This is a genomic window from Streptomyces sp. NPDC002181, assembly GCF_042890485.1.
Taxonomy (GTDB): Bacteria; Actinomycetota; Actinomycetes; order Streptomycetales; family Streptomycetaceae; genus Streptomyces.
The window spans coordinates 1-112415 of record NZ_JBIASC010000012.1 but is presented as its reverse complement, the minus strand read 5'-3'; the positions used below and the strand labels follow the sequence as shown (position 1 = coordinate 112415).

General features: G+C 73.2%; 102 protein-coding genes (1 of these 102 running past the window's edge). 56 read left to right on the top strand and 46 right to left on the bottom strand.

Features of this window, described 5'->3' with window-relative positions; genetic code table 11:
- A protein-coding gene (locus ACFYXV_RS26305; RefSeq protein WP_385467280.1) for a helicase-associated domain-containing protein crosses the window boundary here: on the bottom strand, positions 1 to 745 show its beginning. The gene continues 1727 nt to the left of window position 1, outside the view; 745 of the gene's 2472 nt are visible here — the first part of the coding sequence; its start codon is at positions 743 to 745; its stop codon lies off the left edge, out of view.
- Positions 746 to 852: 107 nt separating this feature from the next.
- On the opposite strand from ACFYXV_RS26305, the gene ACFYXV_RS26300 reads away from it, so the two are divergent.
- Positions 853 to 1851: a hypothetical protein gene (locus tag ACFYXV_RS26300; protein ID WP_389384197.1), complete on the top strand. Its 999-nt coding sequence runs from the start codon at positions 853 to 855 to the stop codon at positions 1849 to 1851.
- A gap of 83 nt (positions 1852 to 1934) precedes the next feature.
- On the top strand, positions 1935 to 2600 hold the full coding sequence (locus ACFYXV_RS26295; protein ID WP_385467131.1) for an HAD family hydrolase: 666 nt from the start codon (positions 1935 to 1937) through the stop codon (positions 2598 to 2600).
- Between the two features lie 75 nt (positions 2601 to 2675).
- Here ACFYXV_RS26295 and ACFYXV_RS26290 read toward each other — a convergent pair whose 3' ends face one another.
- Complete coding sequence (locus tag ACFYXV_RS26290; RefSeq protein WP_048475788.1) at positions 2676 to 2927, bottom strand: hypothetical protein; 252 nt, start codon at positions 2925 to 2927, stop codon at positions 2676 to 2678.
- A 200-nt stretch (positions 2928 to 3127) separates the two neighbouring features.
- Here ACFYXV_RS26290 and ACFYXV_RS26285 point away from each other — a divergent pair, with 200 nt between their 5' ends.
- Entirely contained in the window at positions 3128 to 3511 is a 384-nt protein-coding gene (locus ACFYXV_RS26285; protein WP_030012939.1) for a cold-shock protein, read from the top strand.
- A gap of 103 nt (positions 3512 to 3614) precedes the next feature.
- Here the strand turns inward: ACFYXV_RS26285 and ACFYXV_RS26280 are convergent, their stop codons facing one another.
- From ACFYXV_RS26280 to ACFYXV_RS26265, 4 genes are all read right to left on the bottom strand, one after another.
- Positions 3615 to 4502, bottom strand: coding sequence for a 1,4-dihydroxy-6-naphthoate synthase (locus tag ACFYXV_RS26280; protein WP_385467135.1), 888 nt, complete (start codon positions 4500 to 4502; stop codon positions 3615 to 3617).
- A complete protein-coding gene (locus tag ACFYXV_RS26275; RefSeq protein WP_385467138.1) occupies positions 4489 to 5214 on the bottom strand; it encodes a futalosine hydrolase in 726 nt (241 codons plus the stop codon). Before ACFYXV_RS26275 ends, ACFYXV_RS26280 begins: the two co-directional genes overlap by 14 nt.
- Positions 5215 to 5227: 13 nt before the next feature.
- Entirely contained in the window at positions 5228 to 5713 is a 486-nt protein-coding gene (locus ACFYXV_RS26270) for a DUF2771 domain-containing protein (protein ID WP_383342891.1), read from the bottom strand.
- A 102-nt stretch (positions 5714 to 5815) separates the two neighbouring features.
- Positions 5816 to 7189, bottom strand: a complete 1374-nt coding sequence (locus tag ACFYXV_RS26265) for an MFS transporter (RefSeq protein WP_385467141.1) — start codon at positions 7187 to 7189, stop codon at positions 5816 to 5818.
- Between the two features lie 380 nt (positions 7190 to 7569).
- On the opposite strand from ACFYXV_RS26265, the gene ACFYXV_RS26260 reads away from it, so the two are divergent.
- The 5 genes from ACFYXV_RS26260 to ACFYXV_RS26240 all read left to right on the top strand — a co-directional run bounded on the left by ACFYXV_RS26260 (position 7570) and on the right by ACFYXV_RS26240 (position 12184).
- Positions 7570 to 8478 carry a DUF3027 domain-containing protein gene (locus ACFYXV_RS26260; RefSeq protein ID WP_383342897.1) on the top strand — a complete coding sequence of 303 codons (909 nt, stop codon included), beginning with the start codon at positions 7570 to 7572 and terminating at the stop codon, positions 8476 to 8478.
- A 60-nt stretch (positions 8479 to 8538) separates the two neighbouring features.
- Positions 8539 to 8757: a hypothetical protein gene (locus ACFYXV_RS26255; protein ID WP_078864531.1), complete on the top strand. Its 219-nt coding sequence runs from the start codon at positions 8539 to 8541 to the stop codon at positions 8755 to 8757.
- 138 nt (positions 8758 to 8895) lie between these two features.
- Positions 8896 to 10389, top strand: coding sequence for a flotillin family protein (locus tag ACFYXV_RS26250; RefSeq protein ID WP_385467145.1), 1494 nt, complete (start codon positions 8896 to 8898; stop codon positions 10387 to 10389).
- A 48-nt stretch (positions 10390 to 10437) separates the two neighbouring features.
- Positions 10438 to 10989, top strand: a complete 552-nt coding sequence (gene thpR / locus ACFYXV_RS26245; RefSeq protein WP_385467148.1) for an RNA 2',3'-cyclic phosphodiesterase — start codon at positions 10438 to 10440, stop codon at positions 10987 to 10989.
- A gap of 205 nt (positions 10990 to 11194) precedes the next feature.
- A complete protein-coding gene (locus ACFYXV_RS26240; RefSeq protein ID WP_385467151.1) occupies positions 11195 to 12184 on the top strand; it encodes an aldo/keto reductase in 990 nt (329 codons plus the stop codon).
- A 76-nt stretch (positions 12185 to 12260) separates the two neighbouring features.
- On the opposite strand, the gene ACFYXV_RS26235 is transcribed toward ACFYXV_RS26240, so the two are convergent.
- Both ACFYXV_RS26235 and ACFYXV_RS26230 read right to left on the bottom strand, forming a co-directional pair.
- A complete protein-coding gene (locus ACFYXV_RS26235) occupies positions 12261 to 12845 on the bottom strand; it encodes a Uma2 family endonuclease (protein WP_389384196.1) in 585 nt (194 codons plus the stop codon).
- 107 nt (positions 12846 to 12952) lie between these two features.
- Positions 12953 to 13636, bottom strand: a complete 684-nt coding sequence (locus tag ACFYXV_RS26230; protein ID WP_385467157.1) for a GDSL-type esterase/lipase family protein — start codon at positions 13634 to 13636, stop codon at positions 12953 to 12955.
- Between the two features lie 76 nt (positions 13637 to 13712).
- Here ACFYXV_RS26230 and ACFYXV_RS26225 point away from each other — a divergent pair, with 76 nt between their 5' ends.
- On the top strand, positions 13713 to 14747 hold the full coding sequence (locus ACFYXV_RS26225) for a WD40 repeat domain-containing protein (RefSeq protein ID WP_385467160.1): 1035 nt from the start codon (positions 13713 to 13715) through the stop codon (positions 14745 to 14747).
- Positions 14748 to 14756: 9 nt separating this feature from the next.
- Here ACFYXV_RS26225 and ACFYXV_RS26220 read toward each other — a convergent pair whose 3' ends face one another.
- Together ACFYXV_RS26220 and ACFYXV_RS26215 are read right to left on the bottom strand one after the other, a co-directional pair.
- A complete protein-coding gene (locus ACFYXV_RS26220) occupies positions 14757 to 16139 on the bottom strand; it encodes an MFS transporter (protein WP_385467163.1) in 1383 nt (460 codons plus the stop codon).
- A gap of 26 nt (positions 16140 to 16165) precedes the next feature.
- The gene (locus ACFYXV_RS26215; RefSeq protein WP_030156888.1) at positions 16166 to 16603 is read right to left on the bottom strand and encodes a MarR family winged helix-turn-helix transcriptional regulator; all 438 of its coding nucleotides are present in this window, start codon (positions 16601 to 16603) and stop codon (positions 16166 to 16168) included.
- A 118-nt stretch (positions 16604 to 16721) separates the two neighbouring features.
- Between ACFYXV_RS26215 and ACFYXV_RS26210 the strand changes: the two genes are divergently transcribed.
- A complete protein-coding gene (locus ACFYXV_RS26210; protein WP_383342917.1) occupies positions 16722 to 16904 on the top strand; it encodes a ribbon-helix-helix protein, CopG family in 183 nt (60 codons plus the stop codon).
- 37 nt (positions 16905 to 16941) lie between these two features.
- On the opposite strand, the gene ACFYXV_RS26205 is transcribed toward ACFYXV_RS26210, so the two are convergent.
- On the bottom strand, positions 16942 to 18396 hold the full coding sequence (locus tag ACFYXV_RS26205; RefSeq protein WP_385467167.1) for an NCS2 family permease: 1455 nt from the start codon (positions 18394 to 18396) through the stop codon (positions 16942 to 16944).
- 150 nt (positions 18397 to 18546) lie between these two features.
- On the opposite strand from ACFYXV_RS26205, the gene ACFYXV_RS26200 reads away from it, so the two are divergent.
- Positions 18547 to 18855, top strand: a complete 309-nt coding sequence (locus tag ACFYXV_RS26200) for a DUF2530 domain-containing protein (RefSeq protein ID WP_385467170.1) — start codon at positions 18547 to 18549, stop codon at positions 18853 to 18855.
- A 111-nt stretch (positions 18856 to 18966) separates the two neighbouring features.
- Positions 18967 to 21435 (top strand): HAD-IC family P-type ATPase, encoded by a 2469-nt coding sequence (locus ACFYXV_RS26195; RefSeq protein WP_385467173.1) that lies wholly within the window; start codon positions 18967 to 18969, stop codon positions 21433 to 21435.
- Between the two features lie 93 nt (positions 21436 to 21528).
- Here ACFYXV_RS26195 and ACFYXV_RS26190 read toward each other — a convergent pair whose 3' ends face one another.
- From ACFYXV_RS26190 to serC, 4 genes are all read right to left on the bottom strand, one after another.
- On the bottom strand, positions 21529 to 24690 hold the full coding sequence (locus tag ACFYXV_RS26190) for a sacsin N-terminal ATP-binding-like domain-containing protein (RefSeq protein ID WP_389384195.1): 3162 nt from the start codon (positions 24688 to 24690) through the stop codon (positions 21529 to 21531).
- A gap of 114 nt (positions 24691 to 24804) precedes the next feature.
- A complete protein-coding gene (locus tag ACFYXV_RS26185; RefSeq protein WP_389384194.1) occupies positions 24805 to 25440 on the bottom strand; it encodes a class F sortase in 636 nt (211 codons plus the stop codon).
- A complete protein-coding gene (locus ACFYXV_RS26180) occupies positions 25433 to 26239 on the bottom strand; it encodes a hypothetical protein (protein WP_385467182.1) in 807 nt (268 codons plus the stop codon). Before ACFYXV_RS26180 ends, ACFYXV_RS26185 begins: the two co-directional genes overlap by 8 nt.
- A gap of 282 nt (positions 26240 to 26521) precedes the next feature.
- On the bottom strand, positions 26522 to 27643 hold the full coding sequence (serC, locus tag ACFYXV_RS26175) for a phosphoserine transaminase (RefSeq protein WP_385467185.1): 1122 nt from the start codon (positions 27641 to 27643) through the stop codon (positions 26522 to 26524).
- Between the two features lie 85 nt (positions 27644 to 27728).
- Here serC and ACFYXV_RS26170 point away from each other — a divergent pair, with 85 nt between their 5' ends.
- Together ACFYXV_RS26170 and ACFYXV_RS26165 are read left to right on the top strand one after the other, a co-directional pair.
- Positions 27729 to 30497, top strand: a complete 2769-nt coding sequence (locus ACFYXV_RS26170; protein WP_389384193.1) for an FAD-binding and (Fe-S)-binding domain-containing protein — start codon at positions 27729 to 27731, stop codon at positions 30495 to 30497.
- A 47-nt stretch (positions 30498 to 30544) separates the two neighbouring features.
- Positions 30545 to 31486, top strand: coding sequence for a DMT family transporter (locus ACFYXV_RS26165; RefSeq protein WP_389384192.1), 942 nt, complete (start codon positions 30545 to 30547; stop codon positions 31484 to 31486).
- A 145-nt stretch (positions 31487 to 31631) separates the two neighbouring features.
- Here the strand turns inward: ACFYXV_RS26165 and ACFYXV_RS26160 are convergent, their stop codons facing one another.
- A complete protein-coding gene (locus tag ACFYXV_RS26160) occupies positions 31632 to 33245 on the bottom strand; it encodes a CocE/NonD family hydrolase (RefSeq protein ID WP_385467194.1) in 1614 nt (537 codons plus the stop codon).
- Between the two features lie 353 nt (positions 33246 to 33598).
- Here ACFYXV_RS26160 and ACFYXV_RS26155 point away from each other — a divergent pair, with 353 nt between their 5' ends.
- The 7 genes from ACFYXV_RS26155 (at position 33599) to ACFYXV_RS26125 (ending at position 42552) form a co-directional block, all read left to right on the top strand.
- Positions 33599 to 34408 carry a TIGR03084 family metal-binding protein gene (locus tag ACFYXV_RS26155; RefSeq protein ID WP_389384191.1) on the top strand — a complete coding sequence of 270 codons (810 nt, stop codon included), beginning with the start codon at positions 33599 to 33601 and terminating at the stop codon, positions 34406 to 34408.
- A gap of 74 nt (positions 34409 to 34482) precedes the next feature.
- The gene (locus tag ACFYXV_RS26150; RefSeq protein ID WP_389384246.1) at positions 34483 to 36186 is read left to right on the top strand and encodes an acyclic terpene utilization AtuA family protein; all 1704 of its coding nucleotides are present in this window, start codon (positions 34483 to 34485) and stop codon (positions 36184 to 36186) included.
- On the top strand, positions 36183 to 37781 hold the full coding sequence (locus ACFYXV_RS26145; protein ID WP_389384190.1) for an acyl-CoA carboxylase subunit beta: 1599 nt from the start codon (positions 36183 to 36185) through the stop codon (positions 37779 to 37781). Before ACFYXV_RS26150 ends, ACFYXV_RS26145 begins: the two co-directional genes overlap by 4 nt.
- A gap of 8 nt (positions 37782 to 37789) precedes the next feature.
- Complete coding sequence (locus ACFYXV_RS26140) at positions 37790 to 39730, top strand: biotin carboxylase N-terminal domain-containing protein (RefSeq protein WP_389384189.1); 1941 nt, start codon at positions 37790 to 37792, stop codon at positions 39728 to 39730.
- Positions 39727 to 40899 carry an acyl-CoA dehydrogenase family protein gene (locus tag ACFYXV_RS26135; RefSeq protein ID WP_389384188.1) on the top strand — a complete coding sequence of 391 codons (1173 nt, stop codon included), beginning with the start codon at positions 39727 to 39729 and terminating at the stop codon, positions 40897 to 40899. Before ACFYXV_RS26140 ends, ACFYXV_RS26135 begins: the two co-directional genes overlap by 4 nt.
- A gap of 274 nt (positions 40900 to 41173) precedes the next feature.
- Positions 41174 to 41911, top strand: coding sequence for an enoyl-CoA hydratase family protein (locus tag ACFYXV_RS26130; RefSeq protein ID WP_389384187.1), 738 nt, complete (start codon positions 41174 to 41176; stop codon positions 41909 to 41911).
- Positions 41899 to 42552 (top strand): TetR/AcrR family transcriptional regulator, encoded by a 654-nt coding sequence (locus ACFYXV_RS26125; protein ID WP_389384186.1) that lies wholly within the window; start codon positions 41899 to 41901, stop codon positions 42550 to 42552. Before ACFYXV_RS26130 ends, ACFYXV_RS26125 begins: the two co-directional genes overlap by 13 nt.
- 82 nt (positions 42553 to 42634) lie before the next feature.
- On the opposite strand, the gene ACFYXV_RS26120 is transcribed toward ACFYXV_RS26125, so the two are convergent.
- Positions 42635 to 43741: a citrate synthase 2 gene (locus tag ACFYXV_RS26120; protein ID WP_385467215.1), complete on the bottom strand. Its 1107-nt coding sequence runs from the start codon at positions 43739 to 43741 to the stop codon at positions 42635 to 42637.
- 200 nt (positions 43742 to 43941) lie between these two features.
- Here ACFYXV_RS26120 and pdxH point away from each other — a divergent pair, with 200 nt between their 5' ends.
- Positions 43942 to 44604 carry a pyridoxamine 5'-phosphate oxidase gene (pdxH, locus tag ACFYXV_RS26115; RefSeq protein ID WP_385467218.1) on the top strand — a complete coding sequence of 221 codons (663 nt, stop codon included), beginning with the start codon at positions 43942 to 43944 and terminating at the stop codon, positions 44602 to 44604.
- 401 nt (positions 44605 to 45005) lie between these two features.
- On the top strand, positions 45006 to 46346 hold the full coding sequence (locus ACFYXV_RS26110) for a PAS domain-containing protein (protein WP_385467221.1): 1341 nt from the start codon (positions 45006 to 45008) through the stop codon (positions 46344 to 46346).
- Between the two features lie 42 nt (positions 46347 to 46388).
- Here ACFYXV_RS26110 and ACFYXV_RS26105 read toward each other — a convergent pair whose 3' ends face one another.
- Positions 46389 to 47144, bottom strand: a complete 756-nt coding sequence (locus ACFYXV_RS26105) for an SIS domain-containing protein (RefSeq protein ID WP_389384185.1) — start codon at positions 47142 to 47144, stop codon at positions 46389 to 46391.
- 208 nt (positions 47145 to 47352) lie between these two features.
- On the opposite strand from ACFYXV_RS26105, the gene ACFYXV_RS26100 reads away from it, so the two are divergent.
- Positions 47353 to 48045, top strand: coding sequence for a metal-dependent transcriptional regulator (locus ACFYXV_RS26100; RefSeq protein WP_030156851.1), 693 nt, complete (start codon positions 47353 to 47355; stop codon positions 48043 to 48045).
- A 309-nt stretch (positions 48046 to 48354) separates the two neighbouring features.
- Positions 48355 to 49239, top strand: a complete 885-nt coding sequence (locus ACFYXV_RS26095) for an alpha/beta fold hydrolase (RefSeq protein ID WP_389384184.1) — start codon at positions 48355 to 48357, stop codon at positions 49237 to 49239.
- Positions 49240 to 49298: 59 nt separating this feature from the next.
- Here ACFYXV_RS26095 and ACFYXV_RS26090 read toward each other — a convergent pair whose 3' ends face one another.
- The 3 genes from ACFYXV_RS26090 to ACFYXV_RS26080 all read right to left on the bottom strand — a co-directional run bounded on the left by ACFYXV_RS26090 (position 49299) and on the right by ACFYXV_RS26080 (position 52622).
- Entirely contained in the window at positions 49299 to 50963 is a 1665-nt protein-coding gene (locus tag ACFYXV_RS26090; RefSeq protein WP_385467231.1) for a transporter, read from the bottom strand.
- On the bottom strand, positions 50960 to 51802 hold the full coding sequence (locus tag ACFYXV_RS26085) for an ABC transporter ATP-binding protein (RefSeq protein ID WP_383343137.1): 843 nt from the start codon (positions 51800 to 51802) through the stop codon (positions 50960 to 50962). The genes ACFYXV_RS26090 and ACFYXV_RS26085 overlap by 4 nt, the downstream gene beginning before the upstream one ends.
- A gap of 139 nt (positions 51803 to 51941) precedes the next feature.
- Positions 51942 to 52622 carry a bifunctional DNA primase/polymerase gene (locus ACFYXV_RS26080; RefSeq protein WP_382987357.1) on the bottom strand — a complete coding sequence of 227 codons (681 nt, stop codon included), beginning with the start codon at positions 52620 to 52622 and terminating at the stop codon, positions 51942 to 51944.
- A 220-nt stretch (positions 52623 to 52842) separates the two neighbouring features.
- On the opposite strand from ACFYXV_RS26080, the gene ACFYXV_RS26075 reads away from it, so the two are divergent.
- Both ACFYXV_RS26075 and ACFYXV_RS26070 read left to right on the top strand, forming a co-directional pair.
- A complete protein-coding gene (locus ACFYXV_RS26075) occupies positions 52843 to 54222 on the top strand; it encodes a transcriptional regulator (protein ID WP_383342983.1) in 1380 nt (459 codons plus the stop codon).
- A 102-nt stretch (positions 54223 to 54324) separates the two neighbouring features.
- A complete protein-coding gene (locus ACFYXV_RS26070; RefSeq protein ID WP_389384183.1) occupies positions 54325 to 55794 on the top strand; it encodes a hypothetical protein in 1470 nt (489 codons plus the stop codon).
- 57 nt (positions 55795 to 55851) lie between these two features.
- Here ACFYXV_RS26070 and ACFYXV_RS26065 read toward each other — a convergent pair whose 3' ends face one another.
- Positions 55852 to 57129, bottom strand: coding sequence for an ABC transporter substrate-binding protein (locus tag ACFYXV_RS26065; RefSeq protein ID WP_385467238.1), 1278 nt, complete (start codon positions 57127 to 57129; stop codon positions 55852 to 55854).
- A 196-nt stretch (positions 57130 to 57325) separates the two neighbouring features.
- Here ACFYXV_RS26065 and ACFYXV_RS26060 point away from each other — a divergent pair, with 196 nt between their 5' ends.
- Together ACFYXV_RS26060 and purU are read left to right on the top strand one after the other, a co-directional pair.
- Complete coding sequence (locus tag ACFYXV_RS26060) at positions 57326 to 57772, top strand: hypothetical protein (protein ID WP_389384245.1); 447 nt, start codon at positions 57326 to 57328, stop codon at positions 57770 to 57772.
- 28 nt (positions 57773 to 57800) lie between these two features.
- Positions 57801 to 58676: a formyltetrahydrofolate deformylase gene (gene purU, locus ACFYXV_RS26055; RefSeq protein WP_383342991.1), complete on the top strand. Its 876-nt coding sequence runs from the start codon at positions 57801 to 57803 to the stop codon at positions 58674 to 58676.
- 70 nt (positions 58677 to 58746) lie between these two features.
- Here purU and ACFYXV_RS26050 read toward each other — a convergent pair whose 3' ends face one another.
- On the bottom strand, positions 58747 to 60036 hold the full coding sequence (locus ACFYXV_RS26050; RefSeq protein WP_389384182.1) for a zf-HC2 domain-containing protein: 1290 nt from the start codon (positions 60034 to 60036) through the stop codon (positions 58747 to 58749).
- Positions 60033 to 60611 (bottom strand): sigma-70 family RNA polymerase sigma factor, encoded by a 579-nt coding sequence (locus ACFYXV_RS26045; protein WP_385467245.1) that lies wholly within the window; start codon positions 60609 to 60611, stop codon positions 60033 to 60035. Before ACFYXV_RS26045 ends, ACFYXV_RS26050 begins: the two co-directional genes overlap by 4 nt.
- A 302-nt stretch (positions 60612 to 60913) precedes the next feature.
- Here ACFYXV_RS26045 and ACFYXV_RS26040 point away from each other — a divergent pair, with 302 nt between their 5' ends.
- Positions 60914 to 61432: an EF-hand domain-containing protein gene (locus tag ACFYXV_RS26040; RefSeq protein ID WP_385467248.1), complete on the top strand. Its 519-nt coding sequence runs from the start codon at positions 60914 to 60916 to the stop codon at positions 61430 to 61432.
- A 105-nt stretch (positions 61433 to 61537) separates the two neighbouring features.
- Here ACFYXV_RS26040 and ACFYXV_RS26035 read toward each other — a convergent pair whose 3' ends face one another.
- The gene (locus ACFYXV_RS26035) at positions 61538 to 63097 is read right to left on the bottom strand and encodes a class I adenylate-forming enzyme family protein (protein WP_389384181.1); all 1560 of its coding nucleotides are present in this window, start codon (positions 63095 to 63097) and stop codon (positions 61538 to 61540) included.
- Positions 63098 to 63241: 144 nt separating this feature from the next.
- Between ACFYXV_RS26035 and ACFYXV_RS26030 the strand changes: the two genes are divergently transcribed.
- From ACFYXV_RS26030 to ACFYXV_RS26015, 4 genes are all read left to right on the top strand, one after another.
- Positions 63242 to 64435, top strand: coding sequence for an amidohydrolase family protein (locus ACFYXV_RS26030; RefSeq protein WP_383343005.1), 1194 nt, complete (start codon positions 63242 to 63244; stop codon positions 64433 to 64435).
- On the top strand, positions 64435 to 65598 hold the full coding sequence (locus tag ACFYXV_RS26025) for an acyl-CoA dehydrogenase family protein (protein ID WP_389384180.1): 1164 nt from the start codon (positions 64435 to 64437) through the stop codon (positions 65596 to 65598). Before ACFYXV_RS26030 ends, ACFYXV_RS26025 begins: the two co-directional genes overlap by 1 nt.
- Before the next feature lie 5 nt (positions 65599 to 65603).
- On the top strand, positions 65604 to 66509 hold the full coding sequence (locus tag ACFYXV_RS26020) for an acyl-CoA dehydrogenase family protein (protein WP_389384179.1): 906 nt from the start codon (positions 65604 to 65606) through the stop codon (positions 66507 to 66509).
- 342 nt (positions 66510 to 66851) lie between these two features.
- On the top strand, positions 66852 to 67286 hold the full coding sequence (locus ACFYXV_RS26015) for an ATP-binding protein (protein WP_383343011.1): 435 nt from the start codon (positions 66852 to 66854) through the stop codon (positions 67284 to 67286).
- 199 nt (positions 67287 to 67485) lie between these two features.
- Here the strand turns inward: ACFYXV_RS26015 and ACFYXV_RS26010 are convergent, their stop codons facing one another.
- Together ACFYXV_RS26010 and ACFYXV_RS26005 are read right to left on the bottom strand one after the other, a co-directional pair.
- Positions 67486 to 68151: a response regulator gene (locus ACFYXV_RS26010; protein ID WP_389384178.1), complete on the bottom strand. Its 666-nt coding sequence runs from the start codon at positions 68149 to 68151 to the stop codon at positions 67486 to 67488.
- Positions 68148 to 69326, bottom strand: coding sequence for a sensor histidine kinase (locus tag ACFYXV_RS26005; RefSeq protein ID WP_389384177.1), 1179 nt, complete (start codon positions 69324 to 69326; stop codon positions 68148 to 68150). The genes ACFYXV_RS26010 and ACFYXV_RS26005 overlap by 4 nt, the downstream gene beginning before the upstream one ends.
- Positions 69327 to 69474: 148 nt before the next feature.
- On the opposite strand from ACFYXV_RS26005, the gene ACFYXV_RS26000 reads away from it, so the two are divergent.
- Together ACFYXV_RS26000 and ACFYXV_RS25995 are read left to right on the top strand one after the other, a co-directional pair.
- The gene (locus tag ACFYXV_RS26000; protein ID WP_385467268.1) at positions 69475 to 70056 is read left to right on the top strand and encodes a hypothetical protein; all 582 of its coding nucleotides are present in this window, start codon (positions 69475 to 69477) and stop codon (positions 70054 to 70056) included.
- 93 nt (positions 70057 to 70149) lie between these two features.
- A complete protein-coding gene (locus tag ACFYXV_RS25995; protein WP_389384176.1) occupies positions 70150 to 71328 on the top strand; it encodes a glycosyltransferase in 1179 nt (392 codons plus the stop codon).
- Between the two features lie 64 nt (positions 71329 to 71392).
- Here ACFYXV_RS25995 and ACFYXV_RS25990 read toward each other — a convergent pair whose 3' ends face one another.
- Together ACFYXV_RS25990 and ACFYXV_RS25985 are read right to left on the bottom strand one after the other, a co-directional pair.
- The gene (locus ACFYXV_RS25990; protein ID WP_385477369.1) at positions 71393 to 72181 is read right to left on the bottom strand and encodes a VOC family protein; all 789 of its coding nucleotides are present in this window, start codon (positions 72179 to 72181) and stop codon (positions 71393 to 71395) included.
- Positions 72182 to 72278: 97 nt separating this feature from the next.
- Positions 72279 to 73205 carry a cyclase family protein gene (locus ACFYXV_RS25985; RefSeq protein WP_389384175.1) on the bottom strand — a complete coding sequence of 309 codons (927 nt, stop codon included), beginning with the start codon at positions 73203 to 73205 and terminating at the stop codon, positions 72279 to 72281.
- Positions 73206 to 73324: 119 nt separating this feature from the next.
- Here ACFYXV_RS25985 and ACFYXV_RS25980 point away from each other — a divergent pair, with 119 nt between their 5' ends.
- From ACFYXV_RS25980 to ACFYXV_RS25970, 3 genes are read left to right on the top strand one after another with little or no spacing between them, the layout of a single operon-like run.
- Positions 73325 to 74245 (top strand): SDR family oxidoreductase, encoded by a 921-nt coding sequence (locus tag ACFYXV_RS25980; protein WP_385477361.1) that lies wholly within the window; start codon positions 73325 to 73327, stop codon positions 74243 to 74245.
- Between the two features lie 15 nt (positions 74246 to 74260).
- Complete coding sequence (locus ACFYXV_RS25975; protein ID WP_389384174.1) at positions 74261 to 75478, top strand: acyl-CoA dehydrogenase family protein; 1218 nt, start codon at positions 74261 to 74263, stop codon at positions 75476 to 75478.
- On the top strand, positions 75475 to 76542 hold the full coding sequence (locus ACFYXV_RS25970) for a Zn-dependent alcohol dehydrogenase (RefSeq protein ID WP_383343035.1): 1068 nt from the start codon (positions 75475 to 75477) through the stop codon (positions 76540 to 76542). The genes ACFYXV_RS25975 and ACFYXV_RS25970 overlap by 4 nt, the downstream gene beginning before the upstream one ends.
- Before the next feature lie 87 nt (positions 76543 to 76629).
- Here ACFYXV_RS25970 and ACFYXV_RS25965 read toward each other — a convergent pair whose 3' ends face one another.
- The gene (locus ACFYXV_RS25965) at positions 76630 to 77256 is read right to left on the bottom strand and encodes a flavin reductase family protein (RefSeq protein WP_385476452.1); all 627 of its coding nucleotides are present in this window, start codon (positions 77254 to 77256) and stop codon (positions 76630 to 76632) included.
- A gap of 138 nt (positions 77257 to 77394) precedes the next feature.
- Here ACFYXV_RS25965 and ACFYXV_RS25960 point away from each other — a divergent pair, with 138 nt between their 5' ends.
- Complete coding sequence (locus ACFYXV_RS25960) at positions 77395 to 78291, top strand: hypothetical protein (RefSeq protein WP_389384173.1); 897 nt, start codon at positions 77395 to 77397, stop codon at positions 78289 to 78291.
- A gap of 186 nt (positions 78292 to 78477) precedes the next feature.
- Positions 78478 to 79269 carry a VOC family protein gene (locus ACFYXV_RS25955; protein ID WP_389384172.1) on the top strand — a complete coding sequence of 264 codons (792 nt, stop codon included), beginning with the start codon at positions 78478 to 78480 and terminating at the stop codon, positions 79267 to 79269.
- A gap of 9 nt (positions 79270 to 79278) precedes the next feature.
- Here ACFYXV_RS25955 and ACFYXV_RS25950 read toward each other — a convergent pair whose 3' ends face one another.
- The 4 genes from ACFYXV_RS25950 to ACFYXV_RS25935 form a co-directional block, all read right to left on the bottom strand.
- Positions 79279 to 80082: an enoyl-CoA hydratase/isomerase family protein gene (locus tag ACFYXV_RS25950; protein ID WP_385476415.1), complete on the bottom strand. Its 804-nt coding sequence runs from the start codon at positions 80080 to 80082 to the stop codon at positions 79279 to 79281.
- A 57-nt stretch (positions 80083 to 80139) separates the two neighbouring features.
- Positions 80140 to 82374, bottom strand: a complete 2235-nt coding sequence (locus ACFYXV_RS25945) for an acetate--CoA ligase family protein (protein WP_385476418.1) — start codon at positions 82372 to 82374, stop codon at positions 80140 to 80142.
- Positions 82375 to 82586: 212 nt separating this feature from the next.
- A complete protein-coding gene (locus ACFYXV_RS25940) occupies positions 82587 to 83825 on the bottom strand; it encodes a flavin-containing monooxygenase (RefSeq protein ID WP_389384171.1) in 1239 nt (412 codons plus the stop codon).
- 124 nt (positions 83826 to 83949) lie between these two features.
- A complete protein-coding gene (locus ACFYXV_RS25935; RefSeq protein WP_389384170.1) occupies positions 83950 to 84480 on the bottom strand; it encodes a hypothetical protein in 531 nt (176 codons plus the stop codon).
- Positions 84481 to 84622: 142 nt separating this feature from the next.
- On the opposite strand from ACFYXV_RS25935, the gene ACFYXV_RS25930 reads away from it, so the two are divergent.
- The 3 genes from ACFYXV_RS25930 to ACFYXV_RS25920 all read left to right on the top strand — a co-directional run bounded on the left by ACFYXV_RS25930 (position 84623) and on the right by ACFYXV_RS25920 (position 86455).
- The gene (locus tag ACFYXV_RS25930) at positions 84623 to 85075 is read left to right on the top strand and encodes a DoxX family membrane protein (RefSeq protein WP_385476426.1); all 453 of its coding nucleotides are present in this window, start codon (positions 84623 to 84625) and stop codon (positions 85073 to 85075) included.
- Positions 85072 to 85491 (top strand): Zn-ribbon domain-containing OB-fold protein, encoded by a 420-nt coding sequence (locus ACFYXV_RS25925; RefSeq protein ID WP_385476428.1) that lies wholly within the window; start codon positions 85072 to 85074, stop codon positions 85489 to 85491. The genes ACFYXV_RS25930 and ACFYXV_RS25925 overlap by 4 nt, the downstream gene beginning before the upstream one ends.
- Before the next feature lie 166 nt (positions 85492 to 85657).
- Positions 85658 to 86455, top strand: coding sequence for a hypothetical protein (locus ACFYXV_RS25920; protein ID WP_389384169.1), 798 nt, complete (start codon positions 85658 to 85660; stop codon positions 86453 to 86455).
- A 6-nt stretch (positions 86456 to 86461) separates the two neighbouring features.
- Here ACFYXV_RS25920 and ACFYXV_RS25915 read toward each other — a convergent pair whose 3' ends face one another.
- From ACFYXV_RS25915 to ACFYXV_RS25905, 3 genes are all read right to left on the bottom strand, one after another.
- Positions 86462 to 87139 carry a pyridoxal 5'-phosphate synthase gene (locus ACFYXV_RS25915; protein WP_389384168.1) on the bottom strand — a complete coding sequence of 226 codons (678 nt, stop codon included), beginning with the start codon at positions 87137 to 87139 and terminating at the stop codon, positions 86462 to 86464.
- A gap of 112 nt (positions 87140 to 87251) precedes the next feature.
- Positions 87252 to 87851, bottom strand: coding sequence for a hypothetical protein (locus ACFYXV_RS25910; RefSeq protein ID WP_389384167.1), 600 nt, complete (start codon positions 87849 to 87851; stop codon positions 87252 to 87254).
- 227 nt (positions 87852 to 88078) lie between these two features.
- Positions 88079 to 89269 (bottom strand): acetyl-CoA acetyltransferase, encoded by a 1191-nt coding sequence (locus ACFYXV_RS25905; protein WP_389384166.1) that lies wholly within the window; start codon positions 89267 to 89269, stop codon positions 88079 to 88081.
- A 143-nt stretch (positions 89270 to 89412) separates the two neighbouring features.
- Between ACFYXV_RS25905 and ACFYXV_RS25900 the strand changes: the two genes are divergently transcribed.
- A complete protein-coding gene (locus tag ACFYXV_RS25900; protein WP_385476443.1) occupies positions 89413 to 90612 on the top strand; it encodes an acyl-CoA dehydrogenase family protein in 1200 nt (399 codons plus the stop codon).
- Positions 90613 to 90617: 5 nt separating this feature from the next.
- The gene (locus ACFYXV_RS25895) at positions 90618 to 91091 is read left to right on the top strand and encodes a nitroreductase family deazaflavin-dependent oxidoreductase (protein ID WP_389384244.1); all 474 of its coding nucleotides are present in this window, start codon (positions 90618 to 90620) and stop codon (positions 91089 to 91091) included.
- Positions 91092 to 91154: 63 nt separating this feature from the next.
- Here ACFYXV_RS25895 and ACFYXV_RS25890 read toward each other — a convergent pair whose 3' ends face one another.
- Positions 91155 to 91802: a TetR family transcriptional regulator gene (locus ACFYXV_RS25890; RefSeq protein ID WP_053790587.1), complete on the bottom strand. Its 648-nt coding sequence runs from the start codon at positions 91800 to 91802 to the stop codon at positions 91155 to 91157.
- A 306-nt stretch (positions 91803 to 92108) separates the two neighbouring features.
- Between ACFYXV_RS25890 and ACFYXV_RS25885 the strand changes: the two genes are divergently transcribed.
- From ACFYXV_RS25885 to ACFYXV_RS25860, 6 genes are all read left to right on the top strand, one after another.
- Positions 92109 to 92909: a VOC family protein gene (locus tag ACFYXV_RS25885; protein WP_385476446.1), complete on the top strand. Its 801-nt coding sequence runs from the start codon at positions 92109 to 92111 to the stop codon at positions 92907 to 92909.
- 191 nt (positions 92910 to 93100) lie between these two features.
- Positions 93101 to 95521, top strand: a complete 2421-nt coding sequence (locus tag ACFYXV_RS25880; protein ID WP_385835867.1) for a PQQ-binding-like beta-propeller repeat protein — start codon at positions 93101 to 93103, stop codon at positions 95519 to 95521.
- Positions 95522 to 95577: 56 nt separating this feature from the next.
- Positions 95578 to 96072 (top strand): peptidylprolyl isomerase, encoded by a 495-nt coding sequence (locus ACFYXV_RS25875; protein ID WP_385476987.1) that lies wholly within the window; start codon positions 95578 to 95580, stop codon positions 96070 to 96072.
- A gap of 162 nt (positions 96073 to 96234) precedes the next feature.
- Positions 96235 to 96699, top strand: a complete 465-nt coding sequence (locus ACFYXV_RS25870; protein WP_389384165.1) for a hypothetical protein — start codon at positions 96235 to 96237, stop codon at positions 96697 to 96699.
- A 9-nt stretch (positions 96700 to 96708) separates the two neighbouring features.
- A complete protein-coding gene (locus ACFYXV_RS25865) occupies positions 96709 to 98568 on the top strand; it encodes an alpha/beta hydrolase (protein WP_389384164.1) in 1860 nt (619 codons plus the stop codon).
- Between the two features lie 148 nt (positions 98569 to 98716).
- Positions 98717 to 99142 carry a hypothetical protein gene (locus ACFYXV_RS25860; RefSeq protein WP_389384163.1) on the top strand — a complete coding sequence of 142 codons (426 nt, stop codon included), beginning with the start codon at positions 98717 to 98719 and terminating at the stop codon, positions 99140 to 99142.
- A gap of 34 nt (positions 99143 to 99176) precedes the next feature.
- Here the strand turns inward: ACFYXV_RS25860 and ACFYXV_RS25855 are convergent, their stop codons facing one another.
- The gene (locus ACFYXV_RS25855) at positions 99177 to 99689 is read right to left on the bottom strand and encodes a hypothetical protein (RefSeq protein WP_385476976.1); all 513 of its coding nucleotides are present in this window, start codon (positions 99687 to 99689) and stop codon (positions 99177 to 99179) included.
- Between the two features lie 140 nt (positions 99690 to 99829).
- Between ACFYXV_RS25855 and ACFYXV_RS25850 the strand changes: the two genes are divergently transcribed.
- Positions 99830 to 100321, top strand: a complete 492-nt coding sequence (locus ACFYXV_RS25850) for a hypothetical protein (RefSeq protein ID WP_389384162.1) — start codon at positions 99830 to 99832, stop codon at positions 100319 to 100321.
- Here the strand turns inward: ACFYXV_RS25850 and ACFYXV_RS25845 are convergent.
- From ACFYXV_RS25845 to ACFYXV_RS25835, 3 genes are read right to left on the bottom strand one after another with little or no spacing between them, the layout of a single operon-like run.
- The gene (locus ACFYXV_RS25845) at positions 100318 to 101094 is read right to left on the bottom strand and encodes an enoyl-CoA hydratase/isomerase family protein (protein WP_389384161.1); all 777 of its coding nucleotides are present in this window, start codon (positions 101092 to 101094) and stop codon (positions 100318 to 100320) included. The genes ACFYXV_RS25850 and ACFYXV_RS25845 overlap by 4 nt on opposite strands.
- A complete protein-coding gene (locus ACFYXV_RS25840; RefSeq protein WP_385476968.1) occupies positions 101091 to 101546 on the bottom strand; it encodes a Zn-ribbon domain-containing OB-fold protein in 456 nt (151 codons plus the stop codon). Before ACFYXV_RS25840 ends, ACFYXV_RS25845 begins: the two co-directional genes overlap by 4 nt.
- A 4-nt stretch (positions 101547 to 101550) precedes the next feature.
- On the bottom strand, positions 101551 to 102702 hold the full coding sequence (locus ACFYXV_RS25835) for a lipid-transfer protein (protein WP_385476965.1): 1152 nt from the start codon (positions 102700 to 102702) through the stop codon (positions 101551 to 101553).
- An 85-nt stretch (positions 102703 to 102787) separates the two neighbouring features.
- On the opposite strand from ACFYXV_RS25835, the gene ACFYXV_RS25830 reads away from it, so the two are divergent.
- On the top strand, positions 102788 to 104413 hold the full coding sequence (locus tag ACFYXV_RS25830) for a FadD3 family acyl-CoA ligase (protein WP_389384160.1): 1626 nt from the start codon (positions 102788 to 102790) through the stop codon (positions 104411 to 104413).
- A gap of 216 nt (positions 104414 to 104629) precedes the next feature.
- Here ACFYXV_RS25830 and ACFYXV_RS25825 read toward each other — a convergent pair whose 3' ends face one another.
- The 3 genes from ACFYXV_RS25825 to ACFYXV_RS25815 form a co-directional block, all read right to left on the bottom strand.
- Positions 104630 to 105358: a class I SAM-dependent methyltransferase gene (locus tag ACFYXV_RS25825; protein WP_389384159.1), complete on the bottom strand. Its 729-nt coding sequence runs from the start codon at positions 105356 to 105358 to the stop codon at positions 104630 to 104632.
- A gap of 286 nt (positions 105359 to 105644) precedes the next feature.
- Entirely contained in the window at positions 105645 to 105875 is a 231-nt protein-coding gene (locus ACFYXV_RS25820) for a hypothetical protein (protein ID WP_389384158.1), read from the bottom strand.
- A 195-nt stretch (positions 105876 to 106070) separates the two neighbouring features.
- On the bottom strand, positions 106071 to 109358 hold the full coding sequence (locus ACFYXV_RS25815; RefSeq protein ID WP_389384156.1) for a BTAD domain-containing putative transcriptional regulator: 3288 nt from the start codon (positions 109356 to 109358) through the stop codon (positions 106071 to 106073).
- Positions 109359 to 109490: 132 nt separating this feature from the next.
- Between ACFYXV_RS25815 and ACFYXV_RS25810 the strand changes: the two genes are divergently transcribed.
- Both ACFYXV_RS25810 and ACFYXV_RS25805 read left to right on the top strand, forming a co-directional pair.
- Positions 109491 to 110711: an amidohydrolase family protein gene (locus ACFYXV_RS25810; protein WP_389384155.1), complete on the top strand. Its 1221-nt coding sequence runs from the start codon at positions 109491 to 109493 to the stop codon at positions 110709 to 110711.
- A 113-nt stretch (positions 110712 to 110824) separates the two neighbouring features.
- Positions 110825 to 111661, top strand: coding sequence for a trypsin-like serine peptidase (locus ACFYXV_RS25805; RefSeq protein WP_385477240.1), 837 nt, complete (start codon positions 110825 to 110827; stop codon positions 111659 to 111661).
- Between the two features lie 75 nt (positions 111662 to 111736).
- Here ACFYXV_RS25805 and ACFYXV_RS25800 read toward each other — a convergent pair whose 3' ends face one another.
- A complete protein-coding gene (locus tag ACFYXV_RS25800) occupies positions 111737 to 112180 on the bottom strand; it encodes an NUDIX hydrolase (RefSeq protein ID WP_383337830.1) in 444 nt (147 codons plus the stop codon).
- Positions 112181 to 112415: the final 235 nt, after the last annotated feature.

Below are 112415 nucleotides of genomic sequence, written 5' to 3'. Positions count from 1 at the left end.
CGGGCGGGGTCGGGTTCGGCGTGACCTCCCCGTACGGCGGTCCCCACACCAGCCGGCCCAGCACCTGGTGGGCTTCGGCGGGGGCCTCGTCCAGCAGCGCCGACATCCGCTCGGGGTCGGTGAACAGGCCGGTCAGCGCCGTCACCGCGGACACCGGGTCGTGCGTCGCGGGCAGCCCGGCCGCCGCCACGATCTCCTGGATCCGCGTCGGCGACATCCCGGCCGTGGCCTCGGCGACGGTCGGCCCGAGGCCGGTGGGGGAGGGCCGGCCGGCGGACGGCGCCAGCAGCTCCCGGGCGGTGCGGACCAGCCGCAGCCGCTCGTCGTCGCCCCACACCAGCGCCTGGTCGCGCAAGGTGGCCAGGGCGCCCGGGAGCACGCCTCGGGCGCCGTTGTCCTCGCGGGAGCCGGATCCGCTGCCGTGCTCCCCGGTCAGCAGCGATTCCAGCACCGGGTAGGGGCACGGGTCCGGGGCCACCGCGAGGGCCTCCGCCGTCTGGAGCGCGAACCGGTCGAGCCGGTCCAGCGCGCGGACCACCGAGGCCCGGGTCCCGGCCCGCGTGGCCAGCTGCGTCATGTCGCCCGGCACCGGGCCGAGCAGGTCCGGGCGCGCGTGCAGCAGGGCGGCCAGCGACGCGTCGTCGCGGGCGCGCAGCGCCTCGGCGAGGGAGCGCGGGGCGCTGCTCGCTGTGGCGTTTCCCGCAGCACTGCTGGGCTCGGGCAGCTCAGGCACGGTCGCCTCCATGGTCGCGTCGGCCGGTCCCCATCCGGCCAACGGTATCCGCTGAGCCCTCGGCAGCTCCACGGGCGCACGCGCTACCTTTCGGGAGGGTGGTACGGGAGGAGCCGGGCATGGGGATCGAGAGCGACCATCTGGTCTACGAATATCTGAGCCGGGTCGGGGACTTGGCGCAGCGGCGGCAGCTGTCCTCCGGGGACCGGATGCGGCTGGTGGCGGGGTTGCGCGACGAGATCGACCGGCGGCGCGCCAAGTACGAGCCGGAGACCCCGGCGGCCGTACGGCGCATCCTGGAGCGGATCGGCACGCCCGAGGCGGTCCTCGACGGCTTGGGCGCGTCGCCCGCCCCGCAGACGCGGGCGGCCACCCCCGATCCCGCCCCGGCGGTGCCGACCCAGCGCGGGCCCGGCCGGCTGCTCCGCAAGTCCGTCCCGGAGCCGCGCCCGGCGGACACCGCGCCGGCGCCGCCGCACCTGGCGGGGCTCGACGAGCTCGGCGCCGACGGCGGGGCGGAGCCCGACTGGTGGCGCGTCGCGCCGGGACCGTACGGGGCCGGGCCCCAGGTGGAGGGCTTCGCGGGCGGCATCGAGATCCCGGAGCTGTTCAGGCACCCGGAGGAGGAGAAGAGGCCGGAGCCCGCGGCGGGGCCGGCCACCGCCGAGGACGGCTCGGCCGTACGGGGCCTCGTACGGTTCCTCAAGCAGCGCCGGCAGGCCAGGGCTGAGGCCAGGGCGGCGGCCGCACCCGACGCGGGGGCCGCGCCCGGCGCCGCCGCGCGTCCGAAGCCGCACGCCTTCCTGCTGCTGGCCGCGGCCGTGCTCGTGGCGGGCGCCGTCACCGGCTCCTGGCTGCTGCTGATCGGCGGCTGGCTGCTCGCGTACGCCTCGCGGGTACTGGGGCCGGCCGAGCGCAAGGCGGTCGTGTTCGGGCTGCCGGGTGCCGTCTTCGCGGGCGCGGTGGTCTGGCTGTGGGGCCGCCTGGAGGGCCGCTGGGGCGCGCCGCTGACGGACGACGGGCTGGGCGGGGTCTTCCAGGGCATGTGGCCCTGGCTGGCCCGCGGTGCGGCCGTGGCCTCGGCGCTCTATCTGGCCTGGCGCTCCCGCCGCCGCTGACATGCCGGCAAATTTCACCGTCCGGTAAGGCGGGGCCAGGTCCACGTTCCCGCCCGTCCGCCCCGGCTCGGCACAATGGAGGCATGAGCTCTGAGACCTCCGCCGCCGTGCCCGCTGTGCCCGCCGTGCCCGCCCAGCTGACCGTCGGCTTCGACCTCGACATGACCCTCATCGACTCGCGCCCCGGCATCAAGGCCGCCTACCAGGCGCTTTCCGCCGAGACGGGTACGTTCATCGACGCCGACGAGGCGGTCACGCGGCTCGGTCCGCCGCTGGACGAGGAGCTCGCGTACTGGTTCCCGGAGGCGGAGATCCCCGCCATGGCCGACCGCTACCGGGAGATCTACCCCACCCACGCCATCGGGCCGACCCCGGCGATGCCCGGCGCCCGCGAGGCGATCGAGGCCGTCCGGGCGCTCGGCGGCCGTGCGATCGTCGTCACGGCCAAGCACGAGCCGAACGCCCGGCTGCACCTCGCGCACCTCGGCATCGAGCCGGACGCGGTGATCGGCTGGCTGTGGGCGGAGGCCAAGGCGGGCGCGCTGCGCGAGTACGGCGCGCAGGTCTACGTCGGCGACCACGTCGGCGACGTACGCGGGGCCCGTACGGCCGGCGCGCTCTCGGTGGCGGTGCCGACCGGGCCGTGCCCCGAGCCGGAACTGCGCGAGGCGGGCGCCGACGTGGTGCTGCCGGACCTCACCGCGCTGCCGCAGTGGCTCGCGGAGTACGTCCGCGCGCAGGCGGCCTGACCCGGAGGGCGGCCTGACCCGGAGGGCGGGCCGACCGAGGGCGGACCCGCCCCGAACGGCAGGCCTGACGGCGGGTCAGGCCTGCGAGGCGCGGGCGGCCCGGCGCTGGGCCGCCGCCGAGCGCAGCACGCCCGCCGCCGAGATCAGGAAGCCGACGCCCATCAGCATGCACACCGCCCACGCGTAGGACGGGAACGGGTCGGTGTCGAGGAACAGCGGGGCCATCGTCGCCAGGGTCGCCACGGCGCCCACGATGAACACGATGCCACCGGCGCGCACCAGGCCGTCGCCCGGCCGCGCTTCGTCGGGATGAGGAGTAACAGTCACCTCACCAGGGTAGTTCCCTGGCCGAAGCAGCCGACAGCGCAGCCGCACGCGAAGAGCCGGCGAAGGACCGGGGAACGTCTTGTCTCCTGTCCGTCGCCCACTAGCCTGGACACGGCGGGTCACCATGGCCCGCTGCGCTGTTGTCCGGACCCGCCGAGCGGCGTCCCGGACCCCGACGAGCACAAGGACAGAGGACGGACGTGCCTACCGGCAAGGTCAAGTGGTTCAACAGTGAGAAGGGCTTCGGCTTTCTCTCCCGCGACGACGGCGGAGACGTCTTCGTCCACTCGTCGGTGCTCCCGGCCGGGGTCGACGCACTCAAGCCCGGTCAGCGTGTCGAGTTCGGCGTCGTCGCCGGACAACGCGGTGACCAGGCGCTTTCCGTGACGGTGCTGGACCCCGCGCCCTCGGTCGCGGCCGCTCAGCGCCGCAAGCCGGACGAGCTGGCCTCGATCGTGCAGGACCTCACGACCCTGCTGGAGAACATCACTCCGATGCTGGAGCGCGGCCGTTACCCCGACAAGGTGCACGGCACGAAGATCGCCGGCCTGCTGCGCGCGGTGGCCGACCAGCTCGACGTCTGAGTCCGCAGCGAGCCCGTACCGGGCCCGTACGTACGACGGTGCCCCGGCCCCGCAAGAGGGCCGGGGCACCGTCGTACGCACCCGGCGGGCAGCCGAAAATCGACTACGGGAATTCCAGCGCGTCCGCCGCGATGGCCGGTACCAGACCCTCCGCCGCGGCCCGCGTCAACAGCCCGCGCACCGCGGCGTACCCGGCGTCGCCCAGGTCGGCGGTGAACTCGTTGACGTACAGCCCGATGTGCTGGTCGGCGACGGCCGGGTCCAGCTCCTGCGCGTGGGCGCGCACGTACGGGCGGGAAGCCTCCGGATCGTCCCAGGCCATCCGGACCGACGCACGGGCCGACTCGGCCAGCGCGCGCAGGGTCTCGGCGCCCAGCGAGCGCTTCGCGATGATCGCGCCGAGCGGGATCGGCAGGCCGGTCGTGGACTCCCAGTGCTCGCCCATGTCGGCGAGGCGGTGCAGCCCGTAGTCCTGGTACGTGAACCGGGCCTCGTGGATGACCAGGCCGGCGTCGACCCGGCCGTCGCGGACCGCCGGCATGATCTCGTGGAACGGCAGGACGACGACCTTGCCGACGCCCTCCGGCAGCACGTCCGCGGCCCACAGCCGGAACAGCAGGTAGGCGGTGGAGCGTTCGCTGGGCACGGCGACGGTCTTGCCCGCCAGGTCCACACCGGCCTCGCGGGTGAGGACCAGCGGCCCGCAGCCGCGCCCGAGCGCCCCGCCGCACGGCAGCAGCGCGTACTCCTCCAGCACCCACGGCAGCACGGCGTACGACACCTTCAGCACGTCCAGCTCACCGCGCTCGGCCATGCCGTTGGTGATGTCGATGTCCGCGAAGGTGACGTCGAGGGCGGGCGCCCCCGGGATCCGGCCGTGCGCCCAGGCGTCGAAGACGAACGTGTCGTTCGGGCACGGCGAATAGGCGATGGCGAGCGGTTCGGCCGGTGCCCCGGCGGGCGCTCCGGCGAGCCGGTCAGCGGTGCTCATGGCGTTCTCCCCAGGTGACGAGTACGGGCCCCAGGGCGCGGAATCCGGCGGTGAGCGCGGCCAGCGCGTCCCCGATCCGCCAGGCGTCGCGGTCGCGGGGGCCGACGGCGTTGGACACGGCGCGGATCTCCAGTACGGGCAGCCCGTGCGCGGCGGCCGCCTCCGCGACCCCGAACCCCTCCATGGCCTCGGCCCCGGCCAGCGGGTGCCGGGCGGCGAGCCGGGCCGCGCCCCCGGCGGTGCCGGTGACGGTGGAGACGGTCAGCACGGGCGCGAGCAGCGCCCCGGTGGCCTCGGCGGCGCGGGCGGCGAGCTCGGCGGGCGGGAGGTGCACGCTGTGCCCGAAACCCAGCTCCTGTACGCCGAGGAAGCCGTCGGGGGTCTCGGCCCCCAGATCGGCGGCGACGAGGGCGTCGGCGACCACGAGGGAGCCGACCGGGGCGGCGGGCGCGAACCCGCCGCCGATGCCGGCGGAGACGACGAGGGAGTACTCGGCCAGCGCGAGCGCGGTGGCCGTGGCGGCCGCGGCGGCGGCCGGCCCCACCCCGCCGACGAGCACGTCGGCGGCGAGGCCGGGCAGATCGCGCCGGGAGAGGAGGTAACCGCCGGGAAGGGTGCGCGGCTCGGGCGTCACCGGGTCCGGATGAGGGGTGAGACCGGCAGCGACGGAGTCTGCCTCCGCCGCCACCGCGGTCACGATGAGCGCGCGCACCGTCGGTACGTGCCTACTTGAGCTTGACGTTGTAGGCCCAGACGGCGAGCGGCTTGCCGTCCTCGCCGACCTGGACGATGTTCAGCTTCTTGGAGGCCGGGGCCTCGCCCTGGCCGCCGGTGGCGAAGATGTCGGCGCCGGGGAAGCTGCGGTAGGTGTTGGAGGAGGGCTCGGTGATCGGCTGGCCGTCCAGGACCGCCTGCCACTTCTTGCCGTCCTCGACGACTTCCGGCTCGACGCCCAGACGCAGGGTGTCCCCGCGGCCGTAGTCGATGGTCTTGGCGTCCTTCATGTCGGTGAGGCACTCCTGGACCTTGTCCATGGAGAGCTCCTTGGCGTCGGAGCAGACGGCCTCGGTGGACACCGACGACGAGCCGACCGTCACGGTCGCCAGCGGCGTCGGCTTGTCGCAGGCGGAGAGGAGGAGGAGGCCGGCGGACACGGCTCCGAGGGCCGCGACGCTGCGGCGGCCCCTACCCGAGAAAAGCGGTGCGGTCATGAGCCGAAGGCTATCGGGCCACCCCGCTCTGCCGCCGCACGGGGGTGTCCGTGGCCTGCCGCGCCGCGCGAGGCCGCCCCGGGAGGGTTGATTTGCCCCCATCTAGGCCACCCGGGGGCGCGGGGAACCCGGATGGTGGTGGCTCGGGGCGGAGAGGCGCCCGCGCACGGCCATCGTGGTGCCCGCCGCGACGATCGCCGAGGCGACGGCCATGCCCAGCACCCCGTTCAGCGGCAGCACGATCCCGATCGCGCCGCCCAGCACCCACGCCATCTGGAGCAGCGTCTCCGAACGGGCGAACGCGGAGTTCCGTACGGCCTCCGGCACGTCCCGCTGGATCATCGCGTCCAGGGACAGCTTCGCCAGCGCCTGGCAGAAGCCGGCCGTGGCCGCCAGTACGGCCATGAACAGCCCGCTGAAGAACACCGCCGCCAGGATCGCGACCCCCAGGGTCACCGACAGCACCGACGCGATGATCGTCTCCGGGGCCCGTGCCCTCAGCCACGCGCCCACCGCCGTCCCGCAGGCGTTCCCGACGCCCGCCGCCACGCCCACGATGCCCAGCGAGACGGCGGCGCTCTGCCCGGCGAGCGGGTGCTCGCGCAGCAGGAACGCCAGGAAGAAGATCAGGAACCCGGACAGCGCCCGCATCGAGGCGTTGGCCAGCAGACCGCACAGCACCGAGGGGCTCACCGTGCGCAGGCCCGGCTTGCGCGAATGCGGCTCGTGCGTGGAGAGCCGGGCCCGCCGCTCGCCCTTGGCCTCGTCCACCTTGGGCGGCAGCGAGAACGCCGCGAAGGTGCCCCACACGAAGATGGCGCAGGCCCCGTACAGCGGCCACGGCGGCCCGATGGTGTGCAGCCCCGCCGCGACGGGCGCCGCCGCGCCCGTGGCGAGCAGGCCGGCCAGGGTGACCCGGGAGTTCGCCTTGACGAGTGAGAACTTCGGCGGGAGCAGCCGCGGCACCACCGCGCTGCGCACCACCCCGTACGCCTTGGACGCGACCAGCACGCCCAGCGCCGCCGGGTAGAGCTCCAGCCCGCCCGTGGCCACCGCGCCCGACATCATCACCGCGAGCAGCGCCCGCGAGAGCATCGCGATGGCCATCGCGGCCCGCCGGCCGTGCGGCAGCCGGTCCAGCGCCGGACCGATGACCGGGGCCAGCAGGGTGAAGGGGGCCATCGTGATCGCCAGGTACAGCGCGACACGGCCGCGTGCCTCGTCCGTGGGTACCGAGAAGAACACCGTCGAAGCCAGCGCCACTGTGATCATCACATCGCCGGCGCCGTTGATGGCGTGCAGCTCGATCAGCTTGCCCAGACCCGATTCGCCGGCCCCGTGCGCGTGCGTGGCCCGCCGGATCCCGCGCGCCGTTCCGGTGAAAGGGCGCCGCAGGGCACGCCCGACGGCCCGGCCGGCCCGCCTGGCCGGTCCCGAGCCGTCGCGGGACGACCGTACGGGTGCCACATCCGCCATAGTGCCCCAAGGACCCCTCCCGGTACCGTCCCGGCGCGTTACGGGCGTCCGTCGGATCGCCGTCGGGCGCGCGTCGGGGGGTCGTAGGGGGGATGTCGGCGCACCCTCTCGTCCGCGAATCGGACCTTGCATGTGGGCCCAAGGCTTCGGAGGAGGTAGCGTGCGTAGCGCGCCACCGGCGGTTGCTCTCGGCCGCGCGCCTCTTCGCGATCCCGCAGAATGGATTGCAGGTAGGTGCGCCCGAGGCCGATCGGGTGCGGACGTCGACGCGGCCCTCTGGTCCGCTCCGCCCGCGCCACGTACGGACAGGACCGACGGGTCGTTCAGGACGACAGTACGGACGGCGCACTCGTGAGACGGCGTAGGAGAGAACGAGACCTGTGAGTGCTGCGACGACGCGAAGCCGTACCCCCGACCGCCTGTGCGCCGAGGCGGTAGACCTCGCCCGCACGGCGGCCGAGGAAGCCGCCGCTCCCTCCGTGGTGGGCGAGCACGTCTCCGCCGTGGCGGAGGGCGACCGGGTCGTCACGCACTTCTTCGAGTGCAAGGACCCCGGATACCGGGGCTGGCGCTGGGCCGTCACCGTCACGCGCGCCTCGCGCGCCAAGAACGTCACCCTCGACGAAACGGTGCTCCTCCCCGGCGACGACGCGCTGCTCGCCCCCGAGTGGGTGCCGTGGAGCGAGCGGCTGCGCCCGGGCGACATGGGCCCCGGCGACCTGCTGCCCACCGACGCCGAGGACCTGCGGCTGGAGCCCGGCTGGTCCGGCGAGGACACCCCGCCGCCGAACTCGGTCGTCTCCACCGAGATGGCCGAACTGGTCGAGGCCGAGGACGCCGACGTCACCGACCGCGCCGTGGTCCCCGTACGGGGCTCCATCACCTCCGTCGCCGAGGAGCTCGGCATGCGGCGCGCCCGGGTCCTGTCCCGGTACGGGCTGCACAGCGCCGCCGACCGCTGGGACGAGTCCTTCGGCGCCAAGACCCCGATGGCGCAGGCCGCGCCCGCCTCCTGCGTCTCCTGCGGGTTCCTCGTCGCCATCGGCGGCTCGCTCGGCCAGGCCTTCGGCGTCTGCGCCAACGAGTTCGGCCCGGCCGACGGACACCTCGTCTCGCTCTCGTACGGCTGCGGCGGCCACTCCGAGGCCGCGGTCATGCCGAAGCCGCTGCGGCCGGCGCCGCCGGTCCTCGACTCGATGGCCACGGACGAGTTCCCGCTGCGCCCGGCCGCCGACACGGGCTCGGTCCCCACGGCGGACCTCCCGGCCGCGGACCTCGGTCACTCGTAAGGCCGTCGTAAGGCCGTCGTAAGGCCGCACCGGCCCGGTACCGCGGCGTACCCTCGCCCCATGGGGGAAGACGGCATGATCGGGCTGGACGGCCGGGTGACCGGCACGGTGGGCCCCGGACTCGTGGGCGAGGTCATCGTCCGCATCCGGGGCGGCGCGGAGCACTTCCTCGCCCACCCGGCGCACGGGACGGGCCGGCTGCCGGTCGGCACGGTCGTGACGGTCGTCGAGTACCTGCCGCCGCGCACGGTGTACGTGATGGCGGCGTACGACAACTGAGCCCCCGCGCCACCTGCGCGGATGTGGTTCGTATCAAGATGGCGACAAGAAACCGCCAGCGTCTTCTTAACGGCCCCGCACAGGAGCACACTCGCCCTCGTCAGTGTCGAACGGCACTGCGATAAGGGGGCGTTGCCGATGGCTATCGGCGTCGTGGCGGGAATCGTTCTCGCCGCAATCCTGGCTTTGATCGGCCTGTTCAAGCTCATGTGGCGGGTGGCCGAACCGAACGAGGCACTCGTCATCTCCGGCTCCACCCACCGCACCGAGGGCATCGGCGAGGGCATGGGGTTCCGGATCGTCACCGGGCGCGGAACCCTCGTGGTCCCCGGCGTCCAGGCGGTGCGCAAGCTGTCGCTGGACCTCAACGAGACCCAGCTGAACGTGGACTGCGTGACCCACCAGGGCATCCCGCTGCGGGTGAAGGGCGTCGTGATCTTCAAGATCGGCGACGACCTCGTGTCCATCGCGAACGCGGCGCGCCGCTTCCTGGACCAGCAGAAGATGATGCCCGAGCGGGTGCACATCGTCTTCGCGGGCCATCTGCGCTCCATCGTGGGCGGGTTGACGGTCGAGGACATGATCCGCGACCGGGAGAAGCTCACCGGGCAGACCCGGGCAGCCTGCGGTACGGAGATGGAGAAGCTCGGCCTCATCGTCGACTCGCTCCAGATCCACGAGATCGAGGACCCGACCGGCTACATCAAGAACCTGGCGATGCCGCACGCGGCCGCCGTCCAGCGGGACGCGCGCATCGCGCAGGCGGAGGCGAACCGTCTGGCCACCGAGGCCGAGCAGACCGCGTTCGCGCGGATGGCCGAGGCCACCCGCGACAGCGAGATCCTCCAGGCGGGCTACCAGGCCGAGCGCGACAAGGCCGCCGCGACCGCCCGCCAGGCGGGCCCGCTCTCGGAGGCCGCGGCCCGCCAGGAGGTCGTCGTACAGGAGACCCGGGTCGCCGAGCTCGAAGCGCACCGGCGCGAGCAGCAGCTCCAGGCGGACGTGCGCAAGCCCGCGGACGCGGCGGCGTACGAGACCCGCACCCGCGCCGAGGCCGAACGCGACGCCCGCATCTCGGCGGCGCAGGCCAAGGCCAAGGAGACCGAGCTGGCGGCCGCGGCCGAGGCCACCCGCGTGACGACGGCGGCGACCGCGGACGCGGCGGCCACCGAGGCCCGGGGTCTGGCGGCGGCGAAGGCCACCCGGGCGACCGGTGAGGCCGAGGCGGCCGCCACCCAGGCGAAGGGCCTCGCGGTCGCGGCTTCGGCGAAGGCCAAGGGCCTCGCCGAGGCCGACGCGATCAAGGCGCGGGCCGCCGCACTCGCCGAGAACCAGGAGGCGGTCGTCGCCCAGCAGCTCGCCGAGAACTGGCCGGCGATCGTGGAGGCGGGCGCGGGTGCCTTCGGCAACGTGGAGCACATGGTGCTCCTGAACGGCGCCGAGGGAATGTCGGAGATGTTCGCCAAGGCGCTGACCATGGGCGGCACGGGTCTCGGCCTGGCCCGCCAGCTGCTCTCGTCGATGTCCCAGCCCGGCGCCCGGCCGGCCGCCCAGGGGGCCGCCCCGGACACCACCCCGGTGAACGGCAGCACGGCATCCGCCTCTCACCAGATCCCGATCGCGGACGCGTAGTCCGCCCGGGCGCGAGCCTGACCCGCGGTCCGGGTTAGGCTCGCGCCCATGAGGCTGTTCGCCGCGGTGATGCCGCCCCCGGATGCGGTCGACGAGCTGAGCCGCGCCGTGGCGCCGCTGCGGGACGACCGGCTGCGCTGGACGGGCGAGGCGGGCTGGCACTTCACCCTCGCCTTCATGGGCGAGGTGCGCGAGGAGCTCCTGCCGGACCTGCACGCCCGCCTGGGCCGCGCCGCCCACCGCACCGAACCCTTCGGCCTGCGCATCCACGGATCCGGACACTTCGGCGACCGCGCCCTGTGGGCCGGGGCCGCCGGCGGGATCGACCCGATGCGGATGCTCGCCGAGCGCGCCGACGCCGCCGCCCGCCGGGCCGGGGTGCCGATGGAGCAGCACCGCCGCTACACCCCCCACCTCACCCTGGCCCGCAGCCGCACCGGCGCCGACCTGCGCGCCTACGCCGAGGCCCTGGCGGGCTTCGAGGGCACGCCGTGGCGGGTCGGGGAGCTCAGCCTGGTCCGCAGCAACCTCCCGACCGCAGGGGTCCCCGGTGAGCAGCCCCGCTACGAGGTGGTCGAGGCCTGGCCCCTGGCCGCCTGACCCTCGTACGGGAACCGGCGCGGCCCGCGTTACGCTCGACGGGTGGATCCCAAGACCCGAAACCGTGTGATGGCCGGTGTACTCGTGCTGATGTTCGTCGTAGTGGCCGTGGCAGCCGCCGTGGGCCAGTAGCCCGCCCGGAGCCCGACCCTCCCGCGCGCGGGCCCTTGCTTCGAGTGGACTCCAGGCAGTTGGCTTGGGGCTCATGAAGTACACACAGCTCGGACGCACCGGACTGAAGGTCAGCCGACTCGTACTCGGCACGATGAACTTCGGTCCGCAGACAGACGAACCCACCAGTCACTCGATCATGGATGCCGCGCTCGGCGCGGGCCTGAACTTCTTCGACACCGCCAATGTGTACGGGTGGGGCGAGAACAAGGGCCGTACCGAGGAGATCCTCGGTACCTGGTTCGCCCAGGGCGGCGGTCGGCGGGACAAGACCGTGCTGGCCACCAAGGTGTACGCGAACATGGCCGGCGAGGGCGATCCGTGGCCCAACCACGACCGGCTCTCGGCGCTGAACATCCGCCGGGCCGTCGAGGCCAGCCTCAAGCGGCTCCAGACGGACTACATCGACCTCTACCAGTTCCACCACGTCGACCGCCGCACTCCGTTCGAGGAGATCTGGCAGGCCGTCGACGTGCTGGTCCAGCAGGGGAAGATCCTCTACGCGGGCTCTTCCAACTTCCCCGGCTACAAGATCGCCCAGGCCAACGAGACGGCCGCCCGGCGCGGCTCCTTCGGGCTGGTCAGCGAGCAGTGCCTGTACAACCTCGCCGAGCGGCGCGCCGAGATGGAGGTCATTCCGGCGGCGCAGGAGTACGGGCTCGGCGTGATCCCGTGGTCCCCGCTGCACGGCGGTCTGCTGGGCGGGGTCATCAAGAAGGAGGTCGAGGGCGGCCGCCGTGCCTCCGGGCGCTCCGCGGACGCCCTGGCCAACACCGCCGTGCGGGCCCAGGTGCAGGCGTACGAGGACCTGCTCGACAAGCACGGCCTGGAGCCCGGCGAGACGGCGCTGGCGTGGCTGCTGACCCGGCCCGGGGTGACGGGCCCGATCGTGGGTCCCCGTACGGCGGAGCAGCTGGAGAGCGCCCTGCGCGCACTGGAGCTGGAGCTGAGCGAGGAGGTCCTCTCCGCCCTGGAAGAGATCTTCCCCGGCCCGGGCGCCTCACCGGAGGCCTTCGCCTGGTGATCCGGCCGGCACGACGGCGCGACCGGTCCGCGCCCCCGGTGCGGGGCGCGGACCGGGGGCGCGGATCAGTCGCGGATCAGTCGCGGGGGAACTCGGAGGTGTCGAGGACCAGGCCCACGACCGTGCCCGTGAGGTCGATCTCGTCACCGAAGGCGATCTTCGTCTCCGTGGCGTAGTCCCCGTCCTTGGGCTGCGTGTAGAGCAGGGAGCGGCGGACGTACGGGTCGACGATCAGGTACGCGGGCACTTCGGCGGCGGCGTAGGCGGCCTTCTTGGGGCCGTAGTCGTTGGCGGCGGTGCCCTTGGAGATCACCTCGGCGACGAATTCCACGTCCTCGTGGCGCCACCGGCCGGCGTCGGTCTTCTCGGCTCCCTCGGCCATCGCCGTCACGTCGGTGGCGAAGCCGTTCAGGTGGCCGGGGTAGTCGATACGGACGTCGGACTTCAGGCGCTTCCGCGGATACGTGGCGCGCAGCTGCTCGATGAGGTCCAGGATGATCTCCCAGTGCGTGTCCCGCTGCGGCGACATGTAGACGGTCCCCTCGACGATCTCGACCTTCAATCCCTCGGGGACGGGCTCAAGCGCCTCGAACATGTCGTCCAAGGCCTGCTCGCTGCTGATGTCGGCCATCTCGATCCTGTCGGTCTCTACGACGGTCACCGTGGCGCTCCTCCCCGCTGCCGCGCAGTCGAGGTCAGCCGCGTAGTACAACGATACGCACGGAGACCGGGTCACGGCGGAAACGCCGGATGTGGCCCTACGGGGCGTCAGGGCATCCGGTACGGGCCGCCGATGCCCCACGCCTGGTGCAGGACCGCCGCGAACTCGCCGGCCAGGCGGTGCTCGCCGGAGGCGTTGGGGTGGGTGCCGTCGTACGTGTCGTGCGCGATCTCGTACGAGGCCGGGCGCGCGGCCAGCAGGATCGGCGAGGCGTCCGTCGACAGGTCTGCCACCGCCTTCGCCAGGAGTTCGTTGAAGCGGGCCACCTCGGCCGCGAACGGCGCGTCGGAATCGGCCCGGACGTTCGGGATGACGGGGAGCAGGACCATCCGGATGTCGGGCCGGGCGGCGCGGGCCTCCGCGATGAAGCGGCGTGCGTTGGCCGCGGTCTCCTCGGCGGCGGTGTAGAAGCCGAGGTCGATGAGGCCGAGGGAGACGAGCAGGACGTCGGGCCCGCCGGAGCGGACGGCGGAGCCGATGAGGGGGGCCATGTGCTGCCAGCCCTCGCCCCAGCCGGCGAGGTGGCGGCGGGCGTCGTCCGGGAAGCCGGGGTCGGCGTAGGCGTGGCTGACCGGCTCGTTGGCGCCGGTGTCGAAGAGCGCGGTGCGCGGGCCCACGATCTCGTACGGGCCGCCCGGGGCGGCACTCAGGTGCTGCCACATCCGGTAGCGCCAGGTGTAGTCGCCGGCGCGTCCGATGGTCATGGAATCGCCGACGAACATGAAACGCATCCGGTCATCATCGCGGATCACGCGCCGGGAGCCCCTGTGATGCCGGACACGCGGGGCGCCCTGGCACGCTTGGGGTATGCGCCTGCTGCCGTTGACCGCCGTCATTGCCCTTGTCGTGCTGCCGGGTTCGGCCGCGGCCGCCGCCGAGTCCTCGGGATCGGCACCCGCCTCCGGATCCCCCGGCGCGTCCGGGTTCACGATCACCGATCCGCGGATCAAGGAGTCGAGCGGGCTGGCGGCGAGCCGGATCCATCCGGGCGTGTACTGGACGCACAACGACAGCGACGACGGCCCGTACGTGTACGCGGTGGACTCGGCGACCGGCAAGACCGTGGCCCGGGTGACGCTGACCGGGATCGGGACCCCGCGCGACGTCGAGGCGATCTCGCTGGGCCCGGACGGGCAGCTGTACGTCGGAGACATCGGCGACAACCTGAACGGGACCTGGGACCACGTCTGGATCTACCGCTTCCCGGAGCCGAAGCAGCTGGCCGACGTCACGGTCAAGGCCGAGCAGTTCACGGTGAAGTACGCGGACGGGGCGCGCAACGCGGAGGCGCTGATGGTGCATCCGGTGACGGGCCGGGTCTACATCGCGAGCAAGAGCGAGGACAAGGGCGGGCTGTACGAGGGGCCCAAGGAGCTGTCGGCTTCGGGGACGAACGTGTTCCGGCGGGTCGCGGACCTGCCGTGGGTGACGGACGGGGCCTTCTCCCCGGACGGCGGCCGGCTCGCGCTGCGCGGCTACTTCTTCGCGAAGACCTACCCGTGGAAGGACGGGAGGCCGGAGGGCGAGGGCGAGCGGGTGGACGCGCCCTGGCAGGGGCAGGCGGAGTCGGTGACGTACTCGGCGGACGGGTCGACGCTGCTGTTCGGATCGGAGGGGGAGTCGAGCCGGGTGGTGGCGGTCGCGGTGAAGCCGGGGCAGGCGTCCGGCGGCACGGCGTCCCCCGTTCCCGGGAAGCCGGGCGCGAGCCCGGCTCCCGGTGCCCCCGGCCCCGCGGGGGAGCAGGGCGGGGGCGGTTTCACCAAGGGCGCGGCCGTCCTGGCCGTGGGCACGGCCCTGGTCTTCGGCGCCAAGCGGCTCCTCCGCCGCAAGCCGCGCGACTGACGGCGGGCCTCAGGCCGCCGTCACCAGCTCGCGGGGGCGGGGCGAGGGGACGAACGTGACCCCGCGGCGGCTCACGCTCAGGCGGAGGTTGCCCACCCGGGACAGGATCACCGCGATGGCCGCGGCCGCGGCCAGGGAGACGAGGCCGCCCGCGGCCATGCCGATCCGGGCCCCGTACGTGTCCGTCACCCAGCCGACGACCGGGGCGCCGATCGGGGTGCCGCCGGTGAAGACCATCATGTAGAGCGCCATCACCCGGCCCCGCATCTCGGGGTCGGTGGCCATCTGGACGCTCGCGTTCGCGGTGACGTTGACCGTCAGCCCGAACATCCCGATCGGCACCAGCAGCGCGGCGAACAGCCAGAACCCGGGCGCGAAGGCCGTCACGACCTCCAGCGCGGAGAACAGCAGCGCCGCCGCGACCAGCAGCCGCAGCCGCGAGTGCCCGCGCCGGGCCGCCAGCAGCGCACCCGCCAGGGAGCCCGCCGCGATCAGCGTGTTGAAGAGCCCGTACGTGCCCGCGTCCCCGTGGAACACGTCGCTGACGAAAGCCGACAGCCAGATCGGGAAGTTGAACCCGAACGTGCCGATGAAGCCGACCAGCACGATCGGCCAGATCAGCTCGGGACGCCCGGCGACGTACCGCAGGCCCTCGCGCAGCTGGCCCTTGGCGCGCGGCTGCGTCTCGACCGGGTGCAGTTCGCGCGTGCGCATCAGCAGCAGGCCGGCGACCGGCGCGGCGAAGGACAGCCCGTTCAGCAGGAAGGCCCAGCCGACGCCGACGGCGGTGATCAGCACACCGGCGATCGCCGGGCCGACCAGCCGCGCGGACTGGAAGTTCGCGGAGTTCAGGCTGACGGCGTTGGCGAGCTGCTCCTTGCCGACCATCTCGGACACGAAGATCTGCCGCGCGGGGTTGTCCACGACGGTGACGAGGCCGAGCAGGAAGGCCGCGAGGTACACGTGCCAGACCTGGACGTGTCCGGCGAGGGTGAGTGCGGCGAGCGCGACGCCGGTCAGGCCCATCAGGGTCTGGGTGGCGATCAGCAGCGGCCGCTTGGGCAGCCGGTCCGCGAGTACGCCTCCGTAGAGGCCGAACAGCATCATCGGCAGGAACTGCAGCGCGATCGTGATGCCGACCGCGGAAGCAGAGCCGGTCAGGGACAGGACCAGCCAGTCCTGGGCGATGCGCTGCATCCAGGTGCCGGTGTTGGAGACGGCCTGTCCCATGGCGAAGAGCCGGTAGTTCCGGATCTTCAGCGAGCTGAACATCGAGTTGTTCTTGCCCGTGGAGCGTATGGAGCCTGTGGAGCTCGTGGAGCGCGTCGGGCGCCCGGTGGTAGTGGTGGATGTATGGCCGGGTGCGGAGTCTGCTCCGGTTCCCGTACTCAAAAGCGTTCGCCTCCTGGCGTGGTCCGTTACAAGTGCGCGAGCTTCTCCAGGACGGGAGCGGCCTCGCGGAGCTTGGCCCATTCGTCCTCGGTGAGCTCGGCCGCGAGCCCGGCCAGGAAGGCGTTCCGCTTGCGACGGCTCTCTTCGAGCATCGCTTCGGCCTCCTCGGTCTGGGTGACCACCTTCTGGCGGCGGTCGTCCGGGTGCGGCTGCAGCCTGACCAGTCCCTTGGCCTCCAGCAGCGCCACGATGCGGGTCATCGACGGCGGCTGGACGTGCTCGCGCCGGGCCAGCTCACCGGGGGTGGCCTGGCCGCACCGGGCGAGGGTGCCGAGCACCGACATCTCGGTCGGGCTGAGCGATTCGTCGACGCGCTGGTGCTTCAGGCGCCGGCCCAGCCGCATGACGGCGGAGCGGAGGTCGTTCACGGCGGCAGCGTCGTCGCCATGGGTAAGGTCGAGCATCTCTTTAGACTACCTCATTACTCTCTCTAAAGAACGCAGGTGAAGCGTGTCACTCGTAAGGGTGAGTCGGCGGCGGAAAGTGACACGCGTCCACGTCCTGTGCCACGACCCTTTCGGCATGGGGACACACGTGCTGAGCATGCGCATAGACGGGGAGCTGCTCGACCGCCTCCGGACTCATGCGGCGAAACGCGGAATGAGCGTCCAGGACTATGTCGTCCGGACGCTCATTCGCGATGACTTCGACGAGCGCTTCAAGGCCGCCGTCGACGAGACGGAGGAGTTCTACGGGCGCACCTGAGGCGCGCCTGAGGCGCCCGGCGCGGGGGCGGGCGGTCTTACGTGAGGCCGAGGGCCGGCATCGCGTAGTAGAAGACGAACACCGCCGATACGACGTACAGCGCCGCCGGCACCTCGCGGCCCCGGCCCGTCGCCAGCCGCAGCACGCAGAAGGCGATGAAGCCGAAGCCGATGCCGTTGGTGATCGAGTACGTGAACGGCATCATCACCATGGCCAGGAAGGCCGGGACGGCGATGGTGAAGTCGCTCCAGTCGATGTCCCTGACCGAGCCCGCCAGGATCAGGAAGCCGACCGCCACCAGGGCGGGGGTGGCCGCCTGGGAGGGGACCATGGTGGCGAGCGGGGTCAGGAACAGCGCCACGGTGAACAGGCCGCCGGTCACGACGTTGGCGAGGCCCGTACGGGCGCCCTCGCCGACGCCGGCCGTGGACTCCACGAAGCAGGTGGTGGCCGAGGACGAGGTGGCGCCGCCGGAGGCGACGGCCAGGCCGTCGATGAGCAGCACCTTGTTGATGCCGGGGAAGTTGCCGTCCTTGTCGATCAGCTTGGCCTCGTCGCCGACGCCGAGGATCGTGCCCATCGCGTCGAAGAAGCAGGACAGCAGCACGGTGAAGACGAACAGGATGCCGGTCAGCGCGCCGACCTTGCCGAAGCCGCCGAACAGGCTGACCTGGCCGACGAGCCCGAAGTCGGGCGCGGCCACCGGGTTGCCCGGCCACTCGGGGACGGTCAGGCCCCAGCCCGAGTCGGGCAGCCCGACGATCAGCTGGACGGCGACGGCGACGACGGTCATGACGACGATGGAGATCAGGATCGCGCCGGGCGTCTTGCGGATCAGCAGGGCCAGCGTCAGCAGGACGCCGACGATGAAGATCAGGACCGGCCAGCCGTGCAGGTGGCCGCCGGTGCCGAGGGTGAGCGGCACGGTGGTGTGCGCGGCGTCCGGGATGCGGGTGACGAAACCGGAGTCGACCAGGCCGATCAGCATGATGAACAGGCCGATGCCGATCGCGATGCCCTTGCGCAGGCCCAGCGGGACGGCGTTCATGACCCGCTCGCGAAGGCCGGTCGCGACCAGCAGCATCACGACGAAGCCGGCCAGGACCACCATGCCCATCGCGTCGGGCCAGCTCATGCGCGGGGCGAGCTGGAGCGCGACGACGGTGTTCACGCCGAGGCCGGCGGCGAGCGCGATCGGGACGTTGCCGATGACGCCCATGAGGAGCGTGGTGAAGGCCGCCGTCAGGACGGTGGCGGTCACGAGCTGGCCGCTGTCGAGCTGGTGCCCGTACATGTCCTTCGCGCTGCCCAGGATGATCGGGTTCAGCACGATGATGTAGGCCATCGCGAAGAAGGTGGCGAAACCGCCGCGGATCTCACGGGCGACGGTGGAGCCGCGCTCGGAGATCTTGAAGTGGCGGTCCAGGGCGGACGTGCCGCCGGGGGCGGGGTCCGGGAGGGTGGGCGCGGGGGCCGGGGCCGACGTGCTCATGCGGTCCTCTGGTGTCTTCATTGCGGGGGCATTGGGTGATTCATACGAAGAAAATGGGCCATGCCCACACCGTTTCAGTATGAACACATGAACGAAAGCCCGTCCATCTCCGCGCGTAGACCCCGTTTCGGCGCACCTAGACTTGGGGGCATGGCGAAATGGATTGCGAAGCACGAGGCGCCCGCGCCCCTTGAGGGCCCGATCGTCGCGACCGTCACCGGCGGCACGATCCTCTGGTTCGCCATGTTCGTCGTCCAGCTCCCGTTCTACGGCTGGTTCGCCGACCGGGACCTGCTGTGGTGGGTCTGGTGCTGCGCGGCCGGCGGGTTCCTCGGCCTGATCGGCCTCTGGTACGTACGCGGCCGCGACGCCGCGCTCAAGCGCCACGCGGCCGAGCAGGCGCAGCTCGGCGAGCAGGCCGGGGGAGCCGCCCGGGGCGACGAGGGCGCCGCCGGCTGAGGGGCGGCGTCGGGGTCCGGGGGGACCAGGGGACGATTCGGGTCATCCCGAAGTCGGATCTTCGGACTTCTCGGCGGGTGAAGCGGTAAAACCCCCTTTACCGTCGATTGCATGACGCAGCGGGCAGAGATCGAACCAGACGGTTCCGAGCCGGGCGGCGGCGGGCCCGGCGGCGCGGCCATCGACGCGGGGGCCGAGCTGGACCCGGTGCACCCGGTCCGGCCGCCCGCACCCCGGTTCAAGCCCGCCGGCCTGACCACCGCCGAAGTCGCCGAGCGCGTCGCCCGCGGCGCCGTCAACGACGTGCCCGTCCGCAGCAGCCGCTCCACCGCCGACATCGTCCGCGCCAACGTCTTCACCCGGTTCAACGCGATCATCGGCGTGCTCTGGGTGATCATGCTCATCGTCGCGCCGCTCCAGGACAGCCTGTTCGGCTACGTGATCATCGCGAACACCGGCATCGGCATCATCCAGGAGATGCGCGCCAAGAAGACCCTCGACGGCCTCGCCGTCATCGGCGAGGCCAAACCCAGCGTGCGCCGCGACGGCCGGACCGCCGAGATCTCCACCTCCGAGATCGTCCTGGACGACGTCATCGAACTCGGACCCGGCGACAAGGTCGTCGTCGACGGCACGGTCGGCGAGGCCGAGGGCCTGGAGATCGACGAGTCGCTGCTCACCGGCGAGGCCGACCCCGTCCTGAAGAAGCCCGGCGATCCCGTCATGTCCGGGTCCTTCGTCGTCGCGGGCGGCGGCGCGTTCACCGCCACCAAGGTCGGCCGCGAGGCCTACGCCGCCCAGTTGGCCGAAGAGGCCACCCGCTTCACGCTCGTCCACTCCGAGCTGCGCTCCGGCATCTCCACCATCCTCAAGTACGTCACCTGGATGATGATCCCGACCTCGATCGGCCTGATCATCAGCCAGCTCGTCGTCAAGGACGACAACCTCAAGGACGCCATCGCCCGCACCGTCGGCGGCATCGTCCCGATGATCCCCGAAGGCCTGGTCCTGCTGACCTCCGTCGCCTTCGCGATCGGCGTCATCCGGCTCGGCCGCAAGCAGTGCCTGGTCCAGGAGCTGCCGGCCATCGAGGGCCTCGCCCGCGTCGACGTGGTCTGCCTCGACAAGACCGGAACCCTCACCGAGGGCGGCATGGACGTCACCGAGCTCCGCCCGCTCGGCGGAGCGGAGCCCTCGTACGTCGAGAAGGTGCTCGGGGCGCTCGGCGAATCCGATCCGCGCCCCAACGCCAGCCTCCAGGCGATCATCGACGCCTACCCGGACAGCGCCGAATGGCGCTGCACCGAGTCCCTTCCCTTCTCCTCCGCCCGCAAGTACAGCGGAGCCAGCTTCAGCGAGGGCGACGGAGAGAACAACACCTGGCTGCTCGGCGCCCCCGACGTACTGCTGCCGGCCGGAGATCCGGCCCTCGACGAGATCAACGGCCTCAACGAGCAGGGCCTGCGCGTGCTGCTGCTCGCCCGGGCCGCGCGCGAGCTCGACGACGCGGCCGTCGGGGCCGGAGCCAAGCCGACCGCCCTGATCGTCCTCGAACAGCGGCTGCGCCCCGACGCGGCCGACACCCTGCGCTACTTCGAGGACCAGAAGGTCCACGCGAAGGTCATCTCCGGCGACAACGCGGTCTCGGTCGGCGCCGTGGCCGGCAAGCTGGGCCTGCCGGGCGCCGAGAACACCGTCGACGCGCGCAGGATGCCGACCGATCAGGCCGACATGGCCAAGGTCCTCGACGAGAACGCCGTCTTCGGGCGGGTCACCCCGCAGCAGAAGCGCGACATGGTCGCCGCACTGCAGTCCAAGGGCCACACGGTCGCCATGACCGGCGACGGCGTCAACGACGTACTGGCCCTCAAGGACGCCGACATCGGCGTGAGCATGGGCTCCGGCTCGGAGGCCACCCGCGCGGTCGCCCAGATCGTCCTCCTGAACAACAGCTTCTCCACCCTCCCCTCGGTGGTGGCCGAGGGCCGCCGGGTCATCGGCAACATCACCCGGGTCGCCACCCTCTTCCTCACGAAGACCGTCTACTCGGTGCTCCTGGCGATCCTGGTGGTCTGCTTCCAGGTCGAGTACCCCTTCCTGCCGCGCCACCTGACCCTGCTGTCCACGCTCACGATCGGCATCCCGGCGTTCTTCCTGGCCCTCGCGCCGAACAAGGAGCGCGCGCGGCCGCACTTCGTGAAACGGGTGATGCGGTACGCGATCCCGGGCGGTGTGATCGCCGCGGTGGCCACGTTCGTGACGTACATGGTCGCCCGCCACCACTACACGGGCCCCGAAGCCCTCCAGGCGGAGACGAGCGCGGCGACGCTGACCCTGTTCCTGACCTCGATGTGGGTACTGGTCATCATCGCCCGCCCCTACACGTGGTGGCGGGTGGCCCTGGTCGGCGCGATGGGCGCCGCCTTCCTGATCGTCCTGGTCGTGCCCTGGCTCCAGACGTTCTTCGAGCTGAAGCTGGTGGGCACGACACTGCCCTGGACCGCGGTGGGCATCGCCGCGGCGGCCGCGGCCCTGATCGAAGTCACCTTCCGCTGGGTCAACCGCAGGTTCCCGGCGTAGGAGGCGTCCGAGGCGTCCGAGGCGTCCCGGGGGTGTCCGGCCCGGCGGGGGCGGAGGTGCCGTCCGCCGACCCCCGCCCCGGCACCGGGGCCGTCAGTCGAACCAGCGGTCGCGGGCCAGTTCCGCCGTGCGGGAGGGGTCCTCCAGCAGGGCGGCCACCTCGAAGCGGCGGGGCCACTGGGCGGCCGACCAGGCCAGACCCGCCGCCACGCCCTCCAGGGTGGAGGCGTGCAGGGTGCCGTCCGGGGTGCGGCGCCAGTCGAGTTCCACGCCGCCCGCGATCAGCTCCTCGTGCTCCAGGTAGGTCTCCGGGGTCGAGGGGCCCAGCAGGATCCGTACGGACTCGGGCACCTCGTGCTCCTCGCCCGGCGTCGTGACCTCCGCGGGGACCGTCTCCGAGACGCGGCGGACCTGGAGCAGCTCCGCCAGGTCGGCGGCGCGGGCCGGGGCCACCGGCAGCAGCGGGAGCCCCGCCGTCAGCGGCAGCAGGTCCGGTGCGTCCGCGATCAGCGCGTCCGCCGCGTCGACCACGACGACCTCGCCGTCGACCACCGCGCGCAGTTCGTCCGGGAGCGTGACCTGCTCGGGGTCCAGATCGGCCAGGGCCCCGTACAGGGCGTGCAGCTGCCGGTCCGACACCTCGCGGTCCGGGTCGGCGAGCCGGCCCAGGAGCTCGGCGGCTCCGCCGGGTTCGTCCAGCAGCGCCGGCACGCTCGTGCGTACGCCGAGCGCCCGCAGCACCTGCTCGTCCTCGAAGCCCGTCGCGTCCGCCGGGGTGTACAGGCCCGCCAGCAGCGGGTCGCCGCCCGCCGCGCGCAGGCCCGCCGGGCGGCGGCCGTCGAGCACCGGGTGGTCGCGCAGCCACCAGGCGGTGTACGGGCGCACCGACCGCGTGGTGCCGTCCGGCAGCAGCACCCGTACGGGCTGGGTCAGCGCGTCGCGCAGCGGCGGCTGCGCCAGCATCGCCAGGGCCTGCGGCCAGCAGTCGTCGTCGACGAGGTCGAGGTCGCGGACCGCGACGAGTTCCGTGGCCACGGGCGGCAGCGGGGTGTCCGGGAGCTGGTCCAGCACGTCCTCGCACCACACGTCCACCGCGTCCAGCAGCCCCGCGTCGTCCGGCTCGGCGAAGTCCCCTTCGCGCGGCTCCAGTTCGTCCGGGTCGAGGACCACGTCGGCGGCGCGGACCAGCTGGAAGGCGGCCAGCACCCCGCAGGCGGTCAGCGGCTGCTCGCCCCACCGCTCGGCCAGCTCGCCGTCCACGTACGGGACTTCGTCCTCGCGGATCACCGAGGCCAGCGGGGAGCCCGGCAGCAGCAGCTCGCCCGCGGGCGTGAGCTCCCCGTCCTCGTCCGGCAGGGCCAGGGCGCCCAGCCACGGCTCGTCGCCCGGCGCCAGGTCGGCGTCGCGGACCAGCCGCAGGACCACCTCGGCCAGCTCCTCGGCGTCGAGGGCGTCCTCGTCCCAGATCTCCCCGGCGTCCAGGGAGGCGGCCACCGCCGCCCGCACCTGCGGGGTCGTCAGGACCGCGCGGGGCGTGGCCGGGAGTGCGCCGAGGCGCTCCAGCAGCGGGTGAGCGGCGTCCGGGTGGGCCACCTTCAGGCCCATCCGGGCCAGGTCCTTCGGGGTGTCCGAGTCGGGCAGCAGTACGTGCCGCGGGCCGATCGTGGTCCGCCCGTCGGCCAGCGGCACCGGCAGGCCAGAGAGCCGGTCCGGGTCCACCCCGGCCAGGGTGTCGTACAGCCGGTACCACCACTCCGGGCCGCGCTCGATGCCCGCGATCCGTTCGATGGCGTCGCCCAGCGGCAGCCGGCCCACGCCCAGCGTGCGCAGCTCGGGCCGGCGTTCCAGCCCGGCGGGCAGCAGCGTCGGCAGCACCTCGGACAGGACCCGTACGGTCTCGGCGCCCGCGCCCTCCACCACCTCGGCCTCGAAGGGGCGCAGGGCGGCCCGCTCCTCGGCGTGCTCGGCGTGCTCGGCCGGGGCCGCCGGGGCGAGGAACGCCGTACGCGGCAGCCGCTCCAGCACCGCCGCACGCAGCGCCCCGTCCAGCGGCCCCTGGCCGAGCGGCCCGGGTACGAGGTCCACCAGCGCGGTGCTCACCGGGTCCCAGGAGCCCAGCAGTTCGGCGTACGCGTCGGCCGCGCGCTCCACCAGGAAGTCGGTCAGCGGCCCCGGCGCGGGGTGCCGGCGGGCGGTGTCCAGCGGCAGGGTCGCGATGAGCAGCGCGGGGATGCCCAGCGGCTCGTCGGTCGGGGTCGGCGCGTGGACCACGGGCGCGGTGGCGGGGCGTACGGGAGCGCCCTCGGTGTCGACGGGCACGGCCCAGGACACCGTCCAGACGGGCCGCAGCCGCTCCTCGACCGGGCGATCGGCGAGCAGGGCCCGCTCGATGGGGCCGCTGTGGCGGACGGTGCGCCAGCGGCGGGTCTCGCCGCCGACGCCTCCCGCCGAGTCCTCGACGACCGTGTACGGGCCCTCTTCGCGGCGGCGGAGGGTACGGATGCCCGCCTCCGGGGTCTCCACGACGATCTCCGCCAGCCCGGGCAGGGTCAGCAGCAGCGCGTCGTCGATGCCGGCCAGCAGCCGCTGCACCAGGTCCCCGGCGGCGGCGTCGCGCAGCGGGAGGACGACCACGGTGTCGTAGCCGTCGGGGGCGGTGCCCTCGGCGGGCAGCGGCAGCCGCAGCAGCGGGACGTGCCCGTCGCGGCGGCGCAGTTCGTCGCCGAGGCCGGGGCTGCCGTTGGAGGCGTCGCGGGCCAGTTCGCGGGCCTCGGCGAGGGACCAGCGGACGCCGCCGTGGCGGCCGAGTACGGCGGGCTCGTCGGACACCGCGAGGACGGCCGCGAAGCCGACGCCGAAGCGGCCGACGGTGTCGGCGGAGCCGGTCGTGCCGGCCGCCCCTGCGGGCTCGCGCTTCGCGGAGGCCCGCAGGGTGCTCAGCGACTCCACGCCCGTCGCGTCCAGCGGGGCACCGGTGTTGGCGACGGCCAGCACCCCGTGCCCGCCCTCGCCGGAGTGCAGGGTGAGCCGCAGCCGGCCGGGCACCTTGGCCCGGGCCGCGGCGTCGGCGGCGTTCTGCGCCAGCTCGACGACGAGCCGGTCGCGGTAGCCGCCGAGGGCCAGGTCCTCCTCGGCGTTGGCGTCCTCGCGGAAGCGGGCCGGGCCCGCGCCCCAGGCGTCGAGCACCCCGCGCCGCAGCCGGGCCGTGCCGAAGGGGTCCGCGCCGCCCTGGGCCGCCGTCACTCGCACGCTCACGCCGCTGCCTCCATGCTGTCCTGCATTCACCGAATGCCGAGGCCCTGAAGGTATCGCGTGCGGGCGGCGGGGTCCTGACGCGGCCCGGACGCCGCCCCGCCGCCCGGTCGCGGCCTACGCCCGTCCGGTGAGGTGCGCGAAGACGACGACGTTGGAGTCCCAGTGGCGGTCGGCGGTGAGGTCGCCGCCGCAGGTGATGAGGCGCAGCTGGGCCGAGCCGTGGGTGTCCCCGTAGACCTTGTCGGTGGGGAAGGCGTCCTTCTTGTACGTGTCGACCGCGTCGACGGCGAAGACGGCGGTGGTGCCGTCGGCCCGGTGGACCTCGATCTCCTCGTCCTTCTTCAGGGTCTTGAGGTTGAAGAAGACGGCCTTCGGGGCCTGCGGGGTGTCCATGTGGCCGACGATGGCCGCCGCGCCCGGCTCGCCCGGGGTCGGGCCGTCCTTGTACCAGGCCGCGTCATCGGGCTTCGCGAAGTCCGGCTCCCGCATGACGCCTTGGGCGTCGAGGCCGACCGTGTCGAGCGGTGCGTCGACCTTGATGTCCGGGATCTCGATGCGGTCCGGGACGGAGGGCGGGAGGGCGGAGGCCGCCGTGGCGTTCGCCGGTGCGGCCCCGGCGGCGGCGCCGCTGCTCGCCGACGCCGAACAGCCGGTGGCGAGGACGGCGGCGAGCGCCGCGGCCCCCGCCAGGGCGGCGGTGCGGCGTGCGCGGCCGCCCCGGCGGGAAGGGGTGGGAGGCTGCTCAGGCATGGTCGGCCGCGGCTCCGGGGAGGGGGCCGGCCGGGGCCTGGCCGGTGTTGACCGAGCCCTTGGGCTTCTTGTGCTCGCTCGGCTTGAGCGGGGTCACGGGCTTGACGTCGGGCTTGCCGCCGCCCGCCTCGGTGGAGAACTTGACGGTGTCGAACTCCTTGCCGCCCGCGAAGGCGTGGACGCCGTAGTAGCCCGTCTTGACGTCCTTGGCGACGACCGCGGTCCCGGTCCAGGTGCCGTGTCCGTCGCTCTTCAGGTCGATCCGGCCGCCGAACGCGTCGGAGCTGACGTACGCGTTCTTCACGTCGCCCGCCGTCTTGACCGTGACGCCGATCCTGTCGCCCGGGCGGCCGTGGTCGGCCGAGAGCCTGAGGGAAGAGACCGGGGCGGGCGGCGGGGTCTCGGCCTTGACGGTCAGCTGCGCGGTGGCCTGGAGCTTGCCGCCGTCGGGGGCGGTGCCGGTGAGGCTCACGCCGTAGTTGCCGTCCGCGACCTTGGCGATCTTCGCGGTGCCGGTCCAGGCGCCGTCGCCCGCCGGGCTCAGCCGGACGTCCTCCAGGGCCTTGGAGGAGACCGACAGGGCGGTGGAGTCCTTGGGGGCCTTCACGGTGACCTTGACCTCGGCGCCCGGCTTGCCGGAGGAGGCCGACAGCTGCAGGGAGGCGGAGCCTTCGCTGCTGCCCGGGCTGTGGCTGGCCGAGGGGGACGGGCTCGCGTCGGCGGCGAACGCGGGAGCGGCGGCGCCGAGGGCCAGCGTCGACGTCAGGGCTATGGCTGCGAGGGTGACTGCCTTGCGCATGGAATTCCTCCTGAACGGGAGACCGGGGTTCGTTCCCGGCACACCTGACATGAGGGACATCCCGGGCGTTTTGGTTGCAAGCGCTGGTCGGGTCCCGGAGGGCACCTGCCGAAGGTCCTCCGGCGTAAAGCCGCAGGCCGCACCCCCGCTAGGGGTGCACCTTTTGCTGCCCCTTTGCCCCGATTTTTGGGACGAAAGTCCCGGACGCGGGCGCCCCGGAACGCCGGAGCCCCCGGCGACACGAGGTCGCCGGGGGCTCCGCACGAAGGGCTCAGGCCGAGATCAGAGCTGCTCGATCACGTAGTCGATGCACGCGGTCAGCGCCTGCACGTCCGCCGGGTCGATCGCCGGGAACATCGCGATGCGGAGCTGGTTGCGGCCGAGCTTGCGGTACGGCTCGGTGTCCACGATGCCGTTGGCGCGCAGCACCTTGGCGACGGCGGCCGCGTCGATGTCGTCCGAGAAGTCGATCGTGCCGATGACGGCGGAGCGCTTGTCGGCGTCCACGACGAACGGGTTCGCGTACTTCGAGGCCTCCGCCCAGCCGTACAGGTGGCCCGCGCTGGCCGCCGTACGGCCGGTCGTGAACTCCAGGCCGCCCTGGCTGTTCATCCACTTCAGCTGCTGGTCCAGCAGGAAGAGGGTGGACAGGGCCGGGGTGTTGTACGTCTGGTTCTTCAGCGAGTTGTCGATCGCCGTCGGCAGCGAGAAGAACTCCGGGATGTGCCGGCTGCCGGAGGCGTGCACGCGCGCCGCCCGCTCCAGGGCCGCCGGGGAGAACGCCGCCAGCCACAGGCCGCCTTCGGAGGCGAAGGACTTCTGCGGGGCGAAGTAGTAGACGTCGCTCTCGGTGATGTCGACGGGCAGGCCGCCGGCGCCCGAGGTCGCATCCACCAGGACGAGTGAACCGGCGTCGGCGCCCGCGACGCGCTTGACCGGCGCCGCCACACCCGTGGAGGTCTCGTTGTGCGTGTACGCGTACACGTCGACGCCCGCCTCGGCCGCCGGGTCGGGGTGCGTGCCCGGCTCGGAGGAGATGACGGTCGGCTCGTCCAGCCACGGCGCGAGCTTCGCGGCCTTGGCGAACTTGGAGGAGAACTCGCCGAAGGTGAGGTGCTGCGACTTGCGCTCGATGAGCCCGGCGGTCGCGATGTCCCAGAAGGCGGTGGAGCCGCCGTTGCCCAGGATCACCTCGTAGCCCTCGGGGAGGGAGAACAGGTCCCGGACGCCGTCCCGCACCGAGCCGACCAGGTTCTTGACCGGGGCCTGGCGGTGGGAGGTTCCGAGCAGGGAGGTACCGGTGGCGGCCAGGGCGTCCAGCGCCTCGGTCCGCACCTTGGAGGGGCCCGCGCCGAAGCGTCCGTCGGCGGGCTTGATGTCAGCGGGAATCTGGATCTCGGCCACGAGCGGAGCGTATCCGGTCCCGGTCCACCCCTCGGAGGCGCGTCCACCCGATGAGACGAGTCCGGCCGGTGGCAGGGTGGGGGCCGTGACGTCACCCGGGGAACTCGAACGGACATTGCGGGAGAACCTGCGCGGGGAGGTGGACTTCGGGGCCGCGGCCCGCGCCCTCGCGACCATGGACGCCTCGAACTACCGCCGGGTGCCGGTGGGGATCGTCGCGCCGCGCGACGCCGGGGACGTGGCGGCCGCGCTGCGGATCTGCGCGGAGGCGGGCGTACCGGTCGTCCCGCGCGGCGGTGGGACCTCGATCGCCGGGCAGGCCACGGGCGTCGGCGTGGTGCTGGACCTGACCCGGCACATGAACGCCCTGGTGTCGCTGGACCCGGCCGCCCGCACCGCCGTGGTCCAGCCGGGGCTGGTGCTCGACCGGCTGCGCGAGGCGGCGCGCCCGTACGGGCTGACCTTCGGCCCGGACCCCTCGACGCACTCCCGCTGCACGCTGGGCGGGATGATCGGCAACAACGCGTGCGGGGCCCACTCGGTGGCCTGGGGGACCACCGCCGACAACGTGGCGGAGCTGGCGGTCACGGCGTACGGCGGCTCCCCGTACCGGCTCGGGACGGGCTGGACGGGGGCGCCGGAGGGCCTGCGGGAGCTGGTGGCGGGCAACCTGGCGGTGCTGCGTACCGGCATGGCGGGAGGTTTCTCGCGGCGGATCTCCGGATACGGCGGGCTGGACGCGCTGCTGCCCGAGCGGGGCGTGCAGGTGGCCCGGGCCTTCTGCGGGAGCGAGGGAACGCTCGGGGTGGTGACGGAGGCGGTCGTACGCCTGGTGGAGGCGCCGCGCGCACCGGCGCTCGCTGTCCTCGGGTACGCGGACGAGAGCGCGGCGGCCGATGCGGCGGCCGGGCTGCTGGGGTACGGGCCGCTGACGGTGGAGGGCATGGCGGCCGACCTGGTGGGCGCGGCTTCCGGGCTGCCGAGGGGCGGCGGGTGGCTGTTCGTGGAGATGCGGGACGAGGGGGCGGCCAGGGCCCTCGTACGGGCCGCCGACGCGGTGGACTCGGTGGTGGTCACGGACCCGGCGGGGCAGCGGGCGCTGTGGCGGATCCGTGAGGACGCGGCGGGCACGGCGACGAGGATGCCGGGCGGGGCGATGGCCTGGCCGGGGTGGGAGGACTGCGCGGTACCGCCGGCCCGGCTCGGCGCGTACCTGCGGGAGTTCCGCGCGCTGCTGGCGGGGCACGGGCTGAGGGGGACCCCGTACGGGCACTTCGGCGAGGGCTGCGTGCACGTGCGGATCGACTTCGACCTGGCGTCGCGGGCCGGGATCGCGCGCTTCCGCGCCTTCTCCACCGACCTGGCGGACCTCGTGGTCTCCCACGGCGGCTCGCTCTCCGGGGAGCACGGGGACGGTCAGGCGCGGGCGGAGCTCCTGCCGCGGATGTACGGGGAGGAGGCCGTCCGGCTCTTCGGCGCGTACAAGGACGTGTGGGACCCGGCGGGCGGGATGAACCCCGGGATCCTGGTCCGCCCGGCCCGTCTGGACGAGAACCTGCGCTTCGCGGTGCTGCCGGCGACGCCGTTCGCGGGGGAGGTGGCCCGCTGCGTGGGCGTGGCGAAATGCCGGTCCACCACCGCGGCGGGGCCGGAGGTGATGTGCCCGTCGTACCGGGTCACGGGGGAGGAACGGCACTCGACGCGCGGCCGGGCGAGGCTGCTGCACGAGATGCTGGCGGGTGAGGTCCTGACGGACGGCTGGCGCTCGCGGGAGGTCGCGCAGGCGCTGGACCTGTGCCTGGCCTGCAAGGGGTGCCGCAGCGACTGCCCGGTGGGGGTGGACATGGCCTCGTACAAGGCGGAGTTCCTCGACCGCCACTGGCGCGGCCGCATCCGCCCGCTGTCGCACTACGTCCTGGGCGGCCTGCCGGCATGGCTGCGGCTGATCGCCGCGCTGCGGGCGGCGGGGGCGGTCAACGCGGTGGGGCGGGCGCTGCGGGTACTGCGGGTACTGCGGGTGGCGGGGCCGGCTTGGGAGCGGGGGCTGCCGCAGGTGGCCCGGGTGCCCTTCACGCGACGGTGGCGGGCCGACCCGGCTGCGCCCGCCGACGCCGCCCCGTCCGCCGCCCAGGCCCCGGCGGCTCCGCGCCGGGTGACGCTCTGGCCCGACACCTTCACCGAGCACCTCGCCCCCGAGGCGGGCCGGGCGGCCGTCACGGTCCTGCGCGCCGCCGGGCTCGACGTGTCCCTGCCCCCGAAGGGGGTCTGCTGCGGGCTGACCTACGTCTCCACCGGCCGCCTCGACCGCGCCCGGGCCGTCCTGCGCCGCACCCTCGACGCCGTGGGCGACGCGGCAGGACCCGTGACGGTCCTCGAACCCAGCTGTGCCGCCGCCCTGCGCACCGACCTCCCCGCCCTCCTCCCCGACGACCCGCGCGCGCAGCGCTTCGCCGACGCCGTGCGGACCTTCGCCGAGACGCTGGAGGAGTACGCCCCGCACTGGCGGCCGCCGCGCCTGGACCGCCCGGCCGTCGGCCAGACGCACTGCCACCAGCACGCCGTCCTCGGCGACGCCGCCGACCGGCGGCTGCGCGAGGCCGCCGGGCTCACGGGCGAGCTCAGCGGCGGCTGCTGCGGCCTCGCCGGGAACTTCGGCTTCGAGCCGGGCCACGACGAGGTGTCCGTGGCCTGCGCCGAGGAACGGCTGCTCCCCGCCCTGCGCGCGGCCCCGCCCGGGGCGGCGGTCCTGGCGGACGGGTTCTCCTGCCGTACGCAGATCGCCCGGCTGTCGGACGGCGGCCGGGCCCGCCACCTGGCCGAGCTCCTGGCCGAGGGCCTGGCCGAGGACGTGTAAGCCAACGCAGGCCGCCTTGGCCCTTACGCACCCCTTAGTCTGGATTAATGCCCGCAACTTCGCCCAAGTCCGACCGCGCCGCGGCGCCCGCCGACCTCACGACGGCCCCGGCGCCTTCGAGCTCCGCCGCCTCGTCCCGCTTCGGCCCGGTCGCACTGGTCATCGCCGCGGGCGTCTCGGTGCAGTTCGGCGCCGCCCTCGCCGTCATGATCATGCCGCGCACGGGCGCCGCGGGCGCGGTCACGCTGCGGCTCGCGGCCGCCGCGCTGGTGCTGCTGCTCCTGTGCCGTCCCAAGGTCCGCGGGTACGCGCGCGCCGACTGGGGCACGATCGTCGCCTTCGGCATCGCCATGGCCGGTATGAACGGGCTCTTCTACCAGGCCGTCGACCGGATCCCGCTCGGCCCGGCCGTCACCCTCGAAGTGCTCGGCCCCCTCGTCCTCTCGGTGATCGTCTCGCGCCGCATTGTCAGCCTGCTGTGGGCCGGCCTGGCCCTCGGCGGTGTCGCCCTGCTCGCCGGCCACGGAGGTGGCGAGGGCTTCGGCGGCCTCGACCTCCTCGGCGCCGCCTTCGCTCTCGGAGCGGGCGCGATGTGGGCGGCGTACATCGTGTTCAGCGCGCGTACGGGCCGCCGCTTCCCGCAGGCGGACGGGCTGGCCCTGGCCATGGCGGTGGCGGCGGTGCTCTCGCTCCCGCTGGGCGTGATCGAGGCCGGTCCGGCGCTGCTGGTGCCGAGCACGCTGGCGCTGGGCGTCGGAGTCGCCGTCCTGTCGTCCGTCCTGCCGTACACCCTGGAGCTGCTGGCGCTGCGGCGTCTGCCCGCCCCGACGTTCGCGATCCTGATGAGCCTGGAGCCGGCGATCGCGGCCACGGCCGGGTTCCTGCTCCTGAACCAGGCGATGTCGGCGATCGACGCGCTGGCGATCGCACTGGTCATCGCGGCGAGCATGGGGGCGGTCCGCTCGCAGACCCGGAAGAAGTCCTCCTGATGCCGACGGCGGCAGCGCCCCCGGGCCCCGTCTGCACCTGACCACCCCCGCCGCTCACCGAGGCCGCCGGACGCCGACAAGGTGGTGCGCCCGCCCCGCCGGGCGCGGGGGTGTCCGGCGGGGCGGGCGCGCGGGCGGGCGGCGCTCAGCCCAGCGGGAGGTCCAGGTACGAGGGCGTGGCCTCCGGGGAGGTGAAGGCCAGCGTCGCGCGCGGCAGGTTGGCGTCCCCGTAGAAGGGGTCCCGGGCGTCGATCACCAGCATCAGCCGGTGCCCGCGCGGGACGTCGTACGCCGTCGCCTGGAGCTCGATGTCGGCGCTGACCAGGCTGCCGGGGGCCGCGTCGAGGTGCGCGTACGGGGCGTGCGTGACGATGTGCGCCGTACCGTCGGGCGCCACCGCGAGCAGGTACGCGACGAAAGAGGAGTCGGGGTCCGCGGCGCGGTACGTGACGCGCAGCCGCGGCGTGCCGCGCAGCCGGGCGGTCTCCGCCTCCGGGTCCGCCGTCCACACGGCGGCGACGGTGCGGTCGATGTCGCCCGTCCGGTAGGCCTTCGGGCGGCCCGCGATCTCGTCGTACCCGGAGCGGACGATCTCGTCGGCGACGGTCGCCGGGGTGTCCACCCCGCACAGGACGTCCGCGCTCCAGCCGGCCTCGGGCCGCTCGGTGAGCTCCCCGCCGCCCGCCAGGTGCATCCGGCGCACCTGTTCGGTGACGGAGTCCCAGGTGGGGCGGGGTTCCAGGGTCTGGCCCCACATGACCTCGCTGAGCACCTGGCCCTCGTCGGCCATGCCGTTGTCGATCCCCCTGAGGTGCTGGTCGAACCAGCGGTGGGCGTTCGTCCAGATCCGGTTGGGCAGGCCGATCATGCCCGTCATCTCGGGCCCGGAGTGGTCGCCGATGGAGAGGTCGAGGCGTTTGGGCCCGGTCAGCTCGTTGAACAGCTTCAGTGTCTGGTTGCCCGGGAAGAGCGTCTCGTGCCAGGCGTGCGAGAAGTAGACGGGAACCTGACGGCGGTTGAGCTCCTTGATGTGGGTGAACGGCGAGCGCTGCTCCGCCCAGCGCAGGGTGCCCTGGATGTCGCGGCCCGCGAGGACGTTCTCGAACACGCTCTGGGTCTGCGGGCTCAGCCGGGCCTTCGAGGCCGCCTTGAGCAGTGCCTCGACGGCGGCCACGTGCCGGGTCCGGTTCTCGTAGAAGGCCTCGCCGAGGTCGCCCCAGGTGCTGAGCGCGACCACCGCGTCGACACGGGTGTCGTGCGCGGCGACGAGCTGGCTGATGCCCGATCCGTACGAGTCCCCCAGGAAGCCGATCTTCGTGACCGGGCCGGCGGTGCGCTCGATGAGGTGGTCCAGGGCCCGGCTGCCGTCGGCCACGTCGAGCGGGCCGGCCACGTCGACCTGGCCCTCGGAACCGGCGAAGCCGCGGGTGCTGTAGGCGAGCACGTTGTAGCCGCGGGCCGCGAACACGCTGGCCTGGACGGCGTACGGGAGCCAGCCGTGGTTCGTCCACGGCGAGGGCATCACGATCACCGGCCGCGGCTGGCTCCCGCTGTGCCGCCACAGCGCGGCGTCGAGCAGGTCCCCGTCGGAGCCGGCGACCTTGGCGCGGCTGAAGACGGCGACGGACCGGGCGTCGGCGACCTCGGCGGCGCGGGCGGGGGCGAGGCCCGTGACGTCTCCGGTTTCGAGTGCGGCGACGAACGCGGTGAGGGTGTTCGCGTCGAGTTCGGGATAGAGCGAGAAGGCGGCTGAGATCACGTCGGTTCATCCTCTTCGTCGGGTGACGTTCGGCGAGTGTCTGCTGCGCGTGGGGGCGGCTCCGCGGGGCTTCGCTGGCGACGAAGCGTTCAGTATCGGCGCGACGCCCGGCGGGGGTCGGGCGCTTCGCGGCGTACGGCCTGAATCGCGCCCTCCGGGGCCGGCCCGCCGGTCCCCCCTGACCTGCACCGAGGCCTTGCCTGACGCCAATTCCCGCCCGGTTGACGTGACTTGGCGGTGCTGGCGGGAAGGGCGCGCAGGAGGAGACGCCGCTCGGCCAAATCATGCAAGCATGCTTGATTGTTTTGTGCGCGGCTGCCAGTCTTCCCCTCACGCCGAAAGGGGAGCCCGCCGTGCCCGATCCGTCAGCTGCCGCCGTCTTCGCCGTCTTCGCCGATCTGCGCGAGGAAGGCCTCGCGCTCGAAACCCTGGTCCGGGACCTGCCCGACGCCGGCTGGGCCGAGCCCACCCCCGCGAGCGGCTGGACCGTCGCCCACCAGATCGCCCACCTGCACTGGACCGACCGGGCCGCGCTGATCTCCGTCACCGATCCGGAGGGCTTCGCCGCCCTGGTCGAGGAGGCCGTCAAGGCCCCCGACTCCTTCGTGGACGAGGGCGCCGAAGAGGGCGCCGCGCTGCCGCCCGCCGAGCTGCTGGCCCGCTGGCGGGCCGGGCGCGGCGCCCTCGACGCGGCGCTCGCCGCGGCCTCGCCCGACACCCGCTTCCCCTGGTACGGGCCGCCGATGAAGGCCGCCTCCATGGCCAGCGCCCGCCTCATGGAGACCTGGGCGCACGGCCAGGACGTGGCGGACGCCCTCGGCGTACGCCGTACCCCGACCGCGCGGCTGCGGCACGTGGCGCGGATCGGCGTACGGGCGCGCGACTACGCCTTCGCCGTACGGGGACTGCCCGCGCCCGCCGGGGAGTTCAGGGTGGAGCTCGTACCGCCGGACGGCGGGGAGCCCTGGACCTACGGGCCGCCGGACGCGGCGGACCGGGTCACCGGACCGGCGCTCGACTTCTGCCTCCTGGCGACGCAGCGGGCCCACCGCGCCGACCTGGACCTGACCGCGACCGGTCCCGACGCCGACCGCTGGCTGGACATCGCCCAGGCCTTCGCCGGCCCGGCGGGCCCGGGCCGCGCCCCGGGGACGGCCCGGTGAGCCGCGGCCGGCGGCCGCTGCGCATCGGCAATGCCTCCGGGTTCTACGGGGACCGCTTCAGCGCCTTCGAGGAAATGCTGACCGGGGGCCCGCTGGACGTGCTGACCGGCGACTACCTCGCCGAGCTGACCATGCTGATCCTGGGCCGCGACCGGCTGAAGAGCCCGGATCTCGGCTACGCGAAGACCTTCCTGCGCCAGCTGGAGCAGAGTCTGGGCCTCGCGCGGGAGCGGGGCGTACGGATCGTCGCCAACGCGGGCGGCCTGAACCCGGCCGGACTGGCCGACGCGATCCGCACGCTCGCCGCCAAGGCCGGGATCCCGGTGTCGGTCGCCCATGTCGAGGGCGACGACCTGATGCCGTTCGCGGAGGGCGCGCTGACGGCCAATGCCTATCTCGGCGGAGCGGGCATCACGGCCTGCCTGCGGGCGGGCGCGGACGTGGTCGTCACGGGCCGGGTCACCGACGCGGCGCTGGTCAGCGGGCCGGCGGCCTGGTGGTTCGACTGGGCGCCGGACGACCACGACCGGCTGGCCGGGGCGGTGGTGGCGGGACACGTCCTGGAGTGCGGAACCCAGTCCACCGGCGGCAACTACTCCTTCTTCACGGCGCACGACGTCCGCCGACCCGGTTTCCCGCTGGCGGAGATCGCGGAGGACGGCTCGTCGGTGATCACCAAGCATCCCGGTACGGGCGGGGTCGTCTCGGTGGGCACGGTCACGGCCCAACTCCTGTACGAGACCCAGGGTCCCCGCTACCTGGGCCCGGACGCGACGGCCCGCCTGGACACGGTCCGCCTGGCGCAGGCGGGCGCGGACCGGGTGGCGATCACGGGCGTCGTCGGGGAACCTCCGCCCCCCTCCCTCAAAGTGGGCGTGACCCGCATCGGGGGCTGGCGCAACGAGGTGGTCTTCGTCCTGACGGGCCTGGACATCGAGGAGAAGGCGGCCTTGGTCCAGGCCCAGTTGGCGGATGCGCTGTCCCAAGTGGCCACGGCCGACTGGACGCTGGCCCGTACGGACCACGAGGACGCGCGGACGCAGGAGACGGCGAGCGCGATGCTCCGCCTGGTGGTGCGCGACCCGTCTCCGGACCGGGTGGGCCGCACGCTCACCTCGGAGGCCATCGAACTGGCCCTGGCGAGCTACCCGGGCTTCCACGTGACGTCCCCGCCGGGCCCGGCCCAGCCGTACGGCGTCTTCACGTCCTCGACCGTCCCGTCGGCCACCGTCCCCCACGTGGCGGTCCTCCCGGACGGCACCCGCCATCCGGTCCCCCCGGTCCCGGTCCCCCCGGTCCCCCCGGCCCACCCGGCCGCATCGCCGAGCGGCGCGGGGATCCGCCCCGCGGTCCCGGGCGGGCCCGTCCCGGGCGGGCCCGTCCCGGGCGGGCCCGTGCCCGCCGGACCGACCCTCCGCGTGCCCCTCGGGCGGCTCGTCGGGGCCCGCAGCGGGGACAAGGGCGGCGACGCCAACATCGGGGTGTGGGTCGAGAGCGACGAGGCCTGGGAGTGGCTCCACGCCACCCTCACCGCCGAGGAACTCCAGTCCCTGCTGCCCGAGACGGCGGGGCTGGCGGTCACCCGCCACCCCCTGCCCAACCTCCGCGCGCTCAACTTCACCGTCGCCGGGATCCTCGGCGACGGCGTCGCCTCCGCCCACCGCTTCGACCCCCAGGCCAAGGCCCTCGGCGAATGGCTGCGCGCCCGGCACGTCGACATCCCCGCCCGCCTCCTGCCGACGCACCTCCCGCTCACCCCGGAGGGGACCGCCCCATGACCCGCCTCACCACCACCGTCGACCCGCACGCCCCCGACCACCTCGCCCACCGCGCGGCCGCCACCGCCCGTCTCGCCGAGCTGGACGCCGAGCACGCCAAGGCCCTTCTCGGCGGCGGCGAGAAGTACACGGCCCGCCACAAGGACCGCGGCAAGCTGCTCGCCCGCGAGCGCATCGAGCTGCTCCTCGATCCGGACACCCCGTTCCTGGAGCTGTCCCCGCTCGCCGCCTGGGGCAGCGACTACCCCGTCGGCGCGTCCATGGTCACGGGCATCGGCACGGTGGAGGGCGTCGAATGCCTCGTCACCGCCAACGACCCCACCGTCCGCGGCGGCGCCTCCAACCCCTGGACCCTCAAGAAGGCCCTGCGGGCCAACGAGATCGCCCGGCAGAACCACCTGCCCTGCATCAGCCTCGTCGAGTCCGGCGGCGCCGATCTCCCCTCCCAGAAGGAGATCTTCATCCCGGGCGGCGCGATCTTCCGCGACCTGACCCGGCTCTCGGCCGCCGGCATCCCCACCGTCGCCGTCGTCTTCGGCAACTCCACCGCCGGAGGCGCGTACATCCCGGGGATGTCCGACCACACCATCATGATCAAGGACCGCTCCAAGGTGTTCCTCGGCGGTCCACCGCTCGTCAAGATGGCCACCGGCGAGGAGAGCGACGACGAATCCCTCGGCGGAGCCGACATGCACGCCCGCACCTCCGGACTCGCCGACTACTACGCCCTCGACGAGCACGACGCCATTCGCCAGGCCCGCCGCGTCGTCGCCCGCCTGAACCACCGCAAGCCGCACCCCGATCCGCAGCCCGCCGAAGAGCCGAAGTACGACCCGGAGGAACTCCTCGGCATCGTCCCCGCGGACCTCAAGACCCCCTTCGACCCCCGCGAGGTCATCGCCCGCATCGTCGACGGCTCCGACTTCGACGAGTTCAAGCCCCTGTACGGCACCAGCCTGGTCACCGGCTGGGCCACCCTGCACGGCTACCCGGTCGGCATCCTCGCCAACGCCCAGGGCGTGCTCTTCAGCGCCGAGTCGCAGAAGGCGGCCCAGTTCATCCAGCTCGCCAACCAGCGCGACATCCCGCTCCTGTTCCTCCACAACACCACCGGCTACATGGTCGGCAAGGAGTACGAGCAGGGCGGCATCATCAAGCACGGCTCGATGATGATCAACGCGGTCTCCAACTCCCGCGTCCCGCACCTCTCCGTGCTCATCGGCGCCAGCTACGGAGCCGGCCACTACGGCATGTGCGGCCGCGCCTACGAGCCCCGCTTCCTCTTCGCCTGGCCCAGCGCCAAATCCGCCGTCATGGGCCCGGCCCAGCTGGCCGGAGTGCTCTCCATCGTGGCCCGGCAGTCCGCCGCCGCCAAGGGACAGCCGTACGACGACGAAGCCGACGCCGGGATGCGCGCCTTCGTGGAGGCGCAGATCGAGTCCGAGTCCCTGCCGATGTTCCTGTCCGGGCGGCTGTACGACGACGGGGTCATCGACCCGCGCGACACCCGTACCGTCCTCGGCCTGTGCCTGTCGGCCGTCCACAACGCCCCCGTCGAGGGCGCCCGCGGCGGCTTCGGCGTCTTCCGGATGTGAGCCCGCACATGACTCAGCAGCCCATCACCTCCCTCCTCGTCGCCAACCGCGGCGAGATCGCCGTACGGATCTTCCGTACCGCCCGCGCCCTGGGCCTGGCCACCGTCGCCGTCCACTCCGACCCGGACGCCGACGCCCTGCACGTACGGGAGGCCGACGCGGCCGTGCGCCTGCCCGGCGCGGCCCCCGCCGACACCTACCTGCGCGGCGACCTCCTCATCAAGGCCGCCCTCGCCGCCGGCGCGGACGCCGTCCACCCCGGCTACGGGTTCCTCTCCGAGAACGCCGGCTTCTCCCGCCAGGTCGCCGCCGCCGGACTCACCTGGATCGGCCCGCCGCCCCAGGCCATCGAGGCCATGGCCTCCAAGACCCGGGCCAAGGAGCTGATGCGCGCCGCCGGGGTCCCGCTCCTCGACCCCGTCGACCCGGCGGCAGCCACCACCGCAGACCTGCCCCTGCTCCTCAAGGCCGCCGCGGGCGGCGGGGGACGCGGCATGCGCGTCGTACGGGACCTCGACACCCTCAAGGAGTCCCTCGACGCCGCCTGCGCCGAAGCAGCCTCCGCATTCGGCGACGGAGAGGTCTTCGCCGAGCCGTACGTCGAGCGCGGCCGCCACGTCGAGGTGCAGATCCTCGCCGACTCCCACGGCACCGTCTGGGCCCTCGGCACCCGCGACTGCTCCCTCCAGCGACGCCACCAGAAGGTCATCGAGGAGGCCCCGGCGCCCGGCCTGCCGGACGGCCTGCGCGAGAGCCTCCACGCGGCCGCCGTCGCCGCCGCCCGCGCGGTCTCCTACCAGGGCGCGGGCACCGTCGAGTTCCTCGTCACCGCCGACGGGCGCCCGTACTTCCTGGAGATGAACACCCGCCTCCAGGTGGAACACCCCGTCACCGAGGCCGTCTTCGGCCTCGACCTCGTCGCCCTGCAACTGCGCGTCGCCGAGGGCGCGGCCCTGCCGCTGACGCCCCCGGATCCCGCCGGACACGCCGTCGAGGCCCGGTTGTACGCCGAGGACCCCGCTCAGGACTGGCGTCCCCAGACCGGCGTCCTGCACACCCTCGCGGTCCCCGGCGTGGTCCGCGTGGACACCGGCTTCACCGACGGGGACACCGTCGGCGTCCACTACGACCCGATGCTGGCCAAGGTCATCGCCCACGCCCCGACCCGGGCCGAGGCCGTCCGGACGCTGGCGGACGCCCTCGCGCGGGCCCGCGTGCACGGCCTGAGCACCAACCGGGAACTCCTCGTACGCTCCCTGCGGCACCCGGAGTTCGCCGCCGGGCAGCTCGACACCGGGTTCTACGAGCGCCACCTCGGCGCCCTCACCGAGCCCGCCCCGGAGGCCGCCGCCGGGACCGCGCTGGCCGCCCTCGCCGGAGCGCTCGCCGAGGCCGCCCCGGGGCCGGGCGCGCCGCTGGCCCTGCGGCTCGGCGGCTGGCGCAACCTCCGCTCAAGTCCGCAGACCCGCCGCTACACCGTGGCCGGCACCGAGCACGAGGTCCGGTACCACCCGTTGGACCCCGAGGAACACCCCGGTGTCCGCGTCCTGTCGGCCGAGCGCCACCAGGTCGCCCTCGAAGTCGACGGGGTCCGGCGGCTGTTCCACGTGAAACACAATTCGAACAAGCCCGAGGTGTACGTGGATTCGCCGTTCACCGGCGCCCACACCCTCACCCCCGTCCCCCGGTTCGCCGATCCCCAGGACCGCACCGAACCCGGCTCCCTGCTCGCCCCCATGCCCGGCACCGTCGTCCGCGTCGCCGAGGGCCTCGCCCCCGGCGACACCGTCACCGCCGGGCAGCCCCTGCTCTGGCTGGAGGCCATGAAGATGGAGCACCGCATCGTCTCGCCCGCCTCCGGCACGCTCACCGCGCTCCACGCCGCCCTCGGCCACCAGGTCGAGTTCGGCGCCCTGCTCGCCGTAGTCCAGGAGGAAACGCCAGCATGAGCCCCGCCACCAGCACCACCGTCGAGACCGAAGAGCACAAGGCCCTGCGCGCCGCCGTCGCCGCTCTCGGGCAGCGGTACGGACGCGAGTACCTCGTCCGCGTCGCCCGCGAGGGCGGCCACCCCGACGAGCTGTGGGCCGACGCCGCCAAGCTGGGCTACCTCGGGGTCAGCCTTCCCGAGGAGTACGGCGGCGGAGGCGGCGGCATCGCCGAACTCTCCATCGTCCTGGAGGAACTGGGCGCCGCGGGCTGCCCCCTGCTGATGATGGTCGTCTCGCCCGCCATCTGCGGCACGGTCATCTCCCGCTTCGGCACCGGCGCCCAGAAGCAGGCCTGGCTGCCCGGCCTCGCCGACGGCAGCCGCACCATGGCCTTCGGCATCACCGAGCCCGACGCCGGCTCCAACTCCCACCGCATCACCACCACCGCCCGCCGCGACGGCGACGAGTGGGTGCTGACCGGGCGCAAGGTCTTCATCTCCGGCGTGGACATCGCCGACGCCACGCTCATCGTCGGCCGCACCGAGGACGCACGCACGGGGAGCCTCAAGCCCTGCCTGTTCATCGTCCCCCGCGACACCCCCGGCTTCACCCGCTCCGTCATAGACATGGAACTCCAGGCGGCGGAGAAGCAGTTCGAACTGGTCCTGGACGAGGTACGGCTGCCCGCCGAAGCCCTCGTCGGCGACGAGGACGCGGGGCTGCTCCAGCTCTTCGCCGGGCTCAACCCCGAGCGCATCATGACCGCCGCCTTCGCCATCGGGATGGGCCGCCACGCCCTCGCCAAGGCCGTCGACTACGCCAAGACCCGCCAGGTCTGGAAGGATGCGATCGGCACCCACCAGGCCATCGCCCACCCCCTCGCCGCGGCCCACATCGACCTCGAACTCGCCCGCCTGATGATGCAGAAGGCGGCCCACCTGTACGACGCGGGCGACGACATGGGCGCCGGCGAGGCCGCGAACATGGCCAAGTACGCCGCCGCCGAGGCCTGTGTGAAGGCCGTGGACCAGTCCGTCCACACCCTGGGCGGCAACGGGCTCACCCGCGAATACGGACTGGCCGCCCTCATCACGGCCTCCCGGGTCTCCCGCATCGCCCCCGTCAGCCGCGAGATGATCCTGAACTTCGTCTCCCACCAGACCCTGGGCCTCCCCAAGTCTTACTAACCTGAACGGCGGAGCTCCCCGGCCGGGGGCGGGGACGGGGTGGGGTGGTGTCCGGGGCCAGAACGAGATGATTTCGGCGCGAACTCCCTCGCGCGACCAAAGGCTCCCTCGGGCGCCGAACATCGAAGCCCGTCCCGGACACCACCCCACCCCGGCCCCGCCACCGGCCGCCCCGGCCCCGCCGGCACCGGCACGACCCCCGGGCCGCCCGGGCACAGGGCAGCGGGGCCGCGGGGAGCCGCCCACCATCCGCACCACCTCCGGAGGACCCTGCATGACCCGCCCCGTCGGCGCCGCGCGAGCGCTCGGCATCACCACCCTCACGCTCGACTCCCCGGCCAACCGCAACGCACTCTCCGAGGACCTCGTCGGCGAGCTGCGCGCGGCCCTCGCCGCCGCGGCGGCGGACCCCGGGACGCGGGCCGTCCTCCTCACCCACACCGGCAACACCTTCTGCGCGGGCGCCGACCTGAAGTCCCCCTGCGACCCCGCCGATTTCCTCGCCCTGCTCCGCGAGATCGCCGAGCTCCGCCGGCCGGTCGTGGCCCGCGTCACCGGCCACGTCCGGGCCGGCGGCCTCGGCCTCCTCGGCGTCTGCGACATCGCCGCCGCGGGTCCCGCCTCCACGTACGCCTTCACCGAGACCCACCTGGGCGTGGTCCCGGCCGTGATCTCCGCGCCGCTGCTCCCGCGCCTGGACCCGCGCGCCGCGGCCCGCTACTTCCTCACCGCCGAGGCCTTCGACGCCGCCGAAGCCGCCCGCATCGGCCTGCTCACCCTCCACGGCGAGGACGTGGACGAGGCCCTCGCCCCCGTGCTCGCGGGCCTGCGCAAGGCGGGCCCGGAGGCCCTCGCCGCCACCAAGGAACTGCTCACCGCCCCGGTGCGGGCCGTCCTGGCGGCCGAAGGCGGCACGCTCACCGAGCTCTCCGCGCACCACTTCGGCTCGGCCGAGGCCCGCGAGGGCATCACCGCCCGCTTCGAACGCCGGGACCCGTCATGGGCCCTGTGACCGGCACCCGGCCGACCGGGGATCCCCGGCCCGCCGAGGAGGACCTCCCGGCGCCCGACGCCCAGTCCGGCCCCAAGCAGGCCCGCAGCCGCGTCACCCGCCGCCACCTCCTGGAGGCGGCCGTCGCCTGCCTCGCCGAACAGGGCTGGGCCGGCTCCACCGTCTCCGTCGTCGCCGAACGCGCCGGCGTCTCCCGCGGCGCGGCCCAGTACCACTTCCCGACGCGCGAGGACCTGTTCACCGCTGCCGTCGCCTACGTCTCCGAGGAGCGGTCCGCCGCCCTGCGCGACCTCTTCCAGGCCGGGCCGGCCGCCCGCCCCGCCGTGGTCGAGGCCATCGTCGACCTCTACACCGGCGCCCTCTTCCGCGCGGCCCTCCAGCTGTGGGTCGCCGCCTCCAACGAGGAGCAGCTGCGCCCCCAGGTCACCGAACTGGAGGCCCGCGTGGGCCGCGAGACCCACCGCATCGCCGTGGAGCTCCTCGGCGCGGACGAGTCCGTCCCCGGCGTGCGCGAGACCGTGCAGGGTCTCCTCGACATGGCCCGCGGCCTCGGCCTGGCCAACGTCCTCACCGACGACACGGCCCGCCGTGCCCGCGTGGTCGCCCAGTGGTCCCGGATCCTGGACGCCGCCCTCGGCTGAGGCCGGGGCCCCGCACACACCGAGGGCGCCGCACCCCGTACCCACACGGGAAGCGGCGCCCTGACCGGCGTACGCAGAGGGCTCAGGCCGTGTCGGCGATGTCGGCGTAGCCCTCGATCTCGCGCGGGTCGCGCCGCCCGGGGCCGACGTAGCGCGCCGACGGCCGCACCAGGCGGCCCGTGCGCTTCTGCTCCAGGATGTGCGCCGACCAGCCGGCGGTCCGGGCGCAGGTGAACATGGACGTGAACATGTGCGCCGGGACCTCCGCGAAGTCCAGCATGATCGCGGCCCAGAACTCCACGTTCGTCGCGAGCACCCGGTCGGGGCGGCGCGCGTGCAGCTCCTCCAGCGCGGCCTTCTCCAGCGCGGCGGCCACCTCGTAGCGCGGCGCGTCCAGCTCCTTGGCCGTGCGCCGCAGCACGCGGGCGCGCGGGTCCTCGGCCCGGTACACGCGGTGTCCGAAGCCCATCAGCCGCTCGCCCTTGTCCAGGGCCTTCTTCACGTACGCCACGGCGTCGCCGGTGCGCTCGATCTCCTCGATCATGCCGAGGACGCGGGAGGGCGCACCGCCGTGCAGCGGCCCGGACATGGCGCCGACGGCGCCGGAGAGGGCCGCGGCCACGTCCGCACCGGTCGAGGCGATCACGCGCGCGGTGAACGTCGAGGCGTTCATGCCGTGCTCGGCGGCCGAGGTCCAGTACGCGTCGACGGCCTTGACGTGCTTGGGGTCCGGCTCGCCCCGCCAGCGGATCATGAACCGCTCGACGACGGACTCGGCCTTGTCGATCTCGCTCTGCGGAACCATCGGCCGGCCCTGCCCGCGGGCGGACTGCGCGACGTACGACAGCGCCATCACGGCGGCGCGCGCGAGGTTGTCGCGGGCGGTCTTCTCGTCGATGTCGAGCAGGGGCTTGAGACCCCACACGGGCGCGAGCATGGCCAGGGCGGACTGCACGTCGACACGGATGTCGCCGGAGTGCACGGGGATCGGGAAGGGCTCGGCGGCGGGCAGGCCGGGGTTGAACGCCCCGTCGACCAGCAGGCCCCAGACGTTGCCGAAAGAGACGTGCCCGACGAGATCCTCGATGTCGACCCCGCGATAGCGGAGCGATCCGCCTTCCTTGTCCGGTTCGGCGATCTCGGTTTCGAACGCGACGACCCCTTCGAGCCCGGGTACGAAGTCGGACATCAGGCGGCTCCTCAGATAGTGCGAACACGCGCGGCTCCCGGCGTGACTCGCGGTCCGGCGCGGTCATCCCCGTTGATGCCCGGCACGGCCGTCGGTCACCCGCGTGGGGACCTCCGGACCGGCCCCAAGATTTTGGCTGTTCCGGATGGCAGGCGGAAGCGTGACATACGGCACACTGCCGCGAGCACTCCTGCGGCAGGATGGCACGCGTGACCGACCAGGACATTGACCCCGCCACGATGCGCAAGCAGTACCGCTCGGAGATCGTCTTCGAGGACGGGCTCGCCGAGGACCCCATGCGGCAGTTCGCCGAGTGGTTCCAGCAGGCCGCGGACTCGCACGTCTTCGAACCCAACGCGATGGTCGTCTCCACCGCGACCCCCGACGGCCGCCCCAGTTCCCGCACCGTGCTGCTGAAGCAGTTCGACGAGCGGGGATTCGTCTTCTACACGAACTACGGCTCCCGCAAGGGCCGCGAGATCGGCGCGAACCCGCACGTCGCGCTGCTCTTCCCCTGGCACCCCATCTCCCGCCAGGTGATCGTCACCGGCACGGCCTCGCGGATCGGCCGCGACGAGACGGCGGCCTACTTCCGCTCCCGCCCGCACGGCTCACAGCTGGGCGCCTGGGCGAGCGAGCAGTCCCGGGTGATCGCCTCCCGCGCCGAGCTCGACCGGCGCTACACGGAGCTCGCGGAGCGCTACCCCGAGGGCGAGCAGGTCCCCGTCCCGCCCGAGTGGGGCGGCATCCGGGTCGTCCCCGACGGGATCGAGTTCTGGCAGGGCCACGAGAACCGCCTGCACGACAGGCTGCGCTACGTCCTGGAAGACGGGAAGTGGCGCCTGGAGCGCCTGTGCCCGTAGCGGTGCAGCGCCGTGGCAGCCGGCCGGCCTCCCGTCACCGGCGCCGACACGCAGACGACCCGCGAGCTCGGGTTTCTCTCCTGCAGTGAGAGAAGCCGGCCGGACGTACCGGCGAGCTCGCGGGTCGGGTGACTGCTTGGGATTGGCGCCTGGCTACCCGCCGGGCACCGCACTGGGTGCGTGCGACGACGGGCCCTTAGCCCGCAGCCACCTCACGCGTCCGGTTTCCGTACATTTCGGGAACCACCTCCCTTCTCGTGTAAGGCAGAGCCTAGAACCGCTCCCCGAGGTACTCAAGCGATTTATTTCGGGGCGATTCGGGGAATGCGGTGTGGGCTGCGTCACGTTCCAGTTGAATGATCCGACGTGCCGCACACGCGAACACCTGCAGGGGGTGTCAGGTGAGTGCTTCCGGACGTGGTGAGACCACAGACGATCTGCTCGCAGCGCTGCTCGACGGGATGGACGCGGCCTTGTGCGCGTTCGACTCCGACGGCGTGATCACGCACTGGAACCGTGAGGCCGAGCGGATCCTCGGCTGGAGCGCCGCCGAGGCGGTCGGGCGCAAGGGCTTCGCCGGGTGGGCCGTGCGCGCCGCCGACGCGCAGGACGTGGAGGAGCGGCTCATGTCCGCCCAGGAGGTGCCCGGGCGGCAGGTGCACGAGTTCGCGCTGCTGACCAAGGAGGGCGGGCGGGTGCTCGTGCGGACCCAGTCCGCCGGGGTGCCCGGGGCGGACGGGAAGCCCGCCGGGGTGTACTGCGCCTTCAGCGAGGTGCACGCCCAGATCGACCTGGAGCGGTCCATCGCGCTCAGCGAGGCGCTGATGGACGACGCCTCGTGGGGCGTCGTCCTCGTCGACGTGGACCTGCGGCCCGCCGTGGTCAACGCGCACGCGGCCCGCGCCTTCGGCTCCGGGCGCACCGCGCTGCTCGGACGGCCGCTGGGGGAGCTGCTGGCCCAGGGCGTCGAGGAGCTGGAGGGGGCCCTGCAGCACGTGCTCGCCGAGGGTTCCCCGCCGCCGGCGCCCATGGAGCTGTGGGTGTCGGTCCGTACGCCGGAGGGGGTGCGGCGGCGGTGCTGGCGGTCCGGATTCCTGAGGCTCGGCTCGCCGCTGGCGGAGGAGCCGGTGCCGCTCGGCGTCGGCTGGCTGTTCCAGGACATCACCGAGGCGAGGCAGGCGGCGCTGGACACGGCGCAGCTGCGCTTCCGCGCCGGCCAGCTGCACCGCTCGGGCCGGGCGGCCGCCGAATGCGAGGACCCGGTCGAGGCGGCCGCCGTCCGGCTGGACTTCGCGCTCGCCGGCTTCGCGGAGCACGCGTTGCTCGACGTGCTGGAGCGGTCGGGCGATCCGGACCGGCCCCGGCTCGTACGGATGGCGGCGTCGCCGCCGCTGCTGCCGGGCGCGGGGGCGATCGGTGCCCGCTACGCGCCCGGGCACCCGGCGCTCCAGGCGCTGGACCGGATCGGCTCGGTGCGTACGAGCGCTCCGCGCGGGGAGCCGGCCGGGGGCTGGGCGCGGGAGCGGCAGTGGCCCGAGGACGCGGTGCACGTGCTGTGCACCGTGCTGCGCAGCCGCGGGCGGACCATGGGCGCGCTGACCTTCGTACGGGCCGCTTCGCGGGCGGCCTTCGAGCAGGCGGACGCGGCGTACGCGGAGGAGGTGGCGGCCCGGGTGGCGGCCGACCTCGATCTGGCGGCCTGCCCCCGGCCGCCCAAGGACGGGGAACCGCCCGCCTCCTAGCACCGCCCCCGGTGCCCCCGCCGCCCCGGCGCTCCGGGGGTCTCAGTGGCGGAAGAAGATCCGGTCGCCGTACTCCTTGAGGACGCGGCCGTTCCATTCGTGGCCGCCGTCCACGTTGCCCGAGCGCAGCAGCGGGGGCTCCAGGCCGCGGGAGACGAGCTCGCCGGCGGCGGCCGCCATCACCGCCTGCATGATCGCGCTGGTCACGACGGTGGAGGCGGGGGCGAACGGTGCGTCGATGCCGTCCAGGCTCAGCTCGGCGTCGCCGACCGCGATCTTGCTGTCGAGGACGATGTCGCAGTGGTCCTTGAGGAAGGTCCCGGAGGCGTGCCGCGACTTGGTCCCCGTCGCGTATGCCACCGAGGTCACGCCGATCACCTTCAGGCCGATCGCGCGGGCGTTCATGGCCATCTCGACGGGCAGCGCGTTGCGACCCGAGAGGGAGATGATCACGAGGACGTCCCCGTCCGCGGCCGGGCTGCTGTCGAGGACGGCCCCGGCGAGGCCGTCCACCCGCTCCAGGGCGCTGCCGAGGGTGGCCGGCATGACGTCGATCCCGACGGTGCCGGGGACCGCGAGGAAGTTCACCAGCGCGAGTCCGCCGGCCCGGTAGACCACGTCCTGCGCGGGGAGGGAGGAGTGCCCGGCGCCGAAGGCGAAGAGCCGGTTCCCGGCGGCGACGGCGTCCGCGATGACGGCGCCCGCCTCGGCGATGTGCGCGGACTCCTCGGTCCGCACCCGCTCCAGGAGCCCGATCGCGGCGTCGAGGAACTGACCGGCCAGCTTGCTCTCGCTCATACGCCGATGGCCCTTCCAGAGGTGGGGTTCGTCCGTGTCCGCCGCTCACCGTGCGGTCTGGACCAAGGGCGTGTCAATACGAACGTCAATCCCGGGGCGGGGTGTCCGGGGATGTCCCGTCAGGGCTTGACGTCAGGCACGGGACGGTTGTCGGCGCGATGCGTCAGAATTGGGTGCAGGGCCAGCGCACGATATCCGAGGGGCACGAATGTCCGGACTGATCGATACCACGGAGATGTATCTCCGCACCATCCTCGAACTGGAAGAGGAAGGCGTGGTCCCCATGCGCGCCCGCATCGCCGAGCGGCTCGACCAGAGCGGCCCGACGGTGAGCCAGACCGTGGCGCGCATGGAGCGCGACGGCCTGGTGGCCGTGGCGAGCGACCGCCACCTGGAGCTGACGGAGGAGGGGCGCCGGCTGGCGACGCGCGTGATGCGCAAGCACCGGCTCGCCGAATGCCTCCTCGTCGACGTCATCGGCCTGGAATGGGAGCAGGTGCACGCCGAGGCCTGCCGCTGGGAGCACGTGATGAGCGAGGCGGTGGAGCGGCGGGTGCTGGAGCTGCTGCGCCACCCGACCGAGTCGCCGTACGGGAACCCGATCCCGGGGCTGGAGGAGCTGGGCGAGAAGGCCGAGGCCGATCCGTTCCTGGAGGACGGCATGGTCAGTCTGTCGGAGCTCGACCCGGGCGCCGACGGCAAGACGGTGGTCGTGCGCCGGATCGGGGAGCCGATCCAGACGGACGCCCAGTTGATGTACACGCTGCGGCGGGCGGGCGTTCAGCCCGGCTCGGTGGTCAGCGTGACCGAGTCGCCGGGCGGGGTGCTGGTCGGCAGCGGTGGCGAGGCCGCGGAACTGGATGCGGAGATCGCCTCGCACGTGTTCGTGGCCAAGCGCTGACGGCATCGACGCGGGCGGGCACGCGGCACGGTCGGTGGCAGGACTGCCGGTGGTGGGCGTGGGTGGTCCCGGCGCCTTGCGGCGCCGGGACCGATCCTCCCCTTTGCTGACCCGGAGCCCCGAGCTCTCAAGGTCATCCCCTCGGACCGTCTTCCCCGAGCGGCCCGCCTCCCTGTTGAAAGGATCTCCATCGGCAGGGGCGGCCAATCCTTGAGCAAGGTCACTCGAAAGAGCGGTGTTGAAGGCGAGAACCCTGTTTTCGAATACGGGTTCGATAGTCTGGCCGCGAGCGAAGGGGGTGCATCTGCCGTGGTACAGCGCATCGATGTGACAGGGGCAGACGGTGTGCGCCTGGCCGCCTGGGAGTTCCGGGAACCACCCATGAGTGCGCCCCCGGATCCGGACGTGCCCCGGGTGCTGTTACTCCACGGTCTGATGGGCCGCGCCTTCCACTGGGCGGGCACCGCCCGCTGGCTCGCGGAGAACCGCCGCGTCGTCGCCCTCGACCAGCGCGGTCACGGACAGAGCGAGCGCCCCGCCCCCGGCCCGGGCGCCACGACCCCCCTGGGCCGCGACGCGTTCGTGGCCGACGCCGAGGCCGTCATCGAGCAGCTCGGCCTGGCCCCCGTGACCCTGGTCGGCCACTCCATGGGCGCCCTCACCGGCTGGCAGCTCGCCGCCCGCCGCCCCGACCTGGTCGAGGCCCTGGTGATCTGCGACATGCGCGCCTCCGCCCTCGGCCAGGCCTCCCAGCAGGAATGGGAGGAATGGTTCCGCCGCTGGCCCCTCCCCTTCCCCACCCAGGACGCCGCCCGCCGCTGGTTCGGCGAGGACGACCCCAGAGTGGAGCGTCCCGACCCCGGCCGCGGCGCCTTCTTCGCCGACGTGATGCACCGGGCGACGGACGGCTGGCGCCCCTTGTTCTCCCGCCGCCAGATGCTGACCGCCCGCGAGACCTGGGTGCACGACGCGCACTGGGAGGAGCTGGCCCAGGTCCGCTGCCCGACCCTGGTCGTCCGCGGCCTCGACGGCGAACTGGGCCGCGCGGAGGCCCAGGAAATGGTCCGCGTCCTTCCGGCGGGCCGGTACGCCGAGATCCCCGACGCCGGCCACTACCTCCACTACGACCAGCCGGCGGCCTGGCGCGCCGCTCTCGAACCCTTCCTGGACGAGATCAGGAGCGCCGCCCGCTGAGAACGGGGGAGGGGGTGACGGGCGAGCAGCCCGTCACCCCCTCCCCCCGTACCCGCCGCTCAGCCCTTGCTGACCGCCAGGAGGATCTCCGGCAGGGTCCTGGCCACCGTCGGGGCCGCCGCGCGCAGGCCCGCCCACGCCGCGAACGTGCCCCAGGTCACGCCCAGCGGGAGCAGGATCCAGGTCAGCGACTGCTGGTCCGTCACGTTGAGGAAGACCGTCAGCGCGATCACCGGAGAGCAGATCACCGCCGACGCCAGCATGCCGCCGAAGATGCCGGCCCACGCGAGCCCGGCCTGGCCCGGCGCCACGTTCTTGAACGCGCCGTCCGTCGGGATGGAGTACGGGAACCGGGCCGAGGCCAGCGCGCCCGTGCACAGCATCGAGCCGAGCAGCGCCAGGGCCACGCCGAGGGCCGCCGGGTAGGCGCTCCAGTCGTGCACGAGCAACGCCGTGACCGTCGTCAGCACCACCGTGTACGGGACGGTCACCAGCGCCAGGGCGTACGCGCGGGCGCGCAGCTCCTCGAACGCCTCCCGCGGGGTCGAGATGGTCTGCGCGACCATCCAGAACGCCGAGGTGTCCTGCCCGAACTGGTTGTACATCTGGATGCCGAGCATGCCGGCGCCGAAGCAGGCCAGGTACAGGGAGCCCGTGCCCTGGAGGGCGTTGAAGACCGGGACGATCACACCGACCGCCAGGGCGGTCACCCACGCCGACTTCGTCTTGGGGTCACGCACCACGTAGCGCAGCGTCCGCTGCATGACCGCGCCCGTCCGCCCGCCCGGCAGGAACCCCCAGGCACCCGTGCCGCCCGCGGACTCCCGCTTCCCCGCCGGCTTGGCCGCCGAGATCGTCGACCCGTCCGGGGTGACCATCAGCGAGGTCAGGCTCCGCTCCCAGAACCGCAGGAGCAGCACCAGGGCGAGGACGGTCACGGCCAGCTGGCCCGCCGCCACCCCGTACGCGCCCTCGCTCGCCGAGTCCACCATGCCGACGGCGCTCGCGGGCGGCAGCCACCGCACCACGGCCTCGGCCGGCTCCAGCCGCGCCAGACCGCCCGAATCGAACAGGCGCTGGCTCGCGAAGTTCGCCAGCTGCGCGCCGACCGCGATCACCAGCCCGCTGAGCACCGCGAGGTCGCGCCCCTTGCGGCTGCTCAGCAGCCGGACGTTGGCCGTGGCCACCGAGCGGGCCAGCGCGACGCATCCCAGCACCAGCAGCGGTACGGCCACCACGGCCGCCACGATGCCCGCCGCGCCCCGCGCGACGGCCACCACCGAGCCCACCGCCAGGCAGAGCGTGAACAGCGGGCCGATGCCGACCAGCGAGGAGGCCAGCAGGGCCCGGACGAGCGGCCGCGGTCGCAGCGGCAGCATGACGAGCCGGCTCGGGTCGAGCGTCTCGTCGCCGCTGGGGAAGAACAGCGGCATGAAGGTCCAGCCCAGCGCCAGGATCGCCGCGAGCAGCACGACGACCGTGCCCGCGTGCGCGTTCCCGTGCAGTACGGCCAGGCCGAGCATCGCGAGGCAGGCCACCGCCAGCGACAGCGCCAGCGAGGTGAAGTAGGCGGCCTTGCGCTTCGACGAGCCCTTGAGCCCGTTGCGGATCAGCGAGAGCTTGAGGCGGACGAAGACCGCGGTCAGGTTCACCGCGGGAGCGGCGGCCGCGGCCGGGGCCGAGGTGCGGCCGGCCGTCGGGGCGGGGGCGGATGCGGCGCTCATCGGGCGGCCTGCCCGCCGAGCCAGTCCAGGGAGTCGCCCGCGTCGCGCCCGCCCGCTCCGACCAGCTCCAGGAACGCGGCCTGAAGCGAGGGCGCGTCGCCCCGTACGTCGGCCAGCGGGCCCGCGGCGCGGATCCGGCCGGCGGCCATGACGGCGACCCAGTCGCACAGCGACTCGACCAGCTCCATCACGTGGGAGGAGAAGACGACCGTGGCGCCGGAGGAGGTGTACCGCTCCAGCACCCCGCGGATGGTCTGCGCCGACACCGGGTCCACGCCCTCGAACGGCTCGTCCAGGAAGAGCACTTCGGGGTTGTGCAGCAGGGCGGCGGCCAGGCCGATCTTCTTCCGCATGCCCGTCGAGTAGTCCACGACCAGCTTGTGCTGGGAGCCCGCGAGGTCCAGTACGTCCAGCAGCTGCGTTGCCCGCTTGTCGGTCTCCTCGCCCGGCAGCCCGCGCAGCCGCCCCATGTAGCCGAGCAGTTCGCGTCCCGACAGGCGCTCGAACAGCCGCAGGCCCTCGGGCAGTACGCCGATCCGCGACTTCACCTCGACGGGGTCGCTCCACACGTCGTGCCCGGCGACGAGGACCCGCCCCATGTCGGGGCGCAGCAGCCCGGTCACCATCGACAGCGTCGTCGTCTTGCCGGCGCCGTTCGGCCCGACCAGGCCGATGAACTGGCCCGCGGGCAGCTCCAGGTCGATCCCGGCGACCGCGACCTGTTCGCCGAAGCGCTTCCACAGGCCCTCGACCCGTACCGCCGCCCGTCCGGCGGACGGCGCGGATCGCGCGCCGTCCCGTCCGTCCGTCCCACCCGTCGCAACTGCCTGGTCCGGCATGTGCGCCTGCCTCTCGTCCTGTTCCCCGTGGTCTTGCCCTCTCACGATAAGAGGGTGGGGAAAGGCCGGGCAGTTACTTATGTCATGAGTTTCCGGGCACGAACATCCCGGGTCTGACCTGCGATCTCGGTGATGCGGGTCAGGCGCCCCGCCGGTCCCGGTCCGCCGCCGCCTCGCGTCCGCACGCGTACGCCAGCGCCGCGATCAGCTCCTCCGTGTCCGGCAGCCACCGGTTGGCCGGGGTGGGCCGGCGCGCCCACTGGACCGAGCCCCGGCCGCCGAAGCGGGTGGGCGGGGCGGCCACGTACTCGCCCTCGCCCCGCGCGGCCAGGTCGATCGAGGCGGGCGACCAGCCCAGCTTGCGCACCAGGTCCGGCACCTTCGCCCCGGCGCCCGGCAGGACGAAGAACAGCATGCGGTGGTCGGGCGTCAGGGCGACCGGGCCGAGGGTGCGCTCCATCCGCTCCAGGCGCGCCAGTGCCAGGAAGCCGGCGGAGTCCGGTACGTCCAGCGCGTCGAACGTGCGGCCCGTCGGCAGCAGGATCGAGGCCTCGGGCCGCTTCGCCCAGATCCGCCGCACCTGGACCGCGCTGCCCGTGGCCAGAGCCGCCCAGTCCTTCACCGTCGGGTGCGCCCCGGGCGCCGGGCAGTCCTGTGCCCCGCAGGAGCACACCTCCCGCCCGTCGGCGGACTCCAGCCAGGTGCCGGCGAAGACGTCCCAGTGCCGTTCTTCCGCGTACCGCACGGCATGGTCCAGCAGCTGCTCGCCGCGCTGCTTGGGGATGGGTGCCGTCTCCGTGACTCCGATGGTCTCTTCCACGCCCATCACAACTCTCGGGGTCACTCGGGGTTACGGGCGTAAACCGGCCGGTGGCCGGAGCATCGATCCTGCATGCGGGGCGCACTGGAGCACGCGCGGGGGCGCGTAGGAGGTCGGGGCGCCGGAGTTGGGTAGCGACACGACGCAGAGCGGATGATTCTCCGCAACTCAGGCGGGAAGTGATCATTCCAACGATCACCCGCGGCTACTGGGGGTTTTCATGGCAGCCAGGCCTCTCGTCGCGCGCCAGCCGAATGAACGGCTTCAGGCGCTCATCCAGGAAGCCGGGTGCTCGAATGCCGGGCTCGCCCGGCGCGTCAACATGTGCGGGGCCGAACACGGCCTCGATCTCCGCTACGACAAGACTTCCGTGGCCCGGTGGCTGCGCGGCCAGCAGCCGCGCGGCCGGGCGCCGGGCATCATCGCCGAGGCGCTGGGGCGCAAACTCGGCCGGACCGTCACCATCGACGAGATCGGCATGGCCAACGGCAAGAACCTCGCCTCCGGCATCGGCCTGCAGTTCTCCCCGACCGTCATCGGCGCCATCGAGCAGGTCAGCGAGTTGTGGCGGAGCGACGTGGGCCGCCGCGACTTCCTGTCGGGGTCCAGCGTGGCCGCCTCGGCGCTCGTCGAGCCGAGCCGCGACTGGCTGATCACCGGCGCCGACGCGCAGGTGGCGCGCAGCGGCGGCTCGCGCGTCGGGATGCCGGACGTGGAGGCGGTGCGGGCGACCACCGACGCCCTGAAAGAGCTCGACCACCGCTTCGGCAGCGGGCACGTGCGGCCCGTCGTCGTGCACTACCTCAACTCCGTGGTGTCCGGGCTGATCGGCGGCTCGTACCGGGAGCCGGTCGGGCGGGCGCTGTTCGCGGCGGTGGCGAGACTGACCGAGCTGGCCGGGTACATGGCGGTGGACACCGGCCAGCCGGGCCTGGCGCAGCGCTACTACATCCAGGCGCTGCGGCTGGCGCAGGCGGCCGGGGACCGGGCGTACGGGGGCTACGTGCTCGCGGCGTCCATGAGCCACCTCGCGGCGGAGCTGGGCAATCCGCGGGAGATCGCGCAGCTGGCGCGGGCCGCGCAGGAGGGGACCCGCGGGCAGGTCACGCCGCGGGTGGAGGCGATGTTCTACGCCGCCGAGGCACGCGGGCACGCGCTGCTGGGCGACACCCGGGCCACGGCGGTGCTGTCCTCGCGGGCGGTGACGGCGCTGGAGCGGGCGGAGCCGGAGTCGGGCGACGACCCGGTGTGGATCCGGCACTTCGACGCCGCGTACCTCGCGGACGAGCTGGCGCACTGCCACCGGGACCTGGGCCAGGCGGACGCGGCGGCCCGGCAGGCCGAGGAGGCGCTGCGGGGCCTTCCGGCGGGCAAGGAGCGGCGCCGTTCGATCGGGCTGCTGCTGCTGGCGGCGGCGCAGGTGCAGCAGCGTGAGGTGGAGCAGGCGTGCCAGACGGCCGCGAAGGCGGCCGAGCTGCTGTCGGGGCTCCGCTCGAACCGAGGCGCGGAGTACCTGGACGACTTCCGGACCCGGCTCGCCCCGTACCGCGACGAGCCGGCGGCGCGCGAATTCACCGCGCGGCTGGAGGTGGTGGCGTAGGCCGTCTCCACGGGACCGCACGGGGGGCCTCCGGTGGCGGGGGGTGACCGGGTAGCGTGAGCCGACGATTCGGAATACCGGAGCAGTCGGCGAAGGAGTCCCGTGACGGAGAGCGGACAGGGCGGCAGCCCGCAGGCGGGTACGCCGTGGGGCCCCGATCCGGCGTACCCGCAACCCGGGTACGGCTACCCGCCGCCGGCGGAGCCCGAGCCGGGCCGGCCGGCGTACGGCTACCCGCCGGCGGCGGGCCAGGTCCAGCCGGGCCAGGTCCAGCCGCCCGTGCCGGGGCAGGCGCCGCCCGGGCACGTGGTGGGGCCCGGCTACGAGGGGCCGGGCCAGCCGCACGGGTACGGCTACCCGCCGCTGCCCGAGGCGGTCACCCAGTACATCCCGCCGGTCCCGGCCGGTCCCGCGCCCGGCGAGGGGGCGTCCCCCTACCCGCCGGGCTTCGGCGTGCCCGCGCACGACGAGGGCGCCACGCAGTACATCCCTCCGGTCCCGGCCGGTGACGAGGGCGCCACGCAGTACATCCCTCCGGTCCCGGCCGGTGACGAGGGCGCGACCCAGTACATCCCGCCCGTGCCGTCCGGCGCCGGGCACGAGGAAGCGGCCACGCAGTACATTCCGCCCGTACCGGGCGGGGCGGGGCCGGGCGAGGCCGCCACGCAGTACATTCCGCCCGTCGCCGACGGGTTCGACGCGCTGTTCCGCGAGGAGGGCGCCGACGCCGGGCACACGCGGCAGATGCCGCCCGTGCAGGAGCCGGTGCTGCGCCCGCAGCCGCCGCGGGGCCATCCGCCGCGCGGGCAGCGGCCCGTACCGCCTCAGGCCCAGCAGCTCCCGCAGCCCCCTCAGCCCCAGCAGTACCAGCAGCCTCCGCAGCACCAACAGCACCCGCAGTACGCCCCGCCCCCGCCCCCGGCGCCCTCGGATGCCGGCCGCCGCGTGCCGGCCTGGGTGATCGCAGCCGTCGTCATCGGCCTGGCCGTCGTCGGGCTCGGCGTCGGCGCGCTGCTCAGCGACGGCAAGAAGCAGAACAACGATCCCGCGGCGGCGGCCGCGCCCCCCGGCGCCGGGAGCTCGGCCGCGGCGGGCGCCGAGGCGCCCGTGGACCCGGCCCGCTCCCAGGCCGTCCAGCTGGACAAGGTCCTCGCGGACAGCAACGACAGCCGCGCCGCCGTGATCCGCTCCGTCGACGACATCAAGGGCTGCCGCAACCTCGGCCAGGCGGCCGCCGACCTGCGCGACGCCGCCCGCCAGCGCGAGGAGCTCGTCACCCGGCTCCAGGACCTGAAGATGGACCAGCTCCCCGACAACGCGAAGCTGGCCGCCGCGCTCACCAAGGCGTGGCAGTCCTCCGCGGCCGCCGACAACAGCTACGCGGCCTGGTCGGACGACACCGCCGCCGACAAGAAGGGCTGCAAGGACGGCCAGGCCAAGAACACCGGCAACGCCAGCGAGGGCAACAAGGCGAGCGGCGAGGCCACCAAGGCGAAGGAGTCGGCCGCGACCCTGTGGAACACGATCGCGGCCAAGTACGGCCTCACCAAGCGGGACAAGTCCCAGCTCTGACCGGCCGGCGGACCGCTCCGGCCGGCGGGCGGACCGCTCCGGCCGGCGGGCGGACCGCTACGCCGCGCGGGGCGCCTGCTCCAGGGTCTCCGTCATGTCCATCGACGGCTCGCCGCCCTGCTGGGCGACGAGCCGGCCCGCCTGGACGACCTGGAAGTTGACCCGCCCGTTCACCATGCGCGGGAAGCCGGCGACGGCGCGCATGTCCTTGTAGCGCCAGCTCAGATCGGGGGTCAGCCCGCCGGTCTTGACGGGCTCCCCCTGGTTCAGCATGCGCGCCACCTTGCGCGCCGTGATGTCCTCGTCGGACTTGAACCGCTTCAGGGTCTCGCTGAGCACGGTGTACGCGATCCAGGTGGTCTGCGTCCCGCTGTCGTCCGCGTCGACGGCGCTGTTGCCGAAGGCCTGCTCGGAGATCACCTTCCGCATCGGCTCCCACAGCGCGTCCGTGGACACCGGGTACCAGCTGGTGACGTACGCGCCCTCGAAGGGGCTCTCCTTGCCGCCGGTACGGTCGACGACGGCCTGGCTGACACTGCCGAGGACCGAGGAGATCTGCGGGTTCTTGTGCTTGGCGTCCTCGCGCCGGAACGCGTCGAAGAACGTCTCGGTGCGCTCGCCGAGCACGGCGGTCACGCAGCCGCGGTCCTTGCCGCCGGAGGAGTTGGCCAGTGCCTCGCGGGCCTGCGCGATGTAGTCCGCGGAGTCCTCGGCGGCCCGGATGTCATCGGCCTCGGGCGCCTTGTTGAGCTTCAGGCCGGCGTTGAGCAGGATCGGCATGGAGTCGCCCGCGAGCGTGTCGGGGCGGACGATCGCCACCTGGCTGCAGGCCTTGCCCAACTGCTGTCCGGCGCCGGCGAGGAGCGCGGGCTGGCCCCCGTTGACCGGGTAGGACAGGGTGCTCTGGAACTCCTCGGAGGAGACTCCGTAGCCGCCTATGAAGGGGATGCCCTCGGCCTCCAGCGGGGCCATGAAGGCGCGTCCGTGCTGGCTGTAGGAGCCGACGACGGCGACGGCCTTCTCGTCGATGGCCTTGCGGGCGCAGTCGGCGGCGCCGGTCGGGGTGTTCTTCTCGTTGCAGGTCAGAACGCGTAGTTTGCGACCGTTTATACCGCCCTTGGAGTTGATCCAGGCCTCATAGGCCTTGGCCATCCCGGGCATTCCAGGCATGTTGGTCGCGTTGGTGTTCTGCGGCGCGAACGTCATGACCGTGATGGTCGACCCGGAGCCCCCCGAGCCCCCGGGGAGCACCCCGCATCCCGCGATGAGACACGCTCCCGTCGCCATTGCCGCCAAGGTGCGGGTCAGTGGGGCCGTGCGTCGCCATTCGGTCATGTCCACGCACACTTCCGCCCCGTGGGTAACTGGAGAGTGAGATGGACACAACAGGGGGTGACGTGAAGGTGAATTGCAGGGGAGGGACTGCGCACAGGCGCTTCAAGATCGCGCAAGCCGTGAACGTAACATCGCAAGCGTGACATTCGCCCAAGGTTCGAAGAACCCTTCCCGCCGCGGTGGCCGCTCCTCCACCATGGGCGGCATGCCCCTGAACGACATGCCCTGGTGGCGCTGGCGCAGCAACGTGCGCTCGGCGCTCCACATGCTTTCCGACCCGGTCTTCCACGAGGAGACCTGGCTCGCCGGCGGTGAGGGGTACGGGGACGTCACCGACGCCGTGTACCGCCTCGTCGAGGACACCTGGCTCGACAGCTGGTCCGCCGAGAAGTACGTCGGCACGATCTTCCGCGACTCCCAGGAGGCCGCGCTGGTGGACCTCGCGGTGCTGCGGGTGCTGCGGATCCTGCACCAGGTGGGGCCCGACGCCCCCGTCTCCGCCTACCTGGAGCACCACGCCTGGCCCGAGGCGGTACGTGCCGCGCGCGAGGCCCACGTACGGCTGGCGACGGCGGACGGGGACGAACCGGACCTGCCGCCGCGGTCGCTGGAAGTGCTGAGGATGCTGACCCGCGCGGTGTGAGCCGCGGGGTGTGAAAGGCTGTGGGGTCATGAGCGACGACCCGCAGGCCCAGGCCCCCCAGCAGTACGTACTGACCCTGTCATGCCCGGACAAGCAGGGCATCGTGCATGCCGTGTCCAGCTACCTGTTCATGACCGGGTGCAACATCGAGGACAGCCGGCAGTTCGGCGACCACGACACCGGCCTCTTCTTCATGCGGGTCCACTTCTCCGCCGACGCTCCGGTGACGCTCGACAAGCTGCGGGCCAGCTTCGCCGCGATCGGCGACTCCTTCAGGATGGACTGGCAGCTGCACCGCTCCGACGAGCGCATGCGGATCGTGCTCATGGTGTCGAAGTTCGGGCACTGCCTGAACGACCTGCTGTTCCGCTCCAGCATCGGCGCGCTGCCGGTCGAGATCGCGGCGGTGGTCTCGAACCACACCGACTTCGCCGATCTGGTGGGCTCCTACGGCGTCCCCTTCCGCCACATCCCGGTGACGAAGGAGACGAAGGCCGACGCCGAGGCGCAGCTGCTGGCGCTGGTCCGCGACGAGAACGTCGAGCTCGTGGTCCTGGCCCGGTACATGCAGGTGCTGTCGGACACCCTGTGCAAGGAGCTGAGCGGGCGGATCATCAACATCCACCACTCCTTCCTGCCGAGCTTCAAGGGCGCGAAGCCCTACCACCAGGCGCACGCGCGCGGTGTGAAGCTGATCGGAGCCACCGCGCACTACGTGACGGCCGACCTCGACGAGGGCCCGATCATCGAGCAGGAGGTCGAGCGGGTCGGCCACGAGGTGACCCCGGACCAGCTGGTGGCCATCGGCCGCGACGTGGAGTGCCAGGCGCTGGCGCGGGCCGTGAAGTGGCACAGCGAGCACCGCGTGCTCCTGAACGGCACCCGCACGGTCGTCTTCGCGTAGCCCGGGACACCCGGGGTGTCCCCGGGACCACGGGTCACCCGGGGTCACCCGGGGGCACCCGGGTGACCTCCTAGAGGCGGCTCAGCGAGGCCGCCGCGAACAGGACGTCGCGGATGGCCTCTCGGTCGCCGTGCTGGCCCACGGCCGCATCCTCCGGGGAGATGTGCCCGGCGGCCAGCTGGCAGAACTCGGCTCCGTCCATGGCGATCTGCGCCACCGTGTGCTCCGCCGACGGTTTCGCCGCCGGGGAGTCCAGGGCGATGTCCCAGCTGCCGCCGCCCGCGCCCTCGATCTCCAGGTGCAGGGTCCGCCCCGGTGCGCCCGCCGCGACCAGGCCGCGCGCCGGGGCGGCGAGGCCGGCCCGGCGCCGGTGGGCCAGCGCACTCGGCAGCAGCCGCGCCGCCAGGTCGATCATCCGGTGCAGGTGCGGCCCGGACGGCGGGTCGTAGGGGTAGTCCACCGCCTCCGCGATGTCCCACGCGTGCACCCAGCACTCGAAGGCCCGCTCCAGGAAGGCGTCCCCGAGCGGCAGCGCGAAGGCCCCGTAGTCCACCGACAGGTCCCCGACGCCCCGGCCCGCGAACGACACCGTCCGCACCAGCGTGTGGCCCTGCTCCCGCCACGGCTCGCGGACCCGCCGCGTGATGGGCTGCTCGGCGGAGCTCCAGTAGTGCTCGGTACGGTCCGTCGCGCCGGCCGGGGCCTCCGGGCCCAGCGGGTCGTCCAGGCCCAGCGCCGTCGCGATCAGCCCGTCCACCGTCATCAGGTGCCCGATCACCCCGGCCACCGTGGTCCGGCGCGTGCGCCGCTGCTCCTCCTCGAACCACTTCAGCCGTACGGGGGTCTGCCACTCCGAGTCGCCGAAGTCCCGCAGCAGCGCGTCGAGCCGCGCGGTCTCCGTGTCGTACGGGTTCGCCCACGCGGGCACCGGGATGCGGGCGGGCCGCCTGCCGAGGCAGTCCTCCAGGACCCGTGAGCGCAGCAGCGGTTTGAGGTCCAGATTGTCCTCGGGGTGCAGCAGGCCCACCGCGTCGCGCAGGCGCAGGGCCTCCTCGGCGCACGGCGCGCACTCGGTGAGGTGGTCCTCGACCGCCTGGGTCTCCTCGGCGGAGCAGGCCGCCAGCGCCCACGCACCGAGCAGGGACTTCAGCACGGCGTGGGTGCGCGGCGGCGGGGGCGGTTCCGGTGCGGCGGGCGGTTCCGCGGCGGGCGGCACGGCGGCGGGCGGCCCGGGGAGCGGCTCGGGCGCGTGCCGCGGATCGAGGTCGTCGGCGGCCCCGCGCGGACCCGGTATGCGCGCAGGCCCCCCGGGGCGCTGCTCCTCGTATCCCTCGTCGGACGGGTCGGCGGGGCCGTTCATCGGGGCGATCCATATCCTGGCGGGCCGTATCCGGGCGGAGCGGTGTCCTCCTGCGGGAGGACGTTGGCGGTCGACAGCAGCTGGAGGCCCAGGCGCAGCCGGCGCCGGGCCTCGTCCTCGCTGATGCGCAGGTCGGCGGCGGCCTGCCGGTAGTCGCGGCGTTTGAAGTACGCGAGTTCCAGCGCGGCGCGCAGCGGCGCGGGCATCGAGGTGACGATGTAGTCGGCGCGGGCGGCGGCGCTGGCGCTGCGCACCTTCTGTTCGAGCTCCTCGCGCGAGCCGCGGCCGAGTTCGGCCTGGCGCAGCCGGGCCACGGCCTGTCCCTGGGTGATCCGGGCGACCCAGGAGCGCATGGAGCCCTGTTTGGGGTCGTACGCGTCGGGGTTCTCCCAGATGTAGCCGAACACTTCGCGGGTGATCCGGTCCGCCGCGCTCTCGTCGCCGAGGACGCGGTGCGCCAGGCTGTGCACGAGCGAGGCGAAGCGGTCGTACAGCTCTCCGAGCGCGGCGGCCTCTCCGCGGGCGAGGCGTTGCTGCATGCGGCGGTCCCAGCGTGGTGGTACGTCCTTCGGCATAACTGCCCCCAGCCGTGTGTCGACGCCTCGAATGTAGTCGCCAAGGGCGGGTTCGCGCCCGTTTTGGGGGAACGCGGCCCAGGAGGAGTGCCCTGCGTGATAGGTGCGGTGCGGGGTGTGAACGGTGTGGCGGGGTCCGGCACATGAGCACAGGTGTACGCGCCCCGCCGCGCTTCCCGTGCGCGGGTTCGATGCGGCCGTCTGCTTGACGACTTCGCTTAACGGGCAGGCCACGTAGGCCTTACGCTCCTGCCTTGTCTTGAACTGAACTCCACCGCACATGTGAAGGCGGAACGCCGCATATGGACAGCGCAGAATACGAGCGCAAGATCGCCGCCCGGTTTGCCACCTTCGACCAGGACGGGAACGGATACATCGACCGCGAGGACTTCAGCGCGGCCGCGAAGGCCGTCCTGGCCGAATTCGGCACCACCGCGCGGTCGGACAGGGGCCAGGACCTCTTCGCCGGCGCGGAGGCCTTCTGGCAGGGGATGGCCGGGATCGCGGACGTCGACGGGGACCAGCGGGTGACCCGCGAGGAGTTCATCACGGGCGCCGCGAAGCGGCTGCGCGACAACCCGCAGCGGTTCGCGGAGATCGCCCGGCCGTTCCTGCACGGGGTGATCGCGGTCGCGGACGAGGACGGCCGCGGCACGACCCCGCAGGCGGCGGCCCGCGTCCTGCGGGTCCTGGGCACCCCGCCCGAACTGGCCGACCACGTGGCGGAGGCCCTGGACGCCGACGCCGACGGGCGCATCACCGAGGACGAGATCCTGACGGCCTTCGCCGCGTACTGCGGCGTCGAGGCCCCGGACGCGTAGCCCGCGCCGTCCGGGAGGCCGAACCCCCGTGCGGCCCGTACGGGGTACGCCGCACGGCGGTCCGCCGCGCTCGCGCGAACGCCCTGCGCGAACGTCCCGCGCGCTCTACGCGAAGCGTTCGCGCAGCTTGTACTTCAGGACCTTGCGGAGGGCCTCGTTGCGGGGGAGGGCCTCGACCAGTTCCAGTTGTTCGGGGAGCTTGTGCGGGGACAGGCCCTGGGCGCGCAGGTGGGCCGTCAGCTGGGCGAGGGTCAGGGGGGCGGCGCCCGGCGGCTGTTCCACCACCGCGCAGACGCGTTCTCCGCGCTCCGGGTCCGGGAGGCCGATCACGGCCACGTCGCCGATGCCCGGGAGCAGGTGCAGCAGGTCCTCGACCTCCTTCGCGGAGATGTTCTCCCCCTTGCGGATGATCACGCCCTTGGCGCGGCCGGTGAGGACGAGGTAGCCGTCCCGCGTCAGGTGGCCGAGGTCGCCGGTGATCAGGTAGCCGTCGGCGTCGAAGGCCTCGGCCGGGCGGGCCTCCCGGTTCAGGTACCCCCGGCAGACCGCCTCGCCGCGCAGCCGGACCTCGCCGTCGGTGTCCGGGGGCAGGGGCTCGCCGCCGGGTGCCGTGATGCGGATCGACATCCCGGCCGGGGGCCGGCCCTCCGTCGTGGCGAGGTGCTCGGCGGTGTCGTCCGGGGCGCCCATCGTGATCATCGGGACCTCGGTCATGCCGTAGCCGTGGGTCAGCTGGCAGCCCAGTTCGCGGACGACCGCGTGGTAGATCTCGGGGGGCTTGGGCGCGCCGCCGCCGGCGAGCAGGCGCAGGCTGGGGATCAGCTTCACCGCCGGGTCCTTGCGCTGTTCCGCCAGGAACATCGAGTAGAAGGCGGTGGAGCCGCCGGCCACCGTGACCCCGTGGCGCCGGTAGCCGTCCAGCGCGTCCGGCAGCGCGAACTTCTCGAAGAGGACCGCGGGGAAGCCGTACAGGAGCAGCATCACCAGGTAGTCCGGGCCGCCTATGTGCGCGTACGGGAAGGCGATCGAGCCGATGTCCGCCGGGCTCAGCCGCAGGGCGTGGGCCAGGCAGGAGCCGCCCGCGATCAGTGAGCGGTCGGTGTGCAGGACCCCCTTGGGGTCGGAGGTGGTCCCGGAGGTCCAGTAGATCCACCGGACGTCCGTGCCGTTCGCGGGCGGCGGGGGGAGTACGGCCGGATCGCCCTCGGGCAGGGTCCCGTACGCCTCGAAGACCCCGCGCGCGCCGAGCCGCTCGGCCATGGCGGTGTGGTCGAAGCCCCGCCAGACGCCCGGGACGGCGAAGAACTCGGCCTTGGACTCGCGCAGCGCGAAGCCCGCCTCGCGGTCCCGGTAGAAGGGGATCACCGGGGTCTGGACGGCGCCGATGCGGGCCAGGGCGAGGGAGAGCAGGACCGTTTCGATCCGGGTGGGCAGCTGCCAGGCGACGACCGTGCCGGGCCGTACGCCCATGCCGTACAGCCCCGCCGCCACCTGCTCGGAGCGCTCGCGCAGCCCGGCGAAGGTGAGCGTCCGGTCGCCGGCGGGGTCCTCGGCGGCCTCGATCAGCACCGGGGCGCCGGGGCTGAGCGCGGCCCGCGCCGCGACCAGCTCCCACAGGGTGGGGGAGTGGCCCAGCCGTACCGCCGTGTCCTTGGTGTCCGCCATTCCCGGCCTCCCGTAGCTGACGCTCAGTCAGATCCAGCGCAGAGCGTAGGCCTCCGGCGCTTGTCGGTCCAGGGGTGGCGGGGCTAGCGTACTTTCTGACACTCCATCAGATTCACCGGATTCATCGGCTCGCGAGGGGACACCATGGAACTGGAACTGCCTCGGATCATCAGCGTCGACGACCACGTCATCGAACCCGCTCACCTGTTCGACGTCTGGCTGCCGGCCAAGTACCGCGACCGCGGGCCCAAGGCGCTCACCGCCGGGATCGGCGAGCTCCAGTACACCGGGGGCAAGTACGTGATCTCCATGGACCCCGACGGCCCGCCGACCGACTGGTGGATCTACGAGGACCTGAAGTTCCCGTACAAGCGCAACATCGCCGCCGTCGGCTTCGACCGCGACGACATGACCCTCGAAGGCATCACGCGCGAGGAGATGCGGCGCGGCTGCTGGGACCCCAAGGCGCGCCTCGCCGACATGGACCTCAACCACGTCGAGGCCTCGCTCTGCTTCCCGACCTTCCCGCGGTTCTGCGGACAGACCTTCGCCGAGGCGCACGACAAGGAGGTCGCCCTGGCCTGCGTGCGCGCGTACAACGACTGGATGGTCGAGGAGTGGTGCGGCGACAGCGGCGGCCGGCTCATCCCGCTCTGCATCATCCCGCTCTGGGACATCGACCTCGCCGTCGCCGAGATCCGCCGCAACGCCGCCCGCGGGGTGCGCGCCGTGACCTTCTCCGAGATCCCGACCTACCTCGGGCTCCCCTCCATCCACTCCGGCCACTGGGACCCCTTCTTCGCCGTCTGCCAGGAGACGGGCACCGTCGTCAACATGCACATCGGGTCCAGTTCCCAGATGCCCGCCGCCTCGCCCGACGCCCCGCCCGCCGTCCAGGCCTCGCTCAGCTTCAACAACGCCATGGCCTCGATGATGGACTTCCTGTTCAGCGGGGTTCTGGTGAAGTTCCCGACGCTGAAGCTGGCGTACAGCGAGGGGCAGATGGGCTGGATCCCGTACGCCCTCGAACGCGCCGACGACGTCTGGCAGGAGCACCGCGCCTGGGGCGGGGTCCGCGACCTGATCCCCGAGCCGCCGTCCACCTACTACTACCGGCAGATGTTCTGCTGCTTCTTCCGCGACAAGCACGGCATCGCCTCGCTCGACGTCGTCGGCCGCGACAACGCCACCTTCGAGACCGACTACCCGCACGTGGACTCGACCTTCCCGCACACCAAGGAGGTCGCCCTCGACCACGTGAAGGGCCTGGACGACGAGACCGTCTACAAACTGATGCGCGGCAACGCCATCCGCATGCTCGGCCTGGACCTCGTCTGATGGATTTGACCTACACCGACGAGGAGCGGGACTTCCGCGCCCGGCTGCGCGAATGGCTCGGCAAGACCCTGCCCGAGCTGCCCGCCAGGCCGTCCCCCGACGACTGGCCCGGCCGGCGCGCGTACGACGCCGGCTGGCAGCGCCGGCTGTACGACGCCGGGTACGCCGGACTGCACTGGCCCGTGGACGCGGGCGGGCGCGGGGCCACCCCCACCCAGCACCTGATCTTCCTGGAGGAGACCGAACGCGCCGGAGCCCCGTACGTCGGCGCCAACTTCGTCGGGCTCCTGCACGCCGGGCCGACCATCGCCGCCGAGGGAACGGCCGCGCAGCGGGCGCGCTGGCTGCCGCCCGTACTGCGCGGGGACGAGGTGTGGTGCCAGGGGTTCAGCGAACCGGACGCGGGCTCCGACCTGGCAGCGCTGCGCACGCGCGCCGTGCGCGACGGGGACGACTACGTGATCACCGGCTCGAAGATCTGGACCTCGCACGCGGAGGTCGCCGACTGGTGCGAGCTGCTCGTACGGACGCGGCCCGTCAGCGAGGCCTTTCCCAAGCACCGCGGGATCTCCTGGCTGGCCATGCCCATGGACGCGCCCGGGGTGACGGTGCGGCCGCTGCGCACCCTCGCCGGGTCGGCCGAGTTCGCGGAGGTCTTCCTCGACGAGGTGCGCGTCCCCGTCGCCAACCGGGTCGGGGAGGAGAACGACGGCTGGCGCGTCACCATGGTCACGCTCTCCTTCGAGCGCGGGACGGCCTTCGTCGGCGAGGTCGTGGCCTGCCGCCGCACCCTGGGCGCGCTCGCGCGCACCGCGCGGGCGAACGGCCGCTGGGACGATCCGGTGCTGCGGCGCCGGCTCGGGCGCCTGTACGGGGAGTTCGGCGCCCTGTGGCGGCTCACCCAGTGGAACGTGAGCGAGTCGCAGGCCTCGGGCGGGGTGCCGGGCGTCGGCGGCTCCGTCTTCAAACTGGCCTACTCGCACGCGCGGCAGGAGCTGTACGACGCCGCCGCCGAGGTACTGGGCGCGGACTCCCTCGCGCTGGACGGGGAGTGGGTGCTCGACCGGCTCTCGTCCCTCTCGTACACGATCGCGGCGGGCACCTCGCAGATCCAGCGGAACATCGTCGCCGAGCGGATCCTCGGCCTCCCGAAGGGCCGGTGAGGGCCGTGGACTTCCGGCTGACGGACGAGCAGCGCGACCTGCGGGCGGGCGTACGGGACCTGCTGGCGGGCCGCTACGGGCGCGAGGCGCTGCGCGCCTCGGTGGACGCGGGCGGGGCCCTGAACCGGGGGCTGTGGCGGGAGCTCGGCGAGGCCGGGTTCTTCGCGCTGCGGCTCCCGGAGGCGCGGGGCGGGGTCGGGCTCGGGCTGCCCGAGGCGGTCCTCGTCTTCGAGGAGGCGGGGCGGGTCCTGCTGCCGGGGCCGCTCGTCGCCACGCACCTGGCGGCGGGGGTGGTCGCGGGGGCGGCCGAGGGGGCTTCGGTGGTCACGGCGTTCGACCTCGGGGGAGCCCTGGTGGCCCACCTCGGTGAGGCGGACGCGGTGCTCGGTGCGCCGTCGCTCCCTCAGGGGGAGCCGGTGCCCTCGGCGGACCCGCTCACCCCGCTGCACCGGGTGCTCTCCCCGCCGGCCGCCGGAACGGCGGCGGCCCACCGCGAGGAGGGCGCGCTGCTGACCGCCGCCCTCCAGGTCGGCAGCGCGCTGCGCACGGTGGAGCTGGCGGTGCGGTACGGGGGCGAGCGGGAGCAGTTCGGGCAGCCGATCGGAGCCTTCCAGGCGGTCAAGCACCTGTGCGCGCGGATGCTGGTGCGCGCGGAGGTGGCCCGTACGGCGCTCTACGCGGCGGCGGTGACGGCGGATGCGGCGGAGGTCGCCGGGGCCAAGCTGCTCGCCGACGGGGCCGCCGTGCGCAATGCCCGCGACTGCCTCCAGGTGCACGGCGGGATGGGCTTCACGTGGGAGGCGGACGTGCACCTGCACCTCAAGCGGGCCTGGGTGCGCGCCGAGCAGTGGCGGACGGCCGGGGAGGCGGAGGAGCTGCTGGCGGCGGAGCTGGCCTCGGGCGCAATGTAGCTCACCGTCACGAAAGGGGGGTGCGGGGGCGGGACGGGGCACGGTCGGGACGGCCCGGGACGCATGTCCGATTACAGAGAGTTGATATCGGTTTGTGTCCTTGGCCCGGCCCCTTGCGGCCCGGACTCGGGGGCCTGCTCCGGTACGCTCCCGGGAATGCGAGCGGCACGGCGGCACGAGCGACGCGCAGTATGCACCACGCCTACTCCTTCGCGCTGGAATATGCCCGAAGCGCTTGTTGTGGTGACTGTATGTCAACCATGCTGCTCCGCAAGGGGATCACACTCGGTGATCCCGTCCTGTCGCGAGGCGAAGTGTCCGCCGGTTCGGATGGTGTGAGCGGTGCAGGTGCTTCAGGTACAGCTGGAGGTAGGACCGGACCCCGCCGAGGTCGGCCGGGCCCGCCGCTGGGCGCGGTCCCGGCTGGCCGGGTCGGGCATAGGGGACGACGAGCCGCTCGCCGAGACGCTGATCCTGCTGATCTCCGAGCTGGTCACCAACGCGGTCGTGCACACCGGTTGTCCGGCCGTCCTGCGGATGCTCTTCGGGGAGCCGGGCGTACGGGTCGAGGTCGCCGACGCCAGCTCCCGCGGGCCGGCCCGGCGGCAGGCCGCGGGGGACGACACGGGCGGGCGCGGGCTGGAGCTGGTGGACGGGCTGGCCGACCGCTGGGGCTGGCAGCGCGAGGGCGCGGGCAAGCGGATCTGGTGCGAGGTCGACCGCGCGGACAAACCCGAAGACTGCCGGGCGACCTGGGAACCGCGCGTGTACCTCTAACGAGGTGTTGACGGTTCGTCAACTGTTGATCACCCTTGTACTGAACGATTCGTCGCGAGGGGACGCCAAGGGCAGGCCTTGACGAGTGCGGGTCGTGGGGTGGCGGCTGCCGTGCCGCGCTCGGGGCGCGCACGACCGTACGCCGCCACCCACTGGTTGCCGTGCCGCCCCGCCGGTGCCCGCCGTCGCCCGCCGGCGCCTACCGGGGCGGCGCGACCAGGCCCATTTCGTAGGCCTTGATGACCAGGTGCACCCGGTCCCGGGCGTCCAGCTTCGTCAACAGCCGGGCCACGTGCGATTTCGTCGTCGCCACCGTGATGAACAGGTCCTGCGCGATCTCGCCGTTCGACCGGCCCCGCCCCACCAGGGTCAGCACCTCCTGCTCCCGGCCCGTGATCGCCGTCACGCGCTCGGGGGCGGGCGCCGGGCCCGCGACGAAGTCCGCTATCAGGCGGCGCGTGACCCCGGGCGCGATGAGGGCGTCGCCCGCCGCGACCACGCGCACGGCGGCGAGGATGTCGTCCAGCGCCATGTCCTTCACCGCGAAGCCGCTCGCGCCGGCGCGCAGCGCCCCGTACACGTGCTCGTCCTCGTCGAACGTGGTCAGGATCAGCACCCGGGCGCCGCCGCCGGGGCCTTCGGCGGCCGTGAGCCGGCGGGTGGCCTCGATGCCGTCCATCTCCGGCATGCGGATGTCCATCACCACCACGTCGGGGGCGAGCTCGGCGGCCATGCGGACCGCCTCGGCGCCGTTCGCGGCCTCGCCCACGACCTCCAGGTCCGGGGTGTCGGCCATCAGGACGCGCAGCCCCGAGCGCACCAGGGGCTGGTCGTCGGCGAGCAGTACGCGGACCCCGGCGCTCACCGCTTCTCCCCGGACCGTCCGGCGGGCAGGGTGGCCGCCACGCGGAACCCGCCCCCGGGCCGCGGGCCGGCCTCGAAGCGTCCGCCCGGCAGGGTGGCGCGCTCCCGCATGCCGGTGAGGCCGAATCCGGCGCCGGGCGGGCCGCCTTCCGGGATGCCGCACCCGTCATCGGTGATTTCCAGGGCGAGTTCGTCCGGCCCGTACGCGATCTCCACCCGGCAGCTTTCGGCGCCCGCGTGCCGGACCACGTTGGTCAGCGCCTCCTGCACGATGCGGAACGCGGCGAGCTCGATGTCGGACGGCAGCGGGCGCTGTTCCCCCGACCACACGAGGTCCACCCGTACGCCCGTGTCGGCCGTGGCGGCCGCGGTGAGCCGGTCGATGCCGTCCAGGCCGGGCGCGGGCGCCGTCGACACGGGCTCGCTGCGGCGCAGTGCGACCAGTGTGCGCCGCAGCCCCGCGAGGGTCTCGCGGCTGGTGGCCTCGATGGCCCGGAGCGCCTCGCGGGCCTGCGCGGGCTGCGTTTCGATGACCCGGCTGCCGACCCCCGCCTGGATGGCGATCACGCCGATGCTGTGGGCGACCATGTCGTGCAGCTCGCGGGCGATGCGCAGCCTTTCGTCGGTGAGGGCCTGTTCGGTGGCGCGGGCCTGTGCCTGCGCGGCGGACTCGCGGCCGCGCCGTACGGAGTCGCCGATCAGCCAGCCGAGGACGACGATCGGCAGCTGGCTCTGGGACAGGACGCGGGCGGCGGAGCCGGTCGCGGGCAGGGCGAACTGGGCGGTGATCAGCAGCAGGACGGTGATGCCCGTGGCCGGCAGGGTCACGCGGCGGGGGCGGGTGGCCGCGATCATGCCCAGCGCCACTGCGGCGGGGATCACCAGCGTGATCGTGAGGGCGGGGGCGCGGCCGAGGAAGAGCACCAGATACATGCCGAAGAGCATCAGGGCGAGGGTGGTGAGCGGCGCCCGCCGCACGAGGAGGGCGCCGGTCAGCACGGAGGTGATCGCGAGGAGGGGGCCGACTTCGAAGATCCGGTCCCCCACGCCGAGGGGGACGCGGAAGGCGAGGTTCGACAGCAGGAGGGTGCCGGCCGCGGCGCACGTCCACAGGGCCGCGACCGGCCACCGGAACGCCGTTCGGCCCCCGCCCGCCCGCCTTGATGAGGTGTCCATGCCGCGACCCTAACGAGCCCCGCACGGACGGACATCCGTCCTCGGGATGCAGCCCGCGGGAGGGTTTCGGACCCGGTGGTAACCAGGCATTCCGCTTTCGAGGACAATTGGGGCGCACTCGACGTTACTCAGCAGTAGGAGCATGCGCGTGAACCAGGACCGGCGCCGCCAGGCCGAGGACTTCCTGCAGCCCGACGAGCAGTTGATCGCCGTATGCGGCTGCGAGCCGGGTCCGGGCGTGCCGTCCCCGCCGGAGGACCTGCTCGCGCCGCAGGAGCCGGCGGCGCTCGGCCGGCGGATCGAGGAGAAGCTCCCCCGCCCCCTCCAGCAGTTCTTCAAGGGCCGCGCGCACGAGGAGCGCCGGGACCCGGCCGCCGACCGGCTCCCGGACCCGGCGGCGGGCCCGGCCATGGAGGGCGGCTGGCAGAGCGAGGCCGGCCGGTTCCTGATCGGCCGGGCCAGTGCGCGGGGCGCGGGGACGGACCTCCTCGTGGTGACGGACCGGCGCTGGTTCGCGCTCACGGACGTCTCGCCGCTGTGGCAGTCGACGCCCGTGATGAAGCAGTACTGGGAGGTCCCGCGCTCGGCGGTCACCGTCGTCCGCACGCAGGCCTCGGTCCTGCAGGGCCGTATGGACATCGAGTTCGCCGACTTCTCCCGGGTCGCGGTCGAGGCCCTCACCCCCGCGGAGGCCCCGTCCTTCGCGGCAGCCGCCGCCCGCTACCGCTGAGCCGCGCAAGCGCGATGCCGGACTCGGCGGGTCCACCGCGTGCGGGGCGGCCGGCGCCCGCACGCGGCCGACCCCGCCGGTAGGGTGCGTGGGATGAATACCGCCTCCGCACTCCCGCGTTCGTTCCGTCTGCTCGTGACCGGTGGTGGGACCGGTGGCCACACCTATCCGGCCCTTACGGCGATCCGGACCCTCCAGGGCCGCCTCGCGGACGCGGGCAGCACGCTGGACGTCCTGTGGATCGGGACGGCCGAAGGCCTGGAGGCGCGTGTCGCTCCGGCGGAGGGAATCGCGTTCAAGACGGTGGCCACGGGGAAGATCCGCCGTTCGGTCAACCCGTTGAAGATGCTGTCCGCCGCGAACGTCAAGGACATGGCGCGGGTGCCGCTGGGCGTGGCGCAGGCGCGGGCGATCGTCTCCGAGTTCCAGCCGGACGTCGTCCTGGCGACGGGTGGGTACGTCGCGGTGCCGGCCGGGCTGGCCGCGCGGTTGTGCCGTCGTCCGCTGGTCCTGCACGAGCAGACCGTGCGGCTGGGCCTGGCCAACCGCAAGCTCGCGAGTTCGGCCACGCGCATCGCGGTGTCCTCGGAGTCCTCGCTGGCGCTGTTGCCCGCCGAGGTGCGTGAGCGTGCGGTGGTCACCGGGAACCCGGTGCGGCCGGAAGTGCTCGGCGGCCACGCGGACAAGGCGGTCGAGGCGCTGAACCTGTTCGGGTTCGACCGGCGTCTGCCGACGGTCTACGTCACCGGCGGGGCGCAGGGCGCGCAGCAGATCAACGGTGTGATCCGGGACGTGCTGCCGTGGCTGCTCGCTCACGCGAACGTGATCCACCAGTGCGGTCCGGCGAACGTCGACGGGCTGCGGGCGGCCGCTGCCGGGCTGGACCCGGTACTCGCCGGCCGGTACCACGTGACCGGGTTCGTCGGGCCGGAGCTGCCGGACGTGCTGGCGCTGGCCGACATCGTGGTGTCGCGAAGCGGGGCCGGAACGCTGGCCGAGCTGACCGCACTGGGCAAGGCGGCGGTGTTCGTCCCGCTCGCCACGTCGGCCGGCGACGAGCAGGCGCACAATGCCCGTCATCTGGCCGAGGCGGGCGCGGCACTGGCTCTGCTCGGCGAGGTCACCGGGCAGGCCCTGCAGAACGCGGTGGGCCCGCTCCTGACCGACCCCGCCCTGCGGGCGGCGATGGCGCAGCGGGCCCGGGCGCACGGGCGGCCGGATGCGGCGGACAGGCTCGTGGACGTGGTGCTGTCCGCCGCCGCGTCCGGCTGATCGCCCGCGGACGCGGGCCTGTTGCCCCCCGGCCGGGGGGCAACAGGCCCGCGTGTTGCGCGGGCTATGCGGGTTCGGCTCCGGCGATCACCGCGAAGGTGCCGCCCTGGGGGTCGGCGAGGACGGCCATGCGGCCGGCCGCCATGTCGAACGCCGGGGCCTTGACCGTGCCGCCGGCCCGGACCAGGGCCGCCTGGACGCTGTCGACGTCGTCGACGGCGAAGTACGGCAGCCAGTGCGGCGGAACGCCGGTCGGCATCGAGGCGAGGTCCATCATCCCGCCGATCGCGCGGCCCCCGACCTGGAACTCCGTGTACTCCTCGGCGCCCGGCATCTGCGATCTCGCCGTCGTCAGCGGCAGCACGGCGGAGTAGAACGCGGACGCGGCGTCGATGTCACCGGTCGTCAGCTCGTTCCAGATCAGCGCGCCGTGCTCGTTGACGATGCCCGCCCCGGCGAAGGTGCCGTACTGCCAGAGGCCGACGGCGGCCCCCGTCGGGTCGGTGACGACGGCCATCCGCCCGAGGTCCATGACGTCCATCGGGCCCATCACCACCGTGCCGCCCGCGTCCGTGACCGACTTGAGGGTGGAGTCGATGGAGTCGGTGGCCAGGTACGTGGTCCACACGGTCGGAGGCATCGGGTCCGGGACGGAACCGTCCGGGTTGGACGCGCGCATGATCCCGGCCACCGGCTTGCCCTTGAGGGTGCAGACGGAGTAGCCGCCGGTCTCCGGCGAGCCGATCTCGCCCTGCCAGCCGAAGAGGTCGCGGTAGAAGTCGAGGGCCGCCTGCTGGTCGGGGACGATCAGCTCGATCCAGCAGGGGGTGCCGGCCTGGTAGGGGCCGTTCATGTCGGGCACGGATGCCTCCGGGGCTGCCGATGAGGGTTGGACGGGCCCTCTCTACCCCGCCCCCACCGCCGGAATCGGGCCGTACGGCTGAACGTGCTCAGAGGATGGCCACCGGGGCGACCGGGGTGCCGACGCCGCCGACGAAGGGTTCCGGCATGGCCGACAGCAGGAAGCCGTAACGGTTCTCTTCTGCACAGGCTGTGGACAACTTTTCGAGATTCCAGTTCTGGCCCTGGTGCATGCCCATCTCCACCAGGTCCAGCGCGTGCACCGGCAGCCACAGGTTCTCGATCTCCGGGGGGAAGATCTCGAAGGTCAGGGTGTCGTTCGCCACCGCCGCCACGTCGCGCGCGTGGAACCACTCCGGGGTGCGGACGGACAGCCCGGGCGACGGGAAGCCGTAGCCGTGCTTGTCGCCCGCCAGGTAGACCTGGATCTGGCCGGTGCGCACCAGGACGATGTCGCCGGGGCGGACCGTGACCCCGCCGAACTCCTCCGCCTCCGCCAGGTCCTCCGGGGTCACCGCGTGGCCGCCCGGCAGCCGGTCCAGGCCCTTCGCGCGGGCCACGTCCAGCAGGACGCCGCGCGAGACGATGTGGCCGGCCTTGTCGATGCCGCTGAACTCGGCGCGCGCGTGGGCCGTGATCGTGGACGCGGGACGGCCGTTGTAGATGCGGCCCGAGTGCGAGACGTGCGTGAGGGCGTCCCAGTGGGTGGCCGACTGGAGCCCCATCGTCACGGCGTCGTCGCTGCACGCCACCGTGCCCGGCCCGAACAGCTCCTGGTTGATCTGCACCATCGTGTGCAGCGGGTTGACCCGGCCGGGGATCATGCCGGCCTGTACCCCGTCCTCCTTCAGCGGGAGCGCGAGCGCGATCCGGCGGCCCGTGCGGATCTCGGCTGCGGCAGCCCGTACGACCTCGTCGGTGACCAGGTTCAGGGTGCCGATCTCGTCGTCGGCGCCCCAGCGGCCCCAGTTGTTGACGCGCTTGGCGATGTCGTGGAACTCGGGGGGCATGGTCATGGCTTCCATCAGCTCCTGGGGTGCGCTGGGGCAACTGAGGCCGACTAGGGCTTGTGCCCGGACATCCGACTGGTCATAGAATCTAACGGACCGTCAGAAAACGCGGGAAGGGGTCGGGCGTGGGGAACTTCTTGGCCGGCAAGGTCGTGGCCGTCACCGGCGCGGGCCGGGGCATCGGGCGGGCCGTGGCGCTCGCGGCGGCCGCCGAGGGCGCCAGGGTCGTCGTCAACGACTACGGCGTGGGCATCGGGGGCGGGGAGCCGGCGAGCGAGATAGCCGACGGCGTCGTGAAGGAGATACAGGCCGCCGGCGGCGAGGCCGTCGCCGTCGCCGACGACATCTCGACCATGGCGGGCGGCCAGCGCATCGTCGACACCGCCCTCGCGCGGTTCGGCCGTATCGACGGGGTCGTGTGCGTCGCCGGCATCCTGCGCGAGCGGATGCTGTTCAACATGTCCGAGGAGGAGTGGGACCCCGTCGTCGCCACCCACCTCAAGGGCACCTTCACCGTCTTCCGCGCGGCCTCCGCCGTCATGCGCCGCCAGGGCTCCGGCACCCTCATCGGCTTCACCAGCGGAAACCACCAGGGCTCCGTCGCCCAGGCCAACTACAGCGCGGCCAAGGGCGGGATCATCTCCCTCGTCCGCTCCGCCGCGCTCGGGCTGGCCAAGTACGGGGTCACCGCCAACGCCGTCGCGCCCGTCGCCCGCACCCGCATGTCGGCGAACGTCCCCATGGAGCTCAAGGAGATCGGCGAGCCCGAGGACGTCGCGGCCCTCGTCACCTACCTGCTCTCCGACAAGGCCGTGGCCGTCGGCGGCGAGAAGATCACCGGGCAGGTCTACACGATCGCCGGCCCGAAGATCGCCGTCTGGGCGCAGCCGCGCGAACTGCGCGCCGGCTACGCCGAGGGCTCCTGGACCCCCGAGAAGATCGCCGACTTCCTGCCCGGGACGGTGGGCACCGACCCGATGCCGATGCTGGCGCAGCTGGAAGCCATGGCCAAGGCGGCGGCCGCCAAGGACCGCCCCAACGCGTAGGGGAGCCCGGACGACATGGACTTCAGCTTCGGGCCCGAGGACGAGGAGCTGCGCGTCCGCGCCCGCTCCTGGCTCACCGGGCACCTGGTGGGGCCGTACGCGGACGCCCTCGGCCTCGGCGGGCCCGGCAGCGAGCACGAAGGGGTCGGGGCCCGGCGCGCGTGGGAGCGCGAGCTGGGCCGGGGCGGCTGGATCGGCCAGGGCTGGGAGCTGCCGTCCGGGGCGTACGGGCAGCAGCGGCTCTCGCTGACCGGCCAGGTCGTCTGGGCCGAGGAGTACGCGGCGCTGCGCGCCCCCGCGCGGGTGGGCCACATCGGGGAGAACCTCCTCGCGCCTACCCTGGTCGCGTACGGGTCCCGGGAGCAGCGGGACCGCTTCCTGCCGGGCATCGCGCGCGGCGAGGAGCTGTGGTGCCAGGGGTACAGCGAGCCGGACGCCGGGTCCGACCTCGCGGGGATCCGTACGACCGCGGTACGGGACGCGGCCGACGGGCTGCTGCGGGTCACCGGGCAGAAGATCTGGACCTCGCTGGCCCGGGACGCCGACTGGTGCTTCGTCCTGGCCCGCACCGAACCGGGCTCGCGGCGCCACCGCGGGCTGTCCTTCCTGCTCGTGCGGATGGACCAGCCGGGGCGGGTGGAGGTCCGGCCGATCCGCCAGATGTCGGGGACGAGCGAGTTCAACGAGGTCTTCTTCGACGGGGCGGTGGCGGCCGAGGTCGTCGGCGGAGAGGGCAACGGCTGGACCGTGGCCATGGGACTGCTCGCCCTGGAACGCGGGGTCTCGACGCTCGTCCAGCAGATCGGGTTCGCGGCGGAGCTGGAGCGGGTGGTCGGGGCGTACGCGGCCGGGGCGGCCGGGGCCGCGGGCGGCCCGGGGGATCCCGTGCTGCGCGAACGCCTCGTACGGCAGTGGGCCGAGCTGCGCACGATGCGCTGGAACGCCCTGCGGACCCTCGGGTCCGCCGACGACCCGGGCGCGCCCAGCGTGGCCAAGCTGCTGTGGGGCGGCTGGCACCGGCGGCTCGGCGAGCTCGCGGTGGCGGTCCGCGGGGCGGGGGCCTCGGCCGGACCGGCGGACTGGGCGCCCGGGACCCCGTACGAACTCGGGCTCGACGAGGAGCAGCGCCTGTTCCTGTTCACCCGCGCCGACACGATCTACGGCGGCTCGGACGAGATCCAGCGGAACATCATCGCCGAGCGCGTGCTCGGCCTGCCTAAGGAGCCCAGGTGAGAGGCGTCGTCTTCGACGGAAAGCAGGTCCAGGTGGTCGAGGATCTGGAGATCCGCGATCCGGGGCCGGGGGAGGTGCTGGTCGCGATCTCGGCGGCCGGGCTGTGCCACAGCGACCTGTCGGTGATCGACGGGACGATACCGTTCCCGCCGCCCGTGGTCCTGGGGCACGAGGGCGCGGGGGTGGTGGAGGCGGTCGGTTCGGGTGTGACGCACGTGGCGCCCGGCGACCACGTATCCCTGTCGACGCTGGCCAACTGCGGGGCCTGCGCCGACTGCGACCGGGGCCGGCCGACGATGTGCCGCAAGGCGATCGGGATGCCGGGGCAGCCGTTCTCGCGGGGCGGCAGGCCGCTGTTCCAGTTCGCTTCGAACTCGGCCTTCGCGGAGCGGACGATCGTCAAGGCCGTCCAGGCCGTGAAGATCCCGGACGACATCCCGCTGACGTCGGCGGCGCTCATCGGCTGCGGTGTCCTGACGGGAGTGGGGGCGGTACTGAACCGGGCCCGCGTCGACCACGGCGAGTCGGTGGTCGTGATCGGCACGGGCGGCATCGGGCTCAACGTGATCCAGGGCGCGCGGATCGCGGGGGCGGGCACCATCGTGGCGGTGGACGCGAACCCGGCGAAGGAGGCGGTGGCCCGCCAGTTCGGGGCCACGCACTTCATCGACGCGTCGGCCGTCCCCGACTCCTCGGCGGCGGTGCGCGAGATCCTCCCGACGGGCGCGGACCACGCCTTCGAGTGCGTGGGCAGCGTCAAGCTGATCCGCCAGGCCGTCGACCTCCTGGACCGGCACGGGCAGGCGATCCTGCTCGGGGTCCCGGGCTTCAAGGAGGAGGCCTCCTTCATGGTCTCGTCCATGTACCTGGACAAGACGATCATGGGCTGCCGGTACGGCTCCTCCCGCCCGCAGCGGGACATCGCCCTGTACGCGGAGCTCTACCGGCAGGGCAGGCTGCTGCTCGACGAACTGGTCACCGAGACCTACCCGGTCGAGGACTTCGCGAAGGCCGTGGACGACGCGCGGCACGGGCGGGTGGCGCGGGGCGTGCTCACGTTCTGACGCGGGCGAACGCGAAGGACCCCGCCTCCGGCCGGAGGCGGGGTCCTTCGCGTTCGCCCGCGGGGTCTCTCGTGTCCGCCCGCGGGGTCATTCGGCGGCGAGGCGGCCGAAGCGGCCCTTGTGGAACAGGAGCGGACCGTCCTCGCCGGCGGCGCCCATGGCCTCGACCCGGCCGACCACGATCAGGTGGTCCCCACCGGTGTGCACGGCGTGGACGCGGCAATCGATCCAGGCGGGCACGGCGTCGAGCTGCGGTGATCCCGTCACGGGGGCCGGGGTGTGCGCGACCCCCGCGAACTTGTCGGCGCCGCTGACGGCGAAGGCCCGGCACAGCTCGCCCTGCTCGGAGCCGAGGATGTTGACGCAGAACACCCCGGCGCGGGCGATCCGGGGCCAGGTGGTCGAGGTACGCGCGACCATGAACGTGACCAGCGGCGGGTCGAGCGACAGCGAGGCGAAGGACTGGCAGGCGAACCCGGCCGGGCCGTCCTCGCCCTCGGCCGCCGGGGCGGTGATGACGGTGACCCCGCTGGCGAAGTTCCCGAGTACGGCCCGGAACTCGGCGGGGCTGACGGGTGCGCGCTCGTCGTCGCCGACGGCCCGCAGATCGGGACGCGGCAGCGCGTCGACGTGGCCGGCGTCCGGGTCCCGCTCCGAGGGGGCGGAGGTGGGGGAGCCGACTGACCTGAGGTATCGGACGACGGTGGCCGCCATCCCTGCGTGTCCCATCACGTCAACGATTGAAGCTGACGGTCCGTCAGATGGGAAGGGGTGCGGGTGGGTGACTCGGAAATGGGAACGGTGTATCGTCCTCATCGATTGAACATGTTCAATTGTTGTGGGGGTGGGGGCATGGGGATGCCGGAAGTGCACACGGAACCGGCCGCGCGCAGAGAGAGCCGCACACGTCTGTCGACCGGATCGGAGCTGGCCTTCACCGGGCAGTGCGTCGTGGCCGGAGCGCTCTTCCTCGCCACCTCCGGCATGCGCGACGACCACGGCCTCGGCATCGACTCCGCCGTCTTCGCCGCGATACCCGTGATGTTCCTCGTGGTGGTCCTGGCCGCGTACCTGCACCGGGTCCTGTTCACCCTGCCGGTGATGGCGCTGACGCGAGCGCTGGGCAACCCGCGGTGGGCGCCGCTCTGGGCCGCCGCCCTCGCCGCCGCCTGCGCGGGGTGGGTGGCGGCCGGCTCGGACCTGCCGTACGGCTGGACGCTGCTGTGGATCGCGGGGCCCGGGGTGCTCCCGGTCGCGGCGGCCTCGTACGCGCACCACCGGTCGCTCGGGTGGACCGGGATGGCGGCCCGGGTCGGAGCCGCCACCGGGATCGCCCTGCTCGTCTGCGCGCTGGGCGCGTTCCTCCTGGAGCGGACCGGGTTCGGCGCGTACGAGCCGCCCCGGCTGGAGCGGGGGCAGTACGCCGGGGAGTGGATCGGCGGCGGAGGTGCGTACCGGCTGCGGCTGGGCGAGAACGGCGAGGCCGTCGCCGGGAACCTGGCGCTGGTCGCGCCGGCGGGACTGTGGGACACGTGCTCGGGGACCGGGACGTGGAAGTTCGAGCCGGGGCGGGAGTCCGGCGGCCTCTTCGACCGGACGCGGGACAGGGTCACGCTCACGATCGAGGGCTGCGGCCCCATGCGCGACTGGCAGGTGGCCGGCACGGCCGAACGGCCCGAGCTGTTCTGCGTCATGGGTGATCCGGACGACCTCCACCCCCGGTTCGCCGAAACCCTGCACCGTCCGTAGCCGGGGGGCCGGGGGGCCGGGGGCTGGGGGCCGGGGGCCGTGGCCGTGGCGGGGCGGGGCCTCGCCGTTCGCCCGTACGGGTGAATCCACCGCCCCACCGGGACCCGTACGGAGGACAGTCCCGCGGGAGGTCGGCATCGTGGCCCCCGGCCCGATCCCGATCCACCCGTCTCCAGGAGGACTCCCATGCTCGGCACCGACTTCCGTCTCGGATCGCCCGTCTGGCTCGACCTCGGCAGCCCGGACACCACCGGGGCCGCGGGGTTCTACGGCTCCGTCTTCGGCTGGACCTTCACCGACCTGGGCCCGGACGCCGGCGGGTACGGGTTCTTCCAGGTGGACGGCAAGACCGTCGCCGCCCTCGGCCCGCTCACCGAGGAGGGGGCGAGTTCCGCCTGGATGCTGCACTTCAAGGCCGACGACATCCAGGCCACGGTGTCGGCCATCCGGTCCGGCGGCGGGAAGATCCGGATGGAGCCGATGGACGTCATGGGCGAGGGCTGGCTCGCGCAGGCCACCGACCCGCAGGGCGCCGAGTTCGCGCTCTGGCAGTCCGGGAAGACCGCCGGACTGGGGAAGGTCTCCGACGAGAACAGCCTGGTCTGGGCCGAGCTGCACGTACCGGACCCGGCCGCGGCCATCACCTTCTACAACGGGGCCTTCGGCTGGCGCAGCCAGGACATGGAGACGCCCGGGATGACGTACCGCGTGCTGAGCCTGAAGGACGGCGACCAGCAGCAGACCTCGTTCGGCGGGATCGCACCGATGGGCGACGGGGCGGGCGGGGGCGTCGAGAAGCCGCGCTGGGTCCCGTACTTCAACGTCGCGGACGTCGACGCGACGGTGTCGGCGGCGAGCGGGAACGGCGGATCGGTGCTCATGCCGGCCGCGGACGTGCCGGACGTCGGCCGGATCGCGTGGGTGGCGGACCCGTCCGGAGCCGTGTTCGCGCTGCTGAAGCCGAACCCGATGACGTGAGGCGCCCGGTCAGCGGCCGAGGTACTTGGGCGAGCGCCGCTCCACGAAGGAGGCCACGCCCTCGTTCGCGTCGGCGGTGGTCATGTTGATCTCCTGAGCGGTGGCCTCGGCATCCAGTGCGGCCGCCCGGCCGCCGTCCAGGGACGCGTTGACCAGCTGCTTGGTCAGGGCGAGCGCGCGGGTCGGGCCCTGCGCGAGGCGCTCCGCCCACTCCCGGGCGGCGGCCTCCAGCTCCCCGTCCGGAACCACCCGGTTGACGAGGCCGAGCCGCTCGGCCTCGGCCGCCGGGACGGCGTCGCCGAAGAACATCAGCTCCTTGGCCTTCTGCGGGCCGACCAGGCGCGGGAGCAGGTAGGCGCCGCCGCCGTCGGGGACCAGGCCGCGGCGGACGAACACCTCGATGAAGCGGGCCGATTCGGCGGCGATGACGAGATCGCAGGCGAGGGCGAGGTGGGCGCCGATGCCGGCGGCCGTGCCGTTGACGGCGGCGAGGACCGGCTTCTCGCAGTCGAGCACGGCGGTGATCAGGCGCTGCGCGCCGAGCCGGATCACGCGGGCGACGTCGCCGGCGACGCGCTCGCCCGGCGTGGCGGGGGCGCCGCGCAGGTCCGCGCCCGCGCAGAAGCCCTTGCCGGTGGCGGTGACGACGACGGCCCGCACACCGGGGTCGGCGGAGGCATCGGCGAGCAGCGCGATGACGCGCTCGCGCTGGTCCCAGGTGACGGCGTTCATCGCTTCCGGCCGGTTGAGGGTGATCCACGAGACGCCGCTCTCGACGCGGTGCAGCACTTCATCGGCGGGGGCGCTGGTCATGGGGTGAACTCCCGTTCGGGGTGGGGATGGTTGACGTGGTCCCGCGCGGCGGCGGGATCAGCGGCAGATGGCCAGTGCGTCCAGGGCCACCGCGCCCTGGCCCCGGGGGAGGACCATCAGCGGGTTGATGTCCAGTTCCGAGAGGACGCCGCCCAGTTCGAGCGCCATCCGCTGGACCCGGAGCACCACCTCCACCAGCGCGTCCACGTCCGCGGGCGGGGCTCCCCGTACGCCCTCCAGCAGGGCGTGGCCCCGCAGCTCCGTCAGCATCGCCCGCGCCTGGTCCTCGCCGAACGGCGGGACGCGGACCGCCGCGTCGTGCAGGACCTCCACCAGGACCCCGCCCAGGCCCACCGTCACCGTCGGGCCGAAGAGCTCGTCCTGGGTGACGCCGACGACCATCTCGACCCCCCGCTCCACCATCTGGCAGACGAGGATGCCGTCCAGCGGGACGTTCTCGTAGCGGGCGATGTCCGTCAGCTCGCGGTAGGCGTCGCGGATCTGGCTCGCCGAGGTCAGACCGATCTTGACCAGGCCCAGCTCCGTCTTGTGCGCGAGCTGCGGGCCCGACGCCTTCATCACCACCGGGTAGCCCACCAGGCCCGCGGCCCGTACCGCGGCCGCGGCGCTGGTCACGAGCTGCTCGCGGGGCACCCGTATCCCGTACGCCCGCAGCAGCTGCTTCGCCGCGTGCTCGCTGAGCTGCTGGCCCGGCCGCATGAGGGCCTGTGCCTTGCGGTACGAGGGGGACGGGGTCCGCGGCGCGTCCTCGAAGGGGGAGCGGTACCCGGCCGTGAAGCGGTGGTGGCCGAGGTAGGCGCGCACGGCGGTGATGCAGTTGCCGAACGTACGGAACGTGGCCACCCGGGAGGAGCCGAGCAGGGTGGTGCGGTAGGCCTCCTCGGTGCCGACCGGTGAACCCCAGACCACGCAGATCAGCTTGTCGCTCTGCTCCGCCGCGTCGACCAGGTCCTGGGCCAGCTTGTCGCTCATCGGGGGGAAGGGCCCGGTGATCGGGCAGATCAGGACGCCCACCGCCGGATCGGCGAGGATCGCGTCGATGATCTTGCGGCCGCGCCAGTCGCCGACCGGGTGGCCGCCGTTGTCCACGGGGTTGGCGACGTTCAGGTACTCCGGGATCCACTGGTGGAGTTCGTCCTGCCTGGCCCGGGAGAGGGTGGGCAGGGTCAGTCCCGCCTCGGTCGCCAGGTCGGAGAAGTGGGCTCCGGTGCCACCGGAGATGGAGTACACGACGACCCCGTCGGCCAGCGGCTTGCGGGCCCGGGCGAGCAGCGCGGCCGTGTCCTGGAGCTCGTCCAGCCCGTCGACCCGGATGACGCCGAACTGGCGCATCGCGGCGTCCACGACCGTGTCGGCGCCGGTCAGCTTCCCGGTGTGGGAGGCGGCCATGCGGGCGCCGGTCTCGGTGCGGCCGACCTTGACGGCGACGACGGGGACGCCGTTGCGGGCCGCGCGGTCGGCGGCCAGGAGGAACTGGCGGCCGTCCTTGAGGCCCTCCACGTAGCAGGCGATGGCGCCGACCTCGGGCCGCTCGGCGAAGTAGGAGATGAAGTCGGAGGTCTCCAGGTCGGCCTCGTTGCCCGTCGGAGCCCAGTGGGAGAGCCGGATGCCCAGCTCCTGGAGGGTGTAGACGGGCCGGCCCTGGTGGCCGGACTGGGTGATCAGCGCGATCGCCGGGCCGTCGAGGTCCTCGCGGAACTTCTCGAAGGCGTTGAGGTTGGTGTTGGGGCCGAGGAGGCGCAGGCCCGAGCGGCGGACGGCCGCGGCGAGCCGCTCCTGGGCGGCGGCGCCCGCGTCGCCGGTCTCGGCGAAGCCGGAGGCGAAGGCGACGGCGAACTTCACCTTGGCCTCGGCCAGTTCCTCGATCACCGGCAGCGGATCACCGACGAGGAGGACGGCCAGGTCCACCTGTTCGGGCAGGTCGGCCACCGACGCGTGGCAGGTCAGCCCGAAGACGGTGGGGCGGGTGGGGTGCACGGGGTGGATCCGGGCGCCGACGCGTTCCGCCCAGGCGATGAGCTGGCGGGTGATGCCGGTGTTCGGTCTGCCGTCGGCGTCGGAGGCGCCGATGACGGCCACCGACTCGGGCCGGAAGAACCGGTCCAGGTCGGGGACGTCGGCGTGCAGGGGCCGTCCGCTGACGTCCACCGCGACCGCGTCCGCGGCGGACGGGGCCGCCGTGGAGTGGACGGCCGTCCTGGGGGTCTCCCCGCAGGCCTCGACACGTGCGCGGAAGTCGGTGGTGAGGGTGCCGTGAGTAGATCCAAGCATCGTTCCGCCCGCTCCTGCTCGATGAACCTCAATAACTGACGCGTAGTCAGATTACTGAACTGACGTGCCGTCAGGAACAGTGCTGCGCAGGAAAGCTGGTGGAGGTGGTGTGTGGAACGGTGACAGATCCCGCCGGGAGGGGTCCAGAGCGCGATTCGGCCGAGCACGGCCCGGCCGGGCCCAACCCGTCCGGGCCCGGCCCGGCGCCGGCCTCAGGCGAGGGGGTCGACCGGACGCAGGCCCGTCTCCGGGAGGGGGGCGGCCGGCGGGAGGCCGGTTCGGGGGCCCACGCGGCGCGCCACGGCCTTTGCGATCTTCTGCGCGTCCAGGGCCATCTCGCGGAACATGCCGCTGATGGGGTTGGAGAAACCGGTGAAGTACAGGCCGGGGGCCTGCGCGGCGGTGCGCCTCCCGTGCGTACGGGGGCGGCCGCGCCCGTCGAGCACGTCCAGGTGCCCGACCAGGCCCTCCAGGCCGCGGCGGTATCCGGTGGCCGCCACCACCGCGTCCGGGGTGATCCGGGAGCCGTCGGCGAGCACCACCTCCGCGCCCTCGAAGGAGGCCACGGCCGCGACCGGTTCCACCCGCCCCGCGCGGACCGCGTCGATCAGGCCGACGTCCTGGACCGGGATCGCGCCCTCCTTGACCCTGCTGTACAGGCCGGTGGCGGGGCGGGGGAGTCCGTACGCCGTCAGATCGGGTACGGACGCCTTGGCGACGAGCGCGCCGACCCGGTCCACGAGCCGTACCGGCAGCCGCCGCACCAGGATCCCGGTGCGCTGCGCGGGCCAGCCCGCGGTGGAGCGGCGCACGATGTGCGGGGCGGTGCGGACGGCGAGCCGCACCCGCGCGGCCCCGCCCTCGACGAGGTCGACGGCCATCTCCGCGCCGGTGTTGCCGGCGCCGACGACGAGAACGTCCCGGCCCTCGTACGGTGCGGCGTTGCGGTACTCGCGGGCGTGCAGCAGCTCCCCGGTGTACGTGTCGCGGCCCGGCCAGTCGGGGAGCGCGGGCGTGTGGTTGAACCCGGTGGCGATGACGACGGCCCGGGCGTCGAGCACCCGCCCGCCGCTGGCGTGCAGCAGCCAGCCGTCCCCGCCGGGCGCGGGGTCGATCCGGGTCACCTCGACGCCGGTGACGACTTCCAGCGCGTGGAACTCGGCGTACTTCTCCAGGTACCGCACCACGTCGTCCCGCGACACCCACCGCCCGAACCGGCGCGGCATGGCGAGCCCCGGGAGGGCGGAGAGCCTGCGCGTGGTGTGCAGGTGGAGCCGGTCGTAGTGCCCCCGCCAGGAGGAGCCGACGGCGTCGGACTTCTCGACGACCACCGCGCGCACCCCGCGGGCGCGCAGCGCGGCGGCCGCGGCGAGGCCGCCGGGCCCGGCGCCGATCACGTAGACCGGGCGGGGCTGGGTGGACATGTCGGGGGCTTCGGGGGCTGCGGGCATGAGGGGTGATCGTATCGACACACAGCGTTGATGGGTCTCGGACAAGGAGGGAATCGATTGCGGATCGATCACGGGCGGCCGGGGCCGCCGGGGCGGCGCGGGCGGCCGGGGCCGCCGCCCCGGCTCAGTCGGGATACGTCCTGAAGGTGACCCTGGCGCGCTCTCCGTCCGTCCACAGCACCCGCACGTTCAGGTAATCGTGCCCGCGCCGGTCCGGGCGGTGGGTGTTGAGGCTGAGCCCGTGCTCGTCCTCCGCCACGCCGTCGGGGCTGTACCGGCACGAGGGGGAGCACCGTTCCCCGGGGAGGGAGTCCATCCAGGCCCGGACCTCGTCCCGCGGCATGTCGAACGATCCCTCCCACTGGCTGATGTAGCCGCCCTCGACGTGCTCGAGGCAGTCCTCGCCGCCCGTCCCCGCCGGAAGGCGCACGCCGATCTGCGACAGCGCCTTCGCGCACGGGGCGGGGCGGGTCTCCCACTTTTCGTGGCCGATCGACCACAGGATCACCAGGACCCAGACGAGCGGGGGGCCGAGGCCCGACAGCAGGGCGAGGGCGATCAGCCGTTTCGTGCTCCGCCGCATCGGGGGCGTCGGTGGTACGTGGGCGCCCCAGGCGGGCCGTTCTCCCGTGGCGTGCCGGACGTCGTGGCTCATCGCGCTTGTTCTCCCCGTAATTTCGAACATGTTCAATCATGGGGACGCGCAGGTGGGGCGGATGGTTGCGGACGGGCCCTTGCGGGATCGGCGCCGATCCGCTCAACTGACGTATCGTCAGATCGGTGAGGAGGAGGGGTCGATGCAGACCATCTGGCTCAGTGGGGCCGAGTGGCTCGCCGTGCTCCGGATCGGACTCGGCCTGTGGTGGCTGGAGAGCTGGCGCCACAAGGACAAGAAGGGCTGGTTCGAACGCGGCACCGGCATCGCCTGGGCCGCCGACGTCGCGGGCAAGCACCGCTGGCCCTTCGTCAAGGGCGGCTTCGAAAAGGTCGTGCAGCCGCGCCCGCGGCTGATGGCGTACATCGTCGTCTACGCGGAACTCGCCCTCGGACTCGGCCTGGTGCTCGGCTTCCTGACCCCGGTCGCACTCCTCGGCGGACTGCTCCTGAACCTGCTGTACCTGGTACTGATGATCCACGACTGGGCCGAGCAGGGGCAGAACGCGATGATGGCCCTCATCTCGCTCGTCGCGCTCTTCGCGATGGCCTGGCAGACGTGGTCCCTCGACGCGGCGATCGGACTCTTCCTGTGACCACGCGCCACGACCTCCCCGAGACCGACGACTTCACCCGCCCCTACTGGGACGCGGCCGCCGAGGGCCGGCTCCTGCTGCGCCGCTGCGCGGACTGCGGCCGGGCCCACCACTACCCGCGGGAGTTCTGCCCCCACTGCTGGGCCGGCGAGGAGCGGGTGAGCTGGGAGCCCGCGAGCGGCCGGGCCACCCTCTACACCTGGTCGGTCGTCCACCGCAACGATCTGCCGCCCTTCGGGGAGCGGGTGCCGTACGCCGCCGCGGTCGTGGACCTGGCGGAGGGGCCGCGCATGATGACGGAGGTCGTGGAGTGCGAGGCGGCGGACCTGCGGATCGGCATGCCGCTGCGGGTCGCGTTCCGCGAGGGCGGTCCGGACGCCCCCGCCGTCCCCGTCTTCCGTCCGGACGGCGGATAGGGATCCCGCGCCGGACGGCCGGTCCGGCGTACGCGGTCACCGTCGCGCGCCGTGTGTGTCACAGCCACGCACCGGTCCGGCGGAACGGCTGCCTCCCCCGACGGGGGCCCGCGAACCTGGGGTGTCGCCAGAAAGGTCCGTACCACCTCACCCCTTGGAGCAGCCGGTGTCCTCGCAGGAGATCCCCCTCACGATCACCCCCGAGCAGGCCGCCCACGGCGTGATCCTGCCGGTGTCACTGCCCGGCGGCGTCACACGGCTGCGGATCCCCTCCGGCTGCCGCGACGGCGAACTCGTACGGGTCCGGGCCGGCGGCGCCGAGTTACTGCTGCGCGTACGGGTCGCTGCGGCCCAGGGGGCCGCGGCCGCGGGCGTACCCGGGCCGCCGACCGTCGCCACGCCCTCCGTGCCCGGTCAGCGCCCGCCCAGGCCGGGCGGCACGGCGGGCTGTCTGGCGGTGCTCGCCGTCGTCGCGACCGTGATCATCGCCGCCGTCGCGCTGAACGGCGGTGACGACGACAAGGACAGCGCCTCCTCGTCGGCCGGCCCGAGCCCGACGTACACCTCTTGGTCGCCCACGCCCGTGCCCTCGTACACATCGGGCACGGGTACGGGCACGAGTACGGGCACGGGAAGCGGCTCCGGAAGCGATCCGTACCCCTCGACCGCCCCCACCGCGGCGGCGCCGGCGCCGAGCCCCTTCGACACCGGCACCTGCCTCAACGGGCAGCTGCCGGACTCGACGACCGCGCAGCGCGTCGAGGACGTGGACGAGGTCTCCTGCTCGGCCTCGGACGCCCACTACAAGGTGATCCAGCGCTTCGGGTTCACCTCGGACCTGCACAGCTGCGATGCCAACCCGCGTACGGAGTACGCCTTCTCGTACCGCTACACGCTCAACGGAACCCCGATCAACCAGTACGTGTACTGCCTGGTCGGCCTCGGTTCGTACGCCCGCGGCTGACCGGTCTCACGGCCACAGGAGGGTGCGGGTCCAGATCCCGCCGGGCCCGCGGCGGTAGTGGAGGCGGACGTGGCGGCGGGAGGCGTCGCCCTGGAAGAACTCGACCTCGGCAGCGTCCAGTACGTACCGGGTCCAGGTCGGGGCCGGGGCGTCCGGCTCCGTACCGGCCCGCTCCCAGGCGGCCTCGGAGGCGCGGCGCAGCTCCTCCAGTCCGTCGAGCACCTGGCTCTGACGTCCGGTCAGGGCCGCCGCGAGGGCGCCCCGCGAACGGACCGCCAGGTCCGCCCGGCTCTCCTCGGGGCCGCAGGCGGCGACCCGGCCCCGGATCCGGATCTGGCGGGCGACCGCGGGCCAGTAGAAGCCGAGGGCCGCGTCCGGGTGCGCCGCGAGCTGGCGGCCCTTGGCGCTGGTGGCGTGCGAGGCGAAGTGCCAGCCGCGGTCGTCGGCGTCGTGCAGCATCAGGGTGCGGACGTCGGGCCGCCCCTCGGCGTCCACGGTGGCCAGGCTCATCGTGTGCGGCTCGGGCTGCCCGGCCGCGGCGGCCCCCACGAACCAGTCGCGGAAGAGGGGCAGGGGCTCGGCGGGCGCGGAGTCCGGGTCGAAGTCCGGCAGCGGGCCGTCCCACACCCGCAGGGAGTGCAGGGTCGCGCGGAAGTCTTCGCTGCTCGTTTCACCGGTCGTCATGGCGCCCATCGAACACCATCCCCCACCATCCCCGCCGGACGGGCCGACGCGGACCCGACGGTGTCGACCGAGGGGTCCGCGCGGGAGCCGGTGGAGCGGTTGGAGCCGGTGGCTAGTCGGTGCAGTACCTGTTGAGCGCTCCGTTGAAGGCGCTCGTGTAAGCGGCGTCGTGGGCTTCCTTGGCCAGCTTCTTGCCCTCGGAGTCAGGGACCAGGCCCTGGAGGTTCTGGTTCACCGGAGGCTTCGGTTCAGCATCGCAGTTGCCGGCCTTGGCCAGCGCCTTGCCGTCGGTGAAGCCCTCCACGGCTCCGCGCTGGCGTTCCTTCGTGATCAGCTTCTGGTTGATGGCGTCCTGGGCCTCCTGGCCGCCCAGGCAGTTGGCGGTGGCGCCGGCGTTCTGGAACGCCTTGTACTTGCCGGCCGGTACGTCACCGGAGGTGAACTTGCCATCGTCGCCGACCGTGGCGGTGCCGCCTCCGGCGCCGTCGGTCTGGTCGAGGAAGACCTTGCCCTTGGCCTTGTCGAATCCCTCGCCGGAGACGATCGCCTTGGTGGCGTCGCCGGCTTTGGCTTCGACGAAGCACGCGGCCGCGGCGGGTGCGGCGGCCGGAGTTGTCTTCGGGGCGGCGGCCCATCCCGTGGCGGTCGCGCCGAGGGCGAGCGAACAGGCCATGAGGGGGGTGAACAGAGTGATGCGGGTTCGTCGGTTCATCGTCGTTCCTCACCTGTGGTGGGAGGGTCGAGGAATCACGAGGCCAACACTGGGAGTGGGGCACACGGCGGGCGTACGGACTCGTGCCCACGATGCCCGCACAGTGCGCGGGAGCGGGTGCGTGCGCTCCGCGCGCACGTCCCGATCGGCCCCGGAAGGAGTCCGTCCCTTCCATCCTGCCCCGCCCCTGCGGACCTGTCGACCGGGAGCTCCCCGGCCCCACGCAGTCACCTCCCCAGGATGACCGTCCCCGACGAGCAGAACCAGCCGCCCGTGCCCGAGGCCACGGCCACCTCCGGGAGCCGGCCGCCCCGCTTGGTGACCTGGCGGCCCGGGCCCGCCTCGCCGCGCAGTTGGCGCACCGCCTCGACCAGCAGGAACAGGCCCCGCATGCCCGGGTGGCAGGCGGAGAGGCCGCCGCCGTCGGTGTTGACCGGGAGTTCGCCGTCGCGCAGCAGCCGGCCCTTCTCCACGAAGGCGCCGCCCTCGCCCTTCGCGCAGAAGCCGAGGTCCTCCAGGGTGACCAGGGTCATGTACGTGAAGGCGTCGTAGATCTGCGCGATGTCGACGTCCGCCGGGGTCAGCCCCGCCCGCTCGAACGCGATGCGGCCCGAGACCGCCGCCGGGGAGACCGTGAAGTCCTCCCACTGCGACATCGCGGTGTGCGAGACCGAGGTGCCCGAGCCCAGGATCCAGACCGGGGCCTTCGCCGTGTCCGGTACGAGGTCCTCCGCCGCCAGCAGCACCGCGCAGCCCCCGTCCGAACGGATGCAGCAGTGCAGCTTCGTGAAGGGGTCCGCGATCATCTCGCCGGACAGGACCTCGTCGACCGTGATCGGGTCGCGGAACATCGCGTCCGGGTTGGCCGCCGCGTTCGCCCGGGCCTGGACGGCCACCGAGGCGAGCTGCTCCAGCGTCGTCCCGTACTCGTGCATGTGGCGGCGCGCGGCCATCGCGTACTTGGAGACGAGCGTGTGCCCGTACGGCACTTCGAACTGCAGGGGGCCCCGCGCCCCGAACGAGAGGTTCGAGGTGCGCCGCCGGGCCTTGATGTCGGCGCGCGCCGTGGATCCGTACACGAGCAGCACGGCGTTCGCGCGCCCCGCCGCTATCGCGTCCGCCGCGTGCGCCGCCATGACCTCCCAGGTCGAACCGCCCACCGAGGTGGAGTCGACCCAGGTGGGGCGCAGCCCGAGGTACTCGGCCACCTCCACCGGCGCGAGGGTGCCGAGGCCGGCCGAGGCGAAGCCGTCGATGACCGAGCGGTCCAGGCCGGAGTCGGTCAGGGCCCGGCGGGCGGCCTGCGCGTGCAGGGCGTAGGGGGTGGGGCCGTCCACCCGGCCGCAGTCGGAGAGGGCGACGCCGACGACGGCGACCCGGCGGCGTCCGTTGCGACGTTCAGTCGTGGGTCCAGGCATGCACCAGAACGTACATCTGACGTACTGTCAGTTTCTAGTGCGCGCCGTGCGGTCCTCCCGATACCGCCGGGTCCCGCCCCCTGTGCATCTGTCGCCGCCCGCCCTAACATGACGGCCCGTCAGATACGGGGAGGAGCCCGACGATGGATGCCGCCTTCACCGCGGAGCAGGACGAGATGCGCCGCACCCTGCGCGAGATCCTGGGCAAACGCTGTGGCCCGGACGAGGTCAAGACCGCCGTCCGCACCGCCGCCGGACACGACCGCGAGCTCTGGCAGCAGCTCGCACGGCAGCTCGGCCTGCCCGGCATCGCCGTCGCCGAGGAGTACGGGGGCGTCGGCTGCACCCCCGCCGACCTGGTACTGGCCTGCGAGGAGACCGGGCGGGCGCTGCTGCCCTCCCCGCTGCTGGCCACCGCCGTGCTCGCCGTACCGCTGATCACCGCCCTCGGCACTGCCGCCCAGCGCTCCGCCCTGCTCCCGCCGCTCGCCGCCGGCGGCCTCACCGCGGCCCTCGCCGTCCCCGGCCCCGCACTCTCCACCGCCCTCGCGCTGACCGGCGAGAACGCCCCCGGGGAGTGGGCCGGCGGGGGCCGGGCGGGCGGGGTGCAGGCCCGGCCCGGGGAGGACGGCGGCTGGCGGCTGTACGGGGAGGCCGCCCAGGTGCTCGACGGGCACAGCGCCTCCCTCCTGCTGGTCGCCGCGCACACCGGCGGGTTCGCCCGCAGCAGGACCCTGCTGTTCCTCGTACGGGAGGACGCGCCCGGGCTGGCCCGGGCGCGGCAGGCCACCTTGGACGAGACCCGGCCGCAGGCCCGGATCCAGCTCCGCGACACCCCGGCCGAACTGCTGGGAGCCGACGCCGACAACGCCACCGACGAAGCCGTCCTCGCCGCGCTCGCCGCCACCGGGCGCACCGCCGCCGCCGTCCTCGCCGCCGAGGCGGTCGGCGCGGCCGGAGCGGCGCTGGCCCGCACGGTGGAGTACGTGCGCCAGCGCGAGCAGTTCGGCCGGCCCATCGGATCCTTCCAGGCCGTCAAACACCGGCTGGCCGACCTCTACGTCCAGGTCCAGGCGGCCCGCTCCGCGGCCTACTACGCCGCCTGGGACCAGCGGCAGGGCGGCCTCGCCCTCGCCCAGGCCCTCGAAGCCCTGCGGATCACGGCCGGCGAGGCGATCCAGCTGCACGGCGGCATCGGCTTCACCTGGGAGCACGACGCACACCTGTACTTCAAGCGGGCCGCGGCCGACGAGCTGCTGTTCGGCCCGGTCCACCGGCTGCGGGCGCACGCCGCCCACCGCTCGGGCCTGTTCACCACCCCACAAGAGAAGGTGGCCGTCTGATGGCAATGGCAGCCGGCGTCAAGCTGATGCAGAAGGTCTCCTCGACCATGCTGTTCGCCAAGCTCGCACCGCACTTCATCCCGGCCATGGACAAGGCCGTGCACAAGCTGACCCGCGGCAAGGTCATGCTCAGCGCCCAGATGCTCCCCGGCGTGATCCTGACCGCCAAGGGCGCCAAGACGGGCGAGCCGCGCACCACGCCGCTCGCCTGCATGCCGGAGGAGGGGGGCGTCAGCTGGCTCCTGATCGGCTCCAACTTCGGCCGCCCCGGACACCCGGCGTGGACCGCGAACCTGCTCAAGAACCCTGAAGCGGAAGTGAGTTGGAAGGGCGAGGGCATCGCCGTACGGGCCCGGCTGCTGGAGGGCGCGGAACGCGCGGCGGCGTGGCAGGCCGTGCTGGGGTTCTGGCCGCCGTACGCGACGTACCAGGCGCGCATCGAGCGCGAGATCCGGCTGTTCCGCCTGGAGCGTCGCTGATCGCGGCGGAAGGGGAGGGCGGAGGAGGAGGGGGAGGGCGGCGGACCCGGGGAGGGCCCGCCGCTACTTGGTCGGCTTCTTCCCGGTGATGCCCAGGTGGACGAGCAGCGCCAGGTTCGGCTTGAGCTCGGCCTGCTTGACGCCCCAGGTCTGGAAGCCCTTCTGGTGCGAGGCGACCGCGGCCAGCATCGCGACCAGCGAGCCCGCCATCGCCGCCGGGCTGAGGTCCTTGTCGACCTTGCCCTTGGCCTGGAGCTCCTTCATCGATTCCGTGAGGGAGTTGGTGACGGAGTTCAGGATCTTCATGCGGATCTTGTAGAAGCGCTTGTCGCCCTCGGCCGCGCCGAGGTCGACGACCCGCAGGATCGCGTCGTTGCGCCGCCAGAAGTCCAGGAATCCCTCGACGAGTTCCTCGGCGGCCTGCCAGCCGGCCTTGCCGACCCAGTTGCGGCCCTCGACGAGCGCCGTCAACTGCGCGCCCTCCGTGGCCATTTGCTCGGCGATCTCCAGGACGGCGCCTTCGACGTCCGGGAAGTACTGGTAGAAGGTCGCGGGGGAGGTGCCGGCCTTGCGCGCGACGTCGATCACCTTGACGTCGCGGTACGGCGAGGAGCTGAGCATCTCGCTGAGGCAGTCGAGCAGCTTCTGCCGCGTCGCCTGACCGCGCCGGCCGGCAACGCGGCCGTCGACGGTGCGTACTTGTCCTGTCATGCCGTCAGCTTACCGAGGGGTGATCCGCGCGCGATTCGGCCGCCTGCAAATGGGGTTACGTGACACCTGGCCTGGGTGAAGACCGCGCCACGGGCCGCCGCGCATGGCGGATTCAGGGCGGCGGACGTGCCGATTCCGGGCGCATTCCGCACAGATCCGGTGCGAAATCCGGGCGTCCGAGGCCCTGCCCACCCCGCCCGCTTCCTCTCGAAATCCCCCGATTAGTCTTATCAACAGGCTGTGGACAAGTTTTCGGGCAGATCATGGCTGAGGGGCACAGCGGGGCACAACGGAAGGAACCGGGCCATGGCCGCATTCGCGGAGGGAACACCCTGCTGGGTGGACGCCTCGCTGCCGGACGTCGAGGCCGGCAAGCGTTTCTACGGTGAGCTCTTCGGGTGGACCTTCTCCGCCGGCGCCGGTCCCGAATACGGCGGCTACACGCAGGCCTACAGCCGCGGCCGCAACGTCGCCGCCCTCGCCCCCAAACCCGACGGCCGCATGCCCACCGTATGGGGGATCTACCTCTACACCGTCGACGCCTACGCCTGCGCCGCCCGCATCCGCGCCTCCGGCGGCCAGATGGTCATGGACCCCCAGCCGGTGGGCCCGTACGGCGGTGCCGCGCTGGCCGCCGACCCCGGCGGGGCCGTCTTCGGCCTGTGGCAGCCCGGCACCCACCACGGATTCGAGGCCCAGCAAGAGCCGTACACGTACTGCTGGAGCGAGGTCTACACGCGCGCCCGCGACGCCGTGGACGTCTTCTACGCCAACGTCTTCGGCTACGTCCCCGAGGACCAGGACGACGCCGGCAGCGGCGTCGAGTACCGCCTGTGGTCCCCGCCCGGCAGCCGGCCCGGGGCCGAGACGGCGGTGCTGGGGCGCAGCCTGATCACCGACGCGTTCCCGGAGATCATGCCCGCGCACTTCCTCGTGTACTTCGCCGTCCCGGACGTGGACGCGTCCGTGGCGACGGTGAAGCGGCTCGGCGGCCGCGTCACCGCCGACCCCTTCGACACCCCGCACGGGCGGATCGCGGTCGTCGCCGACAACCAGGGCGCGGTGTTCGCCCTGCTTTCGGAGCCCCGTACGGGCCCACTCGGGTGAGGCACGCCCGCAGGACGTCCGCGCCGGGCCCGCACTGTGACGACGCGCCCCTCGCGCGGGCCTGACAGAATCGGGTTGCGCGACCCCGGGCGGCGCCCGGGATGAGACGCTGCACGGGGCCGACCGCCGTGCCGGCGCGCGTGCAGGTGGGAACGGGCCCGGCGAGGGCCCGTACGGGGATTGTGAGGCGAGTGGTGGAGCAGCTGACGCAGCACGACCCGAGACGGATCGGCCCCTTCGAGGTGCTGGGACGGCTCGGCGCCGGCGGCATGGGGCTGGTCTATCTCGCGCGGTCGGCATCCGGGCGCCGGGTGGCGATCAAGACGGTGCGGACCGAGCTCGCCGAGGACCAGCTCTTCCGGGTGCGCTTCACCCGTGAGGTGGAGGCGGCGCGGGCCGTGTCCGGCTTCTACACCGCGGCCGTGGTCGACGCCGACCCGCGGGCCGCCGTGCCCTGGCTGGCGACCGCGTACGTCCCGGCGCCCTCCCTGGAGGAGATCGTCAACGAGTGCGGGCCGATGCCCGCCCAGGCCGTTCGGTGGCTCGCCGCCGGCATCGCCGAGGCCCTGCAGTCCATCCACGGCGCCGGCCTCGTCCACCGCGACCTGAAGCCGTCCAACGTGCTCGTCGTCGAGGACGGCCCGCGCGTGATCGACTTCGGCATCGCGAGCGGCGTCTCCAACACCCGCCTGACCATGACGAACGTCGCCGTCGGCACGCCCGCGTACATGTCGCCCGAGCAGGCGAAGGACTCGCGCAGCGTCAAGGGCGCCAGCGACGTCTTCTCGCTCGGCTCCACCCTCGTCTTCGCCGCGACCGGACATCCGCCGTACCACGGGGCCAACCCGGTGGAGACGGTGTTCATGCTGCTGCGCGACGAGCCCAACCTGGAGGGGCTCCCGGACGAGCTGCGGCCGCTGATCGACTCCTGCATGCAGATGGACGCGACGCAGCGCCCGACCCCGGCCGACCTTCAGGCGCAGCTCGCGCCGCACCTCTTCGACGGCGGCGACGACAGCGGCACCGCCTCGGCGTGGCTGCCCGGCCGCGCCGTGGCCATGATCGAGGCCCGGCGCGCCGGGCAGCGCACGGCCGCCGCGCCGGTCCCGGCGCCCGGCCGCGGCCCGGGGCGCGGCTCCGACGCCGCCACGCACCGCAGGGAGCCGCGCGGCGGCTCCGGCGGCGGCGACCCGTGGGTCGACCCGCGCACCGGCCAGGCCGTCCCCCAGCGCCCGCAGCACCCGCCGCGGCCGGTGTCCCCGGCGCCGTCCGGCGAGCCGGTGCGGCTCGGCGGCTCGCCGGTGCCGATCGGGCCCGGTCCGCGTACGAGCGCCGCGGCGCCCGCCGCGCACGCGCACGCGGCCGCCGGCGACTCGGCGACCGGCTGGGTCCGCCCGCCGGGCGGCGTGGCGGCCGCCCAGGCCCCGGCCTCCTCGTCCGCCTCGGCCGTGGTGCCCTCGCCCGCCGCGGGGCCCGACAGCGGCCGCTGGCGCCCCTGGCGCTTCCGCATGTCGAACGAGGTCTGGGGCACCCCGACCGTCGCCGGAGACCTGCTGTACGTGACCTCCTTCGAGGTGCACGCGCTGGACGTGGCCAGTGGCCGCCGCCAGTTCAAGACCCGCGACGTCGCCTGGTCCATGGCCGTCTCGGACGGCCGCATCCACGCCTCCGACGGACCCTCCCTCTACGCCCTCGACGCCGGCGACGGCTCCGAGCGCTGGCGGCTGAACACCGACGCCTGGGTGTACGCCCTGCGCGCCGACCGGGGCACCGTGGTCACCGCCACGCGCGGCGGCGGCGTACAGGGCTGGGAAGCCTCCAATGGACAGAAGCTGTGGGAGCTGACCGGCGCCCAGAGCGACTTCGAGACCCCGGAGGCGGCCCCCGTCCTCCACGACGGCACGGTGTACGTGTGGCAGGACGCGCGGCTGCGCGCCCTCGACGCGCGCAGCGGCCGCGAATCCTGGTCGTACCCGGTCGGCGACGCGGCCTCCTGCGGCAACGTCCCCGTACGGGTCACCCCGGCCCCGGACGGCAACGTCTACATCGCCGCCGGCACCCGCGTACTCTCCGTCGACCGGGCCTCGGGCCGGGTCCGCTGGCACTTCGAGGCCCCGGCGGTCTTCCTGGCGGCCCCGGCGTTCGCGCCGGGCGCGGCGGTCACCGGCGGCGGGGTCTACCTCGCCGACTACCTGGGCACCGTGTACGCCCTCGACGCGGCCACCGGCAACGACCGCTGGCGCATCGCCACCGAGCCGCGGCCGTCCTCCGACCCGGTGATGGTCGCGAACGGCAACGTCCACCTGGGTGCGGGCAGCGCGCTGTACACGCTCGACGCGGTCACCGGCACCCCGAAGTGGCGCTTCGCCGCGGGCGGCGAGATCACCGGCCCGCCGGCGGTCGCGGACGGCCGGGTGCACTTCGGCTCGGCCGACCACTGCCTGTACACCCTGGACGCGGCGGGCGGCCAGCTGCGCTGGAAGCTCGCCACGGGCGGGGAGATCACGGGAGCCCCTGTGGCCGAGGCGGGCGTGGTCTACGCATGCAGCAAGGACCGCTGCGTCTACGCGCTGGACGCGGCCAAGGGCACGGGCACGCGTACGGCCGGGTGAGGGTTTTCGGGCCCCTCCGGGTCGCGTGCGGCACCGGGAGTGACAGGATGGACCCCATGAGCAACGTTTACTTCGACATCAACATCAACGGCGCCCCGGCCGGCCGCATCGTCTTCAACCTGTTCGACGACGTCGTCCCGCAGACCGCGCGCAACTTCCGCGAGCTGGCCACCGGCCAGAACGGCTTCGGCTACGCCGGTTCCGGTTTCCACCGGGTCATCCCCCAGTTCATGCTCCAGGGCGGTGACTTCACCAACCACAACGGCACCGGTGGCAAGAGCATCTACGGCGAGAAGTTCGCCGACGAGAACTTCAACCTGAAGCACGACCGCCCGTACCTGCTGTCGATGGCGAACGCCGGCCGCAACACCAACGGCTCGCAGTTCTTCATCACCACCGTCGTCACCCCGTGGCTGGACGGCAAGCACGTCGTCTTCGGCGAGGTCGTCGAGGGCCAGGCTCTGGTCGACCAGATCGAGGCCCTGGGCTCCCAGTCCGGCGCCCCCAAGGGCAAGGTCGAGATCGCCGCCTCGGGCGTCGTCGAGGCCTGATCGACCCCGCACCACCCGCCGAACCGGCTGGTCGGCCCCGCCCCCGCACCGGGGGACGGGGCCTCCGCCATTTTTTGCAAAGTCCGCACCGTTTGCTGTCCGGAAGTGCTCGTAGGATGACCACTTGATCACGGCGGTCGGAATTACGGGGGCGGAAGCGGCATGGCGTCGTTCGACCTGGAGTGGGCGGGACTCAAACAGCAGGCGGCGGGCAGCCCTGAGATGCACCTCGCGAGCGCCGCGCCCGACGGCGGCAGCGGCGGGGGCGGGGGCGGGGGCGGGGGCAATGGTGACCTGACGTCCGACAAGGCGGTCTGGAACCGGGCGAGCAAGGACCTCGCGGGTCTGTCGACGAGCGTCAAGGGCGGCGTGGGCGCGCTGGAGACGGGCCAGAAGGGCGCGGCCCTCGCCGGCGTGGAGAGCGCGGCGGCCCAGGCCGAGCTGTACCAGTCCTGGAAGACGTACCTGGACAGTCTGGCGGGCAAGTGCACCTCCCTCCAGGGCCCCCTGGAGAAGGCCGGCCAGGGCCAGTACGAGAACGACGAGGCCATCAAGGGCGGCTTCGCCCAGATCGACGCGCAGTACAAGGACACTCCCGCCACCGGCGGCAGCGACGGGGGCCGGTGAGCCTGACCCATGGACTTCGCAGCACTCAAGGCCCTCAAGCCGTCCGAGTTCACCGAGGCGGCCGACGGCTACAAAGCGGCCAGTGACATGGCCGACCACGCCTACGGGGACACCGAAGGGCAGATATCGGCGCGACTGCGGGCCGGCCTGAACGGTGTGGCCGTGGACGCCGCGCTGGGCTCGCTCCGGGACCTGGCCAAGAACTTCCACTACGTGCAGGTGGAATGCGGTCTTGCCGCCACCTCCCTCAAGGCGTTCGCGGCCGCGATGACGGACGCGAAGAAGAAGCTGGACGACGCCCTGGAGGACGCGGCCCACCAGAAGCTCACGGTGGGCGCGGACGGTTCGGTGACCTACCCGCCCGGCGGCGAGGAGAAGGACGGGAAGGTTCCCGAGGGCGGTACCGTCACCGGCAGCGCGAAGGGCAAGCCCGCCGGAACGGTCATCGACCCGACGCGGGACGCCAACAGCCTGTCCGACGCCCTGGAGCGGCAGGCGGCGAACATCCACCCCAACCCGAACTTCGGGAAGGCGGTGGCGGTCGCCAACCGGATCGCGCAGGCGGTCGCGGAGGCCACCGAGGCCGACACGGCGTGGGCGCCGAAGCTGCGCAAGCTCAAGGCCGACGACGACCTGGTCGTCTCCGACGGGGACTGGGCGGACGTCCAGAGCGACACCGCCGACGTCCGCGCCGGCGCGAAGGACTACCTGGACCACATCAAGCCCCCGCCGAAGGGCGATGACCCGAAGGCGAACGCGGACTGGTGGAAGGGCCTGACGCCGGACGAGCAGTCCGCCTACCTCTCCCTGAACGCGGCCGAAGTGGGAGCGCTGGACGGGCTGCCCTCCGTGGTCCGCGACGAGGCCAACCGCACCGTCCTGGCCGAGAAGAAGGCCGAGTTCCAGATCAAGTTCGACGGGATTCCCCAAGAGCCCCAGCCCAGGTACCGCTACGTCCAGCACGGGCGTGCCTGGACGCGCGAAGAGACCAAAGAGTGGCGCGAGTGGAACGACAAGTACGCCAAGGACAAGGAGTTCCTGGACAGGAACCTCAAGGGAATGAAAGCCATCCAGGCCCGTTTCGACGCGACGGGCGAGGAAGGACTGCCGGAGGCGTATCTCCTCGGCTTTGACACCAAGGGCGGAGGGCGGGCCATCGTCGCGAACGGCAACCCGGAAACGGCCGACCACACGGCGGTTTTCGTCCCCGGCACTTTCACCGCCATAGAGAAGAGTCACGACTACATCGGTCACATGGGAGAGCTGTGGAAGCAGACCCACGCCCAAGTGCCCGGCCAGAACGTGTCCACCATCACCTGGATCGGATACGACGCCCCGCAGAGCATCGTTCCCGAGGCCATGACCAAGGGCTACGCCCACGATGCGGCGCCCGACCTGAACCACTTCATGGCGGGCCTGGAGCAGGTCCAGGGCGGCGACGGAGCGAGCCACACCACCCTCATCGGGCACAGCTACGGCAGCACCGTCATCGGTGCGGCCTCCAACGCGGGTGACCTGCGGACGGACGACATCCTGGTGGCCGGCAGCCCCGGCATGCTGGTCGGCCACGCCAAGGACCTGGACGTGGAAGAGGGCCACGTGTGGTCGGAAGCGGCGTCCTTCACCAAGGACCAGGTGCCGGCGGGCGGCAAGGTCGCGGGGCTCGGCGGCGGCACGCCGTTCTGGAAGGAAATACTGCCGTTCGGATCGATCTGGGGGCAGAACGTGCCTTCCGATGAGGATTTCGGGGCCCATATCATGGACAACGACGCAGACAGCCACACCGATTACTGGAGAAAGGACTCGTTGAGTCTTGAAAATCAGGCGAGAGTGGTTGCCGGTCGCTACGACAAGGTCGCCCTTGACTGACATGGGGAAGTCGACGGTTGATCGCAGAACGTCAAGATCGTCCAGGTCATTGCGGGCCACGGCTCTCGCCGTAATCCTTGCCGGCTCGCTTTCCATGCTGTCCGTGGGGTGCTCCAACGTGAAAGAACTGAATTACGAACCCGTCAGGATGGATCCTGATCCTGCGCGCACGAAGACGAAGCAGGTGTCCAGCCGCCTGCTGGAGATGAGCGGGATCAAGGGCAAGGTGACCCAGCCCGGCCCGAGCGTCACGCGCTGCAAGGACTACGGAGACGACCTGTTCTCCACGGGCCACCCGTGGTCGGTGTACGAGATCTCCGACGCCCAGGTCGACGAGGGCATGCAGAACCTGCGCAAGGCGCTGGAGGAGAACGGCTGGAAGATCACCAAGGAGGGCAGGGCCAACAGCCAGGCGCAGGATCCCGAGATCTACGCCGAGAACAAGGCCGAGCAGTTCGCCGTGCACATCACGGGTGAGAAGAAGTCGGCCACCGGGGGACCGCTGATCCTCTTCAACGTCGTCTCCGCCTGCTTCCGCGCCGCCTCGGCCTCCGCACTCGACGGCGAGTACTGACCGGCCCGCCGGCGTGAGGCTCCGTCCGTGGCGGTCAGAGCCTGCGGAGCACGCCGCGCCAGGTCCAGCCCGCTGCGAGGACCGCGTCGCGCAGGGGGTCCTTCAGCCGGGCGCTGTCGAAGGCGGAGGTCTCCGTCGCCCGGAGCCTGCCGTCGGGGCCGCGGCCGATCTCCCACCGGAAGGACTTCTCGCGCACCTGGCCACGGATGTGCTCGCGCGAGGACACCAGGCGGGGCGTGTTCCCGAGCCAGGTGACCTCCAGCTGCTCGTCGAGGGCCCGCACCTCGCGGTCCTCCGGCGACAGCCGCATCCGGATCTTCAGGGTCCGTTCCAGCCTGCGCTCGCGGAAGAAGGGATGCCAGGCCGGCTCCAGGACCCGCCACTCGGCCACCAGGTCGGCGTCCTCCCGCGGGGTGGCGTTCCGCACGCGGTACGGGGCCTGCGGACCGCCCGCCGCGAGCAGCACGGCCCGTACCTCCGCGGCGGGGCGGGGTGCGACCGCGGCGTCGGGGCGCCTGGTTCCGGTCAGCCTGTCGAACAGCCCCATGAGCGGTTCCCGCTTCCGTGTCGCAGTGGGCCGGCGCCGGATGCCTCCCCGGCGGCCGGCTTCGATCCTATGCGTGGCAACTGTGAACGGGGCGGGCGGTGATAGCGTGGCCCGCCGTTGTCCAGGGGAGGGAACGGGCCATGGTGGCTGGACGTCGGATCAGGTTCACCGCGGTGCTGGTCGCCGTCGTGTTCGCGCTCACCGGATTCTCGTCGAGCGGGCACGGGCACGGCTCCAAGAGCAGCGGCAGCGGCGGCGGCTGCTCCAGCTCCAAGAAGCGGAGCAGCTACGACAGCAACGGCAACAGCAGCAGTGGCAGCAGCAGTGGCGGCAATGGCAGCGGGAAGTCGACGCCCTCGCCCACCAAGAGCGCCGGTGCACCCGCACAGGCGTCGGTCGTCACCTGCGCCGGCCCCGGCAGGCCGCAAGCCGTCCTCAAGGTGACCTCCGTCGTCGACACCGCGCGCCTCGTCGACGTCCCGGTCGTCTTCCAGGGCGCGAACGGCGTCGTGGACCGGACCACCGTCCGGGTCTCGCTGAAGGCCCGCGAGACCCGCACGGTCACCGCCGACATGGCCCAGAAGGACAAGGCGGCCGACGTCACCAGCTGCGTCGTCGGCACGATCAACTAGCGGATCCTCGGTTCCGGCGCCTCCCGGCGTCCCGTGAACAGGTCCGCCTGCCGCTCCGGCGCCAGGTTCCCCAGCGAGATCAGCGCCGGGGCCTGCGCCAGCGCCTGGTGCAGCGCCGCCTGCTTCGCCGACCACAGGGCCCGTACGGTCCCCTGTACGGCCTCCGTCGGACAGCCGGCCAGCGTCCCGGCCGCCCGCAGCGCCGCCGGGAGCAGCTCCTCGGGCTCCGCCAGCTCCGAGACCAGGCCGATCTCGTACGCCCGCCGGGCGGAGAGCCGTTCCGCCGTCCCCATCAGGGACATCCGGGCGGCTTCCCCGAAGGGCATCCGCTGCGCCATGTACACGGCCTCGTACGCGCTGACCATCCCGTACGTCGTGTGCGGGTCGAAGTACGTCGCCGTCGCGGACGAGACGATGAACTCCGACTCGCCCAGCAGGTAGAACGCGCCGCCGCAGGCCATGCCGTTGACGGCGGCGATCACGGGCTTCCACAGGTCGTTCGCCTTCGGGCCGATGGCCACCAGCGGGTCGTCCACCGAGTACGGGGAGGACGGCTGCGGCACCTCCACCCCGCGGTCGACGCCCGTGCAGAAGGCCGCCCGCCCCGCGCCGGTCAGCACGACCGCCCGTACGTCGTCCGCGAACCGGAACTCCCGCCACACCGACGCGAGTTCCGCGGCCGTCGCCAGATCGATCGCGTTGTGCTTGCGCTCCCGGTCCAGGGTGACGACCGCGACCCCGCTCGCCTTGTCGCGCTCGACCCGTACCGTCACGACTTCTCCAGCACCCAGCGCGGCACGGCCACCCCGCCGGTCCGCGTGAACACCACCTGCACGCGGGCGCCGATGCGCAGGCGCGCCGGGTCCACCGAGTTCAGCGGGGCGTCGGCCGAGGTGACCAGGTTTCCGGCGAGGCGGATGTGCGGGGCGTCGGCGAGCTCCACGAGGATCACGTTGTACGGGGCCTGCTCGGCGTACGCGGGCAGCAGCGGCGGATGCGGCCGTACGTAGGACCAGATCCGGCCCCGGCCGCTCATCGGGCGCCACTCGGAGTCGAACGACTGGCAGTGCGGGCAGCAGGGGCGCGGCGGGAAGCGGAGCCGGCCGCAGGAGGTGCAGGCCTGGACGCGGAGTTCGCCCCGGGCGGCGTACTCCCAGAAGGGGGCGCCGTCCTCGTCGGGGACGGGCAGCAGCAGTCCGTCCGCGGCGGGGGAGGTGGTGGTCATCGGGTCAGCTCCTCAGCAGGATCGCGGACGTCGGGACACCCTCGCCCGCCGTCACCAGGCAGGTCGCGGCGTCCGGCACCTGGGCGGTCGAGACGCCCCGGAGCTGCTTGACGCCCTCGTTGATCAGGTTGAAGCCGTGCACGTAGGCCTCGGACAGCCCGCCGCCCCCGGTGTTGATCGGGAGCCGGCCGCCCATCTCCAGTGCCCCGCCCTCGGTGAACGCGGCGCCCTCGCCGCGCCCGCAGAAGCCGTAGCCCTCCAGGGACAGCGGGATGAGGGGGGTGAACGCGTCGTAGATCTGGGCCACGTCAACGTCCTGGGGGCCGAAGTCGGCCTGCTTCCACAGGTGCCGGGCGGCGGTCCAGGCGGGCCCGGACAGCGGGTCGTCGTTCCAGTAGTTGACCATGCCGTGGTGCTGGGCGGGCAGGCCCTGCGCGACGGAGTGGACGTACACGGGCTTCTGGCGGCAGTCGCGGGCGCGCTCGGCGCTCACGATCACGCAGGCCAGTGCCCCGTCCGTCTCCAGGCAGTTGTCGAAGAGGCAGAGCGGGTCGCTGATCATGCGCGAGGTCATGTACATCTCGCGGGTCAGCGGGCGCTCGTACATCATCGCGGCCGGGTTCTCGTTGGCCCGGTTGCGGCAGGCCATGGCGACGTTGAAGAGGTGGTCGCGGGTGGCCCCGTACTCGTGCATGTAGCGCCGGGCCAGCATGCCGATCTCGTCTGCGGGGCGCAGCAGCCCGAAGGGGCGCGTCCACTGGCCGGGGGTGGGCAGCTGGACGGCGGTGTTCTTCCAGGGGCGCGGGCCGGAGCCGCGTTTGCGCGAGCGCCAGGCGACGCCCACGCTCGCCTGCCCGGTGGCGACGGCGGCCGCGAGGTGGCCGACGGTGGCGCAGGAACCGCCTCCGCCGTAGCCGATCTTGGAGAAGAAGGTGACGTCTCCGGCGCCGATGGCCTTGGCCACCTCGACCTCGTCGGTCTCCTCCATCGTGTAGGAGGAGAAGGCGTCGACTTCGGAGGGCGCTATTCCGGCGTCCGCGAGAGCGGCGAGGATGGCGCGGCACGCCAGTTCCTTCTCCGACTCGGGGAGCCGTTTGGCGAAGGCGGTCTGGCCGATCCCGACTATCGCCGTAGCGTCCTTGAGTGTTGCCGCCATCGCCACCTCCGGGCTGCGCCAGTACTGACAGCCGCGAAGGCTACAGCTAATCTGACGGATAGTCAGCTACTGGGAGGGGTGTGCGATGACCGAAGACGCGCGGGGGGATCTGCGCTGGGGCTCCATCGCGGGACTGGTGCGCTCGGCGGCCGCGGAGTACGCAGACCGCGAGGCCGTCGTCGACGGGCGCGTCCGCATCGGCTACGCGCAGCTCGGCGAACGCGTGGAGCGGGCCGCGGCCGCCGCCATCGCCGCCGGGATCGAGCCGGGGGACCGCGTCGCCGTCTGGGCGCCCAACACCCTGGAGTGGATCGTCTCCGCGCTCGGCGCGGTCTCGGCGGGCGCCGTCCTCGTCCCCCTCAACACCCGTTTCAAGGGCACGGAAGCCGCGTACGTCCTGCGGCGCAGCCGGGCCAGACTCCTCTTCGTCACCGGCACCTTCCTCGGCACCTCGTACGTCGCCTCCCTGCGCCGGGCGGCCGCCGAGGGGGAGGGAGACGGGCCGCTGCCCGGGCTGCCGCACCTCGAACAGGTCGTCGTACTCGCCGAGGACGCCCCGCAGGACTTCCGCACCTGGAAGGAGTTCCTGGCCGGCGGGGACGATGTCGGCGCCGAGACCGTGCGCGAGCGCGCCGAGTCGATCCGCCCCGACTCCCCCTCCGACATCATCTTCACCTCCGGCACCACCGGCAGCCCCAAGGGCGCCGTCATCACCCACGCCCAGTCGCTGCGCTGCTACGACGTCTGGAGCGAGCTCGCCGGGCTGCGCGAGGGCGACCGCTACCTGATCGTGAACCCCTTCTTCCACACCTTCGGCTACAAGGCCGGCATCATCGCCTGCCTGATGCGCGGCGCCACGATGGTTCCGCAGCCCGTCTTCAACGTGGACACCGTCCTCGCCAACATCGCCGCCGAGCGGATCTCCGTGCTCCCCGGACCGCCCACCCTCCACCAGTCCCTCCTCGACCACCCCCAGCGCGACCACCACGACCTGTCGGCGCTGCGGCTGGTCGTCACGGGCGCCGCCGTCGTCCCGCTCCAGCTCGTCGAACGGCTCCGCGGCGAACTGCACATCTCCACCGTCCTCACCGCGTACGGGCTCTCCGAGGCCAGCGGCATCGTCACCATGTGCCGCCGCGGGGACCCGGCCGAGGTCATCGCCTCCACCTCCGGGCGGGCCATCCCGGACACGGAGGTGAAGGTCGTCGCCGACCGGCAGGGCAGGGCCCAGCCCGCGGGCACCGCGGGCGAGGTGTGGGTGCGCGGCCACCACGTCATGCAGGGCTACTTCGAGGACCCGGCCGAGACCGCCGGGGCCGTCACCTCCGACGGCTGGCTGCGCACCGGCGACGTCGGGGTCCTCGACGCCGAGGGCAACCTGCGCATCACCGACCGGATCAAGGACATGTTCATCGTCGGCGGGTTCAACGCCTACCCCGCCGAGATAGAGCAACTCCTCGGCCTGCACCAGGACATCGCCGACGTCGCCGTGGTCGGCGTGCCGGACCCGCGCCTGGGCGAGGTCGGCAAGGCGTACGCGGTGCGCCGCCCGGGCTCCACGCTCACCGCCGACGACCTGATCGCCTGGTCGCGCCGCGAGATGGCCAACTACAAGGTCCCGCGGGAGGTCGAGTTCGTCGCCGAGCTGCCGCGCAACGCGAGCGGAAAGGTCCTCAAGCGCGAACTCCGCGCCCGCCCGGTCAGGGGGTGAGCGTGCCCAGGTCGAGGTCCGCGGGGAACGGGACCGCCACCTTGAGCCGGTCACGGTGGATCCCGGTCGGGACGTACGTCCGGGTGACCGTGTCCAGCTCGTAGACGTGGACGACGGGCTCGCCCTGCTCGTCCTCGACCTGCCGGAAGGCCGGGATCCCCCACTGCTGAGGGTGCGGAGCCAGCCCATTGGGCCGGGCGCGCCGGTACCGGGGCCCTAGCCGGCCCTGCGCGCCAGGACGAGGCGCCAGCGGGGGGTGCCGTCCGGGCGGCGGCCGAAGTGGTCCAGGGGCACCGTCTCCACCGTGAAGCCGGCCGCGCGCAGGTCGGCGCTGACGCCGCCGAGCGGGAACGTCCGGTAGTACATGACGAACGGCGGCCGCCACACGGCGTTGCGCACCCGCATCGCCGCGTCGAAGCCCGCCACCGCCCACCACACGGGCGAGGCGGGCGGGATCGGCGCCCCGATCGGGAACGCGAACACCCCGCCCGGGCGCAGGGCGGTGTGGACGCCGGAGAAGAGGGCGGGCCGCTCGGCCGGGAGGAAGTGGCCGAAGGCCCCGAAGCTGACGGCCAGGTCGTACGAGTGGGCCAGCCCGGGCGGCAGCGCCCGCGCGTCGGCCCGTACGAGGTCGACGCGTTCGTCGGGGTGCGCCCGCGCGGCCTCCGCCAGCATGCCCGCGCTCAGGTCCACCCCGGTCACCCGGTCCCGGCACAGCCGCCGCAGCATCCCGAGTCCGGCGCCGGTCCCGCAGCACACGTCGAGCCCGGCCGCGAACGAGCCCTCGCGCTGGGCGAGCGTCTCCTCGACGGCGTCGAGCATGCGGTCGGGGGTGCGGAACGGCGTCTGGTCGAACTTGGGGGAGAGCAGGTCGTACCCGCGCTCGACGGACGAGAGGGCCTGCACGGCGAGCTCGCGGACGGTGGGTCCCTGTGAGGTGAACACGGGCCCAGCCTAGTGAGCGGAGCACCGGGACCGGGCCGGATCCGGATGCGGGCATGCGACGGCGGCCGCGGTGGCTCCCCCTCCGGGCCACCGCGGCCGCCGTCCTTGTGCGCTCCCCCGTCGTCCTGCCGACCGGTGGTTCCCCCGTGACCCCACCGGCTCGTGCTCCCCCGTCGACCACGGCGGGTTCCCCCGAATCCCGCCGTGGTCCCCCCGTTGTTCCCGGTCCCCCGTATCCCCCGTGGGACCGGCCCCCCGTCCCCCGTGATCCCCCCCGTGGGACGTCTTACGGCCGCGGTCCCGAGGCGTGGTTGTCCATCGCCACGATGTCCTCGGCCGAAGCCGGCTTCGTCTCCAGCGGCTTGATCTCGATGCCGGAGGCGTGGTTGTCCATCGGCGTGATGTCGACGCCCGGTGCCAGGCTGTCGTCGAGCGGCTTGATCTCGATGCCGGACGCGTGGTTGTCCATCGGCTTGATGTCGCCGTCGTTCGGCAGGATGTTCTCGTTCGTCGTCATCGGTTCTCCTGATGGATGGGTCGGGCCCGTTCGGCGATTCCCCCGCGGACCGCCGAACGGGTGGTCCTCCAGCCGACTCCCACGCCCCCCGACGCGGTGAGTCGATGTCTCTATCGTGCCGGGCGGCGATAAACGAACGATGAATGCCTCGTTCATCAGGCGATCAGCGGCCGGCCGGACTCCGGCCCAGCCGGTTCAGGCTGCGATCTCGGACGCCAACAAGGCCTGCACCTCGGCCAGTTCCGCCGACTTCAGCTGCTTGAACACGACTTCCGCGTCCCGCCAGCACACCCGCGCCCGATCCCGCTGCCCCAGCCTGCGCAGCGCCTTGCCCAGCACCGTCAGCACCGTCGCCCGCCGCCACTCCCCGCCGATCCCGCGCAGCGCGATCGCCTGCTCGGCGTGCGCGGCGGCCAGCGTGGGCCGGTGCGCGGCCAGATGGGCCACGGCGAGCCGGAAATGCGTCACGCCCTCCCACAGCGGCTGCCGGTTGTCGTGGAACAGCGAGAGCGCCTCGGTCAGCTGCGACTGCGCCTCGCCGAGCCGCCCGGCCTCGGTGAGGGCGATGCCCAGCGCGTAGCGGCCGTTGGCCAGGCGCAGGGTCAGCCCCATCCGGTCGTATATGGCGATGCCCTGCTGGGCCAGCTCGATGGCGCTGGTCAGCCGGCCCAGTTCGACGTGGATCCGGGAGAGGTTGCACAGCGCGCTGGCCTCGCCGATGTGGTTGCCGTCGGCGCGGAAGTTCTCGATGGCCTCCAGCAGGTAGCGCTCGCCGTCGGCGTGCCGGCCCTGGTAGAGGGCGATGATCCCGCGGTCGTTGGGCGCCCAGCAGCTGGGCAGCGGGTCGCCGGCCTCGCGGGCGAGGTCCATGGCCTGGCGGGCCTCCTCGTCGGCCTCGCCGAAGCGGCCCGCGACCAGGTGGACGTTGGTGAGGGTGGTCCGGGCCCGGCCCTCCGCGTGCGGGTCCTTCGCGGCGTGCGCGGCGTCGCGCAGGGCCACGGCCGCGGACTCGTACTGCTTGGAGTTGGCCCCCGACTCGGCGAGGTCCTTCGCCGCCCACAGCAGGTCGACGGCCCGGCGCAGTACGTCCGCCCGCCCGGTCGAGCGCACGGAGGCCTGCCGCACGCACGCCAGCAGCGGGTCCGCCTCGGCGTACAGCCAGTCGAGGGCGGCGCGCGGCTCGGCGAAGCGCAGGCCGGGGTAGTGGGTCGCGGACAGGTGGGCCGGGAGCCGGTCGCCGGGGCGCTCCACCGCGTACACCGCGGAGGCGGTGGCGAGGTAGAAGTCCAGCAGCCGGTCCAGGGCGGCGTCGCGGCCGCCCGGCGGCTGCTCGTCACGCTCGGCGCACGCCCTGGCGTAGAGCCGTACGAGGTCGTGGAAGCGGTAGCGGCCGGGCGCGGCCGATTCGAGGAGGGAGCAGTCCACCAGGGCTTCGAGGAGGTCCTCGGTGTCGTACTCGGGCAGGTCGAGTACGGCGGCCGCGGCGGAGAGGGAGATGTCGGGCCCGTCGGCGAGGCCGAGGAGGCGGAACGCGCGCTGCTGCTCGGGCTCCAGCTGCCCGTAGCCCAGCTCGAAGGTGGCCTTGACGGCGAGGTCGCCGGCCTGGAGCTCGTCGAGGCGTCGGCGCTCGTCGGCGAGCTTCGCGGCGAGGACGGACACGGTCCAGGTGCGGCGGGCGGCGAGCCGGGAGGCGGCGATGCGAATGGCGAGCGGCAGGAACCCGCAGGCGCCGACCACGTCGAGGGCGGCCTGGCGTTCGGCGCCGACGCGCTCCGCGCCCACGATCCGGGTGAACAGCTGGAGGGCTTCCTCGGGGCTCATCACGTCGAGGTCGACGAGATGGGCCCCGGCGAGGCCCGCCATGCGGACCCGGCTGGTGACGAGCGCGGCGCAGCCCGCGGTGCCCGGCAGCAGCGGGCGGACCTGGGCGGCGTCGCGGGCGTTGTCGAGCAGGACCAGGATGCGGCGCCCGTCGAGGATGGAGCGGTAGAGCGCGGCCCGCTCGGCGGCACTGTCCGGGATGGCCGTGTCGGGGGTGCCGAGGGCGCGCAGGAAGGAGCCGAGGACGGCGACGGGCTCGGCGGGCCGCGGTTCGGTGCCCTGGAGGTCCACGTAGAGCTGGCCGTCGGGGAAGTGCGGGCGGGCGGCGTGCGCGACGTGCACGGCGAGGGTGGTCTTGCCGACGCCGCCGATGCCGGCGAGCGCGGAGACGGCCATGACCTGGCCCCCGACGCCCGACAGGATCTCGCCGAGCTCGTTGACGAAGGTGGCGCGGCCGGTGAAGTCGGCGACGGTGGCGGGCAATTGGGCAGGCCTTACGAGTGCGGGCGCGGCGGCGGGGGCCGGGTCTTCGGCGCAGGCGAGCTCGGCGTCCGCGCGCAGGATGCGCTGCTGGAGCGCGGCGAGTTCGGGTCGGGGGTCCACGCCGAGTTCGTCGGCGAGCAGCCGGCGGGTGTCGGCGTAGACGGCGAGGGCCTCGGCCTGGCGGCCGCTGCGGTACAGGGCGAGCATGAGGAGCTCGCGCAGCCGTTCGCGCAGCGGGTGGGCGGCGGTGAGGGCGGTGAGCTCGGAGACGGCCTCGGCGTGGTGGCCGACCTCCAGGTCGAGGTCGAGGCGGGTCTCCAGCAGCTGGAGGCGCCATTCCTGGAGGCGCGTGCGCTCGGTGTCGGCGTGCGGGCCGGGGACCCCGGCGAGCGGTTCCCCGTCCCACAGGTCGAGGGCGCGGTCGAGCAGCGTACGGGCGAGGGTGCGGTTGCCGACCCCGCGCGCCTGCTCGGCTTCGGCGGCCAGGCCGCGGGCGACGCCGAGGTCGAGGGCGTCGGCGGGGGTGTGGATGGCGTAGCCGCCGGACTCGGTGACGAGCATGCCGGGCGCGAGCACCTTGCGCAGGCGGGAGGCGTACGTACGGATCGTGGCGAGGGCCTGCTGCGGCGGGTCCTCGCCCCAGATGGCGTCGATCAGCTCGGGTGCGGTCGCGGTACGGCCGCCGCGCAGCAGGAGCGCGGCGAGCAGGGCGCGCTGCTGCGGGGTCCCGGAGGGCAGCGCCTCGCCGCCGCGCCAGGCGCGGATCGGGCCGAGGACGGCGAAGCGGCAGGAGTCGGGTGCGGGGGTGGCGTCGGCGGCGGGGGTGACGTGCGAGGCGGGCGGGACCTGCGAGGCGGGCGGGACCTGCTGGGCGGGCGGGACCTGCTGGGCGGGCGGGACCTGCTGGGCGGGCGGGACCTGCTGGGCGGGCGTGGCGTGTTGGGCACCCGTTCCGGCGGGGGCGTCCTTGGCGCGGGCGTCCGAGGCGGCGGCGACCGCGGCGGGGGCGTTCGTGGTGTGGGCATCCGCGGTGTGGGCGTTCGTGGTGTGGGCATCCGCGGTCTGGACGGTCGTGGAGTCGGGCCGGGACCCGGTCGTGGCGTCCGGCGCGGCAGCGGACTGGCGCCGGGCTGCCTCGGGGCGGTTCCGCTGGTGCGGGATGGCCGGTATGCCGTCCATCTGTCGTCCCCCCTGCCTTCCGTCGTTGTAAGGGCCAGTCTGCCCTGTCTTGCGCCTACCCGTCAGCCCGTGTCGAACCGATCACTCCCCAAGTAGCTGACGGTTCGTCAGATCGACGCTACCGTAGTCCGCATGGAGACCTTCCCGAAGATCATCTCGGTGGACGACCACACGGTTGAACCTCCCCACGTCTGGCGGGACCGGCTCCCGTCCAAATACCAGGACACCGGCCCCCGGATCGTCCGCGCCCCCCTCAAGGAAATGACCTTCCTCGGCGGCAAGTTCGCGCCCGTCATGGGAGCCAAGGGTGACGACGGCCCGATCGGCGACTGGTGGGTGTACGAGGACCTGCACCGACCCCTCACCCGCCTCGACACCGCCGTCGGCTACGACCGCGACGAGATCAAGCTCGAAGTCATCACGTACGAGCAGATGCGCCCCGGCTCCTTCTCGGTTCCCGAGCGCCTCGCGGACATGGACGTCAACCACGTCCAGTCGGCGCTCTGCTTCCCGACCTTCCCCCGCTTCTGCGGCCAGACCTTCACCGAGGCCAAGGACCGCGAGCTCGGGCTGCTCGGCGTACGGGCGTACAACGACTGGATGGTGGAGGAGTGGTGCGGCCCCGACGCGCGCGGCCGGCTGATCCCCCTCACCCTCATCCCGCTCTGGGACGCCCGCCTGGCCGCCGCCGAGGTCCGCCGCAACGCGGCGCGCGGCGTGCGCGCGGTCGCCTTCTCGGAGATACCGCCGCACCTGGGCCTCCCCTCGATCCACACCGACGAGTGGGACCCCTTCCTCCAGGCGTGCGACGAGACCGGCACGGTCATCGCCATGCACATCGGTTCCTCGTCGCGCATGCCGTCGACCTCGGCGGACGCGCCGCCCGCGGTCGGATCCACCATCACCTTCGCCAACTGCTGCTTCTCGATGGTCGACTGGCTGATGAGCGGCAAGTTCGAGCGCTTCCCGAACCTCAAGATCATGTACGCGGAGGGTCAGATCGGCTGGATCCCGTACATCCTGGAGCGCGCGAACGTGGTGTGGGAGGAGAACCGCGCCTGGGGCGGGGTCGCGGACAAGGTGCACCGTCCGCCGTCGGAGCTCTTCGCGGAGCACGTCTTCGGCTGCTTCTTCGACGACCCGTTCGGTCTGAAGAACCTGGACTCGATCGGCGTCGCGAGCGTCCTCTACGAGACGGACTATCCGCACTCGGACTCGACGTGGCCGAAGTCGCGCGAGGTGGGGGAGGCCCAGATGTCCCACCTGGCGCCGGACGTGGTGGACCGCATCGTGCGCGGCAACGCCATCGACCTGCTGGGCCTGACGGCCGAAGGGCTGTGGGCGGGGGCCTAGGGGTCCAGGGGGGTCGGCCGGAAGGCGAGTCGGCAGGAGGCCGGAGGTCCCCTTGCGGCGAAGGCGAACAACAAGGCATGCTTCGCCGGAGCAAAGTGGGAGGGGTGGTGGCGGTGGACAAGCGGACCGTGGTGACCGGGGTGTTGTGCGCGGTGGCGGCGCTGGGCGCGTCAGCCGCCATGACGAAGGTGGTGCCGGCTGCGGAGGGCCGGTCGGGGGCGCCCGTCAAGGCGGCGGCCCCGGCGAAGCCCTCCCCGAGCACATCTTCGCGATCGCAAGCTGCGAAGCAACCGCAGCTGACCACCTCGGAGACGCCCCGCCCGGGCAGTCCCGCCGCCTTCACCGGCGCCCTGTTCGAGGGCGGCGTACAGGGTGACCACTTCTGCACCGCCACCGTGGTGCACAGCCCGGGCAAGAACATGATCGTCACCGCGGGGCACTGCCTGCTCGCCGGCAAGCACGGCGACGCGGGAGCCGTCTTCGCACCCGCGTACGCGAACGGCGGGGCCCCGTACGGCGCCTGGATGATCGAAGAGGTCTTCGAGGACACCCGCTGGTCCGAGGATTCCGACGACGACTACGACCTCGCCTTCGCCCGCCTCGCCCCGGACGCCTCGGGCCGCAACATCGAGGACGTCACGGGCGCCGCGACCCTGGACACCACGGGCCGCTCGGGCGAGGAGATCACCGTCACCGGCTACCCGGCGGACCGCAAGGTCCCGCGCACGTGCACGGCGTCGGCGATCCGCGAGACCCCGGCCGAGCAGCGCTTCGACTGCGCGGACTTCCCGGGCGGCACGAGCGGCAGCGCGTGGCTCGCGAAGGACGGCAAGATCATCGGAATCCTGACGGGCGGCGACACGGACGACGTCTCGACGAGCACGATCCTCGGGGAGTACGCGGCGACGCTGTACGCGCGGGCGACGGCGGCGACGGCACCCCCGCGCTGAGCGTCGGGTACGGCCCGAGGGCCCCGGTTCCGGGGCCCTCGTACGAGCCGGCTAGCCGGCTAGCCGGCTAGCCGGCTAGCCGGCCACCAGGCCGAGGTGGACGGGCTCGGCCGGCGCGTCGGCCAGCAGCTCCGCGAGCCGCGGCGGCCACAGCGGCTCCCCGAGCGAGGCCAGGGCCTGCTGCGACAGCCAGCGCCAGTGCGCGTCGGGCGACTCGGGTACGGGGTCACGGCGCGGGCCGGTGGTGACGTAGATGTGCTCGTGCTGGCGGACGGGGATGCCCTGGTGGGTGAAGTCGTGCTCCCAGGTGCACAGCAGCCGCTGCGGCTCCAGGTCGGTCCACCCGGTCTCCTCGCGCAGCTCGCGCCGCACGCACTCCTCGGGGGTCTCTCCGGGATCGATCCCGCCGCCCGGCGGCAGCCAGTGGATCCCGACTTCGATGTTGTTCTCCCGGAACAGGAACACCGAACCGGTGGGGGAGAGGACGACAATCCGCGCTGCCTGCCGAGGAGTTCTCATCATCTGAGGGTACGACGAGAGGACGGGCCGGGGGCGGGTCGGGGGCGGGCCGGAGTCACGGCCTGCCGGGGTCGGGATGGTTGAACGGGGTGCCGGGGCCTGAGCTGCGGCCGGGCGGGACCGGGATGGGTTCGGGGGCGTCCCGGCAGTCCACTGTCCTTCCGTGTCGGTCCGGGCCGTCAAGGGCGCTCCCTGCGGTCGCGTCGCTCCGCGATGTCGCTGCGCTCCACCCTTG

Bases quoted from the DNA above. Each gene is read 5' to 3' on its own strand.
- ACFYXV_RS26075 (WP_383342983.1), top strand. From the start codon at position 52,843: ATGGCAGCCAGGCCTCTCGTCGCGCGCCAGCCGAATGAACGGCTTCAG.
- ACFYXV_RS25965 (WP_385476452.1), bottom strand. From the start codon at position 77,256: ATGGCGGCCACCGTCGTCCGATACCTCAGGTCAGTCGGCTCCCCCACC.
- ACFYXV_RS25815 (WP_389384156.1), bottom strand. From the start codon at position 109,358: ATGGACGGCATACCGGCCATCCCGCACCAGCGGAACCGCCCCGAGGCA.
- ACFYXV_RS25800 (WP_383337830.1), bottom strand. From the start codon at position 112,180: ATGAGAACTCCTCGGCAGGCAGCGCGGATTGTCGTCCTCTCCCCCACC.
- ACFYXV_RS25895 (WP_389384244.1), top strand. From the start codon at position 90,618: ATGGCAGCCGGCGTCAAGCTGATGCAGAAGGTCTCCTCGACCATGCTG.
- ACFYXV_RS25830 (WP_389384160.1), top strand. From the start codon at position 102,788: ATGACCGAAGACGCGCGGGGGGATCTGCGCTGGGGCTCCATCGCGGGA.
- ACFYXV_RS26120 (WP_385467215.1), bottom strand. From the start codon at position 43,741: ATGTCCGACTTCGTACCCGGGCTCGAAGGGGTCGTCGCGTTCGAAACC.
- ACFYXV_RS26060 (WP_389384245.1), top strand. From the start codon at position 57,326: ATGGGCGGCATGCCCCTGAACGACATGCCCTGGTGGCGCTGGCGCAGC.
- pdxH (WP_385467218.1), top strand. From the start codon at position 43,942: ATGGCACGCGTGACCGACCAGGACATTGACCCCGCCACGATGCGCAAG.
- ACFYXV_RS26040 (WP_385467248.1), top strand. From the start codon at position 60,914: ATGGACAGCGCAGAATACGAGCGCAAGATCGCCGCCCGGTTTGCCACC.
- ACFYXV_RS26280 (WP_385467135.1), bottom strand. From the start codon at position 4,502: ATGAGCACCGCTGACCGGCTCGCCGGAGCGCCCGCCGGGGCACCGGCC.
- ACFYXV_RS26165 (WP_389384192.1), top strand. From the start codon at position 30,545: ATGCCCGCAACTTCGCCCAAGTCCGACCGCGCCGCGGCGCCCGCCGAC.
- purU (WP_383342991.1), top strand. From the start codon at position 57,801: ATGAGCGACGACCCGCAGGCCCAGGCCCCCCAGCAGTACGTACTGACC.
- ACFYXV_RS26205 (WP_385467167.1), bottom strand. From the start codon at position 18,396: ATGAGCACGTCGGCCCCGGCCCCCGCGCCCACCCTCCCGGACCCCGCC.
- ACFYXV_RS26065 (WP_385467238.1), bottom strand. From the start codon at position 57,129: ATGACCGAATGGCGACGCACGGCCCCACTGACCCGCACCTTGGCGGCA.
- ACFYXV_RS25820 (WP_389384158.1), bottom strand. From the start codon at position 105,875: ATGACGACGAACGAGAACATCCTGCCGAACGACGGCGACATCAAGCCG.
- ACFYXV_RS25910 (WP_389384167.1), bottom strand. From the start codon at position 87,851: ATGAACCGACGAACCCGCATCACTCTGTTCACCCCCCTCATGGCCTGT.
- ACFYXV_RS26050 (WP_389384182.1), bottom strand. From the start codon at position 60,036: ATGAACGGCCCCGCCGACCCGTCCGACGAGGGATACGAGGAGCAGCGC.
- thpR (WP_385467148.1), top strand. From the start codon at position 10,438: ATGAGGCTGTTCGCCGCGGTGATGCCGCCCCCGGATGCGGTCGACGAG.
- ACFYXV_RS25930 (WP_385476426.1), top strand. From the start codon at position 84,623: ATGCAGACCATCTGGCTCAGTGGGGCCGAGTGGCTCGCCGTGCTCCGG.
- ACFYXV_RS26030 (WP_383343005.1), top strand. From the start codon at position 63,242: ATGGAACTGGAACTGCCTCGGATCATCAGCGTCGACGACCACGTCATC.
- ACFYXV_RS25960 (WP_389384173.1), top strand. From the start codon at position 77,395: ATGGGGATGCCGGAAGTGCACACGGAACCGGCCGCGCGCAGAGAGAGC.
- ACFYXV_RS26215 (WP_030156888.1), bottom strand. From the start codon at position 16,603: ATGCTCGACCTTACCCATGGCGACGACGCTGCCGCCGTGAACGACCTC.
- ACFYXV_RS26270 (WP_383342891.1), bottom strand. From the start codon at position 5,713: ATGACCGCACCGCTTTTCTCGGGTAGGGGCCGCCGCAGCGTCGCGGCC.
- ACFYXV_RS25955 (WP_389384172.1), top strand. From the start codon at position 78,478: ATGCTCGGCACCGACTTCCGTCTCGGATCGCCCGTCTGGCTCGACCTC.
- ACFYXV_RS25915 (WP_389384168.1), bottom strand. From the start codon at position 87,139: ATGACGACCGGTGAAACGAGCAGCGAAGACTTCCGCGCGACCCTGCAC.
- ACFYXV_RS25870 (WP_389384165.1), top strand. From the start codon at position 96,235: ATGGCGTCGTTCGACCTGGAGTGGGCGGGACTCAAACAGCAGGCGGCG.
- ACFYXV_RS26240 (WP_385467151.1), top strand. From the start codon at position 11,195: ATGAAGTACACACAGCTCGGACGCACCGGACTGAAGGTCAGCCGACTC.
- ACFYXV_RS25855 (WP_385476976.1), bottom strand. From the start codon at position 99,689: ATGGGGCTGTTCGACAGGCTGACCGGAACCAGGCGCCCCGACGCCGCG.
- ACFYXV_RS25905 (WP_389384166.1), bottom strand. From the start codon at position 89,269: ATGCCTGGACCCACGACTGAACGTCGCAACGGACGCCGCCGGGTCGCC.
- ACFYXV_RS26250 (WP_385467145.1), top strand. From the start codon at position 8,896: ATGGCTATCGGCGTCGTGGCGGGAATCGTTCTCGCCGCAATCCTGGCT.
- ACFYXV_RS25950 (WP_385476415.1), bottom strand. From the start codon at position 80,082: ATGACCAGCGCCCCCGCCGATGAAGTGCTGCACCGCGTCGAGAGCGGC.
- ACFYXV_RS25975 (WP_389384174.1), top strand. From the start codon at position 74,261: ATGGACTTCAGCTTCGGGCCCGAGGACGAGGAGCTGCGCGTCCGCGCC.
- ACFYXV_RS26195 (WP_385467173.1), top strand. From the start codon at position 18,967: ATGACGCAGCGGGCAGAGATCGAACCAGACGGTTCCGAGCCGGGCGGC.
- ACFYXV_RS26045 (WP_385467245.1), bottom strand. From the start codon at position 60,611: ATGCCGAAGGACGTACCACCACGCTGGGACCGCCGCATGCAGCAACGC.
- ACFYXV_RS25850 (WP_389384162.1), top strand. From the start codon at position 99,830: ATGGTGGCTGGACGTCGGATCAGGTTCACCGCGGTGCTGGTCGCCGTC.
- ACFYXV_RS25995 (WP_389384176.1), top strand. From the start codon at position 70,150: ATGAATACCGCCTCCGCACTCCCGCGTTCGTTCCGTCTGCTCGTGACC.
- ACFYXV_RS26135 (WP_389384188.1), top strand. From the start codon at position 39,727: ATGAGCCCCGCCACCAGCACCACCGTCGAGACCGAAGAGCACAAGGCC.
- ACFYXV_RS25810 (WP_389384155.1), top strand. From the start codon at position 109,491: ATGGAGACCTTCCCGAAGATCATCTCGGTGGACGACCACACGGTTGAA.
- ACFYXV_RS25935 (WP_389384170.1), bottom strand. From the start codon at position 84,480: ATGAGCCACGACGTCCGGCACGCCACGGGAGAACGGCCCGCCTGGGGC.
- ACFYXV_RS26105 (WP_389384185.1), bottom strand. From the start codon at position 47,144: ATGAGCGAGAGCAAGCTGGCCGGTCAGTTCCTCGACGCCGCGATCGGG.
- ACFYXV_RS25890 (WP_053790587.1), bottom strand. From the start codon at position 91,802: ATGACAGGACAAGTACGCACCGTCGACGGCCGCGTTGCCGGCCGGCGC.
- ACFYXV_RS25900 (WP_385476443.1), top strand. From the start codon at position 89,413: ATGGATGCCGCCTTCACCGCGGAGCAGGACGAGATGCGCCGCACCCTG.
- ACFYXV_RS26125 (WP_389384186.1), top strand. From the start codon at position 41,899: ATGGGCCCTGTGACCGGCACCCGGCCGACCGGGGATCCCCGGCCCGCC.
- ACFYXV_RS26140 (WP_389384189.1), top strand. From the start codon at position 37,790: ATGACTCAGCAGCCCATCACCTCCCTCCTCGTCGCCAACCGCGGCGAG.
- ACFYXV_RS26100 (WP_030156851.1), top strand. From the start codon at position 47,353: ATGTCCGGACTGATCGATACCACGGAGATGTATCTCCGCACCATCCTC.
- ACFYXV_RS26180 (WP_385467182.1), bottom strand. From the start codon at position 26,239: ATGCGCAAGGCAGTCACCCTCGCAGCCATAGCCCTGACGTCGACGCTG.
- ACFYXV_RS26265 (WP_385467141.1), bottom strand. From the start codon at position 7,189: ATGGCGGATGTGGCACCCGTACGGTCGTCCCGCGACGGCTCGGGACCG.
- ACFYXV_RS26230 (WP_385467157.1), bottom strand. From the start codon at position 13,636: ATGCGTTTCATGTTCGTCGGCGATTCCATGACCATCGGACGCGCCGGC.
- ACFYXV_RS26025 (WP_389384180.1), top strand. From the start codon at position 64,435: ATGGATTTGACCTACACCGACGAGGAGCGGGACTTCCGCGCCCGGCTG.
- ACFYXV_RS26210 (WP_383342917.1), top strand. From the start codon at position 16,722: ATGGGGACACACGTGCTGAGCATGCGCATAGACGGGGAGCTGCTCGAC.
- ACFYXV_RS25945 (WP_385476418.1), bottom strand. From the start codon at position 82,374: ATGCTTGGATCTACTCACGGCACCCTCACCACCGACTTCCGCGCACGT.
- ACFYXV_RS26185 (WP_389384194.1), bottom strand. From the start codon at position 25,440: ATGCCTGAGCAGCCTCCCACCCCTTCCCGCCGGGGCGGCCGCGCACGC.
- ACFYXV_RS25885 (WP_385476446.1), top strand. From the start codon at position 92,109: ATGGCCGCATTCGCGGAGGGAACACCCTGCTGGGTGGACGCCTCGCTG.
- ACFYXV_RS25865 (WP_389384164.1), top strand. From the start codon at position 96,709: ATGGACTTCGCAGCACTCAAGGCCCTCAAGCCGTCCGAGTTCACCGAG.
- ACFYXV_RS26090 (WP_385467231.1), bottom strand. From the start codon at position 50,963: ATGAGCGCCGCATCCGCCCCCGCCCCGACGGCCGGCCGCACCTCGGCC.
- ACFYXV_RS25990 (WP_385477369.1), bottom strand. From the start codon at position 72,181: ATGAACGGCCCCTACCAGGCCGGCACCCCCTGCTGGATCGAGCTGATC.
- ACFYXV_RS25835 (WP_385476965.1), bottom strand. From the start codon at position 102,702: ATGGCGGCAACACTCAAGGACGCTACGGCGATAGTCGGGATCGGCCAG.
- ACFYXV_RS26150 (WP_389384246.1), top strand. From the start codon at position 34,483: ATGCTGACCGGGGGCCCGCTGGACGTGCTGACCGGCGACTACCTCGCC.
- ACFYXV_RS26200 (WP_385467170.1), top strand. From the start codon at position 18,547: ATGGCGAAATGGATTGCGAAGCACGAGGCGCCCGCGCCCCTTGAGGGC.
- ACFYXV_RS25985 (WP_389384175.1), bottom strand. From the start codon at position 73,205: ATGACCATGCCCCCCGAGTTCCACGACATCGCCAAGCGCGTCAACAAC.
- ACFYXV_RS25860 (WP_389384163.1), top strand. From the start codon at position 98,717: ATGGATCCTGATCCTGCGCGCACGAAGACGAAGCAGGTGTCCAGCCGC.
- ACFYXV_RS25940 (WP_389384171.1), bottom strand. From the start codon at position 83,825: ATGCCCGCAGCCCCCGAAGCCCCCGACATGTCCACCCAGCCCCGCCCG.
- ACFYXV_RS26035 (WP_389384181.1), bottom strand. From the start codon at position 63,097: ATGGCGGACACCAAGGACACGGCGGTACGGCTGGGCCACTCCCCCACC.
- ACFYXV_RS26145 (WP_389384190.1), top strand. From the start codon at position 36,183: ATGACCCGCCTCACCACCACCGTCGACCCGCACGCCCCCGACCACCTC.
- ACFYXV_RS26085 (WP_383343137.1), bottom strand. From the start codon at position 51,802: ATGCCGGACCAGGCAGTTGCGACGGGTGGGACGGACGGACGGGACGGC.
- ACFYXV_RS26130 (WP_389384187.1), top strand. From the start codon at position 41,174: ATGACCCGCCCCGTCGGCGCCGCGCGAGCGCTCGGCATCACCACCCTC.
- ACFYXV_RS26300 (WP_389384197.1), top strand. From the start codon at position 853: ATGGGGATCGAGAGCGACCATCTGGTCTACGAATATCTGAGCCGGGTC.
- ACFYXV_RS26225 (WP_385467160.1), top strand. From the start codon at position 13,713: ATGCGCCTGCTGCCGTTGACCGCCGTCATTGCCCTTGTCGTGCTGCCG.
- ACFYXV_RS26295 (WP_385467131.1), top strand. From the start codon at position 1,935: ATGAGCTCTGAGACCTCCGCCGCCGTGCCCGCTGTGCCCGCCGTGCCC.
- ACFYXV_RS25875 (WP_385476987.1), top strand. From the start codon at position 95,578: ATGAGCAACGTTTACTTCGACATCAACATCAACGGCGCCCCGGCCGGC.
- ACFYXV_RS25840 (WP_385476968.1), bottom strand. From the start codon at position 101,546: ATGACCACCACCTCCCCCGCCGCGGACGGACTGCTGCTGCCCGTCCCC.
- ACFYXV_RS26255 (WP_078864531.1), top strand. From the start codon at position 8,539: ATGGGGGAAGACGGCATGATCGGGCTGGACGGCCGGGTGACCGGCACG.
- ACFYXV_RS26005 (WP_389384177.1), bottom strand. From the start codon at position 69,326: ATGGACACCTCATCAAGGCGGGCGGGCGGGGGCCGAACGGCGTTCCGG.